At 68.9% G+C, this 115,343-nt stretch carries 80 protein-coding genes and 14 pseudogenes (2 of these 94 running past the window's edge); 44 read left to right on the top strand and 50 right to left on the bottom strand.

Going from position 1 to position 115,343, the window contains the following annotated elements; translation table 11 throughout:
• The 6 genes from OG617_RS03120 to OG617_RS03095 all read right to left on the bottom strand — a co-directional run.
• On the bottom strand, nt 1-18 hold the 5' end (the start) of the coding sequence (locus tag OG617_RS03120; protein ID WP_405098489.1) for a transposase. 285 nt of this gene lie to the left of the window's left edge; only the first 18 of its 303 coding nucleotides appear in the window; the start codon lies at nt 16-18; its stop codon lies beyond the left edge, outside the window.
• A gap of 260 nt (nt 19-278) precedes the next feature.
• A complete protein-coding gene (locus tag OG617_RS03115) occupies nt 279-2,546 on the bottom strand; it encodes a heavy metal translocating P-type ATPase (RefSeq protein ID WP_405098487.1) in 2,268 nt (755 codons plus the stop codon).
• Between the two features lie 33 nt (nt 2,547-2,579).
• A complete protein-coding gene (locus OG617_RS03110; RefSeq protein ID WP_405098485.1) occupies nt 2,580-3,554 on the bottom strand; it encodes a hypothetical protein in 975 nt (324 codons plus the stop codon).
• A gap of 29 nt (nt 3,555-3,583) precedes the next feature.
• Complete coding sequence (locus OG617_RS03105; protein WP_405098483.1) at nt 3,584-3,787, bottom strand: heavy-metal-associated domain-containing protein; 204 nt, start codon at nt 3,785-3,787, stop codon at nt 3,584-3,586.
• 455 nt (nt 3,788-4,242) lie between these two features.
• Nucleotides 4,243-5,685: an MFS transporter gene (locus OG617_RS03100; protein WP_405098481.1), complete on the bottom strand. Its 1,443-nt coding sequence runs from the start codon at nt 5,683-5,685 to the stop codon at nt 4,243-4,245.
• Nucleotides 5,686-5,747: 62 nt separating this feature from the next.
• Nucleotides 5,748-5,999: a heavy-metal-associated domain-containing protein gene (locus OG617_RS03095; protein ID WP_405098479.1), complete on the bottom strand. Its 252-nt coding sequence runs from the start codon at nt 5,997-5,999 to the stop codon at nt 5,748-5,750.
• An 87-nt stretch (nt 6,000-6,086) separates the two neighbouring features.
• Here OG617_RS03095 and OG617_RS03090 point away from each other — a divergent pair, with 87 nt between their 5' ends.
• Nucleotides 6,087-6,389 carry a metal-sensitive transcriptional regulator gene (locus OG617_RS03090; protein WP_405098477.1) on the top strand — a complete coding sequence of 101 codons (303 nt, stop codon included), beginning with the start codon at nt 6,087-6,089 and terminating at the stop codon, nt 6,387-6,389.
• Nucleotides 6,390-6,677: 288 nt separating this feature from the next.
• Nucleotides 6,678-7,019, top strand: a complete 342-nt coding sequence (locus OG617_RS03085; RefSeq protein ID WP_405098475.1) for a transposase family protein — start codon at nt 6,678-6,680, stop codon at nt 7,017-7,019.
• Between the two features lie 252 nt (nt 7,020-7,271).
• Here OG617_RS03085 and OG617_RS03080 read toward each other — a convergent pair whose 3' ends face one another.
• Both OG617_RS03080 and OG617_RS03075 read right to left on the bottom strand, forming a co-directional pair.
• The gene (locus OG617_RS03080; RefSeq protein ID WP_405098473.1) at nt 7,272-8,117 is read right to left on the bottom strand and encodes a TrmH family RNA methyltransferase; all 846 of its coding nucleotides are present in this window, start codon (nt 8,115-8,117) and stop codon (nt 7,272-7,274) included.
• A 2-nt stretch (nt 8,118-8,119) separates the two neighbouring features.
• Entirely contained in the window at nt 8,120-8,929 is an 810-nt protein-coding gene (locus OG617_RS03075; protein ID WP_405098471.1) for a phytanoyl-CoA dioxygenase family protein, read from the bottom strand.
• Nucleotides 8,930-9,082: 153 nt separating this feature from the next.
• On the opposite strand from OG617_RS03075, the gene OG617_RS03070 reads away from it, so the two are divergent.
• On the top strand, nt 9,083-9,661 hold the full coding sequence (locus OG617_RS03070) for a GyrI-like domain-containing protein (protein WP_405098469.1): 579 nt from the start codon (nt 9,083-9,085) through the stop codon (nt 9,659-9,661).
• Here the strand turns inward: OG617_RS03070 and OG617_RS03065 are convergent.
• Nucleotides 9,618-10,115 (bottom strand): sodium:calcium antiporter, encoded by a 498-nt coding sequence (locus OG617_RS03065; protein ID WP_405098467.1) that lies wholly within the window; start codon nt 10,113-10,115, stop codon nt 9,618-9,620. The two genes, OG617_RS03070 and OG617_RS03065, sit on opposite strands and share 44 nt — an antisense overlap.
• Nucleotides 10,116-10,307: 192 nt before the next feature.
• Nucleotides 10,308-10,550 carry a hypothetical protein gene (locus OG617_RS03060; protein ID WP_405098465.1) on the bottom strand — a complete coding sequence of 81 codons (243 nt, stop codon included), beginning with the start codon at nt 10,548-10,550 and terminating at the stop codon, nt 10,308-10,310.
• Between OG617_RS03060 and OG617_RS03055 the strand changes: the two are divergent.
• A pseudogene (locus tag OG617_RS03055) lies at nt 10,437-10,679 on the top strand (IS5/IS1182 family transposase); the annotation flags it as partial. The gene OG617_RS03060 and the pseudogene OG617_RS03055 overlap by 114 nt on opposite strands.
• A gap of 33 nt (nt 10,680-10,712) precedes the next feature.
• On the opposite strand, the gene OG617_RS03050 reads toward OG617_RS03055, so the two are convergent.
• The 11 genes and pseudogenes from OG617_RS03050 to OG617_RS03000 form a co-directional block, all read right to left on the bottom strand.
• Nucleotides 10,713-11,831, bottom strand: a complete 1,119-nt coding sequence (locus OG617_RS03050; RefSeq protein WP_405095183.1) for an IS630 family transposase — start codon at nt 11,829-11,831, stop codon at nt 10,713-10,715.
• Nucleotides 11,832-12,088: 257 nt separating this feature from the next.
• Nucleotides 12,089-12,616, bottom strand: a pseudogene (locus tag OG617_RS03045) (helix-turn-helix domain-containing protein); the annotation flags it as partial.
• A 44-nt stretch (nt 12,617-12,660) separates the two neighbouring features.
• Complete coding sequence (locus tag OG617_RS03040) at nt 12,661-12,795, bottom strand: hypothetical protein (protein ID WP_405098463.1); 135 nt, start codon at nt 12,793-12,795, stop codon at nt 12,661-12,663.
• Entirely contained in the window at nt 12,792-13,169 is a 378-nt protein-coding gene (locus OG617_RS03035; protein ID WP_405098461.1) for a nuclear transport factor 2 family protein, read from the bottom strand. The genes OG617_RS03040 and OG617_RS03035 overlap by 4 nt, the downstream gene beginning before the upstream one ends.
• 42 nt (nt 13,170-13,211) lie before the next feature.
• Complete coding sequence (locus OG617_RS03030) at nt 13,212-14,858, bottom strand: DUF885 domain-containing protein (protein ID WP_405098459.1); 1,647 nt, start codon at nt 14,856-14,858, stop codon at nt 13,212-13,214.
• Nucleotides 14,855-16,093 carry an amidohydrolase family protein gene (locus OG617_RS03025; RefSeq protein WP_405098457.1) on the bottom strand — a complete coding sequence of 413 codons (1,239 nt, stop codon included), beginning with the start codon at nt 16,091-16,093 and terminating at the stop codon, nt 14,855-14,857. The genes OG617_RS03030 and OG617_RS03025 overlap by 4 nt, the downstream gene beginning before the upstream one ends.
• A 10-nt stretch (nt 16,094-16,103) precedes the next feature.
• Complete coding sequence (locus OG617_RS03020) at nt 16,104-17,087, bottom strand: ABC transporter ATP-binding protein (protein WP_405098455.1); 984 nt, start codon at nt 17,085-17,087, stop codon at nt 16,104-16,106.
• Entirely contained in the window at nt 17,084-18,061 is a 978-nt protein-coding gene (locus OG617_RS03015) for an ABC transporter ATP-binding protein (RefSeq protein WP_405098453.1), read from the bottom strand. Before OG617_RS03015 ends, OG617_RS03020 begins: the two co-directional genes overlap by 4 nt.
• Before the next feature lie 2 nt (nt 18,062-18,063).
• Nucleotides 18,064-18,981: an ABC transporter permease gene (locus OG617_RS03010; protein WP_405098451.1), complete on the bottom strand. Its 918-nt coding sequence runs from the start codon at nt 18,979-18,981 to the stop codon at nt 18,064-18,066.
• The gene (locus OG617_RS03005; protein ID WP_405098449.1) at nt 18,978-20,066 is read right to left on the bottom strand and encodes an ABC transporter permease; all 1,089 of its coding nucleotides are present in this window, start codon (nt 20,064-20,066) and stop codon (nt 18,978-18,980) included. Before OG617_RS03005 ends, OG617_RS03010 begins: the two co-directional genes overlap by 4 nt.
• A gap of 7 nt (nt 20,067-20,073) precedes the next feature.
• The gene (locus tag OG617_RS03000; protein ID WP_405098447.1) at nt 20,074-21,681 is read right to left on the bottom strand and encodes an ABC transporter substrate-binding protein; all 1,608 of its coding nucleotides are present in this window, start codon (nt 21,679-21,681) and stop codon (nt 20,074-20,076) included.
• Between the two features lie 299 nt (nt 21,682-21,980).
• On the opposite strand from OG617_RS03000, the gene OG617_RS02995 reads away from it, so the two are divergent.
• From OG617_RS02995 to OG617_RS02975, 5 genes are all read left to right on the top strand, one after another.
• The gene (locus OG617_RS02995; RefSeq protein ID WP_405098445.1) at nt 21,981-22,517 is read left to right on the top strand and encodes a helix-turn-helix domain-containing protein; all 537 of its coding nucleotides are present in this window, start codon (nt 21,981-21,983) and stop codon (nt 22,515-22,517) included.
• Between the two features lie 75 nt (nt 22,518-22,592).
• Complete coding sequence (locus OG617_RS02990) at nt 22,593-23,513, top strand: dihydrodipicolinate synthase family protein (protein ID WP_405098443.1); 921 nt, start codon at nt 22,593-22,595, stop codon at nt 23,511-23,513.
• Nucleotides 23,510-24,700, top strand: coding sequence for an NAD(P)/FAD-dependent oxidoreductase (locus tag OG617_RS02985; RefSeq protein ID WP_405098441.1), 1,191 nt, complete (start codon nt 23,510-23,512; stop codon nt 24,698-24,700). Before OG617_RS02990 ends, OG617_RS02985 begins: the two co-directional genes overlap by 4 nt.
• A gap of 43 nt (nt 24,701-24,743) precedes the next feature.
• Nucleotides 24,744-25,004: a (2Fe-2S)-binding protein gene (locus tag OG617_RS02980; RefSeq protein ID WP_405098439.1), complete on the top strand. Its 261-nt coding sequence runs from the start codon at nt 24,744-24,746 to the stop codon at nt 25,002-25,004.
• Complete coding sequence (locus OG617_RS02975; RefSeq protein WP_405098437.1) at nt 25,001-26,467, top strand: NAD(P)/FAD-dependent oxidoreductase; 1,467 nt, start codon at nt 25,001-25,003, stop codon at nt 26,465-26,467. Before OG617_RS02980 ends, OG617_RS02975 begins: the two co-directional genes overlap by 4 nt.
• Nucleotides 26,468-26,905: 438 nt before the next feature.
• On the opposite strand, the pseudogene OG617_RS02970 reads toward OG617_RS02975, so the two are convergent.
• The 5 genes and pseudogenes from OG617_RS02970 to OG617_RS02950 form a co-directional block, all read right to left on the bottom strand.
• A pseudogene (locus OG617_RS02970) lies at nt 26,906-27,615 on the bottom strand (IS6 family transposase).
• Between the two features lie 116 nt (nt 27,616-27,731).
• A complete protein-coding gene (locus OG617_RS02965; protein WP_405098435.1) occupies nt 27,732-27,995 on the bottom strand; it encodes a transposase in 264 nt (87 codons plus the stop codon).
• A gap of 20 nt (nt 27,996-28,015) precedes the next feature.
• Nucleotides 28,016-28,147 (bottom strand): hypothetical protein, encoded by a 132-nt coding sequence (locus OG617_RS02960; protein WP_405098433.1) that lies wholly within the window; start codon nt 28,145-28,147, stop codon nt 28,016-28,018.
• Nucleotides 28,148-28,249: 102 nt separating this feature from the next.
• On the bottom strand, nt 28,250-29,998 hold the full coding sequence (ltrA, locus tag OG617_RS02955; RefSeq protein WP_405094488.1) for a group II intron reverse transcriptase/maturase: 1,749 nt from the start codon (nt 29,996-29,998) through the stop codon (nt 28,250-28,252).
• Nucleotides 29,999-30,864: 866 nt separating this feature from the next.
• Nucleotides 30,865-31,248 carry a helix-turn-helix domain-containing protein gene (locus OG617_RS02950; protein ID WP_405104083.1) on the bottom strand — a complete coding sequence of 128 codons (384 nt, stop codon included), beginning with the start codon at nt 31,246-31,248 and terminating at the stop codon, nt 30,865-30,867.
• A gap of 358 nt (nt 31,249-31,606) precedes the next feature.
• Between OG617_RS02950 and OG617_RS02945 the strand changes: the two genes are divergently transcribed.
• From OG617_RS02945 to OG617_RS02930, 4 genes are all read left to right on the top strand, one after another.
• Entirely contained in the window at nt 31,607-32,035 is a 429-nt protein-coding gene (locus tag OG617_RS02945; RefSeq protein ID WP_405098358.1) for a YbaB/EbfC family nucleoid-associated protein, read from the top strand.
• Nucleotides 32,032-32,355 (top strand): hypothetical protein, encoded by a 324-nt coding sequence (locus OG617_RS02940; RefSeq protein WP_405098431.1) that lies wholly within the window; start codon nt 32,032-32,034, stop codon nt 32,353-32,355. Before OG617_RS02945 ends, OG617_RS02940 begins: the two co-directional genes overlap by 4 nt.
• A 120-nt stretch (nt 32,356-32,475) precedes the next feature.
• A complete protein-coding gene (locus OG617_RS02935) occupies nt 32,476-55,548 on the top strand; it encodes a hypothetical protein (protein ID WP_405098429.1) in 23,073 nt (7,690 codons plus the stop codon).
• An 18-nt stretch (nt 55,549-55,566) separates the two neighbouring features.
• Complete coding sequence (locus tag OG617_RS02930; RefSeq protein WP_405098419.1) at nt 55,567-56,304, top strand: IS6 family transposase; 738 nt, start codon at nt 55,567-55,569, stop codon at nt 56,302-56,304.
• A 159-nt stretch (nt 56,305-56,463) separates the two neighbouring features.
• On the opposite strand, the gene OG617_RS02925 is transcribed toward OG617_RS02930, so the two are convergent.
• Both OG617_RS02925 and OG617_RS02920 read right to left on the bottom strand, forming a co-directional pair.
• Nucleotides 56,464-57,378: a methyltransferase domain-containing protein gene (locus OG617_RS02925; RefSeq protein ID WP_405098427.1), complete on the bottom strand. Its 915-nt coding sequence runs from the start codon at nt 57,376-57,378 to the stop codon at nt 56,464-56,466.
• Nucleotides 57,379-57,500: 122 nt separating this feature from the next.
• Nucleotides 57,501-58,239 (bottom strand): annotated as a pseudogene (locus OG617_RS02920) (IS6 family transposase).
• A 109-nt stretch (nt 58,240-58,348) separates the two neighbouring features.
• On the opposite strand from OG617_RS02920, the gene OG617_RS02915 reads away from it, so the two are divergent.
• Nucleotides 58,349-58,915 carry a hypothetical protein gene (locus OG617_RS02915; RefSeq protein WP_405098425.1) on the top strand — a complete coding sequence of 189 codons (567 nt, stop codon included), beginning with the start codon at nt 58,349-58,351 and terminating at the stop codon, nt 58,913-58,915.
• 2 nt (nt 58,916-58,917) lie between these two features.
• Nucleotides 58,918-59,586 carry a nucleotidyl transferase AbiEii/AbiGii toxin family protein gene (locus tag OG617_RS02910; protein WP_405098423.1) on the top strand — a complete coding sequence of 223 codons (669 nt, stop codon included), beginning with the start codon at nt 58,918-58,920 and terminating at the stop codon, nt 59,584-59,586.
• A 135-nt stretch (nt 59,587-59,721) separates the two neighbouring features.
• On the opposite strand, the gene OG617_RS02905 is transcribed toward OG617_RS02910, so the two are convergent.
• Together OG617_RS02905 and OG617_RS02900 are read right to left on the bottom strand one after the other, a co-directional pair.
• Nucleotides 59,722-60,459 (bottom strand): IS6 family transposase, encoded by a 738-nt coding sequence (locus tag OG617_RS02905; protein WP_405098419.1) that lies wholly within the window; start codon nt 60,457-60,459, stop codon nt 59,722-59,724.
• A 78-nt stretch (nt 60,460-60,537) separates the two neighbouring features.
• On the bottom strand, nt 60,538-61,395 hold the full coding sequence (locus OG617_RS02900; protein WP_405098421.1) for a choice-of-anchor K domain-containing protein: 858 nt from the start codon (nt 61,393-61,395) through the stop codon (nt 60,538-60,540).
• Between the two features lie 81 nt (nt 61,396-61,476).
• On the opposite strand from OG617_RS02900, the gene OG617_RS02895 reads away from it, so the two are divergent.
• Nucleotides 61,477-62,214 carry an IS6 family transposase gene (locus OG617_RS02895; RefSeq protein ID WP_405098419.1) on the top strand — a complete coding sequence of 246 codons (738 nt, stop codon included), beginning with the start codon at nt 61,477-61,479 and terminating at the stop codon, nt 62,212-62,214.
• Between the two features lie 628 nt (nt 62,215-62,842).
• A complete protein-coding gene (locus OG617_RS02890; protein ID WP_405098417.1) occupies nt 62,843-63,094 on the top strand; it encodes a hypothetical protein in 252 nt (83 codons plus the stop codon).
• 315 nt (nt 63,095-63,409) lie between these two features.
• Here the strand turns inward: OG617_RS02890 and OG617_RS02885 are convergent, their stop codons facing one another.
• Nucleotides 63,410-63,967, bottom strand: coding sequence for a dihydrofolate reductase family protein (locus OG617_RS02885; RefSeq protein ID WP_405098415.1), 558 nt, complete (start codon nt 63,965-63,967; stop codon nt 63,410-63,412).
• Nucleotides 63,968-64,074: 107 nt separating this feature from the next.
• Nucleotides 64,075-64,245: pseudogene (locus OG617_RS02880) on the bottom strand (IS3 family transposase); the annotation flags it as partial.
• A gap of 3 nt (nt 64,246-64,248) precedes the next feature.
• On the opposite strand from OG617_RS02880, the pseudogene OG617_RS02875 reads away from it, so the two are divergent.
• Nucleotides 64,249-65,029 (top strand): annotated as a pseudogene (locus tag OG617_RS02875) (transposase family protein).
• A 203-nt stretch (nt 65,030-65,232) separates the two neighbouring features.
• Here the strand turns inward: OG617_RS02875 and OG617_RS02870 are convergent.
• From OG617_RS02870 to OG617_RS02835, 8 genes and pseudogenes are all read right to left on the bottom strand, one after another.
• Nucleotides 65,233-67,185, bottom strand: a complete 1,953-nt coding sequence (locus tag OG617_RS02870; protein ID WP_405098413.1) for a cytochrome c oxidase assembly protein — start codon at nt 67,183-67,185, stop codon at nt 65,233-65,235.
• A gap of 243 nt (nt 67,186-67,428) precedes the next feature.
• Nucleotides 67,429-67,998, bottom strand: a complete 570-nt coding sequence (locus OG617_RS02865; protein WP_405098411.1) for a copper resistance protein CopC — start codon at nt 67,996-67,998, stop codon at nt 67,429-67,431.
• Between the two features lie 47 nt (nt 67,999-68,045).
• A complete protein-coding gene (locus OG617_RS02860) occupies nt 68,046-69,242 on the bottom strand; it encodes a Dyp-type peroxidase (protein ID WP_405098409.1) in 1,197 nt (398 codons plus the stop codon).
• A gap of 23 nt (nt 69,243-69,265) precedes the next feature.
• Nucleotides 69,266-69,850, bottom strand: a complete 585-nt coding sequence (locus tag OG617_RS02855; protein ID WP_405098407.1) for a copper chaperone PCu(A)C — start codon at nt 69,848-69,850, stop codon at nt 69,266-69,268.
• A 138-nt stretch (nt 69,851-69,988) separates the two neighbouring features.
• Nucleotides 69,989-70,738, bottom strand: a pseudogene (locus OG617_RS02850) (zf-HC2 domain-containing protein).
• Nucleotides 70,739-70,808: 70 nt separating this feature from the next.
• Nucleotides 70,809-70,949: pseudogene (locus OG617_RS02845) on the bottom strand (sigma factor-like helix-turn-helix DNA-binding protein); the annotation flags it as partial.
• On the bottom strand, nt 70,907-71,260 hold the full coding sequence (locus tag OG617_RS02840) for a hypothetical protein (RefSeq protein ID WP_405104133.1): 354 nt from the start codon (nt 71,258-71,260) through the stop codon (nt 70,907-70,909). The gene OG617_RS02840 and the pseudogene OG617_RS02845, both read right to left, overlap by 43 nt.
• On the bottom strand, nt 71,260-71,664 hold the full coding sequence (locus OG617_RS02835; protein ID WP_405098405.1) for a hypothetical protein: 405 nt from the start codon (nt 71,662-71,664) through the stop codon (nt 71,260-71,262). The genes OG617_RS02840 and OG617_RS02835 overlap by 1 nt, the downstream gene beginning before the upstream one ends.
• Here OG617_RS02835 and OG617_RS02830 point away from each other — a divergent pair.
• Nucleotides 71,612-71,746 (top strand): annotated as a pseudogene (locus OG617_RS02830) (integrase core domain-containing protein); the annotation flags it as partial. The gene OG617_RS02835 and the pseudogene OG617_RS02830 overlap by 53 nt on opposite strands.
• A gap of 18 nt (nt 71,747-71,764) precedes the next feature.
• Here OG617_RS02830 and OG617_RS02825 read toward each other — a convergent pair.
• Entirely contained in the window at nt 71,765-72,997 is a 1,233-nt protein-coding gene (locus tag OG617_RS02825; RefSeq protein WP_405098403.1) for an IS110 family transposase, read from the bottom strand.
• 344 nt (nt 72,998-73,341) lie between these two features.
• Between OG617_RS02825 and OG617_RS02820 the strand changes: the two are divergent.
• A pseudogene (locus OG617_RS02820) lies at nt 73,342-73,440 on the top strand (hypothetical protein); the annotation flags it as partial.
• A gap of 267 nt (nt 73,441-73,707) precedes the next feature.
• On the opposite strand, the gene OG617_RS02815 reads toward OG617_RS02820, so the two are convergent.
• The gene (locus tag OG617_RS02815; RefSeq protein ID WP_405098401.1) at nt 73,708-74,313 is read right to left on the bottom strand and encodes a GNAT family N-acetyltransferase; all 606 of its coding nucleotides are present in this window, start codon (nt 74,311-74,313) and stop codon (nt 73,708-73,710) included.
• Nucleotides 74,310-76,202, bottom strand: coding sequence for a carboxylesterase/lipase family protein (locus OG617_RS02810; protein WP_405098399.1), 1,893 nt, complete (start codon nt 76,200-76,202; stop codon nt 74,310-74,312). Before OG617_RS02810 ends, OG617_RS02815 begins: the two co-directional genes overlap by 4 nt.
• A 25-nt stretch (nt 76,203-76,227) precedes the next feature.
• On the opposite strand from OG617_RS02810, the gene OG617_RS02805 reads away from it, so the two are divergent.
• Nucleotides 76,228-76,842, top strand: coding sequence for a TetR/AcrR family transcriptional regulator (locus OG617_RS02805; RefSeq protein WP_405098397.1), 615 nt, complete (start codon nt 76,228-76,230; stop codon nt 76,840-76,842).
• 99 nt (nt 76,843-76,941) lie between these two features.
• On the opposite strand, the gene OG617_RS02800 is transcribed toward OG617_RS02805, so the two are convergent.
• Complete coding sequence (locus tag OG617_RS02800; protein ID WP_405098395.1) at nt 76,942-77,268, bottom strand: hypothetical protein; 327 nt, start codon at nt 77,266-77,268, stop codon at nt 76,942-76,944.
• A 71-nt stretch (nt 77,269-77,339) separates the two neighbouring features.
• On the opposite strand from OG617_RS02800, the gene OG617_RS02795 reads away from it, so the two are divergent.
• A complete protein-coding gene (locus OG617_RS02795; protein ID WP_405104082.1) occupies nt 77,340-77,669 on the top strand; it encodes a methyltransferase domain-containing protein in 330 nt (109 codons plus the stop codon).
• 21 nt (nt 77,670-77,690) lie between these two features.
• Here OG617_RS02795 and OG617_RS02790 read toward each other — a convergent pair.
• A pseudogene (locus OG617_RS02790) lies at nt 77,691-78,182 on the bottom strand (leucine zipper domain-containing protein); the annotation flags it as partial.
• A 100-nt stretch (nt 78,183-78,282) separates the two neighbouring features.
• On the opposite strand from OG617_RS02790, the pseudogene OG617_RS02785 reads away from it, so the two are divergent.
• Nucleotides 78,283-78,534 (top strand): annotated as a pseudogene (locus tag OG617_RS02785) (DDE-type integrase/transposase/recombinase); the annotation flags it as partial.
• 127 nt (nt 78,535-78,661) lie between these two features.
• Here OG617_RS02785 and OG617_RS02780 read toward each other — a convergent pair.
• Complete coding sequence (locus OG617_RS02780; protein ID WP_405104081.1) at nt 78,662-79,909, bottom strand: MFS transporter; 1,248 nt, start codon at nt 79,907-79,909, stop codon at nt 78,662-78,664.
• A gap of 290 nt (nt 79,910-80,199) precedes the next feature.
• Between OG617_RS02780 and OG617_RS02775 the strand changes: the two genes are divergently transcribed.
• On the top strand, nt 80,200-80,928 hold the full coding sequence (locus OG617_RS02775) for an ABC transporter ATP-binding protein (RefSeq protein WP_405098394.1): 729 nt from the start codon (nt 80,200-80,202) through the stop codon (nt 80,926-80,928).
• Nucleotides 80,928-82,793, top strand: coding sequence for an FtsX-like permease family protein (locus tag OG617_RS02770; protein ID WP_405098392.1), 1,866 nt, complete (start codon nt 80,928-80,930; stop codon nt 82,791-82,793). The genes OG617_RS02775 and OG617_RS02770 overlap by 1 nt, the downstream gene beginning before the upstream one ends.
• A 195-nt stretch (nt 82,794-82,988) precedes the next feature.
• On the opposite strand, the pseudogene OG617_RS02765 reads toward OG617_RS02770, so the two are convergent.
• Nucleotides 82,989-83,564, bottom strand: a pseudogene (locus OG617_RS02765) (IS5 family transposase); the annotation flags it as partial.
• 195 nt (nt 83,565-83,759) lie between these two features.
• Between OG617_RS02765 and OG617_RS02760 the strand changes: the two are divergent.
• The 4 genes and pseudogenes from OG617_RS02760 to OG617_RS02745 all read left to right on the top strand — a co-directional run.
• Nucleotides 83,760-84,059, top strand: a pseudogene (locus tag OG617_RS02760) (transposase); the annotation flags it as partial.
• Between the two features lie 19 nt (nt 84,060-84,078).
• Nucleotides 84,079-85,313 (top strand): IS3 family transposase gene (locus OG617_RS02755; protein WP_405098391.1). Its coding sequence is split into 2 segments (ribosomal slippage): nt 84,079-84,358 and nt 84,358-85,313, totalling 1,236 coding nucleotides; the frame shifts between segments, so codons are not numbered across the junction.
• 139 nt (nt 85,314-85,452) lie between these two features.
• Complete coding sequence (locus tag OG617_RS02750) at nt 85,453-87,825, top strand: hypothetical protein (protein ID WP_405098389.1); 2,373 nt, start codon at nt 85,453-85,455, stop codon at nt 87,823-87,825.
• A gap of 3 nt (nt 87,826-87,828) precedes the next feature.
• Entirely contained in the window at nt 87,829-88,830 is a 1,002-nt protein-coding gene (locus OG617_RS02745; protein WP_405098387.1) for an enoyl-CoA hydratase/isomerase family protein, read from the top strand.
• A gap of 100 nt (nt 88,831-88,930) precedes the next feature.
• Here the strand turns inward: OG617_RS02745 and OG617_RS02740 are convergent, their stop codons facing one another.
• A complete protein-coding gene (locus OG617_RS02740) occupies nt 88,931-91,414 on the bottom strand; it encodes a right-handed parallel beta-helix repeat-containing protein (protein WP_405098385.1) in 2,484 nt (827 codons plus the stop codon).
• Between the two features lie 378 nt (nt 91,415-91,792).
• Here OG617_RS02740 and OG617_RS02735 point away from each other — a divergent pair, with 378 nt between their 5' ends.
• A complete protein-coding gene (locus OG617_RS02735) occupies nt 91,793-92,836 on the top strand; it encodes an alpha/beta hydrolase (protein WP_405098383.1) in 1,044 nt (347 codons plus the stop codon).
• A gap of 60 nt (nt 92,837-92,896) precedes the next feature.
• Here OG617_RS02735 and OG617_RS02730 read toward each other — a convergent pair whose 3' ends face one another.
• Nucleotides 92,897-93,901 (bottom strand): SMP-30/gluconolactonase/LRE family protein, encoded by a 1,005-nt coding sequence (locus OG617_RS02730; RefSeq protein ID WP_405098381.1) that lies wholly within the window; start codon nt 93,899-93,901, stop codon nt 92,897-92,899.
• Between the two features lie 404 nt (nt 93,902-94,305).
• Here OG617_RS02730 and OG617_RS02725 point away from each other — a divergent pair, with 404 nt between their 5' ends.
• From OG617_RS02725 to OG617_RS02680, 10 genes are all read left to right on the top strand, one after another.
• The gene (locus OG617_RS02725; protein WP_405098379.1) at nt 94,306-94,626 is read left to right on the top strand and encodes a WXG100 family type VII secretion target; all 321 of its coding nucleotides are present in this window, start codon (nt 94,306-94,308) and stop codon (nt 94,624-94,626) included.
• 51 nt (nt 94,627-94,677) lie between these two features.
• Nucleotides 94,678-94,971 (top strand): WXG100 family type VII secretion target, encoded by a 294-nt coding sequence (locus OG617_RS02720; RefSeq protein WP_405098377.1) that lies wholly within the window; start codon nt 94,678-94,680, stop codon nt 94,969-94,971.
• A 43-nt stretch (nt 94,972-95,014) separates the two neighbouring features.
• Nucleotides 95,015-95,599 carry a hypothetical protein gene (locus OG617_RS02715; protein WP_405098375.1) on the top strand — a complete coding sequence of 195 codons (585 nt, stop codon included), beginning with the start codon at nt 95,015-95,017 and terminating at the stop codon, nt 95,597-95,599.
• Between the two features lie 53 nt (nt 95,600-95,652).
• Entirely contained in the window at nt 95,653-97,164 is a 1,512-nt protein-coding gene (locus OG617_RS02710) for a hypothetical protein (RefSeq protein WP_405098373.1), read from the top strand.
• Nucleotides 97,165-97,255: 91 nt separating this feature from the next.
• Nucleotides 97,256-98,521, top strand: coding sequence for a type VII secretion-associated serine protease mycosin (mycP, locus tag OG617_RS02705; RefSeq protein ID WP_405098371.1), 1,266 nt, complete (start codon nt 97,256-97,258; stop codon nt 98,519-98,521).
• Complete coding sequence (gene eccCa / locus OG617_RS02700; protein ID WP_405098369.1) at nt 98,514-102,530, top strand: type VII secretion protein EccCa; 4,017 nt, start codon at nt 98,514-98,516, stop codon at nt 102,528-102,530. The genes mycP and eccCa overlap by 8 nt, the downstream gene beginning before the upstream one ends.
• Nucleotides 102,530-103,909 (top strand): type VII secretion integral membrane protein EccD, encoded by a 1,380-nt coding sequence (eccD, locus tag OG617_RS02695; protein ID WP_405098366.1) that lies wholly within the window; start codon nt 102,530-102,532, stop codon nt 103,907-103,909. The genes eccCa and eccD overlap by 1 nt, the downstream gene beginning before the upstream one ends.
• Before the next feature lie 5 nt (nt 103,910-103,914).
• Nucleotides 103,915-105,339, top strand: coding sequence for a type VII secretion protein EccB (eccB, locus tag OG617_RS02690; RefSeq protein ID WP_405104080.1), 1,425 nt, complete (start codon nt 103,915-103,917; stop codon nt 105,337-105,339).
• Between the two features lie 55 nt (nt 105,340-105,394).
• On the top strand, nt 105,395-107,347 hold the full coding sequence (locus OG617_RS02685; protein WP_405098364.1) for a hypothetical protein: 1,953 nt from the start codon (nt 105,395-105,397) through the stop codon (nt 107,345-107,347).
• 86 nt (nt 107,348-107,433) lie between these two features.
• On the top strand, nt 107,434-108,234 hold the full coding sequence (locus tag OG617_RS02680; RefSeq protein ID WP_405098362.1) for a prolipoprotein diacylglyceryl transferase family protein: 801 nt from the start codon (nt 107,434-107,436) through the stop codon (nt 108,232-108,234).
• Between the two features lie 46 nt (nt 108,235-108,280).
• Here OG617_RS02680 and OG617_RS02675 read toward each other — a convergent pair whose 3' ends face one another.
• Nucleotides 108,281-109,084, bottom strand: a complete 804-nt coding sequence (locus tag OG617_RS02675; protein WP_405098360.1) for a transposase family protein — start codon at nt 109,082-109,084, stop codon at nt 108,281-108,283.
• Between the two features lie 505 nt (nt 109,085-109,589).
• On the opposite strand from OG617_RS02675, the gene OG617_RS02670 reads away from it, so the two are divergent.
• From OG617_RS02670 to OG617_RS02655, 4 genes are all read left to right on the top strand, one after another.
• A complete protein-coding gene (locus tag OG617_RS02670; protein ID WP_405098358.1) occupies nt 109,590-110,018 on the top strand; it encodes a YbaB/EbfC family nucleoid-associated protein in 429 nt (142 codons plus the stop codon).
• Complete coding sequence (locus tag OG617_RS02665; protein WP_405098356.1) at nt 110,015-110,290, top strand: hypothetical protein; 276 nt, start codon at nt 110,015-110,017, stop codon at nt 110,288-110,290. Before OG617_RS02670 ends, OG617_RS02665 begins: the two co-directional genes overlap by 4 nt.
• A 44-nt stretch (nt 110,291-110,334) precedes the next feature.
• Nucleotides 110,335-111,539, top strand: a protein-coding gene (locus OG617_RS02660) for an IS3 family transposase (RefSeq protein WP_405098354.1) whose coding sequence is annotated in 2 segments (ribosomal slippage) — nt 110,335-110,623 and nt 110,623-111,539 — 1,206 coding nt in all. Because the reading frame shifts where the segments join, the coding sequence is not laid out codon by codon here.
• Between the two features lie 232 nt (nt 111,540-111,771).
• On the top strand, nt 111,772-115,343 hold the 5' end (the start) of the coding sequence (locus tag OG617_RS02655; RefSeq protein ID WP_405098352.1) for a protein-glutamine glutaminase family protein. 10,222 nt of this gene lie beyond the right edge of the window; the window shows 3,572 of its 13,794 coding nt (coding positions 1-3,572); the start codon lies at nt 111,772-111,774; its stop codon lies off the right edge, out of view.

Below are 115,343 nucleotides of genomic sequence, written 5' to 3'. Positions count from 1 at the left end.
GTAGCGCTTCATCACCATCTGTCAGGGACTCCTGATCTCCCCGGACCATCACGATCCAAGGCTCAAGTGTCCAGGACCAGGGGGCAACTCCCCGCGCGCTCTGCCCGCCTACTTTGGCAGACAACGGCCAACAGTCAGGTTGTCTTTGAGGATGCGCAGCGTCCGACGGGACAGCGTGGCTTCTTCCACGTTCATCCGACTCGGCCCAGGATTGAGCTTGCTCAGCCGTCGGTGCCCGGCCGCAGGGCACCGACGACCTTTCACCGCACGGCGACGTTTCACCGTACGGGTTTGAAGCCACGCAGTCGCAGGCTGTTGGAGACGACGAACGCGGATGAGAACGCCATCGCGGCGCCGGCGATCATGGGGTTGAGTAGTCCGGTGGCGGCGAGGGGTAGGGCGGCGATGTTGTAGGCGAAGGCCCAGAACAGGTTGCCCTTGATGATGCGAAGCGTGCGGCGGGACAGTCGGATCGCGTCGACAGCGGCCGTCAGGTCTCCGCGGACGAGGGTCAGGTCGGAGGCTTCGATCGCGACGTCGGTGCCGGTGCCCATGGCCAGGCCGAGGTCGGCCTGGGCGAGGGCGGCGGCGTCGTTGACGCCGTCGCCGACCATCGCGACGACCTTGCCGTCGCGCTGGAGTCGTTTGACGACGTCGACCTTGTCTGCCGGCAGGACCTCGGCGATGACCTGGTCGATGCCGACCTCTTCGGCGACCGCGTTGGCCACGGTGGTGTTGTCGCCGGTTAGCAAGACCGGGGTCAGCCCGAGGTCGCGTAGTGCCGCGATGGCCTGTCGGCTGGTTGGTTTCACCGTGTCGGCGACAACAAATACTCCCCGAACCTGGCTGGCCCACCCGGCCAGGACCGCGGTCCGTCGCTTTGCCTCGGCGTCCGCGAGTGCCTGCCGCAGTTCCTCGGGTAGGTGCAGGTCGTGTTCGCGTAGCAGCTGTTCGCGTCCGACGACGATGTGCTGGCCGTCGATGGTGCCGGTGACGCCGAGCCCCTCGACGTTGGCGAATCCGGCCACCGCCGGTAGCGGGCCGACGCGCTCGGTGGCGCCGGTGGCGATGGCCTGTGCGATCGGGTGCTCGGAGGCGGCTTCCAACGCGCCCGCCAGCCGCAGCATCTCGTCGGCGTCTTCGCCGTCGGCGGTGATGACATCAACGAGGGTCATCTGGCCGGTGGTGACGGTGCCGGTCTTGTCCAGCACGATGGTGTCGACCCGGCGGGTGGATTCGAGCACCTCGGGTCCCTTGATCAGGATGCCGAGTTGGGCGCCGCGGCCGGTGCCGACCAGCAGCGCGGTGGGGGTGGCCAGGCCGAGGGCGCAGGGGCAAGCGATGATCAGTACGGCTACCGTCGCGGTGAACGCCGCGCTGACGCTGTCGCCGGTGCCGAGCCAGAAGCCGAGGGTGGCCACGGCCAGGGCGATGACGATCGGTACGAAGATGCCGGAGATTCGGTCGGCGAGGCGCTGCACGGCTGCTTTGCCGGTCTGTGCCTGCTCGACCAGCTTCGCCATCTGCGCCAGCTGAGTGTCCGATCCGACCCGGGTCGCCCGGACGATCAGCCGACCGCCCGCGTTGACGGTCGCGCCGACCACGTCGGTTCCGGGGCCGACCTCGATTGGCACGGATTCGCCGGTGAGCATGCTGGCGTCAACGGCGGAGGAGCCCTCTTCGATGATGCCGTCGGTGGCGATCTTCTCGCCGGGTCGGACGACGAACCGGTCCCCGGTCGCGAGTTGGTCGACGGGGATGCGCACCTCGAGGTCGTCGCGCAGCACGGCGACATCCCTGGCGCCGAGTTCGAGCAGGGCGCGCAGCGCGGCGCCGGCACGGCGCTTGGAGCGGGCCTCGAAGTAACGCCCGGCGAGAATGAACAGCGTGGCGCCAGCCGCGGCTTCCAGGTAGATGTTTCCGGCGCCGTCGGTGCGGGCGATGCCGAAACTGAACGGGTGGGTCATGCCGGGTTCGCCGGCGGTGCCGAGGAACAGCGCCCACAGTGACCACCCGAGACCGGCGATGGTGCCGAGGGAGATGAGAGTGTCCATGGTCGTGGCGCCGTGGCGCAGGTTGACCCAGGCGGCCTTGTGAAAGGGCAGCCCGCCGTAGACGACGACGGGAGCGGCCAGGGTGAGGGAGAGCCACTGCCAGTAGGTGAACTGCAGCGCGGGCACCATCGCCAGGACGATCACTGGCACGGTCAGCACCAGCGACACCCACAGCCGGGTGCGTAGCGGGCTCAGTTCGTCAATCGGTTCGCTCTCCCGATGTCCATCGTTCCCGTGCGGCTTTGGCGGTGGTGGCAGGGCGGCGCTGTAGCCAGTCTTCTCTACCGTCGCGATCAGCTCGTCCGCGCTCACGGCGGGGTCGTCGATGGTGACGGTCGCCTTTTCGGTGGCGTAGTTGACCGTGGCGGTCACTCCGTCGAGGCGGTTGAGTTTCTTCTCGATCCGGGAGGCGCAGGATGCGCAGGTCATGCCGCCGATCGCCAGCTCGATCTGGGTCGGGGCCGTACGTAGGGGCCGGGCGGCGGATGTCATTTGTGCTGCGCTCCTTGATCGGATCCGGACGTTTTAGTTGTGGGTGTGGTCAGTGTCGTGTTCACCCGATGGGCTAGGTGTCGGCTCGACTTTCTCTGACGGGTCGACGCGGGGGACGTTGCCGGCGAGGGCGGTGAATTCGGCGGTGCGGACGGTGCCGGCGTGTTGGAAGTCCAGGAACAGACGGTAGGCGCCGGCCGACGGCACCTGCGCGTAGAAGGTGATGCCCGGCCCGGCCTTGGTACGGCCGTCGCCCGGGGCCCCGTCGGGGTGCACGTGCAGGTAGGCCAGGTCACCGTCGCGCAGCGCGACCAGGTGGCCGTACGCCGCGAGGTAGGGCTGTAGATCGGTGACCGGCGCGCCGGCCTTGGTCACGGTGAGGGTGAGCTTCGACGCGCTTCCCGGGACGAGATCACCGGCCAGGGTGACGGTGTAGTCATCGACAATGGCAGTGCGCGAGGGGGTGGGCAACGGCTTCGGCTCATACGCACCCGCGGCCGGCAGGTCGACACCGAGGGTCAGCGGCTCGGTCCGGGCAGCGGGTTGGAAATCGGCGAAGATCCGATACTGCCCGGCGCTCGAGACTGCCAGAGGCACCGACCAGGTGCCGTCGGCGGCGAGCTGGGGGTGCAGGTGCTGAAAACCGGACAGGTCGCGGCGCACCACGATCAGGTGCAGGTCCTTGTCATGGGTCGGGGTGTAGGCGGTGACCGGACGTCCGTCCGGGCCGGTGACCCGGAAGCGGAAGTCTGCTGCGGTCCCGGTGTTCAGGCTGGTGGTGATCGGGGTGAGCAGGTAGCCGTCCTCGGCTATCTGCAGCCCGCCCGGAATCTCGTCGGCGCCGGCTGCGACGGGGGTCTCTTGGCTGTCGGTGCCGTGTTCGCCGCTGTCGTGGCCGGCCGGGCTGGGTCGAGCAACGGGACCGAGCGCCCCGCCGGCGCCCAGGGCAGCGGTGAAGATCACCGCCAGTCCCAGGGCGTAACTACCGACCTTGATTGATGTCTTCATGACCGTCGTCCCTTTCTCATTCTGATGCGTCAGCTGACGAGGGTGTAGCCGGCCTCGTCGACTGCCGCGCGGACCGCGGTCTCGTCGAGAGGTCCGTCGCTGGTGACCGTGACGGCGCCGCTGGTCAGGTCGACAAGCACCTCGGTTACCCCGGCGAGTTGACTGACCTCGGCCTGCACGGAGTTGACGCAGTGGCTGCACGTCATGCCGGAGACGGTGTAGATGGTTTGCATGGGGCTCCCCTTTGGGTTCGTCCGGGCGCATCGCCAGGCGGCGGAACAGCGGGCTGCGGGTGGCCCGCCAACGTCACGATACCCCTACCCCCTAGGGGTATCAAGGTGATCGGAAGCACGCAGGCAGCGAGCCGACGTCAAGCGCCAATGGTGTCGTCGCCCCGGTACAGGTCCACGAGTTGGCGCGTGGCTTCCTTTCGCAGGCCTGAAGCATCGTCGCTGGGTCGGTAGGCAGGCGCCTGAGCAGCCCACCAGGCAAGGCGCCACTGGCACGCCAGCGAAGACGCGAGGCCAAGACACCGGGTAGCCGAGCGAACCCACACAGGAGCGCCGACGTCTTCCGCCGGAAGGGTCGATCCGGCAGGGTAGATACGGAGCGACGGTCGCCCTGACGAACCGAGTCCAGGACGACCGTCACATCCACTCACGGAGTTGAGCTGGGCGAACGCTCACTCCTACCGGTGCGCGGGCTGCGCCACCGGCTCGCCAACCGTGTCTCCTGCCCCAGCCGTCGGGCGGGCGGAGCGGAGGGTGACCGCGGCGAGCACTGCGCCCACCGCAGCGATCCCGCCAACGCCGAGGAACGCGGCGGAGAATCCGTCGGTCAGCGCCGTTAGGTCGCCGAGTTGGTCCGCGCCGAACGACGCGGCCACCGCAGTCATCGCAGCCAAACCGAGGGCGGATCCCACCTGATAACTGGTGTTGACAATCCCGGCCGCTAGTCCACCCTCTTCCGGACGGGCGGTGGACAGTGCCGTGCCGAGGGAAGGAATAAAGGCCAGAGACATGCCCAACGCCGCGAGTAGGGAGGCGGGCAGGACGTCGACCCAGAAGCTGCCGTCAGGGCGGATCAGGGAGAGCCAACCCATGCCGGCGGCGAGGACGGCGAGTCCGGTGACCACCATGGCCTTCGGGCCGAACCGGCCGATCGCCCTCGGGGCGAGAACGATCATCCCGATCATGATGAGAATGGTCATCGGGAGCAGGGCGGCGCCGCTGGGGAAGGCGCTGTAGCCGAGAACCTGCTGCAGGTAGAGGTTGAGGAAGAACCACATCGGGATCCACGCCCCACCCAGTAGTAGCTGCGCCAGGTTCGCCGCACCGAGGTTCGGAGTACGCAGGATCGACAGCCGCATCAGCGGCTGACGGCGGTTTGCCTGGATAGCCACGAACAGCCCGAGCAGTGCCACCGCACCAGCGAGCACGAGCCACGTCTGGGACGCAGCCCAGCCGACCTGCGGTGCCCGTACGATCGCGTACACCGCTGCTCCCACGCCCGCAGTGACCGTGGCCGCACCGACGACGTCGACCGAGCCGCGCCCGCTCGGACTACCGCCGGGCATGAGCGCCGCAGTCGCCGCCAAGGCCAGGACCGCGATCGGGATGTTGATGTAGAACACCCATGGCCAGCTGACATATTCGGTGATGAGTCCGCCGAGGAACACCCCGGCAGTGCCGCCGGCCGGTGCGGCCGCACCATACAGCGCCAGTGCTTTGGTCAGCTCTTTCGGGGTGGCGCCGAACAGCATCATCAGCAGGGTCAGCGCCGACGGGGCGATCAGCGCGGCACCAACGCCCTGTATCGCGCGGCCGGCCAGCTCGACACCCACCGTGCCGGCCGCGCCGGCCACCACGGACCCGCCCAGCAGGACCGCCCAGCCGGTAGCGAACATCCGCCGTGCGCCGAACAGGTCCGACAGCCGTCCGCCGAGGAGCAGTAGACCACCGAAGGTGACCACGTAGGCGTTGAACACCCACGACAGGTTCTCCTGGGAGAACCCGAGATCCTCCTGGATGCGGGGCAGGGCCACCCCGATGATCGAGGTGTCCATGATGACCATGAACTGGGCGGCGGCGATGAGCGCCAACGCCCACCAGCGCCGAGATGACGAAGCCATGACAAGTCCAAATCCGGCCCGCGACAGATCATGCCGGGGCCTTGTAACGGTTACCGCACTAGTCAGGGGGTGGTGATCCTGTAGCCGGCGTCGGTGACGGCGGCGCGAATCTGGTTCTCGTCGGCATTGCCCGCGACCGTGATCCGCCCGGCCGACAGATCCACCCGTACGTCGGTGACGCCCGCGACCGCCCGCACAGCGGTGTCGACCTTGGTGGCGCACGGCTGGCAGGACATCCCGGCGACGGAGAACTGGCGGCTCTCGCTCGCAGCCGAGGCGGTCTGGGCGGAACCGGTTTCACAGCTGGCGCACATGACATACCTCCAATACCGGTACCCGGTGTGGGTATCCGTTGGAGCAAGACCGTAGCATACCCCCCGGGGGTTCCCTGTAGTTGATGTATGACCACACCCACCCCCGCCCCGGTCCGCGGCTACACCGCCAGCAAGGACCAGCTCTCCGCCCGGCTGCGACGCGTCGAAGGGCAAGTACGCGGCATCGAGAAGATGGTCGAGGACGACCGCTACTGCATCGACGTCCTCACCCAGATCTCCGCCATCCAGGCCGCCCTCGACAAGGTCGCACTCGGCCTGCTCGACGGCCACGCCCGACACTGCATGCACGAAGGCGCCGCCGAAGGACGCGCCGACGAGATGGCCACCCAGATGATGGCCGCCGTCGGCCGACTCATGAAACGCGGCTAACCCCGCAACCCAGGGCTCAGGCAAGGTGGCGATATGCCCGTCGTGAGTGTTTCGGGGCGGACGCTCCTGATCATGGTGGTATAGGCCGGGCGCGGCCTTTCGGTGATCATCCAGGTGTCGAAGCCGAAAGATCATCCGAGGACCGCGCCCGTTGGGAACATCATCGCTGATCGGTGTGCTGGCCGTGCACGCGGATCATGTTGGAGTGTCGCTGCCTGCCTTGTGCCGGCCGAGTCAGGTCGAGGCGTTAACGGCCGTGCCGGCGGCGGGACCCGCGGGGCGTGGTGCGTGCATCCCCTCGCGGGAGTCCTGGCTGCCGCGGTGGCGGCGGTGCTGGCCGGTGCCAGGTCGGCGGCGGCGGTCGCCGAGTGGGCGAACGACGCCCCGCAGCAGGTCCTCGCCGGGCTCGGCGCATGGCGGGACCCGTTCACCGGGCTGTACCGGGCGCAGGACGGGTCCACTTTCCGCAGGATCCTGGCCGGTGTCGATGCCGACGCCTTGGACGACACGGTCGGCCGGTGGATCCTCGCCTCCCGGCCGGAGATGACCACTGGCCGGCGGGTGTACAGCGTGGACGGCAAGACGAACGAGCTGACCTGCTTCGAGCCGCTGCCGGACCCCTCGACCTGACCGCGGTGGTCGTCACTACCGACGCGTTACACACCCAGCGCGAGCACGCCCGCTGGCTGACCGAGGACAAGAAGGCCGGTTACCTCTTCATGAAGTTCCCCTCGGGGCCGGACACCCTGAGCCCAGGCAGTGGTCTGGGGCAAGGATGTCCTGATGCCCCGTCCGTCGAAGTACCCCGAGCAGTTTCGCCTGGATGCGGTCGAGTTTGTCCGTTCGTCACCGGATCGCCGACCCGGTCACCGGGTGAGCGGATCATCCCAAATGGGTCCAGGATCCAGGTCGTCGGCGGGCGGCAGCGCTGCGCTGGCGTGCCGATTCGTAGAGCACGACGGTCGCGGCGGCCGCCGCGTTCAGGGAGCTGGCGGCCCCGGACATCGGGACCCGGACGAGCTGGTCGCAGGCCTCACGCCAGCCGACGCTGAGACCGTTGGTCTCGTTACCGATCAGGGTCAGCGTGGGTTGCGTGAAGTTGTACTCGGCGGCATCCAGTGCGCCGTGCTCATCGGCACCCACGATGCCGATGCCGATGCCGTCGGCGCGCACGTCGGCGACCCAGGACAGCACGGCCTGGTGTGAGGGCGCCCGGACTACGGGCAGAGCGAACAGCGAGCCGGTGCTCGCCCGCACCGCCTTCGGGTCGTACACATCGGCGGCATGGCCGGTGACGATGACGCCGGACGCGCCGAAGGCGTCTGCGGACCGGATGAGCGTTCCGATGTTGCCAGGGCTGGTGGGCCGGTCGAACACGACGGTGAGCATGGTCGGCCCGGCCGGGATGCGGCACAGGTCGTCCTCCGGCAGCGCGACCACGGCCAGCAGCTCCGGAACCGTGTCTGCCTTGCCGCCCAGCTCGTGCATCAGTTCACGGGAGACGGCGAACCTCTCGGCCCGGACGGTGTCCAGGGCCTTGCGTGCCCAGCCGGACAGCTGGACGTCGGCGTCGTAGAGCAGCTCTCGGACCTGCCAGCCGTGTTCGATGGCCATGGCGATCGGGCGCACGCCCTGTACGAGGAACTCGCCGCGACGCTGCCGCTTGGTCCGATTGCGGAGCAGAGCCTCCCACTGCTGGAATCGCGCATTGCGGCCACTCACCCGCACCCTCACTGTTGTCCCCGTCTTCCCAGTACCTCAGGAACGGGGGTGTCCTGCCCGAGTCCTCGGCGAATCGCGATCTCCACGGGCGAGTACGCACCGTCGGCCCGTTCCAGTTCGTACGGCGCGGCCGGCATCAGCGGCGGCTGGGCCATGAAGCGCGGCCGCGTCCCGTGGTGGGGTTGCGCCGCGTGCACCAGGAACGGATGGCACAGGAAGACATCGCCCGGGGACCCGGTGGCCAGGGCGAGTGGCCGGTGGTCGGACGCCGCCACCAACTCGGGCGCGAGGTCCAGCCCGTTCGCCCCGTCCTCCCCGTACCTCTCCAGCACCTTCGGCACGTCGAGGTGTGAGCCGACCCGGATCCGGGTCGGGGCGTCCTCCGCACCGACCTCGCTGAACAGGAACAGCATCAGTAGCGCCCGGCCCCGGGAGCGAACATTCGTGAAGTACCAGCTCGCACCCTCCGGCAGATAGCTGCCCTCGATGTGCCAGCCCGCGTCGTTCGGCTCGTCCTGGTGCGGGAAGCGCAACGGGAACGTGCCCAGCGAGTAACGCGGCTCCCAGCGTCCCGCGCCGACGAGCAGGTCGTACACGTGATGGAGGAACGGAGAATTGGGTGCGGCGGCGAACGGCCCCTGCGCCATGCCGGGCACCCAGTGCACGGGCTGCGTCCAGGTGGCTGGGTCGTCCGGCTCGCAGCCCGTCTCCCGCCACAGCAGCCGCGCGCAGTCCGCGGCCACGCGCGGTGCGACGGCGCCCGCCAACTTCACGAAGCCGTCGCGAAGGAACCGGGATACCAGTGTCGTGTCGTCCATGCCCCCATCGTGTGGCGGCACCGATCCCGATCACCCGACACTTTCCGCTCCGTTTCTGTCGGGTGTGCCGCAACAGCGCCGGTCACGATACGGAGGCCCTGTCGCACAGCACTACAGCTTAGGTTCCGCCCAACTGTCGAAGGGAGCGAACGCATGGAAACCCGCATCGTCGACCGTCCCGCGTTCCGGCTCGTGGGGCACGCTGCCCGGGTTCCACTGATCCACCGAGGCATCAACCCGTACATCCAGCAGCACATCGCCGCGCTGCCGGCAGAGGAGCACCTGCGCTTGAAGGCACTCGGCGACACTGAGCCGGGCGGCCTGCTCGCGGTCTTCGACGACCTCGACGCCGACTACGACGAAGGCAGCGAGCTGACCTACCTGCACGGGGTCGCCGTGTCCCCGAGCACGCCGGTCCCGGGCGACCTCGACGTCATCGAGGTCCCGGTAGGTCGCTGGGCGGTCATCCGGGCCGTGGGGCCGCATCCACAGACCCTGCAGAAGACCTGGGCCACGGCCGCAGCCGAGTGGTTTCCCTTCAACCCGTGGCGGCTGCGGCCGGGCCCGGAGATCGTCGCGGTGCCCGAGCCGACGGACGACCTCAGCACCGCGACCCGCGAGCTCTGGCTGCCCGTCGAGCCGGCGCAGCGACCGGGTGGGCATTCAGCCGGCGGAAACAGGTCACCTGTCAGTCGGCCTCGACCGGCGCTTCACCGAAGACGGCGAGGCTGACGCCCCAGTAGGCGACGTAGGCGGCGAGCAGCACGTATCCGTGCCAGCGCCGCAGCCGGCCGGTGTGGAGGAAGTATGCGGCGAGGGCGGTCATGCCGACGAGCACCGGGAGGTGCCAGGAGAGCACCTCGTCGTCGACGACGCTGCCCCCGGCGCGCAGGATGATGCCGAGCTTCCCGGTCACGCCAAAGACGACGCTGCCGATGACGTTCGTGATGCCGATGTCGGCGGCGCCCCTGCGGGTGGGCTCGACGGTCAGGAGCACGTCCTCGAGGGTGAGGACGAGGGTGGCGATGGTGGCACCGAACAGGGCCCCCTGGATCCGGAACTCCTTCAGCAGGCCCTCCGTACCGATGCTGGTCATGGCCGCGCCGGCGACGAGGCCGACCAGCGATACGACGGCCAGCCCGATCGCCGCCCAGCCGGGAAGCGGGCGGGCGCTGTCGAACGGCATCGTCACGGCGAACGGCGGCGTGCTCGCGCCCCGGTGTGCCCCTCCGCAGCTCCCGGGTGGCCACGTAGCCGAGGAAGAGCACGAACAGCAGCAGGAGCAGCACGCCGTAGAGCGGGGTGATGGGCCCGAACACCAGGAAGGGGATCAGCACCAGCGGCGCGGCGACCAGGGCGATGTAGTGACCCGGGACGGCTATCCGGGTGGGCGAGATGATGCGGCGAGGGCGAGCGCCACCCCGATCATCGATATCGCCGTGCCGAAGACAGTGCCGAGCACAACGCCGCTGAGGTCCTCGACGTTGAGCGCCATCCCGAAGGCGACGTCAGCGTGGATTCCACCAGCGCCCGGGCGCATCAGCACGTCGCCGGAGCCCGCAAGAGAGGGGACCTGCAGAAGGAACCACCCGGCGGGGTGGGTGAGGAACCGGCTGACCACGCGTTGGTCCGGTCTCGGGGTGGGTTGACCACGAAGCTGCACCTGGCCTGTGAGCAGGGGCAGAAGCCGTTGTCGATCGTGCCGACCGCCGGGCAGCGCGGTGACGGCCCGCAGTTCATCCCGGTGCTAGTGCTCTGACCATGAACGTTCACGGTGTTGGGGTCAGGCTGCGCGGGTGGCGGGTTGGCCCCAGCGTCGTTGGCGTTCGCTGCGGATGCGGGCGCGTTCGCGGCGTTGGGCGGCTAGGACGTCGGGGTGGCGGGCGTTGGCGTTGCGCCAGCGCAGGTAGGCATGCAGCCGCCGGGTCAGCGTGGGGTGGTTGGGGTGGTTCGAGCCGGCGATGACGAAGGTGCGTAGCGGCCCGAACTGGGCCTCGATCGGGTTGGCCCAGGAGGCGTAGGTCGGGGTGAAACAGAGTTCGACCTTGTTCCGGGCCGCCCACGCCCGGATCTTTCGGCCCTTGTGCGCGGACAGGTTGTCGAGAATGACGTAGATCGGTGCCCCGTCCGGACGCGCGGCCCGGATTGACTTCAAGGCGGCGAGGGTGTTCCCGGCGCTCTTGCGGCGACGGACGACGCCCCAGAGTTGGTCGTCACCGACGGAGTAGCAGCCGTGGAACTGTCGGACGCCGTGCAGCTTGTGGTAGTTCGCGGGCAACCGGTGTGGGTGCCCGGCCGGCGCCCAGCCCGTGCCAGCCTGCGGACGGATCACCAAGGGCCCGAACTCGTCGAAGGCGAACACCCGCTGCGGGAGGTGGTTGCTCACGTGCTCGATCCGGGCGAGCTTGGCGTCCCGGTCAGGGTCGGTGGACTCCTTCCACGTCTTGGTCCGCTGGAAGGTGATCCGGTGTCGGTGCAGGATCTGCCGCAGCCGTTCCCGGCCCACCCCGACCCGTCGAGTGGAGTGAACGCGCAGGTGGTCGACGAGCTTGCGGATGCTCCAGCGGGTGAACGGCCGCCCCAGTTTCTCGGGGCGGGTGTTGGCCGTCTCGACGATGAGCTGTTCTTCGTCAGGACTGATCTGGCGGGGACGGCCACCCGCCCACTGAGGGTCCAGGCTGGCCATCCCCATCTCGTTGAAGCGGTGGATGACCTGCCGGATCGTGTCCTCGTCGGCTTGGACGAGGCGAGCGATCGCCGGCACCGTGTTCCCGCCGGCCGAGGCGAGCACGACCATCGCCCGCCGTAACCGGATCGGCGAGCCGGTACCTCTACGAGTGATCCTCAGCAGCTGCTGACCCTCCTGGTCACTGAGCCGCCGAACGCGAACAGGTTCTGCCACCGCCACAGCCTGACCGTCACGACGCCGCCCAGCCGACAGGCCAGACGGCGTGTCATCAACACCGTGAACGTTCATGGTCAGAGCACTAGCGGGCACGAGCCGTCTGGTGGTACCAGCCCGCCCCTTCATTGTCAGGGCTGCTCCCGGCCTCACCCCCAACCCGGGGATCGGCCTGCCCTCAGCTTCTACCGATCACTGCGATGACCGGCGGCAGGCACCTCCTCCTGCACGGAACCATCAGCGCCTCGTGGCGCACGGCTCTGCTCGTCCATGCAGAAGACCACGGCCTTGTCCGGCGGGTTCAGGTACAGGCCGACCACGTCGACCAGCTTCGCCTCGAACCTCTTGTCGTTGGACAGCTTGAACGTCTCCGTCCGGTGCGGCTTCAAGCCCCGCGCGTCCCACACCCGCTGCACCGTGGCGGCACTGACGCCGACCTTCGCGGCCATCGATCAGATGGACCATTGGGTGGCACCCTCCGGCCTCGAGTGCAGCGTCAGCTCCACAATCCGCGGGATTGAGGCCTTGCGTCCCCGACCCGCCACAGGCTTACCGAGCTGCGCAAGCCCGCGCTCGGCGTACTCGGCCCGCCACGCCAGCACCGACGGCCGCGACACCCCCGTCAACGCCGAAATCCGCATGTTCGCGAGCCCGTCCGCGGCCAGCAGCAGCACCCGCGCCCGCATCACCTGACGATGCGACGCCACACTCGACCGGGCCAACGACTCCAGAATCTCGCGATGACCGTCTTGCAGAACCAGTGCCGATGCGGCCGGACTACCCATCCAGAGATGGATATCAAGCGTAAAGCTATTTAGGAATCACAACACTAGTTCAACCGCCGGCTCGACTCGGTCAGGTCGATGTGGTCGCCCGGCTGGAGGCCGCAGACGGAGCGACCCTCGATCCGTTCCACCACGACCCGCAGGTCGTACAGGTCGGTGACCGGTTCCTCGGCGCTCATCGGAGGGCTTCCGCGTGGTGGTGCACGATCCGCCAGCCCCGCTCGTCGCGGCGCAGCACGTCCGTTACCCGGAAACAGTCGTCCGGCTGCCCGGTCGGGTACCGGGCCCGCAGGACGTAGCGGACCAGGCCCGTGTCCTTCCACGCCTCGGCCCGGAACTGCTCGGGGGCGACCGAGGTCGGGGGCGCGGCCGATCCCCGGGTCGCCGCCCGGCGGTCCCGCAGGTCGTCCAGGGCAGCCAGACCGTCCAGCAGGTCGGGCGCGTCGGACTCCCAGATCGTCAGTTCGGGGTGCAGCCGGGCGTCGAACGCCCCCCGGTCCCCCAACGACCGGTACATGTCGGTAATGGCGGCGGTGAGATCGTCAACGGTCATCGGGGCTCGCTTCCGGTCGGGGCGGACGGGGGTGTCGGGGGATCAGGAGAGCTCGGCGAGGCGGGCGTGCAGCGGGTCGAGCCCCATCGGCCCGAGCCGCAGGGCCCGGTGGTGGAACCGCTTGCGGTCGAACCCGGCGCCCTCGCGCCGTTCGACCTCCCGGCGGGCCTGCTGCCAGAGCCGCGCCCCGGCCTTGAAGGCCAACGCCTGCGCCGGCCAGCCGAGGTACCGGTCGACCTCGAACCGTGCGGTCGCCGCGTCCAACCCGGCGACGCGGACGAGGAAGTCCACGGCCAGCTCGGGGGTCCACCGGCGCGCGTCGGTGAAGCCGGTCCCGGCCGGGATCGGCACGTCCAGGTGCAGGCCGAGGTCGATGACCACCCGGGCGGCGCGCCACATCTGCCCGTCGAGCATCCCGAGCCGCTCGGCGGGACCGGCGTAGAGGCCGAGCTCGTCGGCGAGGCGTTCGGCGTAGTGCGCCCAGCCCTCGGCGTACCCGTGCACCTGGCACAGCGACCGCTGCCACGGGTGCAGGTCGGCGGTGGTGAGGGTAATCGCGTGCTGGAGGTGGTGCCCGGGCAGCCCTTCGTGGCAGAGCGTTCCGACGTGCCGCCACACCGGCACCGTCGACTCGCCGGGGGGCGTCGACCACCAGATTCCGCCCGGGCGGGTCAACCCGGCGTCGGGCGGGGTGTAGTACATGACCCCGGAGGCGGCGGGGCTGATCCGGCACACCACCCGGCGGGTGGCGGCCGGGATGTCGAAGTGCTCACCGTCCAGGGCGTCGGTGAGCCGCTCGGTGCGTTCCCGCAGCCACTCCTCCAGGTCGGGCCCGACCGGCACCCGTCCGGCGGGGTCGGCGTCCAGCCCGGCCCGTGCGCCCGCCACGTCCGGGTACCCGAGCTCGGCGGCGACCGCGCGCTGCTCGGCGGCGGTCCGAGCCAGCTCCTCCCAGCCGTACGCGTACAGCTCGTCCAGGTCGACGGTCGCGCCGAGGAAGCTGCGCGCGGTGACGGCGTACAGGTCGCGACCGACGCCGTCGACGTCGGTGGCCCGTGGCGCCAGCTCGGTGCGCAGGAACGCGGCGAAGTCCGCCGTCGCGGCGGAGGCCGAGCGTGCCCCGGCGGCCAGCTCCCCGGCCAGCGGCCCTTCCGGACACCCGGCCACCAGCCGGCCGTAGAAGTCGTCGGAGGTGACCCAGGCGGTGCACTGGTCGGCGACCGCCAGCACCTGCCGGCGGGCGACCAGGTGCCCCCGCTGGGCCGACCAGCGCAGCGTCTCGGCGTACTGGCCGAGGGCCGTGGGCACCCGGCGCAGGTGCGCGGCGACGACCGCCCAGTCCTGCGCGGTGTTGCGGGGCAGGTTGTCGAAGACCTGCCGGAGCAGGTGCACCGGCGTCGCCAGCGGGGCGAGCAGCCGGGTGGTGAAGCCCGCGTCGTAGAGGTCGACCTCGCTGGCCAGCCGGTCGAGCAGGGCGCCGGCGAGGGCCCGCTGCGACGTGCCATCGACACCTGCGCCGGCCGCCTCCGTGGCGGTGCCGCGGGCCAGCTCCGCGCGGGCGGCGAAGCCGTCGGGGGAGAGGTCCGCGAAGTGCGAGTCGGGCGTACGACCCGCCGCCTCGGCGGCCTTCGGATCCAGCCCGGCGAGCGCGTCGAGGTACCGGTCGGCGACCTCGGTGATCGTCGTCATCGGGCGACGCCGAGGCGGCCGTGGTCGTCGCGGTACCCGACGCCACCCTTGAGTACCGTGTGCAGGGTGCGCAGCGCGGACACCGACCGGGTGGGATCGTCGCGCAGGACCAGCAGGTCGGCGTGCTTGCCCACCTCGACGCTGCCGAGCGTGTCGGCCTGGCCCAGCCACTGCGCGGGGCGGATGGTGGCGGACTTCAGGGCGTCGGCGACGGGCATCCCGGCGTCCACCATGAACTCCAGCTCGCGCACGGTCGCGGTCGTCTCGTCGTAGCCGGCGTGTGGCGGCATGTCGCTGCCCAGCGCGATCGGCACCCCGTTGCGGATGGCGTGCTGGAGGCTTTCCCAGTGTCGGGGCCCGGCGGCCAGGGCGCGGTCCATCAGCCAGCCCGGCACGCCGGAGTCGCGGAAGAACTGTTCGCAGCGGCTGACCACGATGGTCGGGACGTACCAGACGTTCCGCTCGGCCATCAGCCGGGTCACCTCGTCGGTCAGCTCGTAGCCGTGCTCGACGCAGTCCAGCCCGAGTTTCACGGCGCGGCGCACCGACTCGGCCGGGCCGGCGTGCGCGGTGACCTTGCGCCCCCAGTCGTGCGCCACCCGGATCACCGCCGCCAGCTCGTCGTCGAGCAGTTGGGGGGTGTCGATCGACTCGAACTGGCCGGCGATCCCGCCGGAGATGCACACCTTGATCAGGTCGGCGCCGGCCCGGATCTGCTGCCGGGTGAGCCGGCGGAAGCCGTCCGCCCCGTCGGCCTCCAGCGCGTCGGCCTCCCAGCCGTGTCCCCCGGTGCAGCAGAGGGCGTGCCCGGCGGTGAAGATCCGCGGGCCGTCCACCGCGCCGCGTTCGATCCCCTTGCGCAGGGCGAAGTCGGCGTACCGGCTCTCGCCGACGAGCCGGGCGGTGGTGACCCCGGAGTGCAGGGTCCGGCGCGCCGAGTCGGCCATCAGCAGCACCAACTCGGCGAGGTTCGACCGGTGTACCTCGTCGCCGAGGTGTCCGGGCAGGCCGAGCGACAGGTGGACGTGCATGTTGGTCAGGCCGGGCATGACGTGGTCGCCGTGCAGGTCGACCACCCGGGCACCGCCCGCCTCGGTGAGGACGTCGTCGACCGGCCCGACCGCGCGGATCGTGCCGTCGGCGCCGATCCAGATGCCGCTGTCGCGCTGGACGTCGTCCCGTACGCCGTCGTAGAGCGCGAGGTTGACCAGGACCTGTTCGGTGGGGATGTGCATGCGGTGTCCTCTACCCGGCGGGCACGGTGGTCGGCGCCACCGTGGGGTCGTTGAGCCAGCAGGCGGCGCTGCGGCCGCCGAGATCGAGCGTGGGCGGCTGCTCGCCGCACGGCCCGAAGGCGTGCGGGCAACGCGGCCGGAACCGGCACCCGACCGGTGCCTGCGCCGGGTCGGGGACCTCCCCGGCGAGCGTCCTGGGCAGTTGCGGGTGCGGGCCGATCTGCGGCACCGCGTCGATCAACGCCCGGCTGTACGGGTGCCGGGGCGAGTGCCACAGCTGGCGGGTGGGTGCGGTCTCGACGATCCGGCCCAGGTACATCACCGCCGTAACGTCGGCGATCTCGTGCACCAGGGAGAGGTCGTGCGAGATGAACAGCATGCCCATGTCCAGGTCCCGGACCAGCCCGACGAGCAGGTTGACCACCTGCGCCTGCGACGACGCGTCCAGTGCGGTGACCGGCTCGTCCGCGATGATCATCCGGGGTTCCGGCGCCAGCGCCCGGGCGATCGCGAGCCGCTGCCGCTGGCCGCCGGAGAACTGGTGCGGGTACCGCTCCGCGGCCCCGGCCGGCATGCCGACCCGGTCCAGCAGGTCGGCGACCCTCGCCCGGCGGGCGGCGCCGGTCACCGTGTCCGGCACCCCGTCGAGGAGCTGGGTGCCGATGGTGCGCCGGGGGTTCAGCGACGCGTACGGATTCTGGAAGACCATCTGGAGCCCGACCTCCGGCACCGGCCGGCGCCGCCAGCCGAGCTGGGTGACCGGGCGGCCGGCGAACCGGATCATCCCGGCGCTCGGCGCGGCCAGCCCGACCGCCACCCGGGCCAGCGACGACTTGCCGCAGCCGGACTCGCCGACCAGGCCGACGATCTGGCCGGGCGCCACCTCCAGGCTCACCCCGGCCACAGCCCGGACCGGCCCCCGGCCGCGCGGCTTGTACTCCACCTCGACGTCGATGATCTCGAGCAGGTTGCCTGACCCGACCGGCTCGCTCATGCCGCCACCTCCAGGTGCGGACGGACCACGCAGGCCACCGACCGGTCGGTGCCGGCGGGGGACAGCGGGGGAGGCGCGGTGCCGCAGGACGGCTCGGCGTACCCGCACCGGGGTTGGAACGGACATCCGGGCGGCGCCTGCCCCGGTGCCGGCGGCCCGCCCGGGATGGGACGCAGCGTGCCGACGGCCTGGGTGCCGTGCGGGCGGGCGCCGAGCAGCGCGGCCGTGTACGGGTGGCGCGGCGCGGTGAGCAGCGCTCCGGTGGGGCCGGTCTCCACCACCCGCCCGGCGTAGAAGACGTACCCGCGGGTGGTGAGCGCGCTGAGCACCCCGAGGTCGTGGGTGATGAAGGCGACGGCCAACCCGGTCTCGGCGCGCAACTGGTCCAGCAGCGCGAGGATACCGGCCTGCACCGTCACGTCGAGCGCGGTGGTCGGCTCGTCGGCGATCAGCAGCCGGGGGCGGGCGGCGAGGGCGATCGCGATGGCCGCCCGCTGCCGCATGCCGCCGGAGAACTGGTGCGGGTATGCCCGCACCGCCCGCTGCGGGTCGGGGATGCGGACCTGGTCGAGCAGTTCCACCGCCCGCCGGCCCGCCGCCCGCCGGTCCAGGCCCAGGTGGACCTGCATGTGTTCGGTCAGTTGCCGGCCCACCGTGAGCATCGGGTGCAGCGCCGCGGTGGGGTCCTGGAAGACCATCGCGATTCCGGCGCCGCGCACCTTCTGCCAGCGCCTGGTGTCCAGGCTGAGCAGTTCGGTCCCGGCGAACCGGGCCGACCCGGTGACCTTGGCACCGGCGGGCAGCAGCCCGAGCAGGGTCTGCGCGGTGAGGCTCTTGCCGCACCCGCTCTCCCCCGCGATGCCGACCATCTCGCCCTCACCGACGGTGAACGACACGTCGTGCAGGATCGGCAGCGGCCCCGTGGGGCCGGGCAGGGTGACGGACAGGGAGTCGACCTCGAGCAGGGGTGGCATTCTCAACGTCCCTTCGCGTAGCGGGGGTCGATCCGGTCGCGCAGCGCGTCGCCGAGCACGTTGAAGGCCATCACCACGGTGAGGATGGCCAGGCCGGGGAACACGCTGACCCACCACATGGAGAGGTCCTGCGAGCCGAGCGCCACCATCGAGCCCCACTCGGCGGCCGGCGGGCGGGGGCCGAGGCCGAGGAAGGACAGCGCGGACAGCAGCAGCACGGCGTTGCCGAGCTCCAGGGTGGCCAGCACGATCGCCGGCCCCACGCTGTTGGGCAGGACGTCGCGGCGCAGCGCGCGGACCGGCCCGATGCCGAGCAGCCGGGCGGCGCTGAGGTAGTCCTCGCCGCGCATGGTCAGCACGGCGCTGCGGATGACCCGGGCGTAGACCGGCCAGGAGACGATGACCAGCGCGAGGACGGCGTTGCGGGTGCTGGGCCCGAACGCGGCGGTCACCGCCATCGCCAGGATGATCTGCGGGAACGCGAACACCAGGTCCGTCAGGCGCATCAGCGCCTCGTCGACGAACCGTCCCACGTAGCCGGCGACCAAGCCGAGCAGGCCGCCGATCAGCAGGGCGAGGGAGACGATGGCGAGCGCGAGCGGGATCGACAGGCGGGAGCCGTGGATCACCCGGCTGAACACGTCCCGGCCGAGGGAGTCGGTGCCGAACCAGTGCGTGCCCGACGGCGGGGCGTACGCGTCCGGGCTCTGCGCCAACGGGTCGTACGGCGCGACGACCGGGGCGAACAGTGCCATCAGCAGCCACCCGCCGAGGATGACCAGGGCCGCCGCGGCGATCGGCTGCCGCCAGATGGGCCGCCCGGTCGAGCGACCGCGCAGCCGGCCCAACAACCGGCGCCGGGCCAGCGCGTCGGTCGCCTTCGGGTCGGGCGCCACGGGGTCGGGTGCGAGTGTGGTCATGACAGCCGGATCCTCGGGTCGATGAGCCCGTACAGCAGGTCGACGGTGAGGTTGACCAGCGTGTAGACCAGCGCCACGAACAGGCTGACGCCGAGGATCGCGGGCAGGTCCAGCGCCGTCGCGCTGCGGTACGCGTACTGGCCGAGGCCCGGCCAGCCGAAGATGTTCTCCACCAGCACCGTGCCGGAGAGCAGCGAGGCGAAGGCCAGACCGGAGACGGTGATCACCGGGACCAGCCCGGCCCGCAGCAGGTGCCGGCGGAACACCACCCGGGCGGGCAGGCCCTTGGCGTACGCGGCCCGGATGTAGTCCTGCTGGAGCACCTCCAGCATGGACGAGCGGACGAACCGGACCAGCATCGCCACGGTCAGGCTGGTCAGCACGAGCACCGGCAGGATCAGGTGCTGGGCTGCGTCCCAGGCCACGTCCCACTGGCCGGCGAGGGCGGCGTCGACCGTGTACATGCCGGTCACCGTCGGCGGCGGGCTGAAGTCGGTGGAGAGCCGGCCCCCGCTGGGTGCCAGGCCGAGCTGGTAGAAGAAGACGTAGAGCACGACGAGCGACAGCCAGAACGGCGGGGTGGACAGGCCGAGCAGCGCGCCGACCCGGATCAGCTGGTCGGTGATCCGGCCGTTGCGCACGGCGGCGAGCATGCCGATCCCGGTGCCGATCAGCAGCGCCAGCACCATGGTGGGGATGGCCAGTTCCATGGTCGCCGGCACGTACTGGAACAGGTCGTCCGTCACGGTCCGGCCGGTCTGCTGGGAGATGCCGAGGTCGCCCCGGAACAGGTTGCCGAGGTACTGCAGGTACTGCACGTACAGCGGCTGGTCCAGGCCCCACTTCTCGCGGAACGCGGCCACCGTGGCGGGGTCGTTGAGCGCCTGGTCGGAGAGGTTGGCGGTGACCGGGTCACCGGGCACCACGGTCACCAGGCCGAACGTCACGATCGTGACGCCCAGCAGCAGCCCGGCCGTGATCGCCACCCGCTTGGCCAGGAACACCAGCAGCGCCCGGCGCGGCCGGGGCCGGGACGCGGTCGTGGTGACCGCGCCCGGCTCGGCGTCGTCGACTGTCGTCGTCATGAGGTGGTTACTCCCGGCCGACGGCGGCCAGGTCGACCTGCCAGCCCGCAGCGGTGTAGTCGGTGCCGGTCAGGTCGCCGCTCGCCACGACGGTGGAGGAGTTGCTGGCCAGGACTACGTACGGCGAGGCGGCGTTCATCGCCCGCTGCCACTCCTGCATGGCGGTGGCCCGGGCAGCGAGGTCGAGGGTCTCGGTGACCTTCTTGCCGGCGGCCACGACGGCCGGGTCGGCCCGCTCCACCGTCCAGCCCGAGCGCAGCGCGGTGGCCTGGCCGGGGGACATGTTGTTGATCAGCGAGTCGGCGACGGGGTAGTTCAGGCTCTGCGGGGTGAACCCGAGTGCCATCTTGCCCGTACGCATCTCGTCGAGGAACGTGGTCAGCGGCTGCGGGGTCAGCTCCAGCTTGATGCCGGCCTCGGCGGCGTCGCCCTGCACCTTGGTGGCCACCGTGCCCAGGTCGACCCCCTTGTAGGTGATGGCCGGGTAGTTGAACTTGACCGTGGGGTTGGTCAGCCCCGCCTCGGTGAGCAGCGCCTTGGCCTTCGCCACGTCACGCTTCGACTCCTCCCCGGCGGGCAGCGCGCCCGGGTAGGCCGGGGCCACCAGCCCTGCGCCGGGGGCGGCGCCCTTGCCGTACAGCCCGGCGATGCCCTGGTAGTCGATGGATGCGCGCAGTGCCTGGTTGAACTTCGGGTTCGAGGTCACCCCGGAGACGGCCGGGTCGGCGTTGAGGAAGAGGAAGTAGACGGTGTCCTGCATGGCGGAGGTCTTCAGCGTGTCCGGCAGCCCCTCCAGGAGCTTGCCGGAGATGTCCAACGCGATTTCCGAGCCGCCGGCCCGCTGCATGGTCAGCTTCTGGGTCTGCACGTCCATGTTGCGCAGCACGACGCGGCCGAACTCGGGCTTGGTGCCCCAGTAGTTGGGGTTGGCCTCCAGCACCACCTGCGCCGACGGGTCGTACGACTTCAGCACGTACGGGCCGCTACCGATGGAGTTCTTGTCGAGGTACTGCTGCGCGGTGTCGCTCTTCGCGGCGTCGGGGCCGTGCGTCGCGCCGTGCTCCTTGGCAACCTTGGAGTTGACCACCCCGGTCGAGGGCATGGCCAACACCACTGGGATGTTCGGGTCGGCGGTCGCCGAGGTGACCACCACGGTCCGGTCGTCGGTCTTGGCGACCGTGAGGCCGCTGACCATGACCGCCGGGCTGGCCTTGAGGTTCTTCAGCCGGTTGAGGGAGAAGACCACGTCGTCGGCGGTCAGCGGGCTGCCGTCGGAGAACTTCACGCCCCCGCGGAGCTTGAAGGTGAAGGTCTTCGCGTCGGCGGAGGCCTCGTACGACTCGGCCAGCGCCGGGACCGGCTTGCCGACGTCCGAGCCCTTGAAGGTCAGCAGGGTGTCGTAGAGGGAGTGCACGGCCGTGAGCCCGGTGGCCTCGTAGATCCGGCCGGGGTCGAGGGTCTTGAGGACGAACGAGGTGTTGACGGTGAGGGTCTTGGCCGAACCATCGTTACCGTTTCCTCCGTTGCCGCCCGCGCTGCACGCGGTGTTGGAGGCTATGGCCAGTGCCGCCAGAGCGATCGCTCCGACGCGGAGCCGGCGAGGGGACACCGACATGCTGTTCCTACCTTCGAATGGGCCGGCCCGCGTGGGACGGGCTCTTGGGTTGTCGCGCCCGGCGTCGCCGGTGACGCCGCGGCCGGGGCCGCCGGTGCCAACCGATGGCGGCTCGCGGGTCTTCGCCCGTATACCGTCATGAGGTTGGATGTATCCGGCCGGGACTCCTGTCCGGTTCGTTCCTCGGCGCGGCTTGTCTAGTTACACCAAACACGTTCGCCTTGTGTTTGACCATGCTAGACAACGGCGTATAGTTACGTCAAACATTTCTAGTCACACTGTTGGAACGAGGAAGACGCATGCTCGGTGACCAGCTTCGCGACCTGCGCCAGCAGCACTCCCTCACGCTACGTCAGCTCGCGGCTGCCGCCGACGTCTCACCCGCCCTGCTCAGCCAGATCGAGAACGGCGCCACGGACCCCAGCCTGGCCACCCTCCGTAAGCTCGCCAAGGTCTTCGACACCTCCATCGCGGCGCTGTTCTCCGAGCCGGACGCGCCGCTGGTGCACCTCAGCCGTTCCGGTTCGCGGACCCGGCTCGCCGCTCCTCCGGGGCAGATCGCCTACGACCGGCTCACCCCGGGGCGGGGCGACCTGGAGGTGCTCGAAGCCGAGCTGGCGCCCGGCGACGCCAGCTCCAGCGAGCCGTGGTCGCACCCCTCGACCGAGTGCGCGATCGCCGTCACCGGCGAGGTCGTCGCCGAGATCGGTGGCGAGAAGTACGTGCTGAAGACCGGCGAGGCGATCACCTTCGACTCCCGGCTGCCCCACCTCTACCGCAACGCCAGCGACCAGCGCGCCCGGCTCATCATCGCGGTCACCCCGCCGACCCCCTGACCCACCCCGGCACGTCACCCGGCCCGCGTCACGCACGTGGGCGGATACGACGCCGCCCGTCGAAAGGACCCGAAAGTGGACCGTGACAGCGTCGACTGGTTCGGCTACCTCCCGGCCGTCACCACCCCGTTCACCGCCACCGGCGAACTGGACCTCGCCGCCTGGCGCGTCCAACTGGACTGGCTCGCCGCCGAGCGGCTGCACGGGGTGATCGTCGGCGGTACCACGGGCGAGTGGTTCAGCCTCACCGAACAGGAACGCTCCGCGCTGTTCCGGACGGCCGCCGAACGGGTCGGCGACCGCCTCACGGTGCTCGGCGGCTGCAACGCGTACACGCCCGCGGAGGCGATCCGGCACGCCGAGGCCGCCCGGGACGCAGGCCTGCACGGCATCCTGCTCACCCCGCCGCCGTACGTGGTGCCCACCCGGTCGGAGATCGTGGCCTTCTACCGGGCCGTCTCCGAGGCGGTGGACATGCCGCTCTGCGTCTACAACTGGCCCCGCGGCACCGGCGTCGACCTGGACGCCGACCTACTGTCGGAGCTGAGCGGGCTGGACACCGTGGTGGCGGTCAAGAACTCTACCCCGGACTTCGGCGGATTCGTCCGCAGCCTCGTTGCCCTGCGCCACCGCGTGCGCTACTTCGGCATCCCCACCAACGAGGTCGGCATCGAGCTGATGACCACGATCGGTGGCGACGGGCTGATGGGAGCCGGCGCCGTGCTTGGCGCCGACCACCCCGACTTCTTCCGCGCCCTGCGCGCCGGGGACCTCGACCGGGCCCGGGTCCTCGGCGCCCGCGACCGGGTGATCATGGAGGACTGGTTCGGGCCGGACTACGGCGCCCGGTTCGGCAACGCGCAGGCGATCATGAAGTACGCGCTCACCCTGCGCGGCGTACCGGCCGGGCACGTCCGCGCGCCGCTGCTCCCGCTGACCCCCGCCGAACAGGACCGCGTCCGGGCCACCATGACCCAGCTCGACCTGCTCCCATGACTTCGTACGACACGGCGGTCATCGGCGGCGGTCTGCTCGGCTGCGCGACCGCCTGGCACCTGGCCCGCGCCGGCAACCGGGTCCTGCTCGTCGAGAAGGACCAGGTCAACCGGCACGCCTCCGGGCAGAACGCGGGCAGCCTGCACTTCCAGCTGGAGTTCCGGATGGTCGAGCACGGCGACGACGCGGCCCGCGCGGCGGCCCGTGCGCTCCCGCTGCACCTGGACGCCATGCGGGCCTGGGCCACCGTCGAGGACGAGCTCGGTGAGCGGTGCGGGGTGTCCCGTACCGGCGGGCTGATGCTCGCCGAGACCCCGGCGGAGATCGTTGTGCTGGACCGGAAGGCGGCCCTGGAACGCGAGTACGGTCTCGACGTCGCCGTGCTCTCCGGCCCGGAGCTGCGCCGGTTCGCGCCGTACCTGGCGGACACCGTGCTCGCCGCCGGTCACGTGCCCGGCGAGGGCAAGGCCAACCCCCGACTGGTCACCCCGGCGCTGGCCCGGGCCGCCGGCCGGTACGGCGCCGTGCTGCGCACCGGCTGCCGGGTCACCGGGCTGCACCGGCGCGGCCGGCACTGGGAACTGCGCACCGGGACCGGGCCCGGGGACACCGCCGGGGAGACCCACCTGGCCGACACGGTGGTGCTCGCCGGCGGGGTCTGGACCGCCGAGCTGGCCGCGATGGCCGACGTCCGGCTGCCGGTCTTCCCGGTCGGGCTGACGATGAGCGCCACCGCCCGCAGCCGGCCGTTCCTGCCGCACCTGATCCAGCACGTCGGCCGGCGGCTGTCGATGAAGCAGACCGAGGACGGCAACGTGCTGATCGGTGGCGGGTGGCCGGCCAAGCTGGTCAGCCGGGCCGGACAGGTCGACCTGGAGACCAACCCGGAGTTGCGGTACGAGTCGCTGGTCGGCAACGCCGCCGCCGCCGCCCGGGTGGTCCCGGCGGTGTTCGACCTGCCGGTGATCCGGACGTGGACGGGCATGACCACGCTCACCCCGGACCAGTTGCCGCTGCTCGGCGCGGTCCCGCGCCGGCCCGGACTGTTCGTCGCCACCGGCGGCTCGGCCTTCACCCTCGGCCTCACCTACGCCCGGCTCCTCGCCGGCATGGTCGTGACCGGCGAGACCGACCGGTCGATTGAGGACTACTCTCCCTCCCGTTTCGGAGCGCTGAACTTTGTCTGAACACCGCCCGTCGAACCCTCCGGACGCACCGAGGCGTACCCCGATGGACCGACCCGAGCTGGTCACCATCGAGGTGGACGGGCGGACCGTTCCCGCCCACCCGGGCGAGTCGCTGGCCACCGCGTTGCTCGCCGCTGGTGAGCGGGCCGTCGGCACCACGCGCGGCGGCGCCCGCCGGGCGCCCTACTGCAACATGGGGATCTGCTTCGAGTGCGTCGTCACGGTGGACGACGTGCCCTGCCAGCGCTCCTGCCTGATCCGGGTACGGGCCGACATGCGGGTCCGCACGGCGGTGCCCCGGTGAACGCGCCCGACGTGGTGGTGGTCGGCGCTGGCCCGGCCGGGCTGGCCGCCGCCGCCACCCTCGGCCGGCATGGCGCCGCCGTCACCGTCGTCGACGAGCAGGAGCAGCCGGGCGGGCAGATCTACCGCCAACCGCCGGCCGGGTTCACCCCGCCGGCCGGATCGTCCCCCGCCGGTCGGGCGCTGCTGGCCGAGGCCACCGCCGCTCCCGGCGTCCGCTGGCTCGCCGACACCACGGTGTGGGGCGTCCTCGGCACCCGGGCCGGCCTCGACGGGTACGCGGGCGACCAGCCCCCGCCGGGCCGCTACCGGGTCGCCACGCACGGTCCGGTCGGTGTCCGCCTGCTCGAACCCCGAGCGGTGCTGCTCACCGCCGGCGCGTACGACCTGCCGGTGCCGTTTCCGGGCTGGACCCTGCCGGGAGTGCTCACGGCGGGCGGTGTGCAGACGTTCGTCAAGGCACAGGGCCTGCTGCCGGGCGGCCGGTTTGTCCTGGCCGGGGGCCACCCGCTGCTGCTGGTGGTGGCCGCCCAACTGGTCCGGGCCGGTGCCCGGGTGGTCGAGGTCGCGCTGATCCAACGCCGCCGCGACCTCCTGCCCGGACCGGCCGGGCTGGCCGCCGTGGCGGGCGCGGGAGGCAAGATCGCCGAGGGCGTCGACGCGCTGTGCGTCCTGCGACGGGCGGGCGTGCCGGTCCGGTTCGGCACGGTGGTCCGCCGCGCCGCCGGCGACCCGGACCTGACCACGGTGACCCTCGCCGAGGTCGGCCCCACAGGGCTGCCGGTGCCCGGGACCGAGCGGGACGTGCCCTGCGACGTGCTGGCGCTGGGCTACGGCTTCGTCCCCTCCGTCGAGCTGGCCCGGCAGGCCGGTTGCGCGGTGACCTGGGATTCCCCCGCGGGCGGCTGGGTGGTCCGGCACGACGAGTGGCTGCGGACCTCGGTGCCTCAAATCGCGGTGGCCGGCGAGTTGACCGGCGTCGCGGGTGCCGAGCAGGCGGAGGTCGAGGGCCGGCTCGCCGCCCTCGGTGTGCTGCGCGACCTGGGGCTGCTCGACGAGCCCCAGGCCGTTACGCTGGCCCGCCCGGTCCGCCGGGAGCTGCGCCGACGACGACGTTTCGTCACGCAGGTGCTCGACCGGTTCGCGCCGGACCGGGCGGCCCTGGGCAGCCTGGTCACCGACGACACCGTGCTCTGCCGGTGCGAGGAGGTGCGGGCCGGCGACGTGCGCCGCGCGCTGGGCGCCAATCCGCACCTCGGCACCGCGAACGCGGTGAAGCTGGTGACCCGCGCCGGGATGGGCCTGTGCCAGGGGCGGTCCTGCGAGCCGGGCCTCTGCCAGCTCATCTCCATGCTGACCGGCCGGGGGCCGGAGCAGGTCGGCGCGTTCACCGCGCAGGCGCCGGTCAAGCCCGTCCCGCTGCGCGCCCTCGCGGTCGGCGACAAACCGCCCGCTGCGGACTGACCGAGGGCGCCGCCCGCACCAGCCGTTGACTCCAGGCTTGAACCATCCCCTCCCATCATCCCAGGCGGGAGTGTGGATCTAACGGCACCTCTCTGTGTCAAGGCGTTGGCAACAGAGAGGTCTCCAACTTGTTGAATTGGCAGCGGAGGTCAGGGTCTGCAGCCATGATCTTCGAGGTTGTGGTCGGGGTCGCTCGGGAAACACCTGCCGCCCACGGGCTGGCCCTCGAACGGCCTGCGCCCCGGCCACGACCGCCGGCGAGAGCGGCTCGAGAGAGGTCTGTCTAACTTGATCTTTAACCGCTGAGGTCCTGTGGGGACCCCGACCGATGACGGAAACAGCCCTTGGTTGATGATCTTCTTGTCTAGGGAAGAACATCAATGGCGCTGTTGCGTTGTCGGAACGGTGGGCACGCCGAGCCTTGTCAGGGGGCACCGGTCAGATCGCTCGGGCCAGTTCGGTGAATGCGGTGGCCACCCGCGTCGCGGGTGGATCATCGGTGGCGAGTTCGTAGTGTCCGCGGCGGAGGTTCTGCACGAAGGCATGCCCGGTGATGATCGTCTGGGCGGTGCGGTCGGTGCGAAGCCCGCGCATCGGTCTGAGCCGGTGCTTGAGCTGGCTATGGTCGGCCTCGATCGGGTTGTTGGCGTGCCGTTCGACGTGGTGCCAAGCCGACGGGACCAGCTCATCGAGCACGCCGGGGTAGACGGGGGCGGCGTCGGTGACCACCTCACTGGGCGTGACCTTCAACGTCCGCATCGCGCGCTGAAAGAACCGGCGGGCTGCGGCGGCGTCCCGACGGGCTGAGACAAACACGTCGATGACCTGCCCGTGCTGGTCAATCGCCCGGTAGACGTACCGCCAGACCCGTTGACCTTTACATAGGTCTCATCGACGAACCACCGGTCGCCTGGACAGTGGCGGTGGAATCGGGCAGCGTCGGCCAGCAGCGGGGTAAACCGCTGCACCCACCGGTAGACAGTGACGTGATCCACCTCCACACCGAGTTCGACCAGCAGGTCCTCCACATCCCGGTAGGAGAGGTTGAACCGCAGGTACCAGCGCACCGCGAGAACGATCACCTCGGGCGGGAACCAGAACCCCGCGAACGCCGACGCGGGCGGGGACCAGGACCGGACACGAGACAGCGACCTCACCAGCCAAGCAGACCACACCGATCAAACACGGTAGTCGATCATGCTTGCACCTAATGCAACAGAGCCGGTCGCTGACACACCGACCTTGGGGTCGCGGCCCATCCCGATCAGCAACTGCAACTGCGCCTCGGACACCTCATTCCCGGCATCTCGGAGGGCTTCTTCCAGCCGTGGATCTTACGCGGTCGGTCGTTGATCTCGGAAGCGACCATCGCGAGGTATGTGGGGTCGGAGGTGATCGGGACGCCCTTGGGGAAGTACTCGCGCAGGATCCGGTTGGCGTTCTCGTTGCTGCCTCGTTGCCAGGGTGAGTGGGGGCGGGCGGAGTACACCGGCAGGCCGGTTGCGGTGATCCTGGCGTGTCCGGCCATTTCCGACCCGCAGTCCCAGGTCAACGACCTCGCGATCTGCGGGGGAGGGTTCCGGCGGCGGCGATGATCGCGTCGCCGACGGTGAGGGAGTCTCGGCCGGTCAGCGGGACCAGGACCACGAACCGGGAGGTGCGTTCGACCAGCGTCGCCACCGCGGTCTTGCCTGCCTTGCCGATGACCAGTCGGGTAGCCCCGGCGCATTGCTGCGCCGGGGCCCCCTCAGAACCGTGCTTGCGGCGTTAACCGCACACGGCTCAAGCAAGCCCTGGAGGCTCGCTGACGGGCAGAATGCTTGGCCTTTGGCCTTCGCCGGCTGGCTGCCGTCGGAGGCAGTACGCGTGTATGAGACGGGAATGAATAGCGTCCGGCTTACCGTCGATCGGGGCGACGACATGTTGTCTGACGATCGCCTTCCGGATCGTGCGTGTCCACAGTTCCCATTCGGTTGGGGTCTGCGGCGCGTGCTCGGCGTGTAGCAGAAACCCTCGGCAGAGCGAACATCGACCTTGCTGTTTCTTCAAAAGATACAGCGTGGCTTTGCCCGTTGCTGGAGGTCCTTTGCAGCGCCGATCGGCCCAATACTTGCTGAGAGCAGGATCGTCCGGGGACGCCGTGCCCTTGACCAGTTGGTGCCGGACGATCTTCGTCCAGGAAAACTTGATCAGGTAGGAGCCGCTGTCACGGTCACCAAAAACCCACCTGTCCTGCCTGGCCTGGTTGAACCGGCCGAAGTACCTGTCAACGATCCAGTGCTTCGACTTATTCGGGTGGCTGTGTTTCGCCCACTTGTAAAGCAGAATCCACACATAGTTGTCCAGCGCCGTGAATATCTCGCTCGACACCACCGTCCGGTAATAGGCAGACCAGCCCCGGATGATGGGGTTGATCTTGTAAAGCACCGCCGCCGCGTTAGCTCCTCGCAAAGCTATTATCTCGCCGCGTAGCCTTTCCCGGATCCGTCTCAATGCCGCCTTGCTCGGTCTGATCAGCAGTTTCCCGTGATAGCGGCGGACGTTGAACCCCAGAAAATCGAACCCATCGCCAGCATGGACGATACGAGTTTTGCCCTCGTTGAAGGCTAATCCTCTGGACGTCAGCCATTGCCGTAGCCTTTCCTTGGCCTGGTCGGCCCGCTCATGGCTGTGGCACATCACGACGAAATCGTCTGCGTATCTCACCAGCACCGGACTGTCTGTTACCGCACTGCCGGCATCTCTGCCGGCTGTGAGGTAACGGACCCCGGCGGCATTCTCCATTCCATGCAAAGCCACGTTGAACAGCGTCGGGCTGATCACTCCGCCTTGGGGAGTTCCTTCCCCGGTCGGGGCGAACCGGCCATTATCGATCACACCTGCTTTCAGCCATCGTTCCACTCGATCCCTGGCGGGAAACGCGCCAAGCAATGTCAGCAGGTGCCGGTGATCGATCCGGTCGAAGGCTGCCGTCAGGTCAGCGTCGAGGATCCACACCCGCTGCGGGTTCTTACCGTTGAGCGTGGAATAGATGGCCCCGATCGCGTCGTGACAGCCGCGGCCCGGCCGAAATCCGTAGGACTTCGGCTCAAATCGGGCCTCCCATTCAGGTTCCAACGCGTTCGCTGTCAAGGCTTGTAAGGCCCTGTCGGCGATCACGGGAATGCCGAGACCACGCCGTTTCGTGGTTCCGGGCTTAGGAATGTAGACACGCTTGACGGGACGGGCAGTCCACATGGCGCTGTCGTGCTGCATCCAGTCGGCCAGTTCAGCCTTGGATTCCGGGTGCAGCACGACTTTCCCGTCGACGCCCGCCGTCTTACGGCCAGCGTTGATCTCCGTGACTCGCCGCACGCTGATCAGCGTGTTAGCGCGAGAACGGAGCATCAGTTTCTGCAGATTGCGGACCCGTTTAAGGTCCCCCGCCTGCGACGCCGCGAAAATTCTCTGACGCAGACGACCCACGGCATCTTCAGCCTGGCGCCAAGCGATCGACGACCAGTCGATAACATCGCCCTCCGGTCCGTTCACCACGGCAACATACTCACCACGAGCCAATCGGAGTGAACACTTGCGTCACTGTGACGTCCAACTTGTCCTTCGGTTCCGGTGTCATTGTTCAGTGTTTCTCCACAGGCTCACCAGACCCACGTCAGCACCCTTTCGAGTCCGGGCATCGCCCGTATCCGGCCAGTTATACGGAAGAATCCGATGGAGGATCGGATGACTCCTCCGATTTCCTGTTTCCTTTCGGCTACCGGCATTCGCTTCTTGGGCCTTCCTGTCCCCGCTGAAGAATTGAGCTTTCCTCGCAGTCGGCCGACCGGTCATCGAGACCCGGACTCCAACGGGATTTCCACGTTCCGCACGAGTGAGACACGACCGGGGTGGGTGCCCTCTTTATCCCGAGGCGGCGGTGTCCTTCTGGCTGGAGTGACCTCTACCAGCCAGCGCCTGCCGCTTCTCAACGGCCAGCCCTGTACCCCATTACCGCATTCCGTCGACAGGGCTTGGGATCACGAGACATCATCGAGGGTTCATTTGCATTCACCCGTCCGGTCTTCCCCTTAGCCTGTAGCTCCCGGACGGAACGGAAACCCTTGGGCTTGACTCCTGAGCTTCACACCCCGCCGTTACCAGCAACGCATGTCAGGAGAGGGGACGAGCCAACGGACACAGGACCGGGACTTGCCATCAGTAATAGACGAACCTCCAAGCGGCAAATCCACTCAAACTCGTGCGACTTCGTGTCGCACGGTCACCTTCCCAGTGCCCGGGGACCTGTCGGTCCTCGACCTCGGCGGGGCGTTCGTCGAGGTATCGGGGCTCGCGGATCCGGGGTGCCGGTGCCGGCTGGGCCCCGCCACGTCGGGCCGTGCGGCCAGTACGCAGACCGATCAACTCCCGCGCCAGAGTGGAAACCGGCTGGGCGTACACCCACTGGTAGATCGCCTCATGAGACACCCGGTAGCCTGATCGTCGGGGTAGTCGAACGCCAACCGACCCGCGATCGACGCAGGCGACCAACCCAGCCGCAGCCGCTCGCGGACCACCTCCCGCAGGCCCGGCACCCGCTCCACCGCCCACGTCTTCGGCCGCCGCCGCGCCGCCGCCGCACCGGTGTCAGCGGCCGCGGCCCGGTACCCGACCCGGCCACCGTGCCGGGCGATCTCCCGTGACACCACCGACGGATCACGGCCGATCAGGACCGCGATCTGCTTGTACTCCAAGCCTTCGGCCAGGCCACGGGATACTTCTTCACGATCAGCCAGGGTCAACATCGCACGCACGGCGGAACATCCTGTCCCACCGAACCACCAAGATCAAATGCTACGACCGACTGAACCTGTCATCTACTGATGGGGTTGCAGGTCGGGTGTCTGGCCGGATGGTTGGGCTGGGCGATCAGCCACGGCTGTGTTCTGTGGCTGCTGGGGGTCGTCCCCGAAACAGGCCCGCCGACTGTATCGGGCCACGGGGTGGTCCGCTTCGGTCGCGGGTTTGTCTTTCGGCATCTCTTTCGGTGTCGGCCTGCTGGTGACCTCCCGCGCTACCTGATGTCTTGGGTTCCGGAGTCGAGCGCGGTCGTGTTCTAGTGAGGTTTGGGCGGGCCTGTGGCCCTTCGGAACGGAGCGGGAGATGTCATTCGGCGACGAGATCGAGCAGTTGCTTGAGCTGTACCAGCAGCAGCGCAGCCAGGCCCTGGAAGCGCAGCGAAAGGTAGAGGAGATTTCTGTGACGGTGACGGCGCCCAAGCGCGCGTTGACCGTCACGGTCGACGCGAACGGCAACATCACCGGGATGGCCTTCCCGACGGAGGCATACCGCAAGATGGCGCCGGCCGAGCTGGCCGCGATGGTGACGAAGACTGTGGGTGATGCCAAGGTCAAGGCGCTGTCGCAGATGTCGGAGCTGATGAGCGTGATGATGCCCGAGGGCGTCTCCATGGCCGACATGCAGGGCGGCAAGGTTCCCATCGATCGGGTCCTGCCTGCCGACATCTTCGACGATCCGATGCTCGCGGCCCTGCTCGGACCCGGTCCGGATGCGAAGCGGGCAGACCGATGAGTGACCAGCTTCGGGTTGACACCGACCAACTCGCCCTGCGCGCCGCAGGGGTGCAGGACCTCGGCGGCAAGGTCGATTACGCCCTACGGGCGTTGGACGCGGCCATGGCCGCGGCGGGTAACTGCTGGGGTAATGACGAAATCGGGAAGGCGTTCGCCACGAACTACGTCGCGCCGAAGGACGATGTTGTTAAGGAACTCCGCGCGGTGGCGAAGGGCCTGACCACAACCGGCGAACAGGTGGGCCGGCTGGCCCGCAAGTATGCCGAGGCCGAAGGGCTGGCCAAAGCGGCGGCCGACCGGGTGAACCGTCAGGTGTGAGCCACCGTCCCTCGCGGTAGGCGTGGGATGCCCACCGTGGACATCCCGCGCCTACCGCGAGGGCGTCGATTCCCGCGGCCGGAGCGGGCCGCATCCCACCAGAGTGTTCTTGGAGCAGCCGTGTCCTTCTCGTCGTGGCAGCCTTCGCCGGAGTTGAAGAAGTTTCTGGAGATCGTCGTCGGCGAGGAGTGGCCGGAGGCCGATGAGCAGAAGCTCTACGACCTCGCAACGGCCTGGGCAGCTGCGGCGTCGGCCCTCGAATCGGTTTCGGGTGGTGTGGGCGCCGCGACCGACTCGCTGGTGCAGGCATGGTCCGGCGGGTCGGCCACTGAGTTCGAAACGTTCATGCGGACCAAAGTCGGGCCGGGGTTGGCCCAACTCACCACAAGGTCCAAGGCGCTGCGACAAACGGCGCAACAGTCCGCTGAACAGGTCGAGTACGCCAAGTGGATGATCATCGCGTCGGCGATCCAGCTGATGGTCGAGTTGGCCATTCTGGCGAGCACGCTGTTCGGGCTCTGGCTCGCCCCGGCTCGGATCACCCTCGCCAGGATCTTCTCCAAGGCCATGCTCAACTGGCTGCTGAGAGCGCTGGCCTACGGACTCGGCATGCAGCTTGTCATGGACGCCGGAACCCAGACCCTGCAAATGTTGTTCTCCAAGCGCGAGAACTGGGACGTCGAGGCCACCAAGATGGCTGCCATCACCGGCGCCATCATGGCCCCCGCAGGCGTGCTGTCCAAGGTGGCGGGTGACGCCACAATGGGCCGCTTCCTACCCAGGCTCTTCGACGACGCGCTTGGCGCCAGCATGGCGCGCAGGGCCGCCCAGAAAGCCGCGCTCATCGCCAAGTACGGGGCCGAGGGGGCCATGGCAGGCACCATCGCCGCAGGCGCACTGACCGGCATCACCGGCGAGTTCGACTGGCGGGTCATCACCGAGGGCCTCTTCGGCGCCGCCCCCGGCGCCCACGCCCACGCACCCGGCGCCGCGAACCCCCTGACACTCGCGGCGGGGAGAGTATCCGGCGACGCGAAACCCGAGCTCGGCAGCACGGCAGGCCTGCCCAGCGACAGCAGCTCGCCCCTCTCCAACTCGACGGCCCCGATGGGCTCGTCCAGCCCGGCCACCACCAGCAGCAGCGGAGCGGGCACCACATCGACGGCAAGCTCGACCGCTTCCGCTCAGGGCGCGAACCAGACCGAATCGGAAACCCCGGCGACCATTCCGGGAACGACCGGCACCGCGACCAGCGGTGCGACCAGCACCGCGACCGGCACCGCGACCGGCACCGCGACCAGCGGTGCGACCAGCGGTGCGACCGGCACCGCCACCACCACCGGATCGCATGCCGGGCAGTCGCAGGCCGGCGAGGGGACCGCCGCGTCGACCGCGGCCGCGTCGACGGCCGGCACCCCCGTCGCGACCGCCGAGTCCGCCGCGGCGGCGCCGGCCTCTTCCTCGCCCACGGTTGCCGCCCCGGCAGCAACATCATCCGGTACGACCACCGGCGCCTCCGCCGTCACCGGCGCCTCCGCCGTCACCGGCGCCTCTGCCGTCACCGACACCTCTGCCGTCTCTGGTGCCTCTGCCATCGCCGGCGGGCTCGCGAGTGTGTCCGAGGGCTCGGCCTCGGCCGTGCCCGCAGCCCCGGCCGCGGCGGCCCAACCCACCCCCGCCGCCCCGACGTTGACCGGGCCGACGGCCACCGGCACTCCGGTCGGCCAGGCCGCTGGCAGCGGTGCCCCGGCTCCCGCCCCCGCCACGCCCGCGACGCAGACGAGCCCTGCCCCGGCAGCTCCGACATCCTCGTCCGCACCGGCCACCCAGAGCGGAAACGCCACCTCCCTGAGCAGTTCGACCGCCACGGCCGTACCCACCGGATCGTCCTCCTCCTCGACGGTCTCCACCGGGTCCTCGGCTGTTCCCACCGCCTCGTCCTCGTCCTCCTCGGCGGTGGTCGGCAGCGGCTCGTCCTCCTCCGCGGCCACTCAGTCGACGCCGCAGGTGATCAGGCACAGCCGGAGGCCGGCCGGTACTACTCAGGCCGGCGCGAGTGCGTCGGCGGTGCGTCCGGCCACCGGCTCGGCCACGCCGGGCCTGCCCGGCCTCTCCCCGACCTCCCCCCCATCCCCTTCGGCATCCGCTACCAGCACAGCCGCGACATCGGGAGCGTCTGGCGTCGCCACATCGAGCACGGCCGACAGCCCTACCTCCGCTGTCACGCCCGAGGCCCCGCCCGCTGTCGCCGACGCCACGGCGGCCGGCAGCCCGTCACCCGACGTCACCCCCACCGCACACGAACGCGCCTGGTGGCGGGAACGCGATGCCCAACGGCCCGCGGTCCTCGCGCAGGTCAAGAGCAGCTTCGAACCTGTGGTCACAGTTCAGTCCCTACTGGACGACCTTGTCGCGGATACCCGGAAGGCGGACCTCCCCTGGTCCTCCCGCGCCGAGCAGGCCCTACGCGACATGCTGACCGCCGAAGTACTCAACCGGGGCGATACGCTGACCGCCGAAGTACTCGAGCGGGGCGATGGTCACGCCCTGGCCACCGCCGAAACCTGGGTCGCCCTTGCCTCCGACCTGGCACCAATCCTCGACCGGCTGGACGGTCGGATCACCGACCTGGCCGCCGCCACCACCAACCCCCGGTCCGACGAGCCCACGGCGATGTCGCCCGAGGCCGTCCAACGTGTCCGCGACAACATGGCCAGCTACCTGCTGGAGCCGTTGCGGGCACACACCGGTGACGCTTTCGGACCACTGACCCCACAGCAGCGCGCCGAGTTGGTGGCCGAGGTCTCCGGCAGACTCGATGACCCGGATCCGGCGCCACCAAACGACGTGATTGGCGGCGGGCGGGGCGACCTGGTCGACGGCCACGACGCCAAGATCCGGCGCCGGTTGATCGAGGAGTCCGTGATCGACCACAGCGTCGCCGAAATCGACCGGATGATCCGTGACATAGCGGATGATTTCGACGAGAACCTCACCTATGCCGAGGTCCGGCAAATCCTCTCTGGAGGGGCGAGCGGGCACACCCGCGCAGCCGACACCAACCCCGCCACTCAGGTGGGCGAATTCACCACGGCGGGCGCGGACCTGGGAGGCGTGGACACCCGCGCGGTCAGCGACCTGGTGCGCGCATGGTCGGAACACGCCGAAACCGACACCCCGGCGCCCAGGTCCAACACCGACGGCCCGGTCAGCGCGCCCACCACCCTCGCGGACCTTGACACGGCACTGGACCGCCGGATGGCCGAGATCGAGAGCCGCGCCGGGGCGGAGGTGTGGTTCGCCCTGTGGCGGCGTGACCAGCAGGACAGCATCCGAGAAGCCTTCGTCGACGTCGTGAGAGGTCAGTTCGACACCCTGTACCTGACCACACCGGACGCCCCACCGGTCGACATCGACGCGCATCTGGCCAGGCCCAACTCCGATGGCCCCGAGGCTCAGATCACCCACACCACGCTCGGCAGACTGTTCGAGGATGTCGCCGCCGACGTGCTCGCCCCCATCGAGGCAGTCAGCCGAAACGCGTTCGCGCAGGGGAAGATACCCCAACTCGACGACGCGTTGAGCCGACGCCTGGCCGACATCCAGGCCGATGTGGCCCACCGGATCAACGCCGACCTGGTGTTCGACGTCCGCGCCGAGGACGCCCTGCGCCGCGCCGGAGCAGACTTCGCCGACCTAACCAAGCCAAACGCCGACCAGCAGCCCCTCACCAACCCGGTCCTCGCCAACCTGGCCGACTCCTACCGCCGCAAAGCCGCCACCGAGATCCACCGACTATACGAACGCGACGGCCCGCCCACCTGGCTCACCCGTGAAAAGACCGCCGGGGATGCCTTCGCGGAGACCGCCAACCCCGACACCGTAACCGCCGACGTGGTAGACCTGGACCACCAGGGCAGAAACCTGCCGGCAGCCGGGCCCCTCATCCTAGAGAACAACGGCCCAGGAGTCGCCCGAACAGAGCGGAACAACTCCCCGACCGCGGAACCGCGCTTGAACGCCGGAACACGGCCGGACAGGGACCAAACCGCCGCGACGCCGCTTGGCGTCGAGTTCGACCGCGGTGGGCTTGTGGTCCCGACAAGCGACGGATCGCATGTGCGGTGGGACGCAGGCAGGCTAGCGCAGTATGTCGAGGACAGTGGTTTCCTCGATCGGGTGGTCGAGCTTCATCCGATGGTGGGCGTGGGCGCCGAGAATCCGGAAGCGTTTGCCCTGCGGTTGGACGAGGAACTGGCCCGGCGCGATTTCGCGCGTGCCGCTGCTGAGGGACGGTCGATTCTGGCGGACCGGTCCTGGCTCCGGCGTGCTGATCTCACCGCGGATTGGTTTGCGCCCCAGGCCAGGCTGGATGAGTCGCTGTGGGCTGGCCTGCGATCTACCGCACCGCGGCGGATGGTGTCGACCGAACTGGCGGAGACGCTGGACACGGTCGATGAAGGAGGGCGACGGCTTACCCGGGCGGTGGACGTGCACTACGACATCCAGCAGTTCCGAGTGGCTGATCCGGCTACCGGGCTGGTCTCCCGGGTGCGGGAGCGCACGTTGCGGCTGGACGTGCGGCTGGGTGAGGGAGTGGACCACGCGGCGCTCGACGGTGTGCGGGACAGGCTGCGTGACGTTCTGCACCAGATGAACGCCGGCTACCGGTCCACCGATGGTGCGGTGGCCCACTTCGTGGTGGACATCGACGTCTCCGCAGCGGATGCCCACGGGGTGATCAGGCTAGAGCCGGCGGGACGACCCAACACGCAGGAGTGGACCGTCGGGATGACGCCCGCCGAGATCCTGGAGGAGGTGCTCCACCGCTTCGGTATCCGCGAGGAGTACTACGACCGGCCGGGTGGTGACGTGCTGCGCCAGCGGCGGATGCTCCCGGTAGACACCGGTTCACCAGCGACCGGTGACCCGCGTCGCCACGGTGACCGCAACCGGATCTTCCCTGCTACCGCGGCCGGTCGCTTCCTCGACGGTCAGACCGTGCTTGCCCCTCGTCATCTGTTCGCCATCGATGAGATCGAAGTCGGGCAGGTGCTCAGCGGCGGCGACCTGATCCGGCGGCACGGTGCGGCGGAGCGCGGACCGGTCAACGACGACCGCCCGACCACCCGGGCAGGGTTCAATTCCCTGATCCCGGACGAGGGCGGCCCGGCACAGACAGCACCAATCGGCGGCAGTGACGGCCCGCTCGCAACACCGCAGGATGTGGCGCCGGATCAGAACCCGGCGGGACAGGCGGAGCCCGCACAGGACGCGGCGGACCAGGTCCACTCGACGCCCGGCTCTGCTGTGACACCAGCTGACGTCAACGGTTCTCATGAGGCGTCGCCACCCGCCCATGGTGTGCCTGCTGGTGAGGGCGAGCGTAGCGGGGTGAAGTCGCGGTCAGGATATGGTGAGCGGCGAGTGCGTAAAGGGGTGGAGTCGCGGTCACGATTTGGTGAGCGGCGGGTGCGGCAGGTGCCCGTGGTTTCCGAAGCTGTTGGGAGGCCCGATTCTGTTGGGAGGCCCGATTCTGAGACCGACCCCCTGAACGGGCTGGGGCTTCCCGAAGTTTTTGTGAGGTCCGTGCCTGCTGTGATATCAGCTGGCGTCGACGGTTCTCATGAGGCGTCGCCACCCGCCGGTAGTGTGTCTGCTGGTGGGGTCGGGAGTGGAGGGCTGAGTCCGCAGGCACTATCAGCTCAGCCTGCGGCCGCGCCGCAGGTGCCCGTGGTTTCCGATGCCACCGCGGTAGCGCTCGAGACGGTGCGGGTCGGGCAGGTAATCCAGGACGCCAGGGGGAAACAGGTTCCGTCGGCAGGGACGGCGTGGCATGCCATTTTCAGCAGAAGTGACTCCGCCCGGAACCTGTTCGTCGTCAGCGAACATATGCCCGGCGTGATTGCTTCCCGTGGCCTGACGTCGCCGGGCATGGAAAACGGCCTGATCGAGGTCTTCACCGCTGAAGAGTTGAAGACCGGGGCCACCGGGAAGGTTTTCTACAAGGTAAAAGTTTCCTCGCGTCGGGTTCATAGCGTTGAAATCCTAAACGATTACGACATCGTCGATAAGGTCGCCTCTTTCGTCATTCCAGACAATGTGAAGCACATCAAGGTGGTCGACGCCTGGACCGGGAACGCGAACCGGGGGGAGGGGCGGCCCGTACCGATCGACCCGCTGGACGGAGTTGTCCTGTCCCCCAGGTTCACGGCCGAGCACGGGGTGCCTGGCCTACCGCGCGATAGTTTCACGAGGACGCAGGGTCCTATCGACGCGTGGATCGTGCTTGACAATCCGCCGCCAGATGACGATTTGGCGGCCTATGTTCGACGGGATCACCTCTACCCTGACGGCAAGCTGGATTCGGATACTCGGCCGGGGTTCGTTACCGCCTATCGGGAACAGCCCAATCTGCCGGGCTATCACCTCCGTGTGCGGGTGCCGGCGGGCGCCATCGACCTGAGCGGGACGCTAGCCTCGCGCAATAACCTGAACTCCCATCTCAGGCGGCTCGTGCGGCTCGAGGGGAACATATTGTTGTTGACGGACATGCCCGTGCCCGGCGAACGCCGAGGCGGAAGTAGTGTCCTCGACCGCACCAAGCTGCTCCATATGGAACGGGTAGCGGGTACGTCGGTGCGAGGGGATCGCGAAGTCTCCGTACGCGACATGAGCTTTGAGCGGAAGCCCATGGTGACCAGCCTGACCGACAACCTCCTTGTGCTCACCGACCGACGGTCCGGCACCATGATCGCTGCTACAGGTGGCTCGGACGATCACACCGTCAGGATGGTTGTCGAGTTCGACCGCGGTGGGCTTCTGGTCCCGACAAGCGACGGATCGCATGTGCGGTGGGACGCAGGCAGGCTAGCGCAGTATGTCGAGGACAGTGGTTTCCTCGATCGGGTGGTCGAGCTTCATCCGATGGTGGGCGTGGGCGCCGAGAATCCGGAAGCGTTTGCCCTGCGGTTGGACGAGGAACTGGCCCGGCGCGATTTCGCGCGTGCCGCTGCTGAGGGACGGTCGATTCTGGCGGACCGGTCCTGGCTCCGGCGTGCTGATCTCACCGCGGATTGGTTTGCGCCCCAGGCCAGGCTGGATGAGTCGCTGTGGGCTGGCCTGCGATCTACCGCACCGCGGCGGATGGTGTCGACCGAACTGGCGGAGACGCTGGACACGGTCGATGAAGGAGGGCGACGGCTTACCCGGGCGGTGGACGTGCACTACGACATCCAGCAGTTCCGAGTGGCTGATCCGGCTACCGGGCTGGTCTCCCGGGTGCGGGAGCGCACGTTGCGGCTGGACGTGCGGCTGGGTGAGGGAGTGGACCACGCGGCGCTCGACGGTGTGCGGGACAGGCTGCGTGACGTTCTGCACCAGATGAACGCCGGCTACCGGTCCACCGATGGTGCGGTGGCCCACTTCGTGGTGGACATCGACGCCTCCGCAGCGGATGCCCACGGGGTGATCAGGCTAGAGCCGGCGGGACGACCCAACACGCAGGAGTGGACCGTCGGGATGACGCCCGCCGAGATCCTGGAGGAGGTGCTCCACCGCTTCGGTATCCGCGAGGAGTACTACGACCGGCCGGGTGGTGACGTGCTGCGCCAGCGGCGGATGCTCCCGGTAGACACCGGTTCACCAGCGACCGGTGACCCGCGTCGCCACGGTGACCGCAACCGGATCTTCCCTGCTACCGCAGCCGGTCGCTTCCTCGACGGTCAGACCGTGCTTGCCCCTCGTCATCTGTTCGCCATCGATGAGATCGAAGTCGGGCAGGTGCTCAGCGGCGGCGACCTGATCCGGCGGCACGGTGCGGCGGAGCGCGGACCGGTCAACGACGACCGCCCGACCACCCGGGCAGGGTTCAATTCCCTGATCCCGGACGAGGGCGGCCCGGCACAGACAGCACCAATCGGCGGCAGTGACGGCCCGCTCGCAACACCGCAGGATTTCGAAGGAGTAGAGGATGGACAACTGCCCGATGTGGGTGCCTTCGCTGATCAACTGGCTGCACTGGAGGCCGTTTCCGGTGGGTCGGAGGCCATGTTCGCCGCACTGCGTGCCGTGCTATCACATGATTCGTATAGGCGTATTGTGGGCGTTTATCTGACGAATATGGCGACGGGCCTGCTACCTGATGCCGCCCCAACCCAGCTCATTTCTGCGGTGATCGGGTTGTTGGACTCGTCGTCTCCGGAGCTCAGAGCTGATGCAGCCCGCCGAGTCGCCAATGCCGTGAATCTGCTTCCCGAGGGTGAGGCGGATTTTTCGGATCTCTATGAAGCAATATTGGATGTGCTTCCAGTAGCGCCTCACCGCGCCTTGCAGAGCTGGTTTACGCCGGTCGTGTATGGAGTCGACCTCGGGTCGGGGGCGGCTTCGATGATGCAGCATGCGATTGAAGTGGCTGCGGATTCTAGTCAGCCTTTCAGCGACGTTGACGTTGTGGATGTGTTTCGGCGGGCTCGTCAGGTGCTTCCCGATCGCCTCCAGAAGGGCGTTGTTGATGGGGCGTTGGATCTGGCCAGATCTTCCGATCAGGAGCGGGTAGCCCGGGCGTGGGTGTTGAGCGCGGTGTCGAAGGCGGATCCGCTACACGCAGCGCTTGAGCCGGTGTTGGCTGGTGGTGACGCAGGAGGAGAGCATCTGCCTCCAGGACTGACCTTTGCCCTGACGTCGGCGTCGGGGGACTCGGCGCGCATGGTGTTGGGTGCGCTTCGCCAGGTCGACTCATCGCAGGCGGCGCAGACGGCTGCGGCCTATGTCATGAATCGGCTGGCGTTACCTGCGGGTGATCCGCGCGCGGGGAAGGTTCGCAGCCTGGTGGCTGACGTGGTCGGCGGCGATGCCCATCCCGTACTCGATCAGGGCTCGGCAGCACAGATAGCGGACCGGCGGGGGGCGTGGCGGAAGCTTCGGGATCAGCTATCGGCTGCCGAGTTGGCCAGGTTCGAAACGGCGGTACGGGATGCGCTCGACAGCCGTGACCATGCGAAGCTGATCTCGGTCCTCGCGCTGGAGCTGCAGGGTTCAGTGTCCTCTTCGGCACAGGAGGTGCTACAAGCGGCACTGGATGAAGGCATATCCGTGGAAGACCTAAAAGAAATGGCGAGACGGAGTTCGGAGGACCTGCCGCAGGTCGCCGAAGCGCTGGTGATGCTCGCCGACCAGATTTCCCCACGGCGGCTGAACCTGATTGGCGACCTGTTAGGCAGAATCTCGGATAAGACAATACCGCACATTACCGCAGCGCGATTGATCAGTCGTTTGAAGCTGATGGCGGATTCGCCGATGGGTTCGCCGGACGTCGTTACGTTGCAGAACGTGGTTACGAACATCTTCGACGAGTCGAAGTCTGTCGACCGTATAGCCTTGGACCTCAACACGCTCTCGAGGGCGGTAACACCGGACGAGATCTGGGAGGCCATCCGGTTGGTGGACGCCGTCCTTCCGGCACGACGCCGGGTGGTGTTGGTGGCGGCCTGGCTCGCCTCTGGCATCGGCCTCGTCGGGACCGCGCACCTTGGCCTGCTGGAACAAGCACTACAGGCCATCGTGGCGAACCCGAGAGACCTGCGCCAGGTCGTCACGGCCCTCGGTGATCTCGCGGCGATCGGCCAAGGTGCGGGCACGCAGCTTCAGCGCCTCGGCGAGCTCCTCGCGGGGATGCTTCCTGCGGAATGGCTGGTGGGAGTGCCGGAAACCGGGCGGGTGATTCGGGTTGATCTGCTCCGTCATCTGACGCCTCGCCTGACAAACGACCTAGCCTTGCAGACGTCGGTGTACAAAATCCTGGACCGGGTGGAGAGGGATGGGTTCGACGGTCAGGCGATGCGCAACGCGGCCGAGGAGCTCGAGTCACTGATTTCAAACCGTCAGATGCCCGGCGGCATAGCGACGGCCAGTCCGGCCGATCTGGTGATAGGTGAAGTGGCCGAGAAACTCGAAGCCATCATATCGGGCCAGCAGCCCGAAGACGTCTCCGGAGTGCCTTGGTACATTCTGCGGACGAGTACGATGGATAGGGTAAGTGACCATTTTGCGTCACTTTCACAATCATCTACACGTACACCCCTGGAGATTCGTGCCTCGGCTGGCATAGACCTGCGCAAGGCCGTCATGGACAACCAGCTTGTGGATCGCGGGACCCGGGAAGCGGTTGCCGGGCTACGCGACCGGCACTATGAGGCTCCGGCCGGCCAAACCGGTTGGTCCGACAACTCGAAACCTCTGCCTGCCGAATGGTGGCAGGAGGACTGGCAGCAGCACAGGAGGCTGCTGCCAGTGCAAACCGTCAATACTATGTGGGCGACACCGACTCAGGTCTGGGACAGGGGTGCCTCAGAGACACAAGCGACCTCCACGCTGGTTGGCCAAGACTACGCGTATGATCTTCGGCGTGGTTGGGTGAGGCACCCCGAAACGCACGAGATGCAGGTGGTGCGCGAATATACCATCAGACTCTATTTGCAACCGGAAGATGAGACGGTCACGGATGACCAGCTCGAAAGAGTTAGACGCACGACGGCTGAGGCGCTGAAGAAGTTCAACGTGGGCAGATTCTTCAAACCGGTCGACTATCTGGGCGCGCGTGGTGACGAGCTCCGGTTAAACGTCGAATTCGTCGACGCCCCCTACAAAGCCCATAAAACGATCTCTGTCATCGATGGTGGCGACGACGACGCATCCCAGGACGAGTGGCCTGCGGGTGCTAGCCCTGAGACGATCGCTCACGAACTGTTGCATTACGTGGGCCTTGGAGAGGAATACTCTAACTTCGACGCCCGTGGTGATATTTTCCAGGCGTTCTCTCCTGCATCGATGCTTGAGATGCTTAACGAAGCAGGGATCGACCGGCTGTTTGACGAGACGTGGTCGTCACAGCCGCGTCCTGAGGGCGGCCGGAACTGGACTCGCATCAGAACCCATCGGGTGTACCTTCGACCGGACCCCACGCTGACACCGGACCAGAAGGAGCTGGTGCTCCAAGGCGCACGCCAAACTGTCAAAGACGGGTTGGCACAGCTCAACCAGCGTCTGAGCGTATCGGCCGATTTCCACGAGCAGCGCTTGGACAATAGACCGTTCGCGGGGGTCACTCTCCGGGCCGAGATTGAGATTGTCGAGGATCGGTCTCAGGCTCACCGGGAGGCCATAGTTAAGCCCGGAACAGGTATGCCAAATGAAGATACCTGGTACGAGGAGTACTCGATATCGGACCTGGACTCTTTTAGCAGGGAACTGCAAACGTGGATCTTCCCAAACCTCCTTAGACGGGGAGCGCGAGGCGCCGTCCACCACGATGATTCGCTCATGTCCAACCTATTTGGAGTCGAATCCCATTTCAGGCCACGGCACCTGTGGCGTATCGACACAGCAATGCAGGGCGCAGTGCTGCCCGATGTGGCACCGGCGGGTTGGGAGACCGCAAACGGTGTCGCAGAGCGGATCGGGCACCTGGAGCGGAAGCTCGCCATATCGTCCACGATCGCGTTGGCGTCAGATGAGCTTACCCAGGATTCCAGCGGCGACGTTGGGAGTGATGCCAGCGATCGTTTCCGCCTGCGTGTCAAGCCGTTCGCTGAAGCGCTGGGTGAGTTCGCCGTCCTGCACAGCCATCTCGGCAATTGGGTTGACCTTGAGATCAAGACGCATTCAAGTATCGAGGGTTCACTTGCTGTCAATCTCGTGGAGCAAGCTCTCGGTAGCGAACTGTATGACAAGCTGACGGCGATAAATCCGCACGTCGACTACCAGTCGGACCTGATTGTCGGTCGCCGTTCCGAGACAGAGGACACCGTGGCTGAGGGTGTCGTCGAACTAGCTGTCTCGGTCGAAGTGGCGTCGACGCAGATCGTTGACGCGACTCAAAATCGCCTCAATAACACCGAAGATGCTGACGAGAGAACTGCGGATCCGTTTCTCAGCGACCCCGATCTCGGCAGCGATTCTGATTTCGAGAGCCTTGCCGATTCCGATGATTATGGGGAAGACACCCAGGCGTGGAGTCCGGACAACTCGCTCCTTCCAGATCCCGGGGTGGACATCGACGCCTCCGCAGCCGATGCCCACGGGGTGATCACGCTAAGGCCGGCGGGACGACGCAACACGCAGGAGTGGACCCTCGGGATGACGCCCGCCGAGATCCTGGAGCTGGAGGAGGTGCGCCACGGCTTCGAGTACTACGACGGGTCGGGTGGTGCCGCGCTGCGCCAGCGTCGGGGCACCACCCCGGAAGGGTTCAATTCGCAGATCCCGGACGAGGGCGGCCCGGCACAGACAGCACCAATCGGCGGCAGTGACGGCCCGCTCGCAACACGGCAGGATGTGGCGCCGGATCAGAACCCGGCGGGGCAGGCGGTGCCCGCACAGGACGCGGCGGACCAGGTCCACTCGACGCCCGGCTCTGCTGTGACACCAGCTGACGTCAACGGTTCTCATGAGGCGTCGCCACCCGCCCATGGTGTGCCTGCTGTTGAGGGCGAGCGTAGCGGGGTGAAGTCGCGGTCAGGATATGGTGAGCGGCGGGTGCGGCAGGTGCCCGTGGTTTCCGAAGCTGTTGGGAAGCCCGATTCTGAGACCGACCCCCTGGACAGGCTGGGGCTTCCCGAAGTTTTTGTGAGGTCCGTGCCTGCTGTGATATCAGCTGACGTTGACGGTTCTCATGAGGCGTCGCCACCCGCCCATGGTGTGCCTGCTGTTGAGGGCGAGCGTAGCGGGGTGAAGTCGCGGTCAGGATATGGTGAGCGGCGGGTGCGGCAGGTGCCCGTGGTTTCCGAAGCTGTTGGGAAGCCCGATTCTGAGACCGACCCCCTGGACAGGCTGGGGCTTCCCGAAGTTTTTGTGAGGTCCGTGCCTGCTGTGATATCAGCTGACGTTGACGGTTCTCATGAGGCGTCGCCACCCGCCCATGGTGTGCCTGCTGTTGAGGGCGAGCGTAGCGGGGTGAAGTCGCGGTCAGGATATGGTGAGCGGCGGGTGCGGCAGGTGCCCGTGGTTTCCGAAGCTGTTGGGAAGCCCGATTCTGAGACCGACCCCCTGGACAGGCTGGGGCTTCCCGAAGTTTTTGTGAGGTCCGTGCCTGCTGTGATATCAGCTGACGTTGACGGTTCTCATGAGGCGTCGCCACCCGCCCATGGTGTGCCTGCTGTTGAGGGCGAGCGTAGCGGGGTGAAGTCGCGGTCAGGATATGGTGAGCGGCGGGTGCGGCAGGTGCCCGTGGTTTCCGAAGCTGTTGGGAAGCCCGATTCTGAGACCGACCCCCTGGACAGGCTGGGGCTTCCCGAAGTTTTTGTGAGGTCCGTGCCTGCTGTGATATCAGCTGGCGTTGACGGTTCTCGTGATGTGTCGGGACCCGCCGGTAGTGTGTCTGCTGGTGGGGTCGGGAGTGGAGGGCTGAGTCCGCGGGCGCCATCGGCTCAGCCTGCGGCGGCGCCGCAGGTGCCCGTGGTTTCCGATGCCACCGCGGTAGTGCCCGAGACGGTGCGGGTCGGGCAGGTAATCCAGGACGCCAGGGGGAAACAGGCTCCGTCGGCAGGGACGGCGCCGGCTGGTCGGTCCGTTTTTGACACCTTCTCTCCCATGGGCGCGCGGTTCGTCGTCAGCGACCATATGCCCGGCGTGATTGCTTCCCGTGGCCTGGCGTCGTCGGGCCTGGGCAACGGCCTGATCCGGGTCTTTAGCCTGGATCAGTGGGAGAAGTGGAAGGGTGCAGGCGCAGGCACCGGGAAGATTTTCTACGAGGTAAGGGTCCCCCGGCGTCGGATTAAGGATGGTAAGGGCTTCTCTTTCGTCGCCTCAGGCGATGTGAAGAACATCAAGGTGGTCAGCGCCTGGACCGGGGACGTGGACCGTGGGAAGGGGCGGCCCGTACCGATCGACCCGCTGGACGGAGTTGTCCTGTCCCCCAGGTTCACGGCCGAGCACGGGCTGCCTGGCATGCCGACCGGTGGTCCCAGGACGACGACGGCGGCTAGCGAAGCGTGGATCGTGCTTCCAGATCTTCCGCTAGATGAAGATTGGGCGGCCCATATTCGACGGGATCGCCTCCACCCTGACGGCAAGCTGGATTCGGATACTAGGCCGGGGTTCGTTACCGCCTATCGGGAACAGCCCAGAATGGCGGGCTATCACCTCCATGTGCTGGTGCCGGGGGGCGCCATCGACGCGAAGGCGACGTTCGCCTCGATCGAGAACCTGAGCTCCGGCCTCAAGCGGCACGAGCCGTTCGAGGGCAAATTGTTGTTGACGGACATGCCCGTGCCCGGCGAACGCGGAGGTAGTGTCCTCGACCGCACCAAGCTGATCTCGTTGGAACGGGTAGAGGGCAAGTCGTTGCCAGGGGGTCGCGACCTCACCCTACAGGCCGGCCTGCGTTTTGAGCGGAAGCCCATGGTGACCAGCCTGACCGACAACCTCCTTGTGCTCACCGACCGACGGTCCGGCACCATGATCGCTGCTACAGGTGGCTCGGACGATCACACCGTCAGGATGGTTGTCGAGTTCGACCGCGGTGGGCTTCTGGTCCCGACAAGCGACGGATCGCATGTGCGGTGGGACGCAGGCAGGCTAGCGCAGTATGTCGAGGACAGTGGTTTCCTCGATCGGGTGGTCGAGCTTCATCCGATGGTGGGCGTGGGCGCCGAGAATCCGGAAGCGTTTGCCCTGCGGTTGGACGAGGAACTAGCCCGGCGCGATTTCGCGCGTGCCGCTGCTGAGGGACGGTCGATTCTGGCGGACCGGTCCTGGCTCCGGCGTGCTGATCTCACCGCGGATTGGTTTGCGCCCCAGGCCAGGCTGGATGAGTCGCTGTGGGCTGGCCTGCGATCTACCGCACCGCGGCGGATGGTGTCGACCGAACTGGCGGAGACGCTGGACACGGTCGATGAAGGAGGGCGACGGCTTACCCGGGCGGTGGACGTGCACTACGACATCCAGCAGTTCCGAGTGGCTGATCCGGCTACCGGGCTGGTCTCCCGGGTGCGGGAGCGCACGTTGCGGCTGGACGTGCGGCTGGGTGAGGGAGTGGACCACGCGGCGCTCGACGGTGTGCGGGACAGGCTGCGTGACGTTCTGCACCAGATGAACGCCGGCTACCGGTCCACCGATGGTGCGGTGGCCCACTTCGTGGTGGACATCGACGCCTCCGCAGCGGATGCCCACGGGGTGATCAGGCTAGAGCCGGCGGGACGACCCAACACGCAGGAGTGGACCGTCGGGATGACGCCCGCCGAGATCCTGGAGGAGGTGCTCCACCGCTTCGGTATCCGCGAGGAGTACTACGACCGGCCGGGTGGTGACGTGCTGCGCCAGCGGCGGATGCTCCCGGTAGACACCGGTTCACCAGCGACCGGTGACCCGCGTCGCCACGGTGACCGCAACCGGATCTTCCCTGCTACCGCAGCCGGTCGCTTCCTCGACGGTCAGACCGTGCTTGCCCCCCGTCATCTGTTCGCCATCGATGAGATCGAAGCCGGGCAGGTGCTCAGCGGCGGCGACCTGATCCGGCGGCACGGTGCGGCGGAGCGCGGACCGGTCAACGACGACCGCCCGACCACCCGGGCAGGGTTCAATTCCCTGATCCCGGACGAGGGCGGCCCGGCACAGACAGCACCAATCGGCGGCAGTGACGGCCCGCCCTCATCACCGCAGGATGTGGCGCCGGATCAGAACCCGGCGGGACAGGCGGAGCCCGCACAGGACGCGGCGGAAGCGCCTGCGGTGAGGTCGCGGTCACGATTTGGTGAGCGGGTGCGGCAGGTGCCCGTGGTTTCCGAAGCTGTTGGGAGGCCCGATTCTGAGACCGACCCCCTGGACGGGCTGGGGCTTCCCGAAGTTTTTGTGAGGTCCGAGTTTGGTGTGATATCAGCTGGCGTTGACGGTTCTCGTGATGTGTCGGGACCCGCCGGTAGTGTGTCTGCTGGTGGGGTCGGGAGTGGAGGGCTGAGTCCGCAGGCACTATCAGCTCAGCCTGCGGCGGCGCTCGACGGTCAGGTCTCGGACCGCTCGTACCTCGACGCCGGGCTGCTGTCCGCGTTGGACGATACCCTCATCGCGGTCGTTGACGATCGCGTGGTGACCCGGCCGGGCGGTCAGGTGAACGCCCAGCGGTTCGTCGAATCTCTTGAACTGGTCATGCAGCCGATCGCTGCGACCCGTCCGGGTGTCGTGGTGGTCGCCCTGAACGGGGCGTCTACCCGATTCCCCGGCCAGCTTCGCCAGGTCGCCGCTGCCCATCCGGCCGTCTGGTTTCTGGCTGCCCCGGGCCCGGTGTATGCCGCCGGTGGTCTGCTGCACGCGGGTGCGCCGGGCCGGCCCGACGCGTGGCTGTCCTTCCACGCCGGGGAACCGGTGGAGGATGCGGTGATCGGTGCGCTCACGCCGGACGCGCTCAGCGACTGGCTGGAGGAGGCCACCTTCGATCTGCCGATGGGCATCGCCGAGTTGCGTAGGCAGATCGGTGTGCTCGAACGGTCGCTGGACAGCCAGGCGGCGACGGGCAGCCCGGGCCAGGCGGTTCGAGACGAGGTGTTCACCTCCCTGGCCAGCGCGACGACCTCGCTCCGCGACGCCGAGCTGTCCGGATCAACCCGGGAGGGCCTGCCGTACCTGTTCGACGCCCAGGAACACGTCCTGCACGCCGAACGAACCCGGTACGCGCCGGTGCCAGCCGTCCAGGTGCCGGTGGGATCGGTTCGAACCCGTGAGGAGCCGGTGTCGGAACCGGTGGTCCCGACCGCGTCTACGGCACCGCCGAGTGACGCCGAGTTGCTCGACGCGGCCTTTGTCGTAGCCATGCAACCCGTCCTGGAGATGCGGCTCCGCCAGGCCCAGGAGCTGACCTCGCCGGCCGCGCCGGAGGTCCGGGCGGTAGAGGAGGCGCTGGAGCAGTTCAGCCGGCTGATCGAGGAGGCCCGGCAAACCGGTGAACTGCCGTCGGTCCCGCTCGCTCGGATCTTGGTCAATGCGCCGCCCGCGCAGATGCGGGCCTGGCAGGAGACCGCGCAGCGGAGTGCCGACGAGCTTGTGCGGACGGCGGCGGGCACCGACGAGCCGACGATGAGGGCCCGGCACCTGCTCGGCAGCGTGTTGTACCGGGACTTTCCGATGCGGACCAGCGCTCTGGGTCTCGACCCGGGGGCGCCCGGGAACATGCAGTTCCTGCCGGTCGTCCAGCATGCGCTCGACCCGTCCGCCTTGGTGGTGAACAAACAGCACATGGACCGCCTGACCGGGTACGTCATGTCCCTGGTCGAAGGCAATGAGCCGGTCACCCTGGACGCGCTGACGCGGCGTGCGGGCTTTGACGCGCTGCGGATCCGGCTCGATGATCCGACCGAGGTCTCGCGTACCGTATTGGATCTTGATCGGCGGATAGCGGCGTGGCGGCACAATCCCCCGCTGTCGCGCGATCGAATGCTTGAGCTGCGCGGACTGGCCCGCGACCTGTTGATCGAGAGCAGCGAGTCCTTCGAACCCACGGACGGGAACCTGGAGACGCTGAACCAGGTGATCGAGTCGGCCTACCGGCGGTACGGGAAGGTCTACGACGGTGCCCGGCCGGACGGGCCGTTGCGGTTGGAGCACCTGGAGGATCTGCTTCGCCACAAGCTCGGTGACCGGGCGGCCCTCACCTGGGCGAACGTGCGGCGGGTCGCTGATGAGAGCGACGCGCGCCAGCACTGGAGGGAGAGGCATCCGGGGCAGGCGTGGATGGCCGGCGTGACCCGGTCCGTCACCGTCAAGCTGCCCGCGTTGGGCAGGTCCGCTGTTTACCAGACCGTTTCCGCCCGGCACACGCGTGACATCCAGAAGGCGCCGGGCCAGGCGGACTCGCCGGCGGAGCGCCAGGCCGAGTTGGACGGCCTGTGGACAGAGGTGTCGGCTGCCCCGACCGCACCACCGCCTGCGGCGTCGTCGCCTGATCCCGATCCGTTGCCCGGGGCCGCTGTGGCCCCGGCTACGCGACAGCCGGCCCCGGTCACCGAGGATGACCTCGCCGGGCTGGTCAACGTCCGACGTCTGCTCTATGCCGACGCGCGGGACCGCTGGTACACCGGGCTGTCCGACTACCGGCCCATGGCGCTCGAGCTGCTGGGCGTGGAGGGCGCGGTGGGTGCGGCCGAGGTGCGGGAGCTGGCCACCCTGGTACGCGACGCGCGGGCAGCCAGTCCACCCCGAACGGGGATCGATGCGGCCGTCGCCGCGGTTCGGTTCCATCGTGCGGTCACCCGGAGGCAGCTCACCGAACTGGCTATCTCGCGCTGGCAGGACGGGAAGCCGGGCAGCCGGCCGAACCCGGAGGGTGTGGCGGAGGACCACAGCAGAATGGTTACCGCGTTCCACGCCATCGAAGAGTTGCCGTTCGTGCCGGAGTTGACCGCCTGGATCAACCGGGCCGTGCCGTTCGGTGGGGGGCAGATCAGCGAGGAGGTCGTCAACCGTACGCTGGCTTCGCTGTTCGGTCAGGTGCTCGACGACGGTGCGGCGCTGTCCGTGACGGCGGGGGGCCGGACGTACGACGTTCGGCTGTGGGCCGTGGCGGCCGGTGAGCCGGTGGTGGAGCCGGCCAGCCTGCTCGGCGGCAAGGAAGCGGGCAGCACCCGGTTCTCCGGCAAGCAGGAGAACCGGATCTACCGCTACCGGGACACCGCGATCTGGCGGTCCGAGGCGCAGGGCAGCAGCCTCGACGTCGGGGTGGCCTATCGGGGTGGCTTCGGTGCTCCAGGCACGGTCAGCGCCGGCCGGGCGGACGTGGCGGCGACCTACGGTCGGGTGAACACCAGGGGCCGGCGTCAGCTCGCCGCCAACGCCACCTCGGACTTCCAGCAGTTACGGATCAAGGAGCCCCTGGGCTGGGTGCACCTGCCGGTCAACTGGGTGCTCCGGGTCCAGGACCGGGCGACCGGCCGGTGGCGGGAGCTCAGTCTCCGCGACGTGCAGGGCACGTTGCGCGAGCACCAGGTCCGCTACGCGGTGGCGCAGTTCCAGTTGCCCTACTCCCTGCCGGAGAGCCAGCGACCGGGGCTGTCGTCCAACATCGACCCCGACTATCGGAGCACAACGACGATCACGAGCGCCGAGCAGTTCCCGGTGTGGAACCTGGACCACGCGGTGCCGAGGGTGCAGCTCGCCGACTCGGTGCTGGACGGGGTTCGGCAGGCGCTCAGCCCGCAGGACTATGCGTTCTGGAAGCCTGTCGTCGAGGCATACCTGTCCAATGACCAGCTCGCCCTCGGCCTGCGGGACATCCTGCGGCCCGCGAGGGGATCCAGCGCGACCGACCGTAGTGGTGACCGCCACTACCAGCAGGTGTTCCGCCAGACGTTGCAGCGTGACGGCCGGCATCTGAGCCTCAGTCTCACTGCCGGCGGCCTGGCCCAACCGGTCCGCGCGGTCACCAAGATCAGTGAGGTGAGTCGGAGCGGCGAGACCCGGTTCGACCGGGTGCTGGCCGTCGTGATCAAGACGTTGCTCAGTCAGGACGCCACGCGGTCGGGCCGCGGCACGCTGACCGGAAGCCTGCGGGTGATCGAGCAGTATCTCAGGATCGGCGGGCGCGGCCAGCTCACCCAGCGCAGCGGTGACCAGCTCATTCGCCATCACCGGGCCATGTTGACCCGGGCCATGCGGGTCGGTGGCCCGTTGCAGGTCGTGCTGGCCGACTTCACCGTCCAGTTGGAGGTCCACCACCGGCACGGGGACGTGGTGACAGCCCCCGCCCCGGTGAACATCGACGGCTTCGCGCACTTCATGATGCACTCGGACGCCCTACGGTCGTTGTCGGACGACACGGCGGCGGCCGACCCCGGGAGCGGGTCGGCGGGCGCGGCGGAGAACCCCACGGCGGCGTCGACCAGCTCGGCCCCGGCCGGCCCGAAATGGTGGACGCCGGGCCCTCGCTTCGGGCTGACGATGGACTTCGTCAAGCGTCTCGACGGCGTGCCGGAACTCTACAACCAGATCGCCGCGCTCATGGTCACCGAGGGGTACCTGCCGAGGCAGGCGGTGGGTGACGGGACAAGGACGCCGTGGGAAATGTTGCAGGGGTTGTCGGTGACCGGCGCGGACGTCAACCAGCCGGGCCAGGCGTACCTGAACTGGCGGTTGCTCGTCAGCCAACTGTCGGAGGAGTCCCTGCGGGCCAGGGCCGACGACGTGTTGAGCGCCGACGCGGGACAACCGGGCGTCACCTGGGTCTTCTCGCATCCCGCGGAGCCGGTCTCCCTGACCCGAGGGCTCACCATCGGTCTGTGGGCCGAGGCCACCGGCGTCGACACCTACCAGCGCGCCACCGACTACCAGGTGCAGTACGGCCACACGAGCGTGGACACCATGGCCGTCAAGGGCGCGAGCAGTCGGATCAGCGACCTCTCCGGGTACGCCGGGGCCGGCGGAACGGGCAGGAGCGATGGCCTGGGGCAGGGGCAGGTTGGCGGCCAACTCACCAGGTCGGCGACCGACAAACTCGGCCGGACCCAGTCCACCGCGTTGACCTCCGACACCGACGGGCAGAAGATGCCGAGCTCGGAGTTCGAGGTGGGGATCCGCTGGCGCTGGTTCGCCAATCATGGCCAGGCGTCGTTGGAACAGCCGGCGCAGGTTCCGGCGACAGCGATCCTGCTGCAACCCAACGCCCTGCACGCCGACGCCGGCCAATCGGCCCTCGCACCGCTCGATGTCGTCGCCGCCCAGCCCGATCCATCCCTGGATCCGATCAGCACCCGCGTCGACCCGCCGGCCGGGCTCCTGGACGACCGGCGGATGCGCTCGGTGCTGACCACCATGACGGCGGCGATCTATACCACGATCGGTGTCCAGGGTGTCGGGGTGCTGCAGGAGAGGCTGATCCGGATGACGGGTCTGCCGGCGACCGCCGTCTGGCAGGGCCTGACGCCGACCGTCTACAAGACCGTCCTGATGCGGGGGCTCTCCGCATCCGCGACGATCCCGATCGGAGACCAGGTCGTCGATTTGACCGTCCGCCCGGTCGGCCGCCCGGAGGTCGTCAAGGATTGGCTCCCCTACACCCAGCAGGTGCTCGAAAGTCAGGTAGGTCACGAGCAGGGCAACGACAGCCTGAGCCAGCACGGCTTGCAGGCGCAGGGGACAGGCGGCGCGACCGCCCTCGGCCCCGACGAAGCCGAGTTCCTGACCGGTAGCGGCGCCGTCACCAGGTCTACCGGGACGGGGGAGAGCGCCGCGTCACTGCGCACGGTGGGCAGCTACCGAGGTGTCTACCAGGACACCCGCATGGCGATCGTTCGCACAGTGGTCGTCAACCGGGTCGAGACGGCGGGCGGCGCCCTCGTCGAGACCTTCGGTGAGGTATGGCTCAACGTGCTGCGGACCGATGTCCTCGCCAACCAGGACGCCTTCGACAACACCGAGCTGCTGAACGACCCCGTCCCCGTCCCGAAGACAAAGGCTTCGGCCCCCGACGAGGCTCCGGCCCCGACACCGCCGATGGCCCGTTCGCTGAGCACCGAGAAGCTGCCACCGGTCAGCCTCCAGGACGGCCTCTCCTGGGCCGTGATGTGGCCGATGCTGTTCAACGGTGGGGGCGCGGAGGCGGGTTTCGGGGGCTTGAGCGAGAGGTTGGCCGCGGAGGCTGCCAGGTTCGGTGAGCCTGAACTGGTCACCCAGGTCCGGTCGCTGCCCTCCTGGTTGAGTCCGTACCTGGCGAAGATGCGCGACGGAGGCGCGGCCTGGACCTTCCAGGCCGGTGGCCGGGTCTTCGAGGTGCTGATGTCCGCCGAGTTGGTCGGGCCGGCCCGGGACAGCCGTCCCGGCGGAAACGGCGTCAAGGTCTACGAACGGGGCAACGCCTATCGCGACGCCACCCGTCGTAACGTCGCCTCGACCGGCGTGGCCGGCGGACTCACCGGAGGGGGACAGCCGGGGGGCCTTGACGGGCACTGGGGTCTGACGGTGACCGGCGGGCGGACCGGGCGGGTCGAGCAGGCCGACACGCGTGGCTCGAACCTGCTGTTCATGGCCGGGCTACGAGCCAACAAGCTGATGGACTTCACCCAGGCGGTCCGGTTCAACGCGACGATCCGAGAGATCACCAGTCTGGGTACCCGGGTCGTGGACGGAACCGTCGGCAGGCTGATGAGCACGGTGCGGGGCCGGGACATGCCGCTCCGATCGTCGAATATCACAGTGGACGAGGACCATGTGGTCAGCGTGCCCGACGAGGGCACGGTCCCCCGGGGAGAACCCATGCCGGACCTCGGGACCAGGCTCGGGAGGGTGCTACCGCCCACCGCTCTGGTCGAGGGGATCCTCGGCCTACGGGTGATCCACGAGGCGGTGAGATCCACCCGGGTGGGCGGCGTCTCCGATCCGGCGACCGTCCCGCCGGCCACGGATCAGCTCACCTTCGAGACGATGCGGGGCAGTCTCGCCGCGATGCTCACCGAGCAGGGGGCCTGGTTCCGTTCGGTGGCCACCGCCAGCGAGGTGGTGGACCCCGGGCCCGCCGGCTTCCGCGTGCGGGCCAGATTCGGCGAGGTCCGCCAGCTTTACTACATGGCGAAGGCCGAGCTGGAGAACTACGACCATGGCACCGATCTCGTCGCCCACAACCGCAGCCAGAACAATCGGGAGAACCTGACCGGCACCTTCACGCTCGGTGTCGAGGTGGCTCCCGGTAACTCGGTCGGGCCGCAGGTCTCCTTCGGCGCGGAGCGGAGCAGAGCCGTCGGCACCGACCAGACCGCGTGGATCGAGCATCGGGCCTGGCTGCGCGCGGACACCTCGGTCTACTTCGTCTACGCCATGCTCGAGTACGAGATCAGGCTGCCCGGGACCGGCCTTGCCCCGATGAGGCGGGCCGGCAGCGTCGAGCTGGTGGTCGACGAGAAGAGCGCCACGGAACTGGGTATCCCCATCGACACGCTCAGGTCCGTTGTGCCGGTCAAAACGCCGGTCACGAAGCTTCCCGGCGCCGCCGGGCCGAGCCCGTCAGCACCGGCGGGGGCACCGGCACATTCCGGCCTCGCTGCCTCGCATTACCACAGGCAGCTCTCCGAGCTGTTCCACGTCGTGGTTGAGCGTCTGGGCACCGTCACCGAGCCAGGCCCCTCCGGACCGCGTCTCGCGGGCTCCCTCGCCACGACGTCGGGGGCACCGTCCGGAGCCCCGGCGGCATCGACGGCTCTGTTGCGTTGGGCGGAAGCATGATCGACTCCAGCTTGCCCGATGTGGTCTGCTTGGCCGGTGAGGTCGCTGTCTCGTCTCGGGTCCTGGTCTCCGCCCGCATCAGCGTTCGTTGGGTTCCGGTTCCCGTCCGAGGTGATCGTCCTGGCGGTCCGCTGGTACCTGCGGTTCAACCTCTCCTACCGAGACGTGGAGGAGCTGCTGGTCGAACGGGGTGTCGAGGTGGATCACGTCACCGTCTACCGGTGGGTGCAGCGGTTCACCCCGCTGCTGGCCGACGCCGCCCGCTTCGCGCGCCACGCACCGGGTGACCGCTGGCACGTTGACGAGACCTACGTCAAGGTCAACGGGGTCTGGCGGTACGTCTACCGGACGGTGGACCAGCACGGGCAGGTCATCGACGTGCTCGTCTCGGCACGTCGGGACGCCGCCGCGGCCCGGCGGTTCTTCCATCGAGCGCTGAACTCGCTGAAGGTCACGCCCAGCGAGGTTGTCACCGACGCGAACCCGGTCTACCCGAGGGTGCTCGACGAGCTGGTTCCGTCGGCGTGGCACCACGTCGAGCGGCATGCCAACAATCCGATCGAGGCTGATCACAGCCAGCTCAAGCACCGGCTCAGACCGATGCGCGGGCTCCGCACCGACCGCACCGCCCAGACGATCATCACCGGCCACGCCTTCGTGCAGAACCTCCGACGCGGACACTACGAACTCGGACTCGACGTCCCGCCCGCGCTACGGGTGGCCGCCGCCTTCACCGAACTGGCGCGAGCGATCTGACCAATGCCCGCTGACGCGGCTCGGCGTGTCCACCGATCCGCCAATGCAACAGAGCCAAATGACCTACCTGCGCCGGCTGGACGCGCACACCCTGGATCTGTCGATGCTGCCGGAGCAGCGGCTCGTTTCCGGGACACCTCAACCCACGCCAAGATCACCTTAGTCGGGGCGACGTCCCCACGCCGAGATCAGCGGTGCGAGGGTGAGATCGAGCTCGCCGGCGCCGACGGCCGCGACGTGCGCGTCGATCTCGGCTTCATCGGCCAGCCGGGCGGCGACCAGCTCGGCGCGGACCTGCCGCATCGTCGCGATCTCCAGGCGGTCGCAGACCGCCCCGCCGACCGGGAAACTGCCCGCCGCCGCGACGTCGACCAGGCCGGCCTCGCGCAACGTCCTCGGCAGCGTACGGCCGTAGCGCAGATCGGCGCCGCGGCGCGTCATCAACTCCCGGAAGGCGCGCCGCAGCCGGTTGGCTCGCCGCTGCGCCGGGCCGCTTTCGTCGAGGCACACCAACGGCTGCAGCTCGGTGTCCGCATCCTCCAGCAGAAGCCAGCCGCCGGGCCGCAGCGCCGCCACCATCGTTGCCAGCGCTCGAGCGCGGTCGGGCACATGGACGAGGACGAGCCGGGCGTGTACCAGGTCAAACGTCCCCGGCGGCGGATCCGCGGCGACATCGTGCCGGCGTACCTCGTAGGTCCCATGCGGGTCCAGCCACGCGGGATTGATGTCCGTCGCCAGTACGTACCCGGTCGGTCCGACGACCGCGGCGAGCGCCTCGGGGATGCTGCGACCTCCGGCCCCCACCTCCCAGCAGCGCCATCCCGGCCCCACCCCCAGGCGGTCGAAGTGCCCGCGCGTCACGCCGTCGAACAGCTCGGCCAGCGCGACGAACCGCTCGCCCGCCTCGGCCTGCGCGTTGTCGAGGAGGTAGCGGTGATCAGGGGCAGACCCCAGCACGCCCGGCGACGAGGCCCCGCCCGGCGAGCCGGCAGCCTCTGCGGGCGGACTCGCGGTGGTGGCCGGGGCGGGTTCGGGGTCGAAATTGCGGGCCCGCGGCGAGGAGTTCACGGCCACATCTTCCACCTCCTACCGTGCCGCACGTACCGCGACGCGAGATGAAATCACTGCTACGGCGAATCAGGCTCTGTTGCATTGGCGGATCGGTGGACACGCCGAGCCGCGTCAGCGGGCATTGGTCAGATCGCTCGCGCCAGTTCGGTGAAGGCGGCGGCCACCCGTAGCGCGGGCGGGACGTCGAGTCCGAGTTCGTAGTGTCCGCGTCGGAGGTTCTGCACGAAGGCGTGGCCGGTGATGATCGTCTGGGCGGTGCGGTCGGTGCGGAGCCCGCGCATCGGTCTGAGCCGGTGCTTGAGCTGGCTGTGATCAGCCTCGATCGGATTGTTGGCATGCCGCTCGACGTGGTGCCACGCCGACGGAACCAGCTCGTCGAGCCACCCTCGGGTAGACCGGGTTCGCGTCGGTGACAACCTCGCTGGGCGTGACCTTCAGCGAGTTCAGCGCTCGATGGAAGAACCGCCGGGCCGCGGCGGCGTCCCGACGTGCCGAGACGAGCACGTCGATGACCTGCCCGTGCTGGTCCACCGTCCGGTAGACGTACCGCCAGACCCCGTTGACCTTGACGTAGGTCTCGTCAACGTGCCAGCGGTCACCCGGTGCGTGGCGCGCGAAGCGGGCGGCGTCGGCCAGCAGCGGGGTGAACCGCTGCACCCACCGGTAGACGGTGACGTGATCCACCTCGACACCCCGTTCGACCAGCAGCTCCTCCACGTCTCGGTAGGAGAGGTTGAACCGCAGGTACCAGCGGACCGCCAGGACGATCACCTCGGACGGGAACCGGAACCCAACGAACGCTGATGCGGGCGGAGACCAGGACCCGAGACGAGACAGCGACCTCACCGGCCAAGCAGACCACATCGGGCAAGCTGGAGTCGATCATGCTTCCGCCCAACGCAACAGAGCCAGTACAGCAGCTGTGGCACCATCGGGTCAAGCGCGCTTGGCCTAGCCTGGTAGGCTTACGGGCATGGACCGGTTCTCCGAGGACGATCTACACTCGGTCGTCGCCAGATACGAGGCGACCAGGGCGGCCGCGTTGACCGAGCGGGATGAGCAACTGCGGGCGTTTCACACGGCGGGCTGGCGGCCGGTGGACCTGCAACGAGTCACCGGGTACAGCCGGGAGACGATCCGCCAGGCGCTACGACCGGAGGTCCGGCAGGCGACCAACCTCAGCCGGCGCAAGGCGTCCCTCCAGCCGCCGGCAGACTACCGTTCCTACGGTGACCGAAAGCCATACGTCTTGGCCGACGCTCTCGCCGCGCTGAACGGCCCGACACGAGGCGTGGTCGCGCTTCCGCGTCATCTGGACTGGTCCGGTCACGCCGAGTACGACCTGAGCCGGCCCCGACGGCTGGCCAGCATGTACAAGGTGGTGCTCACCGAAGCCAGCACGGTTGACGACCTGAACAACTGGCTCAACGCCGACCTGCTGCTGCGGCTATGGCCCACCCTGTGGCTGCCGCCCCAGCTACGTCAGCGCTGGGAGGAAGCCTTTCCCGAACTCGCTGCAGCCCGCACGAGTGCCGCATAGGAATGGATCCGTTTCACGAACGCCTCGCCCGCATGGGGCTCGATGCTGCCCGTCGGTACGGCTTCGCCCTCGCCGGCGGTTACGCGGTCCAAGCCGCCGGCCTTCTCGAGCGGCCCAGCGAAGACGTTGACCTGTTCACCGCCTGGGACCGCCGTGGCGAGTTCACCACCGCAGTCACCGCCGTCGTGCACGCGTACCGCGACGATGGCCTGGCCGTCGATGTTGAGCGGCAGTACGACACGTTCGCCCGGTTGACGGTCACCGACGGCGATCGTGTTTCCAAGGTGGAACTCGGCGTGGACTGGCGTGCCAACGAGCCCATCCTCATGGCCGTCGGCCCGGTGCTCCATCCAGACGACGCGGTCGCGAACAAGATGAGCGCGCTGTACGGGCGGGCGTTCGCCCGTGACTTCATCGACATCGATGCCGCGCTTCAATCCGGCCGATACACCCGTGAAGCTCTCCTCAATCTCGCGCAGCGTGCCGACCGTGGGTTCGACCGGCGAATCTTCGCCGAAGCTCTCGGGCAGGCCAGTCTCCTCGATCCTGACGACTTCGCCCAGTACCGTGTCACAGGGCAAGCGCTGAACGACCTCCGCAACCGTTTCGCCGCATGGCGTCGCGAGCTACTCCACCGGCAAGACGTGGGAGCTGACGACTCCGTCATGTGACGTGCGAACCGGTCCAGGCTGTCGCAGGTCGGCGACGGGTTGCTCCGTGGGTGCTCGGACGCCGGGGAACCGGCGCGGAGGCTCTGTTGCATTGGCGGATCGGTGGACACGCCGAGCCGCGTCAGCGGGCATTGGTCAGATCGCTCGCGCCAGTTCGGTGAAGGCGGCGGCCACCCGTAGCGCGGGCGGGACGTCGAGTCCGAGTTCGTAGTGTCCGCGTCGGAGGTTCTGCACGAAGGCGTGGCCGGTGATGATCGTCTGGGCGGTGCGGTCGGTGCGGAGCCCGCGCATCGGTCTGAGCCGGTGCTTGAGCTGGCTGTGATCAGCCTCGATCGGATTGTTGGCATGCCGCTCGACGTGGTGCCACGCCGACGGAACCAGCTCGTCGAGCACCCTCGGGTAGACCGGGTTCGCGTCGGTGACAACCTCGCTGGGCGTGACCTTCAGCGAGTTCAGCGCTCGATGGAAGAACCGCCGGGCCGCGGCGGCGTCCCGACGTGCCGAGACGAGCACGTCGATGACCTGCCCGTGCTGGTCCACCGTCCGGTAGACGTACCGCCAGACCCCGTTGACCTTGACGTAGGTCTCGTCAACGTGCCAGCGGTCACCCGGTGCGTGGCGCGCGAAGCGGGCGGCGTCGGCCAGCAGCGGGGTGAACCGCTGCACCCACCGGTAGACGGTGACGTGATCCACCTCGACACCCCGTTCGACCAGCAGCTCCTCCACGTCTCGGTAGGAGAGGTTGAACCGCAGGTACCAGCGGACCGCCAGGACGATCACCTCGGACGGGAACCGGAACCCAACGAACGCTGATGCGGGCGGAGACCAGGACCCGAGACGAGACAGCGACCTCACCGGCCAAGCAGACCACATCGGGCAAGCTGGAGTCGATCATGCTTCCGCCCAACGCAACAGAGCCGGCCTAGCCCGCAGCCGCGTCCGATGCGGGGGTCAGGGCAACGCCTTCGAGCCGTATCCGTACGTGGAGACGACCTCGCCGTCGGGTCCACGCAGTGCCGCGAGGTCGCCCTTGTCGTTCCAGATCGGACGTCCGCTACCGTAGGAGAAGCCACCCCATTCGGGGTGGTTCTGGTTGGTGTAGATCCTGATCCGCTGCCCGGGTTGCAGCACAGTACCGGGCGGGAACGTGAAGTCCTGCCCAACGTCGTCGGCGCCGAGCGTCCAGCCGCTGATGTTCCCGGCCACGGTGCCCCGGTTGACGATCTCGACGTACTCGTCCGCCTGGGTGTACTTCACCTCACCCCGGTTGCGCACGGTGGTGATGACTACGTCCGGTCGACCGACACGAGCGAAGATCGCGACGATGTCGGCGCTGTTCGCGCCGTTCTCCGGACTGATGAACGTCCGTACGATCTGACCACCCTGCTTGAATCCGCTGATCACCACGCCGTACTCGACTCCGTCGATCGTCACGGTCTCCGGCGAGACGAACGTCGGCAGGTCCACCACGTCGTCTGGTGTCGGACCGTCGTTCGGGGTCTCGTTGTGGTGGAAGCGGAAGCTGAAGTCCGCCTCGGTGCCGTCCTCGAAGGCCACCCGTACGACGAGGTCCACGTCGAACTGCTGTGCTGACATGGCCACGATGGGAAAGTTCTCGTGTGTGTACGTGCCGAGCGTGAACTCGGTGCCATCGGTCCGCACCTCGACGGAGCCGCCCCGGAAGACGTATCCGCTCTGGCCGGAGCCGGCCGGTATGCCCCACCGGACATGCTCGGTGCCCAGTCCATTGAGATTCGGTGGGGTCACGCTCAGGGACGGCCAATTGCCGGTCGTAACGGCGGCACTCATGTAACCTCCATCGAGGCTGTTGAATAGGAATTTCCGGCTCTGTTGCGTTGGGCGGAAGCATGATCGACTCCAGCTTGCCCGATGTGGTCTGCTTGGCCGGTGAGGTCGCTGTCTCGTCTCGGGTCCTGGTCTCCGCCCGCATCAGCGTTCGTTGGGTTCCGGTTCCCGTCCGAGGTGATCGTCCTGGCGGTCCGCTGGTACCTGCGGTTCAACCTCTCCTACCGAGACGTGGAGGAGCTGCTGGTCGAACGGGGTGTCGAGGTGGATCACGTCACCGTCTACCGGTGGGTGCAGCGGTTCACCCCGCTGCTGGCCGACGCCGCCCGCTTCGCGCGCCACGCACCGGGTGACCGCTGGCACGTTGACGAGACCTACGTCAAGGTCAACGGGGTCTGGCGGTACGTCTACCGGACGGTGGACCAGCACGGGCAGGTCATCGACGTGCTCGTCTCGGCACGTCGGGACGCCGCCGCGGCCCGGCGGTTCTTCCATCGAGCGCTGAACTCGCTGAAGGTCACGCCCAGCGAGGTTGTCACCGACGCGAACCCGGTCTACCCGAGGGTGCTCGACGAGCTGGTTCCGTCGGCGTGGCACCACGTCGAGCGGCATGCCAACAATCCGATCGAGGCTGATCACAGCCAGCTCAAGCACCGGCTCAGACCGATGCGCGGGCTCCGCACCGACCGCACCGCCCAGACGATCATCACCGGCCACGCCTTCGTGCAGAACCTCCGACGCGGACACTACGAACTCGGACTCGACGTCCCGCCCGCGCTACGGGTGGCCGCCGCCTTCACCGAACTGGCGCGAGCGATCTGACCAATGCCCGCTGACGCGGCTCGGCGTGTCCACCGATCCGCCAATGCAACAGAGCCCCGCCGGCTGATCGACTCCCGTGTCGCCCGGCTGATCGCGGGTCCGATCGCCGGTGGTCGGTTCCCGTGTCGTGGTGACCAGTTCCTCGGTTCGCGCCGGACCGGGGGGATAAAAAGGGGGTTGGCGCTCCTGGGATCCCCCGCCATCGTCCACACGGATTGCACCCCCGGGGTCTACGGCTGTTCGTGTCGCTGTCGCGCCATGGCGCGTACCTCGGCGGCGGGCACACCGGTCAGCGTCGAGATCTCCGCGAGGGTCAGGGACATGATCAACCGGCCGGGGTCGAGCAGGTCGCGGCGGACTCTGCGGGGCCGCCCGACTGGCAGAGTCGTGTAGACGATCTATCGTGTATTCGTTCTTGAAGAGCAGCGAGGATCACCGTGAGTGACGCGCCAGGATGTCGGTTGCCCGGCCTGGCAGAGGACTTCATGATCGCTTCGTGGATGTCGTGGCGCAGTGGGTGCGGACGTCGTGGACGAAACGGTCGCGTGGTGGATCAATGGCGGCGGTTCGGAACGCGGCGCCGGTAGGTTCCACCTTGCCGGTGCGTCGGTGTCCTGTCGTCCACGAGGTGTTGATGGACGAAGCGCAGGAATTCGAGCCGCGTGAGTCGCTCCGCGATGGGCAGCCAGATCCGGCTGGCGTGCTGTTGAAGGAGAACGACGGTCGACTGCGGGTGGAGTTGGTGGTAACGCCGTGGGGCATGCCTCGCCGCTGGCGCCGGCGGCCGGCGGTGTGGCTCGGGCCCGGTGAGTGGGTGCGTTGGCAGGTCAACTATCGATTCGTCGGTTTGGCTTCGGTCGTGGAAACGGGGCCCAGATAGGCGTCTCTTCTGGGCCCAGGGCGGAGTGTTTCTCCATGATCAATGTGCGGGAATTAGGGTCCCGCCCTGGAGGCGTCGGCGGGTGCGCAAGCATGTCGATCAATTAGCCGGGGCCGCCGGTGATGTCGTGGCTGCGGAGAAGGGCATCGGCCTCGTCGTAGCCGTCGGGCCGATGCTGCGCCGCTGGCGACATCCACGGAGCTCTCGACCTGCTGTTCGAGACGTCCTCGCCTTCTAGGAGTCATCGGCGCTGCACGGTGAGCGCGAGGAGGACGCCGCGCTGCCGGTGAGCTGGCGGCGATGGACTCCTGTGATTCAGCGCGCGCGGCGGTAGTGCATGGCCACCGCGCCGTTGCGGAGCGGCTCCGCCGAGAGCAGCTCGAGCTGGCGCGTGCCGGGCAGCCCGCCCTGGTGCAGCGTCGGGCCGTGGCCGGCGATCCTGGGATGGACGAGCAACTTGTACTCGTCGATCAGGTCCAGCCGGTCGAGCTCCGTCGCGAGCTTGCCGCTTCCGAGGAGGACCCCGGCCGGGGTCGCGTCCTTGAGCTTCTGCACGCCCTCGCGCAGATCGCCGGCGATGTGGTGGCTGTTGGCCCACGGGAAGTCCTTGCGCGTCGACGACACCACGTACTTCGGTTTGGCCTCCAGCTTGGCCGCCCACTCGCGCATGGCCGGCGGCGCCTCCTCGTCGCCGCGGGCGACGGCCGGCCAGTAGCTCTCCATCATCTCGTAGGTGACGCGACCCCACAGCATTGCCCCGCCCTCGTCCATGAGACGGGTGAAGAAGGCGTGTGTCTCGTCGTCGGCGATCCCCTCCTGGTGGTCGACGCAACCATCCAGGGTGAGGTTGAGGCTGAAGATGAGCAGTCCCATAGCCGGCGAGTCTAACGCCACTACGGCGTCGACCCCGGCGGACGTCGCGTCAGCGAGCTCGAGGTAGGGACTGCCCCGGGTTTGGTTGACTCGCGGGGTTGAGTGGTTCAGGCCGCGTGTGTGGGCTGGTTGATTGTCTCAAACTCGATCGGGGTGAGCCGGCCGAGGCGGTGTTGCCGGCGTCGGCGGTGGTAGGTCCGTTCGATCCAGGTCACGATCGCCAGCCGCAGGTCGTGGCGGGTCGCCCAGCGTTGCCGGTCCAGGACGTTGCGTTGCAGGCTGTGCTGTCTTACCCATCCGCGATCGCGCCGTCCAGCCAGCCCCTGAATCACCTGGCCGACCTCATTCGTGCCGAACGCACTCGGCACCGGGCCGGTGGTGGCGCCTCGACGCCGGCCGGCAGGCCCTACTCGCCCTGGCCCATCTCCGCAACGGTGACACCATCACCCGTCTGGCCTGCGGCTTCGCGGTCAGCATCACCACGGCCTGGCGGTACATCCGGGAAGCCACCGACCTGCTCACGACGCACGCCGAGGACCTGAACTCGGCCATGCGGCGCATCAGCCGGCTCGCCCACGCGATTCTCGACGGCACCCTGATCCCCATCGACCGGGTCGCGGACCAGAGGCCGTACCACTCCGGCAAGCACAAACGCCACGGGGCGAACGTGCAGGTCATCGCGGACCGCGCCCGACGCCTGGTCTGGGCATCGCCCGCCCCGCCTGGCACTGTGCACGACCTGACCGCCGCCCGCACCCACGACCTGATCGACGCCCTGACCAACGCGAACGTCATGACGTTCGCCGACAAGGCGTACCAGAGCGCTGACGGCAGCGTCCGCACGCCGTTCAAGCGACACCGTCACCGGCCCCGACCATCCAGCCGGCAGAAGACCGTCAACCGCCACCACGCCAAGATCCGGGCCCTCGGCGAACGCGCCGTCGCCACCCTCAAAGGCTGGAAGATCCTGGCCAAGCTCCGCTGCTGCCCCGACGCACCACCGCGATCGTCCAGGCCATCCTCGTCCTACATCACATCCAGAACAGCCGAAACCCACGATGAAAAGGGCTCACTGTCGGGCGCATTCCGGACAGCACCAAGGATTTCTCTTTCGACTCGTCACGGGGGCCGACGCTGACGTAGTCAACTCGACCAGTGCGTTAGTCGTCGCCCAGGTGGTGTGGGTTCCCGTGAGCCAGGCGGCGGCGAGACCATCGCCCGCAGCGCCTATGGCGGGCAATGTGATCGGAACCGCCGCCGAGCTGTCATCGTGGCTGGTCCCGGTACCGGTCTTCGGTGCGGGCAGCGTCGCGGAGGAAGGCGTTGTACCGGGCGAGGTCGTCGGGTGCCCCGGTGGCGTCGGCGCGGTCGGCGGCCCGGTCGAGGCGGGCCTGTTCGCGTTCGTCGGCCCGGATCCACTGCCGGACGAGGACGATCATGACGGCTGCGGCGGGCAGTTCACCGAACGCCCAGGCGATACCGGCGCCTAGATGCTGATCGGCCAGGAGCGGGGCAGCCCAGTCCGGGTGCACGGCGAGGTACCAGTCGGGGGCGATGACGGTGGTGCTCTGCATGAGGATCAGGCCGAAGAAGCCGTGCGCCATCATCGCCGCCAGGTGGATGATCACCAGCAGCGGTGGGGCGAGTCGGGGCCGTCCGGGGTCGACGCCGATGAGGACCCAGAAGAGCAGGTAGCCGGCGAGGACGAAGTGGGTGAGCATGGCCAGGTGCCCGAGGTGGGAGCGCATCAGGGTGCCGAGCAGGTCGCTGAAGTAGAGCCCGAAGAGGCTGCCGGTGTAGATGCCGAGGGCGACCAGCGGGTGGGTCAGGACCCTGGTCGGACGGCTGTGCAGGGCCAGCAGCAGCCATTCCCGGGCACCGCGCACCTGCGGGTCGTCGGGTCGGCGCAGGCTCCGCAGCGCCAGGGTGATCGGGGCGCCACCGACGAGCAGGATCGGCACCAGCATCGACAACACCATGTGCTGCACCATGTGGGCACTGAACAGCACGGAGGCGTAGCGGGCGACGCCGAGGTTGGTGATCGCGGCGAGCAGCAGCATGCCGACCAACCAGCTCGCCGTTCGGGCCGCCGGCCAGTGATGCCCGGCCCGTCGCATCCGTGCCACCCCGATGAGGTAGCCGATGACGCCGAGGCTGACCAGGGTCAGAAAGAACATGTCCGGTAGCGGTTGGCCGATCAGCCGGGCCGCAGTCGGCGCGGCGGGCATCGCGAAGCCGAGCAGTTCGATGACCGGGTCGGCGTCGAGCGGGTCGTCCGGGATCGGGGTGGGGCTGCGGGACAGGGCGACCGCGAGTCCGGCGGTGGCGGCGAACACGACCAGTTCCACGCCGGCGAACCGGGTGAACGCCCCGCGCCGGCCGGCGCGCAGGGCGGGCAGCGTACGACGCCGGTGAGTCGCCCCGAGCGCACCGAGGACCAGCAACGCGGCGAGTTTGCCGCCGAGCAGCCAGCCGTAACGGGACAGCCACAGCTGCTCGAGGGTGCCGAGGCGTACGGCGGCATTGGCCAGACCGCTGATCGCGACAGCGGCGAAGCAGCCCAGGGCGAGGCGGCTGTAGCGGGCGGCGCCGTCGGCGAGCAGGCGGCTACGGCGCACTATCATTAGCGCGGCCAGCCCGCCGATCCAGATGGCGGCGGCGAGGATGTGCAGGGCAAGGCTGGTCACCGCGACCTGGTGGTTGCCGGATCCGGCGGCGTGTCCGGTGAACGCCGGCGGTAGCAGCGCGACCATCGCCAGCAGCGCGACCGTGGCGGCCAGCCCGCGCGACACCCCGGCCCGCGACAGCACCGCCACGGTCAGGGCGAGCCCGGCCTGCAGCAGCAGGCTCTGCCCCTGGGCGATGGAGGTGGCGAAGCTGACGACAGTGGCTGTCCCGAGCGTGTCCACTGGTAGCCCGAGCAGGTCGGACACCGTAAGGATGATCAGGACCGTGGCGGTCATCGCCCAGCCGGCTGCGGTCCAGGTGCTGCGACGCAGCATCTGATAGCCGCGCGCGCTGACGCTCGACCTGTCCCCGGGAAGCAGGAACGCCGCGGTCACCGTCATGCCGACCGTCAGCGTGGCCAGCATGTTGAGCAGGAGCCGGACCACGGGTAACGCCCAGGTGACACCTGCGCCGGGGTCGGGCAGACCGGGAATGGCGGTGGACAGGGCACCACCGGCGCGCAGTGCGGCCAGCAGCACGACGATGGCCACGGCACCAACGGTGACCGGCAACCACCAGCGCCGAAGTAGCGTCGACGGGCGGGCGGCCCCTTGACGTCGCCGGGACGCCGCCGCGCCGGCTACCGCAGGCGGGGTGTCCGGTTCGGTCTCGTCCTCGATCGGGCTCCGTGGTCGGGCATCGGTTTCGGACATGCGATTGACCTTGATCTCGGGTTGGACCGTCGCGGTGGCCGCTGGTCGGATCGGTACGCCAGCGGACCTGGCGGGATCGCTCTATCGGTGGGCCCGGCGCCGCCACCACAACGCACCGGCCGCCGTGGCGAGCACGACCAGCACCACGGCACCGATGAGCGCGCCGACACCCAGGCCGGTGTCCTTCCCCGGAGCCGCGGCGACGGCCTCCGGGCTGGCTGCGGAGCCACCCGGCGGCGCGGGTGCGTCGGTGCCCTGGGGATCAGCCACGGTGAACGGGTAGGAGCCCTGCACCGGGTGCCCGTCGGCGGAGACGACCCGGTAGGCGACGGTGTAGGCACCGTTGCCCAGAGGCGCGGTGAGCGTGACCGTCCCTCGCGCTCCCGCGACCACGGGGGCTCCGGTGGCGACGCGTAGTTTGCCGGCGTCGGTGACCACGATGGTGGTGAAGGTGGGATCCAGCCGTTCGGCGAACTCCAGCGTGATCTGCGTCGGCGCGGTGCTCAGCGTGGCGTCGCGGGCCGGGTCGGCCGAGCGGAGGCTGTTGTGGGCGCGGGCCGGGGTCGGCACGCCGAGGACGACCAGGACGGCAGCCAGTGCCGCGACACTCAGCCGGGCCACGGCTGAGGCTCGGCGCGACGGTACGGGCATGGCAGGCTCTCCAGCTCGACGAGAATGGGTCGGGGCGTGCGGGGTCTCTAACCGAGCAGTTGTTGGCCGATCCACCCGCCGGGCGGGCAGCCGGGCGGGATGGCGAAGACGGCGGAGCCGACCGGCGTGGTCCACTCGTTGAGCAGGTCCCGCTCGGCGAGCCGCCGCTGGATGGGTAGGAACTGTGCGGTGATGTCGGCCTGGTAGGAGGCGAAGATCAGCCCGCTGTCGGCCGTACCGTCGGCCGCCGGGACGCCGTCGTAGTTGTAGGGCCGGCGCAGGATCCGCTGCCGGTCGTCGGTCACGTGTGCCCGGCTCAGGTGGGAGAAGTCGGGGATCACCGTCAGGCCCGCCTCATTGACGGCGGCGAAGTCCGGCGGGTCGTGCTCGGCCTGCCCGGTCAGCGGTGCGCCGGTGTCCAGGCGGCGGCCGACGGCCAGTTCTCGGTCGGCGCGGCCGAGCAGGTCCCACCTCTCCAAGTCCATCCGGATCCGGCGCAGCACGAGGGTGCTGCCGTCGCGGAGCCAGGGCGCCTCGTCAGTGATCCAGACTGCGGTATCGAGGGCGGGCGTACCCGGTTGCGGGTTGGCGGTGCCGTCGAGTTGGCCGAACAGGTTGCGCTGCGTCGGGTTCCCCTGCTGCACACCGTGACCCCGGCGGAAGCCCTGCTGCACCCACCGGACGGTGGCGAACGGCCGACTGTCCTTGATCAGCATCCGTTGGGCATGGGCGACGGTGACCGGATCGTCGGCGCAGATCTGCAACAGCAGATCGCCACCGGACCAGGCCGGCTGGAGCCGGTCGACGGCGAACGCCGGCAGGTCGGCCACCGACGGCGGGCGCCGGCTCTCCAGGCCGACCATCCGGTACAGCCCGGGCCCGAAGCCGAAGGTCACGCTCAGCCGAGCCGGCAGGACGGCGAGTTCGGCCTCGGTGTCGGCCAGCGCCGGCAGGCCCTGGGCCAGCCGGGCCGCGTCGTCACTGAGCAGGCGCAGCATCCGACCCAACACCGCACGGTCCGTGCCTGCTTGCAGAGTGAACGCGACGAAGGACGCGTGTGCCTGCGGGATGGTGGCAACCCCTGACTGCCGGGTGCCGTGGAAGGGCTCGACGGCCGTCCCGGTGTCGCTAGCCACGGCTGCGGTGGGGCGGTCGGAGGTGGTGGCGACCGTGGCCGCAGCCGCGCCCGCCAGGGCCCCGGAGGCGGCCAGCGCCCCGCCGGTGAGCAGGCGGCGCCTGCTCACCGGGCGACCGCTCTTTCGGTCTGTCACGTCGACGGGCTCATGCTCATTCCCGGGCTCATGCTCGGGTGGCCGGGGTCATAGCTCTCCCCCGCACCGGTGAACGGCTTCGCGATCGCCGAGAACTGGACGCTCTTCCCGTCCGCAAAGGTCAGCGTGAACGTCAGCTCGTCACCGGCCTTCACCGGGCTGGCGACGTTCATCAGCATCAGGTGGTCACCCCCGGGCTGCAGCACGTGCTCGCTGTTCGCCTTGATCACGATCCCGCCGGCCTTGGGCTGCATGACCATCTTGCCGTCCTTCATGGTCATCTCGTGCAGTTCCATCGGTGACACCGACGTACTCGCACTCACCACGGTGACGTCGGCGCGGCTGCTGTTGACCAGCGTGCCGAACGCCGCTGTCATCCCCTTGTCGGCAGCCTTCACCCACGGGTCACGCACCGTGACCACCTCTGCCGCAGTGGTGGCGGCCGGGCTCAGATCGGCACCCGGAGCCGGATCCGATGATCCGCACCCGGCTACGCCGAACACCATCGCGGTAGCGGCGGCCACAAAGCTCATCAACGCCACCGGACGCCGTCGCGGTCCCAGTGTGGCGGCTGTACGCATGCAGATTCCTCCGAAGCTGGTGCAGTGCTGCTGTCCTGGAGTTGGTCGACGCTCAGCCGCGGAAAGTTCCTACACTCCGTAGTAATCCTTGACACCCCAGCGGCCGAATCGGCGTGCAAGGTGCTCGACTCAGGCTGGTCAGGCGGCCCAGCGATCACGGGCCGAGGTGTGCCCATCGGCAGAGCGCACCAGGCGTAACCTCGGCGGGGTCGGCTCATGGTGTGCTCCCAGGCGCCAGGGCATGTGGTCGGAGCCGCCGCTCGCCGCCGGGCCGCCGGGGCGTAATCGGGGATGAGACAGCGTGAGGACAATCAGGTATCCCCGAGCAGAAACGCGTGGCTGAGGATTCGGGCCGGTTCGACCCGTCCGGCGACGAGATCGTTGACCGAGAGCAGCAGCGTGCCGACAAAGGCGGTAAGGGTGGGCAACAAACCCGGCGGGTGCGCTCCGGCGTACCGCAACGAACAGGAAACCGGCGCCGACCGCGACGTTCCAGGCGGCGGACTCGTGCCACAGGTGGCCGGAATCCAGCACGGCCATGCCCGGGTGACCGTGCCCACCGGCAGAGCCACGGCCGATCTGGGAAAGCCCCAGCACCACTGCACACAGCCGAGGAGCCCCAGCGCCGTGCGGAGCGTCACGACAAGCCGTTGGCGGGCACGCCTCGGACGAGGCGCACGGGACGCAGCGTCGATGACATCGCTCAGGTCTCTTGAGGGCTCGGCCAGCCGCAGCCGGGCGCGACGGGTCACCGCAGCGGCTTCCTCGAACCACCGGCGGCAGCCGGCGCACCCGACTCAGGTGGTCGTCGGCGGAGTTGCGTTCGGCATGGCTGCCCTCGTCGTCCAACTGCGCCGACAGGATTTCACGCCATTGCTCACACCGCATGTACGGGTAGTCGGCGGCATGCCGGTTCTGGTTCCCTCAGGCCGCATCGGATCTCCTGTCAGCGGCGTCCTCACCCGGCGCTAGTGCCTGCTCCGGGGCTGAAGCCATGACGGCCACCGTCGACTGCGGCGACGAGGTCCTCTCTGGCACGGGCGACTCGGGACCGGATCATCCCGACGGGGCAGCCGCAGACCTCAGCGGCCTCAGAATAGGGACGTACTGCCATGCGGTGGCGACCCAGTCCCCGCTGAAGATCGGCTGAGACGTCACGCCGGAGGCCAGCCGCACCGTAGGCATGCCAACCTGCTCCAGACACGCCGCGACCGACACCACCCGGTGGGCCAGAGTCGCAGCGTGGGGCCCGGCAGCAAGTCTGACCACGAACGGCGATGCCACGAACACCGCGTTCATCGTGTACTTGACGAGGCTGGCACTCTCCGGGTCGACGCCGATCCGAGCACAGACCTCACTCAAGTGCCCACGGATCTCCGAGGCGACAGCGTCGCTCAGTGCGGTGGTCATCAGACCGCCTGCAGCTCCGCGATCCGGCTGCCGAGAGCAGCGAGCGCCGGCTCCCGCTTGGCCTGCGGCTCGGCAAGCTCCCACAGTGCGTTCAGACGATCGTTGACGCGAGCCAATCGCATCCCGTCCGCCACCAGCCCCACCGCCTTCATTCCGTACTCGCCAGCGGTAGCGAGATCACCGGCCAGGATACTCGCGGTGGCGACCGAGATCGTGTCGAAGATGAAGGACCGACGATCTTGCGGGCGGCGTAGCCGCACCGCCTGGTGGGAGTGCTCAGCGGCGCTGTCTACGTAACGCACGTACTCCGGGTGGCGGGCCAGGGCGGAATCCCGCGTACGGCTATCCGTCGGCGGCCGGGGGCAATGCTGGGACAACGCCGTTGCGGAGTCGTTCTTCTCCACGATCAAGACCGAGCTACTGGACCGACGGGCCTGGCCCACCCGCGCTGCGGCCCGTGCGGCGACCTTCGACTGGATTGAGACATCTCACCAACATTGTCTGTCAAGCGGGGTTACCTGCGAGGTTGGTGAAGGCTCTGGTCGGGTCGTAGATGGTGCCGTGTTGCAGGCAGTGGTGCAGCTTGCCGAGCATGAGGTGGAACAGTCGGCGTAGTGCGGCGACGTGGCGGTCGCCGGCCTGCCGGCGGGCGCGGTAGCGGGCGTTCCAGTGCGGGTCGTGCCGTACTGCGGCCAGCGCCCACACGTAGCCGGTAGCGGCGATCCGGTCGTTCTTCGCGCGCCGGGCGTGCACGAAACTGCTCTTGCCAGACGCGCGGGTCACCGGCGCCGCGCCTGCGAAGGCCCGCAGTGCGCGGGCGTCGGCGAATCGGCTCCGGTCGTCGCCGATCTCGGCCAGCAGGCGGGCGCCCAGTTGCACGCCGAGGCCGGGCACACTCGTCATGATCTTCGCGTCGGAGTGCGCGGTGAACACGTCGTCGATGCGGTGTTCCAGCTGTTCCAGCGTCTGGCAGACCGCGTCGAGCTGCCGGACCAGGCCCTGCAGTTGCAGGCCCATCGCGTCCTCTACGGCTGCGGGCTGGCGCATCTGCTCGCTGCCAAGCAGGCTGTGTAGCTTGTCCGCCTCAGCGGTGATGCCACGCTGCCGGCCAGCCGTGCGCAGCATCGACGCCAGATCGTCTACGGTCAACGCCGCTGCGGCGGCAGGTGTCGACGCAGCGGCCAGGACGATCCGGGCGGTTGGCGAGTCCAGTCGATGCCGCCCACCGCGCTCGAACGCCTCAAGCGCGGCGGGGAAGAACATCCGTAGCACCGTCCGGATCCGGTTGGTGATCGTGACCTGGTCCCACGCTGCGTCCTGCTGCGCCCGGGTCAGCACACGCAGCGATTTCAGCAACTCGCTGTCCTGCGGCAACGGCCGGTGCGCCTCGACGTCGGTACGCAGGATGTTGGCCAGCACCATCGCGTCGAACGCGTCGGACTTGCCCCGCGAGGACCGGTATCGGTCCCGATAGCGTGACACCGCCAACGGGTTGATCGCGAACACCTGCCGGTCGGCGGACCGCAGCCCCGCGACCAGCAGGCCCTGACTGGTCTCGATCGCTACCGGCAGCTTGCCGCCTTCAGGGTCATGCTCGGCGAGCATGGCCAGGACCTGGCTCAGCCCTGCCGCGTTGTTGCTGATCCTGGCCGAAGACACGACGACGCCGTTGGTGTCGACCAACGCCACGTCGTGATGATCCTGCGCCCAATCGATCCCACACGCCACCGCTGTCATCGCGACTCCTCTCTGTCTGCATCCACAGCGAGGCGCGACGCCCTAATGGACAGTGCTTGCCGCACGACATCTCACGAGCCGTTCGCCTCGCCACCGGCGGCGCCCGCACTCGCGCAAGGCTCTCGGCCTGCGACCAATCAAGGCTCAGCCCGTCGGCGATCCACGGGCCGATCATCCTCGTCAACGACCGCGGCCGCTGCGCCCCACGCCGAAGCCAGGGTCCAGCCCTCAACGTTCTTACAGAGGTCAACAGCGGCCGCGATCTTCAACAAGGCGCCGATCTCGATTCCCAGGCTCGACGGCCAACGGCTGGTACGAGCGTCCTCTGTTGCCATTAAGGCTGGTACAACACCCGCCGCCGGCATTCCACCCTGGGCTACATGAGCCCAGCCGAATACGAAGCGACCGCCTATCCCCGCAGGTCAACCACCAGGGTAGCGTGAGAGAAACTCATCGACCCTGTCCGTCAAACCGGGTCAACCCCACAAGGTTCAGGTACGCCGCTACGTTCAGCCGTGCATGGGGGTGGCCGGGCGAATCTGCACGGAACGGGCGCACGGCCGCAGCACGGGGTCACCGTCGCTGGCCATCGCCTGTGCCACCCCGGCCACCGTGTCCGGGGGCGCCGTCCTTTGGCGCTGCCAGCGGACGCCAGCAACCGTCGATCCGATCACCGTGGCTGACTCAGGGCCATAGATGTTGGCCAGGGGCTATGCGCGTGCTGGACGAATCATGGCGGTAGGTTCGGTGGCGCGGAGCACGGTGATGGTGCTGTGAGTCTGGAAGCCGAAGCGTTGGTAGAGGCGCTGGCTGTCTGGTGTCGTTGCCTCAAGGCATGCTGGCTGGTGTTGCCCGTCAACGAGGTCGAGGCGGTGGCGTAGCAGGGCCGAGCCGATTCCTTTGCCGCGTGCAGCGGGCGCAGCGCCGATGTTGGAGAGGTACCAGTGCGGTTCGGTGGGACGGTAGCCGGTAAAGGCGTGCCGAGTTCGTAGCCAGCGAATCATGCCGGTGAGCCTGAGGGCGGCGAGGTAGCGGGGCGCCTGGGTGAGCATGCGCCACGACTCTCCCGTACTGGGTGAGGCTTCCCAGATCGCTACGCCCAGGAGCTGTCCGTCGTCGTCTCGGGCGGCGTCGATGCTGTTCCGGTGTAGGCCGACGGCGTGGATGGTGGCGGTGAACAGCTGTTCCAACTTCTTCTGACGGTTCGCAACGTGAGGGACGAACTCGGCCACGACGGCGTCGTCGGCGAACGCGGCGGCGAGGATTCTCGCCGCCGGGGCTACCTCGGCGCGGGGCAAGGGCGCGATACCGATCATGATCCTTCTGCTTGTCCGGCTGTGGCGGCGTGGGTGCGGCGGCGCCTGATCCGGCGGATCAGCACGACCGCTGCGGTAATGAGTGCGAGAAGGCCGACGATCGCGGCGATGACCCAGGACCAGCCGATGACGGCGGCGATCACCAGTGGATCGTACGGGTTGGTGCCTTCGTACTGCAGCGGAGTGAGCCGGTCGAGGCCCGGTTCTGATCCGTCGAACCGCAGTTCGCCCCAGGCTTGGCGGGCGTGCGGGTACGGGTCGTTGTCGACCCGGACGGTGCGGTCGAGGATGAGCGTGGGCCGTTGAGTGGTGTCGTACCGGGGCCAGGTGACGCCGGTGGCCTGTGGGGTGCCGGTGGCGGCGAAGGATGTCCACAGCTGCTGCACAGTGTCGGACAGGGTGGCGTTGGCCGGGTCGGTGCCGATGAAGTCGCGGGTCTTGTCGGTGTTCAGGACGCCGAACAGGTACGGCAGCTCGATGGCATGCGGTGATCCCATTCTTCCGTCGAGGTCGGTCGAGGTGACGGTGGCCAGGTACATGTGCACCGGCACGCCGCGGCGGTGCAGGGCTTCGGCCATGCGGATGGCCGGCATCCGGAAGCCGACGTCGCCGACCAGCGCCAGGCCGGTCTGGGCCTCGGTGAGGTCCGGTCGTTCGCGACGGTAGGCGTCGATCACCTCATCGGCGCGGTCACCGACCAGCGAGGTGAGCCAGGGCCGGGAGTAGCGCAGCGGGAGCCGGTCGATCTCGGGCAGGAAGTACAGCCAGTAGCGGGCCTCGTCGAGGGTGGTGCCGATGATGACCGGTGTGGTGGGGCCGTCCGGGGCGGCGAGGCGTTTCGCCGGTAGTTCGGGGATCAGCGTGCCGTCGACGACCGGGTGGAACGCGGTGTCGGAGAACTGGCTGTCGTAGACCTTCTCGGCCGCCTTCTGCAGCTCGTCGGCGCCCATCCCGAGCAGGTCCTTCGGGCTGGTGGCACCGGCTGACTCGGTGAAGCTGTCGGTGACCTTGGCGGACCAGTCGCGGGTGGCCACGGTGCCTGCGGTACCGCTTTGCAGGACGGCCCGGTCGAACAGCCCGTCAGCGGACGGGGTGCCGAGTAGGGCGGAGATGCTGATGGCACCGGCGGACTCACCGGCCACGGTGACGTTGGCGCTGTCGCCGCCGAACGCGGCGGCGTTGGCCCGTACCCAGCGCAGCGCGGCCATCTGGTCCAGCAGGCCGTTGTTCATGCTCTGGGCGTAGTCGTCGTCGAGGCTGCTGAGATCCAGCCAGCCGAACGGGCCGACCCGGTACTGCAAGGTGACCACGACGGTGTCACGGCGGGCCAGGCTGGTGCCGTCATACCACTCGTCGAGGGCGGAGCCGGACGTGAAGCCGCCGCCGTGGATGAACACGAGGACCGGTTTGCGGCCCTCGGTCGAGGGCGTCCAGACATTGACGGTGAGACAGTCCTCGGACATCGCGCTGCCCTCGGCCAGTTCGTGTTCGTCCGGTGTCTGCACACACGCTGCGCCCGGTTGGGAGGCGTCGCGCGGCTGCGTCCACTTCTGCGGCGCCGCGGGAGGCTTGAACCGTCGGTCGCCGAACGGCGGCGCCGCGTACGGGATGGCACGGAACACCGACAGGCCGTCCTGACTCAAGCCGCGCACCGGGCCGTCGGCGGTGACAACGATCGGACCGGTCTCCGGAGCCAGGCTGGGGGCCGCGTGCGCGGGCCCGGCGGTCGATGCGACCACTGTCAACGCCGCCAGCAGCGCACCCAGCGCCTTCCGGCCTGCTGTCCCTGTCCGGTGCGCTGACCAGGGATATCCCGTCATGCCCCCTCCACCCTTGCCGTGACGCCGTCGGTGACTTTGAAGGGTGAACCACCTGCTATTTTTGGTCAAGTCTGACTAACTATAGGGAGTGGTGATGACGGAGCCGAAACGCCGGGTCGGCCGGCCGAGCAAAGCCCCGCAGCGCATCGATGACGTGCTCGACGCCTTCACCCGCTGCGTGGCCCGCTACGGCCTGGACGGCACCACCCTGCAACGCATCGCCGACGAGGCGGGCATGGCCCGCGGACACATCCGCCACTACGCCGGAAACCGCGACCAGCTGCGCGAACTGTTCCGCCAGCGCATCATCAGCCGCTACGCCGACCGCGCCGCGCAACTGGCCGCCGAAGGCGATCCGGGCAGCCGTGCCGAACACCTCGTCGGATTCCTCTTCGGCAGTGAAGTGCACCTCGACGACAATGCCGCCATCGACGCGCTCCTGGCCGCAGCCCGCTTCGACGACGCCCTGCGCGAACAGATCCGAGTCGTCTACTCAGGCTTGGAAACACTGATCGCGCAAGCCTTGGCGGACGACTACCCCGGTCGGTCCGGAGCCATTTGCGAGAACGCCGCCTACCAGATCCTGGCACTAGCATACGGCCACTGGACACTCAGCGAAATAGGCTTTCCGGCGGAGAGAGTACGAAGCGCACACCGGCTCGCGCTCGCCGTTATTGCCGAGGTCGCGATCACACGCCCGACCGAATGATGTCGTACTACCGAGGCGACTGGCCAAAGGGCCATACGACTGCGGACGAGGTGGGTCGGAGCTGTTCACGGAACTGCGTGTTCTCGGTGGCGAGCACGTTCACGATGCGGGCAAGCATGCCGTTGTCGCTCTCCAGAGTTTTGATGCACTCGGTTGCTTCGGCCAGTCGGCGTTTAGTCGTGTCGAGTTCTTTTCGGAGCCTGCGCTCCCTGTCAGGGACTTGGCCTTGCGCACGGACTTGGGCGTAGAACAAGTCAGCCGAGCATCGACGCGGTAGTCCGGATCGGTGAAGAACATCGAGCCCGGTTCGATGCCGAGCGCCTGCTCACGCTCCTCCAAGCCGTCCAGTCGCACGACAGCGGCGAGGCGTGACGGAACAACGAGTTTCGCACCTGTCACCCTATGTACTTGCCGGTGCTTGCTCACGGAGGCCCTTCTACATGCAACGTACGGCTACGCAACACGTAGATCTAATAGGGAAGTGGCTGCAAGCCGTGATGCTGCACGCCGCCCACCTCCAGCCCGGCGCGCGGGTGTTGGAAATCGGTTCCGGCGGCTACAACGCCGCGCTGATCGCCGAGGTCGTCGGCCCGCACGGCGCAGTCGCCAGCATCGACATCAACCCCGGCGTCATAGCGCACGCTCGCGCCGTACTCGACACCGCCGGCTACCCGCAGGTCCAGGTAGAAACGGCCGACGCGATGGCCGGCTGGCCCGGCGCCGCGCCGTACGACGCGATCATCGTCACGGTGGAGGCCAGTGACCTTCCACCGGCCAGCTCGCCCCGACCGGTGTTCTCGTCGCGCCGCTCCGGATGCGCGGCATGACCCGCTGCCTCACCCTGGTGTGGCGGTGCGGTTGAGTTTGCCTCGTCGCCGGCCCTGGGTGCGCCAGCCGCCACCGTCGGGGATGTTGCCGAGTTTCTTGATGTCGACGTGGACCAGGTCGCCGGGGTTGGCGTGTTCGTAGCGGCGGATCGGACGGCCGGTGCCCCGGTCCAGGTGAGCCAGCCGGGCCACCCCGGCACGGCGCAGGATCGCGTGGCACGTCGACGCGGGGATGTCGAGCCGGCCGCCGATCCGGGCTGGCCCCCACCGATTCTTCACCCGTAGGTGCAGCACCTTGCGCTCCACTGGCGGGCGGGACCGGCGCGGGCGGCTGGACCGGTCGGTCATGCCCGCGACGCCTTCGGCTCGGTACCGGCCGGCCCACCGCTTCGCGGTGTTCACGCTGACCTGGAACCGTTCCGCGGCCCGCCGCAACGGCCAATGATCATCAACCACGCAGCGCGCCAGGCGCAGCCTGCCGCGCTCTGTCAGGGGTGCGTTAGCGTGGGGCACGAGGACCTCCCGGGTGATGCGGAACCTCCGACAAGCTCCACCTCACCCGGAGGTCCTTCCCATTTCAAGCTTCCAGCCCTGTCACCAACGTCCATGGACAGAACACCTAGTCCCGTCGGCGTGGCACCACGTCGAACGGCATGCCAACAATCCGATCGAGGCTGATCACAGCCAGCTCAAGCACCGGCTCAGACCGATGCGCGGACTCCGTTCCGACCGCACCGCCCAGACGATCGTCACCGGCCACGCCTTCGTGCAGAACCTCCGACGCGGACACTACGAACTCGCCACCGACGCCCCACCCGCGACCCGGGTGGCCGCCGCGTTCACCGAACTCGCCCAAGCGATCTGACCAGTGCCCGCTGACGCAGCTCGGCGTGCCCATCGATCCGCCAACGCAACAGCGCCACCACGAGCATCCCTTGATGCAAGCGGATGTCGAGGCGGTGACCCGGCTGCCAACCCAACGTGGCGAGCTGTCACGCTCCGACGAGCGGCTCGGTAGTGTCCCTGCCCGGAGGAACCGGCCAGGCGGTGGTGAACCGGCCGAGGTGCGGCGTGGCGAGCGCGGTCAGCGCGATGCCGGCGAGGCAGGTGATGCCGCCGACGAGCAGCGCCGTGCCCCCGGAGCTGGCAGCGGCGACGAGCCCAGCACGGAGTCCGCCGATCCGTGGCCCCGCAGCCCCCACCAGGAAGTCCAGCGAGGCGACCCGGCCCCGGTGTGACTCAGGCGTGGAGAACTGCACGATCGTGCCCCGGGACACGACCGACCAGGTGTCGGCGGCACCGGCCACGGCGAGCAGCACCAGCACCAGGGCGAGGTTGCCGGCGAGCCCGACCCCGGCCAGCGACGCCCCCCAAACGGCGCAGCATCCGAGCAGGACACGGCCCGACCGGCCGCTGTTGGTGATCAGCCCGGACAGCATGGAGGCGACCACGCCGCCGACGGCCATCGCCGAGGTGAGCAGGCCGAGCACTTCCGGGGAGCCGTGGAACTTCTCCTCGTTGACGACCGGGAAGAGGGCCACTGGCATCGCCAGCACAGTCGCGCACAGGTCGAGCAGGAAGGCGCCGCGCACGGGCGGAGTACGGAGTGCGAACCGGATTCCCTGCCAGGCGGCGGAGGCGCCGGCCCGACCGTCGCTGTCAGCGGCCCTGGTAGGCGGCAGGCTGCGGATGCCCACCAGGGCCGCGACGAAGGTGAGCGCGTCGACGACGAAGCACAGGGTGGTGCCCCACCCGGCGGTGAGGATCCCGGCGACGGCCGGGCCGAGCAGCATGGCCAGCTGGAAGGACAGATGGTTCAGCGCCAATCCCGCGGAGAGCTGCTCGGCGGGGAGTAGCCGCGGCAGGAACGCCTGCCTGGCGGGCGCGTTCAGCGCGGCGAGCGCGGAGCTGACGCCGACCAAGACCAACATCGCCCACACCCTGTCCCGGAGGCCGGCCGCGACGCCGGCCATGAGCAGGCTGGTCGCCAACTGGCCCAGGGTGGTGACCAGAGCCAGCCGCCGCCGGTCGACGTGGTCGGCGAACGCGGTGCCGAGCAGCGCGAACGCGATCAACGGTACGGCTGTGAACAGCCCGATCAGCCCAACCAGGAGGGGACTGCGGCTGCTTTCCCAGACGTAGAAGGTGACGGCGAAGGTGCCGAGTTGACTGCCGAACCCGGAGGCGGTGGTGCCCAGCCAGAGGCGCCGAAAGACCGGCTGCGTGCGGAGCGGGCGGATGTCGACTAGTGCCTCGTCTTTGAACGTTGATCGTGTAATCCGTTGGTTTTGAGGATGTGTCGGGCAGGCTGTCTCCCATCGTTCATGGTTCGGGAGGTGGTGGCGTGGGTAGGCGCCCGGAGGTGTTCGTCCGGCAGGTGTCGATGGTCGAGGGTCAACGGTTGCAGCGGATCACGACTCTGCTACTCCCCTCGGACGATCAAAAACACCCTCTCAGGGTCGGTCCTCAGGGTCGGCTGCGGGTGCGTCCCCTGATGCGGCTCGGGCCGATCGTCGGGCAGGCTGCGTGCATGACGCACGCAGTCGAACTCCGCGCCGTGCACCGGGTGTACGGCCGGGGCGACACCACCATTCGCGCTCTCGACGGGGTTGATCTGAGCTTTCCTACCGGTACCTGGACCGCCGTGATGGGCCCCTCGGGTTCGGGCAAGTCGACGCTGCTGCACTGCGCGGCGGGTTTGGATCGGGTCACGTCCGGCAGGGTGAGCCTGGCCGGGCAGGACATCACCAGGGCTAGTGATGACGAGTTGACCCGACTGCGGCGTAACAAAATAGGATTTGTGTTTCAGAGCTTCAACCTGATGGGCTCGTTGACGGCGGAGCAGAATGTGGCCCTGCCGCTGCGGATGGCCGGCCAACGGCCCGACCGCCGGAAGGTGCGGGAGATTTTGACCCGGGTCGGCCTCGGCGACCGGCTCAAACACCTGCCCAGGGAACTGTCCGGCGGGCAGCAGCAGCGGGTCGCCCTGGCCCGGGCCATGATCACCCGACCGGCGGTGCTGTTCGGCGACGAGCCGACCGGGGCGCTGGACACTGGGTCCACCCGCGTGGTGCTCGGCCTGCTCCGGGAGCTCGTCGAGGAGGGGCAGACCATCGTTGTGGTCACCCACGACCCGGCTGCGGCGGCCAGCGCCGACCAGGTGCTGTTCCTGTCCGACGGACGGATCGTCGACGGCCTGAACTCGCCCACCGTGCACCAGGTCGCCGCACGGCTCGCCCAGCTCGAGGTGACGGTCTGATGCTGCAGATGTCGTGGCAGACCTTCCGCGCCCGGTGGCAACTGTTCGCGGGCGCTTTCGTGGCCGTGGCCCTCGGCGTCGCCCTCGTACATTCGTCGTTGCTCCTGCTGATGGCTGCGGTGGACCCGGTGCTACCCGCCGGGCTGTCGGCCACCGAGGTCCAGCGGCTGCGCGCCGGCTACGACGGAACCAGCTCCCTGCTGGCGATGGTGCTGACGATCGCCGGATTCCTGGCAGTGTTCGTCGTCGGTTCCACCTTCGCGTTCACCGTCGCGCAGCGCCGGACCGAACTGGCCACGTTGCGGCTGAACGGTGGCAGCCGATGGCAACTGCGCCGGCTGCTGCTCGGCGAGGCACTGATCCTCGGCCTGCTCGGCTCGGCCGCTGGGATCGCGTGCACCGAACCGGTACTGCGTGGCCAACTCGCGGTGCTGCGGTCCTTCGAGTTCGTGCCGGACTCCTTCGACGCGCCCTGGCGGGGCTGGACGCCGGTGGTGTCCGTCGGAGTGGGGGTTGTGGTCGGACTGTGTGGGGTGTTCAGCGCGGCGCAACGGGCGGCCAGGGTCGAGCCCCTCGAAGCGCTCCGCGAGACCGGCGCCGCCCGCCGGGTGATGACCGCGTCCCGCTGGGTGGTCGGCGGACTGTTCCTCACCGGCACGGTCGCGATCGTCGCCAGCGCGCCGAGCGTGCCGGCCGACTACGCGGTACCGCTGTACCTGGGGCTGTGCATGACCCTGGCCGTGACACTCAACGCGTTCGCGCCGCTGGTGGTGCCGCTGGCCAGTCGGGTACTCGGCGTCATCGCCCGGGGCCCGCTCGGCGAACTGGCGATGGCCAACCTGCGGGCCGGGGTCCGCAGGACCTCGTCCATCGCGGCACCGGTGCTCGTGCTCGTCGCCATCGTCGGTGGACTCGCCGGCAGCGTTGACACGGTGTCCACCGCGATGCTCCGCGAGCGGACCGGGTCGTTGACCGGGGAACTACGGGTCCGTGCGGACCGGCCGGTCGGCGCCGAACTGGCCGCCCTGCCCGGGGTGCGGGCGGTATCCGCCGAGCCCGACGTCAACCTCGGCCCGGACAATCCCACCGCGATGGCCGTGGACCCGGCCGCCTACCAGGCCACCCACCGGGTCGAGGTCACCGCCGGGGACTTCGCCGCTGTGGTCGGCGACGGGGTGGCCGTGCGCGCCAACGCCACGCCCGGCCGGGTGTTCAGCCTCGGTGACGAGCTCATTGCCCCCGACGGCCGACGGTTGCGGGTAGTGGCGTTACTGACCCCGGCCCTCAACGACATCGGCATGTTCGTGCCCGCCGCCATGGGCACCGAACAGGCGGGCACCGGCTACTGGCTACGCACCGACCAGCCCGACCAGGTCGCCGCCGCGATCCGAGCCGCCGGACTCGGCGAGGTAACCAGCCGCGCGGACTGGCTGGAGGACTTCCGCCGCAGTCAGCGGCGCGACAGCAACGCCGTGCTGCTGGCGCTGCTCGGAGCCGGCACGCTCTACGCGGCCATCGCCGTCGTCAACGCCGTGATGATCGGGGCCGCCGACCGGCGGGCCGAGTTCGCCGCCGCCCGACTGACCGGACTCACCCGCCGCCAGGTGGTGCGCACCGCCCTCCTGGAGAGCCTGGCGGTGGTCGGGATCGGCCTGACACTCGGCGGACTCGCCGCCGCAGGCACCATCTACGGCGTCAGCCGCTCACTGGCCGACCTCACCGGCCACTGGCACGCCGAGGTGCCCTGGACCCTGATCAGCTCCCTGACCCTGGCCGCGGTACTGCTGGTCACCACCGCCAGCACCCTGTCCACCCTCACCGCGACCCGCATCCCAGCGATCCGCCTGGCCGGCGCCGGGGACTGACCCCGAACACGGCGAGACGGCTGCTGGACAACTGGGCCCGTTACCATCGAAGCGCTCGTCGAAGCCGATCAGGTTCAGGCTGACGGTGCCGGTCAGGTGTACGCGCTGGCCGTGGACCGCGAGGTCGTGGGCGGCGCCGGCGAGCAGGCCCAGGCCGACGGAGTCGCAGAACGTCATCACGTTCGAGGCCCCACGCTTGTAGCCGGCGTCGACCCAGTTCTTGGTCAGGGTGGGGTAGGCGGTGGTCGCCTGGTCGAGTAGGTCCATGCCGATGGTGTTGTCGCTGGCGCTGGCGGCGGTGACGATGACGGCGAGGAGCAGGCCGAGGGTGTCGGTGATGATGCCACGTTTGCGGCCTACGATCTTCTTCCCGGCGTCGGTGCCCTGTGTGGACAGTGGGACGTTGGTGGAGGTTTTCACGCTTTGGCTGTCCATGATGGATGCGGTTGGTTGGGTCTTGCGGCCGTGGTGGTCGCGCACGAGGCCGGTGAGGTCGTAGTTCAGTTCGGTGAAGATGCCTTCCTTGCTCCAGGCGGCGAAGTAGCCGTAGACCGTCGGGTGGGGTGGGAAGTCGTGGGGCAGGTAGCGCCAGGCGATGCCGGTGCGGTTGACGTACAGGATGGCGTTGAGGATCTCGCGTAGGTCGTGGGTGGGGGCGCGGCCGCTGACGCCGGCGTCGGTGCGGGCCTGTCGCCAGGCGGTCAGGCGGGGTGCGATCAGGGCCCACCGGGCGTCGGACAGGTCGGACGGATAGGCGCGTCGTTCGGTCATGGAGCAGGCGTACGGCGTGCGGGTGCCGCCTCGACGGACGTCATGTGCGTCGATGTCGGGTGAAAGTGAACCAGACACGATCGCGGGGTGAAATGCTCTGATTCCGGTCAGGGTTGAGTCGGGCGCAATGTGTTCCTTCCGGGTCAGGTCGGATATCTTGCGCTACCGAGGTCGAGACGTGAATCGGCCTCTGACTACTATGCCGCCTGGCGGGACGAACGCATCTTTGCCCAGCTCAACATCGACCTCACCGGCCTGGCCCGGGTGAAGGCCGGCCGCGCAGCGCAGCCCAGCGCCGCAGTCATCGATACACAGAGCGTGAAAACGTCCACGAACCCGCCGACCGCCACACAGGGAACCGATGCGGCCAAGAAGATCGTCGGACGTAAACGCAGCGTGGTCACGGACACCTTGGGACTGTTGCTGGCCGTCATCGTCATGGCCGCCTCCGCAACCGAGAACTGTCCCGCACCGGGTTTGATGGAGACATCGAAACCTGGGAGGAACACCAGCGATGCCCGCACCGAAGAAGTACCCCGATGAGCTGCGCGAGCGAGCGACCCGGTTGGCGGTCGAGGCCCGCCGGGACCCGGCGTCCGCGGTCGGAGCGATCCGCCGGATCGCCGGGCAGCTCGGCATCCACCCGGAGGCGTTGCGGACCTGGGTGAAGAAGGCCGAGACCGACGCCGGTGAGCGGCCGGGCACCACCAGCAGCGACGCGGAACGCCTCGCCGCCCTCGAACGGGAAGTGCGTGAGCTGCGCCGGGCGAACCAGATCCTGAAGTCCGCAGCGAGTTTCTTCGCGGCGGAGCTGGACCGTCCGTCGCGATGAAGGTCGACTTCGTCGACTCCCAGAAGGCCGAACACGGTGTCCAGCCGGTCCTGCAGGCGCTCGAAGACACGCCGGCACAGATCGCACCGTCGACCTACTACGCCGCCAAGACCCGCCCGGCCTCGGCCCGGTCGCGGCGCGATGAGGAGCTGACCGCAGTGATCGAGCGGATCCACGCGGAGAATTACGGCGTCTATGGCGCCCGCAAGGTCTGGCACGAGTTGCGCCGACGCGGCGTGCGAGTGGCCCGCTGCACCGTCGAGCGGCTGATGCGCGCCTCCGGACTGCGCGGACTGCTACGCGACAAGTCACCGCGCACGACCCGGCCAGCGGCCGAGACCGGCCGCCCGGGTGACCTGGTCAAACGTGACTTCACCGCGGTCCGCCCGAACCAGCTGTGGGTCGCGGACCTGACCTACGTGCGCACCAGCGTGGGCTGGGTGTACGCCGCGTTCGTCCTCGACGTGCACTCTCGCATGATCGTCGGCTGGCAGGTCGCCACCAGCCTCTACACGGATCTGGCTCTCGACGCGCTGAAGATGGCGATCTGGCGCCGCGAGAACCAAGGCGCTGACCTGCGCAAACTGATACACCATTCCGACCGGGGAGTCCAATACCGAACGATTCGCTACACCCAGCGGTTGGCCGAGGCCGGCGCCGTCGCCTCGGTCGGCTCCAAGGGCGACTCCTACGACAACGCCATGGCCGAGGCGTTCAACTCCCTCTACAAGGCCGAACTCGTCCGCAACACCGGCCCCTGGCGTGGACTCGACGACCTGGAGATGGCCACCGTCGAGTACATCGACTGGTACAACAACCGGCGCCTACACGGCGAGCTCGGCCACGTCCCACCAGCTGAGTACGAAGCACTACACACGATGACCCAGCCGGTCACCGCACCCCTGGAAACCAGATAACCCAATCTCCATCAAACCCGGGGCTTGACACCCCGATCTCCCCACGTACGCCTCGACTCTCATGCCGAGGGCGCCGGGACTGCCGCCCCCGGGACCGGACGGCTACCTGAGCGCTGCCGTCCTCTTCGATCGGGCGCAGTTGGAGTTTCTCACCAGGGGACGGATCTCCGAACTGTTCGGTCCATCCTTCGCCGCCCAGGACGACTACCCCAGGCAGACCAGACTGCCCGCGCCCCCGTTGCTCTTGGTCGACCGGGTCAACCGCATCGACGCCATGCCCGGCTCAATGGGAGTCGGAACGATCCAGACCGAAACCGATGTCACTGCCGAGCGGTGGTACGTCGATGTGACCGGCCGCATGCCGTCCTGCCTGGCCATCGAAGCGGGGCAGGCGGACATGCTCCTGATCAGCTGGCTCGGCATCGACCTCCACCACCAGGGCATGCGCCGCCATCGGCTGTTGGGCTGCGAGGTCACGTTTCACACCAGTCCGCCGCAGGTGGGCGAGCGCCTGCGCTACGAGATCGCGATCGAGGAACACTTCACGCTGGGTGAGGTGATGCTGTTCTCATTCCGCTACGACTGTTACGTCGGCGATGAGTTGCGGGTGAGCGTCCGCAACGGCAGGGCGGGCTACTTCACCGATCACGAGTTGGCCGATGGGAATGGCCTGATCTGGGAGCCGGGGCCCGCTCCCGAGCTGCGGCCGAGGGTTGACCCGCCGGTGCGTGTGGGTGGCCGGCGGTCCTTCGACAAGGCGGCGGTCCGGGCGTTCGCCGAGGGCAGGCCAGTCGAGTGCTTCGGTGCGGGCTGGGAACGCACCCGCACCCATGTCCGTTCCCCCCGCATGGGCCCGTTGCGGGTGTGGCTGCCTGATTCGGTGCCCGAGTTCGATCCGGCAGGCGGTGCGTGGGGGAGCGGATATCTCCGCGCGGAACAGGTCATCACCGCTGATCTGTGGTTCTTCGAGGGGCACTTCCCCGGTGATCCGTGCATGCCGGGCACGCTGATGGCCGAGGGCTGCATGCAGACGATGGCGTTCTACCTCGCCGCGCTGGGATACACCGTGGACCGGGACGGCTGGCGGTTCGAGCCTGTCCCGGGGCGGGACTACCGAATGCGCTGCCGCGCGCAGGTGACCCCGACGACGAGGAATCTAACCTACGAGCTGTTCGTCCGCGAGGTGCATGAGGGCCCCCGGTCGATGGTCGTCGCCGACGTGCTCTGCAGCGCGGATGGCCTCAAGGCGTTTCACGTCGAAGGGCTGGCGGTGTGGCTGGTTCCGGACTGGCCCCTGGACCAGCGACAGCTGCTCGGACAGCTGCCGCCACGACCCATGAGTAGGTCATCCGGTCCCGTCGCGGCCGGATCGGATCCGCGTGCGTTGGTCGTTGACGGACGCCGGCTCGACGCCCAGGCGATGCTGGCCTACGCGTTGGGTAAACCGAGTGCCGCACTGGGGCCCGAGCACGCTCGTTTCGACGGCCCCGCACGGCTGCCTCGGCTACCCAGTCCGCCCTACCAGTTCCTCACCAGGGTCGTCGAGGTGAGCGGGCCGGGCGGCCGGTTCAAGCCAGGAATCTCGCTGACGGCCGAGTACGACGTGGTAGAAGACGGCTGGTACTTCGGGGTGAGCACGACGCCGGCCATGCCGCTCGCCGTGCTGACCGAGGTGTTGTTGCAGCCGTGTGGCCTGCTCCCGCAGTATGTGGGCAGCGCGCTGACCAGTGACACCGAGTTGGCGTTCCGGAACCTGGACGGCCGGGTGGCCGTGCTTGGCGTGGTCGGTCCGGACAGTGGTCGAGTCCGCACCGAAGCGACGTTGAAGACGATCGCGTCCACGAGGGACATCATCCTTCTGGAGTTCGACGTTCGCTGCGTCGTAGGTGGGCGCCCCGTGGCCAGCCTGTGGACCCGGTTCGGGTACTTCTCCCCAGAGACTCTCGCCACACAGGCCGGGCTGACCCCACCCCGGTGGCCGCGCAGCCAGCTGAGCCGCGTGCCGGGCATCGCCGGCCGACCTGGCGCCTATCGCAGCGACCTTCTGATCTTCACCGACGCGAGGCTGGCGCAGGTCGACCGCGTCGTCGAGTTGGAGACGGCTGGCGGCCCGGCCGGGCTCGGACGGATCGTCGGGGAGAAGGACATCGACCCGTCGGAGTGGTACTTCAAGGCCCACTTCTTCCAGGACCCGGTCCAACCGGGCTCGCTTGGACTGGAGGCGGTCGCTGGGCTGCTGCGGTTGTTCTGCGTGGAGTCGGGCCTCACCGTACGGTCCGCAGATCCGGTCTTCGACATGCTGTCGGCCGACCGAAAGGTCACCTGGACCTTCCGCGGACAGGTGCTGCCGGAAACCCGGCTGATGCGGACCGAGGTGCATGTCACCTCGGTGACCGTGGTGCCGTCGGCCGTGCTCGTCGTCGGCGAGGCCTGGGTCTGGGCTGATGACGTGTGCGCTTATCACATTCGCGACCTGGGAATCCGGGTTCGCTCCCATAGCCGAGGAGAATGACCGATGAAGTCCAGAGCACGCCGTGCCGCCGAGCTGACGCTGTCGACGATCCGGCTTCGTCAGGAACGCCGGGTGCTGTTCGCCGAGGTCGTCAATCCGCCGTTCAACTACATGGTGGGCACCATGGTCACGGAGCTTCGCGAGCTGGTCCGCGCCGTGGCAGGCGACCCATCGGTGGGGGCGGTGGTGGTGTCGGGCGGAGTGCCGGGCCGCTACATTACCCACTTCGACATCGGTGAGCTGAGCCGTGTCGCGGAGCCGGTGCCGCTCCTGCCGCCGAGGGCTGCCAGAACCCTCTTCCGGACCGTTCGCGCGGCGGCGAAGCTGTTCGGGGAACACGCACTGGCCAGAACGCCCGCGGCAGGAGTGCTGGCCGTCACCCGGTTCTACGACGTCGTACGGGGGCTGCTCGACTCACCCGCCACGTGGCTCGGCATGATCGACGGACCCTGCGGAGGCGGCGGTCTGGAGTTGTCGGTGTGTTTCGACATTCGCGTCGCGGGCAGCGAGAACGCCGCCTTTCAGCTGCCCGAGCTGTCCATCGGCCTGGCCACCACGGTGGGCGGCCAGCGACTCACCCAGCTTGTCGGTCCTGCGAGGGCGATGGAGATGTTGCTGGAGGCGCGGTCGTACACCGCCGATGAGGTGCTGCGAAACGGGTTGGTCAACCGTGTCGTGCCGGGGCACAGCCTCGCTGAGGAGATCGCCGCAATGGCACACAGGTACGCGGCCCGCCCTCGGTCGGTGGTAGCGGCGCAGAAGCGGATCGTGAACCACGCCTTCGAGATGTCCGTCCGGGAGAGTCTCACTGCGGAAGGGCTCGCACAGGTCGTTGGAGTGCCGGCGGCCGTCACCAGGGTGGCCCTGCGCAGATGGCTCGTCATGCAGGACGGCACCGGGGAGTCGGTGTTCCTCACCAAACCCGAGCCCTGGATCCAGGGCACCGCGGTCGAGATGAATCCCGCCGATGCCGGTCCGGGCGCGGACTCGCCGTACAGAGGCTGATTGTCACGGTTGAGGTTGCTCCCGTCGGGCGGGGCCGGTCGACGTCGCGCCGCGCGCTGGGCATGGTGGTTGAAGGGTTGACCGGATCCGCCCTGGGTGCTCACGCGTGGCGTGGTACGTCGGCCTCGTTAAGTTGGGTCAGCGAGGACACGTCGAAGGTCTCGCTCTGCGCCAGGCGCATCGCCTGTAGGTCGACCATTTCCTCGAACACCTTGCGCGCGGCGCGTCCGTTGCCGAACGACGCGTCCTTCGGCATCTGGCTGAACAGGCCGGCCAACGCGTAGCGTGCTCCTTCGGCCAGGGTGTACCGGTGATTCGCGCACATCGAGTCGACGATGGTTACCAGCTCGGCGGGGGAGTAGTTCTCGAACTCGACGGTCCGGTTGAACCGTGACGCCAGACCGGGGTTGGTGTCTAGGAATCGGGACATGTCGGCGGAGTAGCCCGCGACGATCACGACGATGTCGTCGCGGTGGTCTTCCATCAATTTCACCAGGGTATCGATGGCTTCCTTGCCGAAGTCGGGCCCGGAACCCCCGGACTGGGCAGAGAGGGTGTACGCCTCGTCGACGAACAGGACCCCGCCCCGCGCCTTCTCGACTGCCTTGGTGGTCTTGATCGCGGTGCCGCCGATGATGTCGGCGACCAGGTCAGCCCGCGCGACCTCGACGAGGTGCCCCTGTCGGAGGGCACCGAGTTCGGCGAGGATCGCTCCGTAGAGCCGGGCGACGGTGGTCTTGCCGGTTCCGGGCGGGCCCGCGAAGACCAGGTGCCGGCTCATCGGGGGAGCGGGCAGGCCCAGCTCCGCGCGGTGCCGGGCGATCCGGTTGAGGTTGACCAGCGTGGTCACCTCGCGCTTGACCCGGGCCAGTCCCACCAGGTTCATCAACTGCCCCAGCGGGCCGGTCGCCTCCGCCACCGGTTCGTGGCCAGGACCGCCGTCGGCGCCGTCGGACTTACCGGCGGTGGCGACGGAGGCCTGGGCCTGGGCGTGCTGCGGCGCGGCCGTCGGCTCGGCACCGGTGACGTTGTGCAGGATCAGACTGTCGGAGACGACATGGCGGGCCAGCCCGTTGCCGGCGTTGCCGCTGAGGTCACAGTTGCGCAGGGAGACCGGGGCCTCGGTGTGCAGGGCCACGCCGTCGCCCTGGTTGCCCTCGACCCGGCAGTGGGTCGCATCAGCCTTCCCCTCGGCCTGGACCACGATTCCCGATCGGCTGCTGCTGGTGATTCGCGTGCGGGTCAGTGACAGCACGGCGCCCGCGCCGACAACGACACCGTCCGCGCGGGACTCGCTGATCGTCGCGTCGCGGACCACCGTCGAGCCCCCGTTCACCAGCAGGGCAGGGCCTCCGGTGGCGGTTACGGTGACCTGATCCAGGTGGGGCTCGGTGTCCGGACCGGTCACGATGCCCGGCCCGGTGGCGCGGACGATCTCGACCCGCTCGAACCGGCCGTGGGCGCCCTGATCCAGCGAGACACCACTGCCGGCCACGTCAGCAACGGACATGTCCCGGACGACGACGTTGGCCCGCCCGTTCGCCACCAGGCCGTCGCCGCCACCGTCGCGTACGACCAACCCTTCGAACTCCGCGGTGGAGTCCTGAGTCACGGTGACGCCAGCGCCGCGGCACCCCTCGACGGTCAGCGTGGCGAACTGCGCGGCGGCGGCCCCGGTGACCAGGACGCCGTCGCGGCCGGCGCGGGCCACCGAGCAGCGGGTGAACACACCCCGGGCACGGTCCTCGACCAGCAGGCCTGGCCCCTGGGTTCTGGTGATGGTCAGGTCGCGTACCACCGGGTCGCTGCCGCCGAGCAGGTGCAGGCCCGCCCCCGCGATGTCGGCCACGGAGCAGGAATCCACGGAGATCGAGCCCATGCTGGAGATCAGTACGCCGCTGTGGGCCGACTTGGTCAGTGCGGTTCCGGTCAGGTGCCCGCTGCTCATCTCCTCCATGGCGATCGCGGGTTTGCCCGCGTCGGAGACATTGCACCCGTCGATGCGGACCCGTCCGGACCCGGTGGCGAAGACCCCGTTGGCCTTCGTTCGCCGTCCGGTGCAGCGCAACAGCGTCACGTCTGCGCGGTCGGCCACGACGAAACCCGAGGCGCCGGTATCGGCCACCGTGCACTCCTCGACCAGGCCGACGGCGCTCTCCTTCCAGACCACCCCGGCCCCACCGGGGTTGGCCACCCGGCAGGAGCGCATGTGCAGTTCACCGTTTCCTCGCGCCAGGACGGCACTCCACCCGGCCGCTGTGACCGTGCAGTCTTCCATCGTCAACTGACCGGCGTGAACATCGACGGCGGGAATGTCGGGGTCTTGGCTGACCACCACGAGGCCGATCAGCCGGACCCCGCGGGCGTTTGCCGAAACCGCCGGCCCTTGGGTGACGACCACCTCGACCGTCCCCGGCCCCTCCTCAGCCGACACACTCACCGGGCGGTCGAGCCAGAGGGGAGTCTCGTAGCGGCCGGGTCGAACACTGATCGTTCCCCCCGGCACCGCAGCGGCCATCGCGTCCGCGATCGATCGGTAGCGGCTCGTGCCGGACGGCGACACGATGAGAGTCTGCCGGGTCATCGCCTTGTCCCCTGTTCGCCTGCGAGTCGAGTGCGACGGTGATTGTGGCGAGCCGTCGGAGCGCCCGCGCGGCCCGTCGTTCTCCGTTTCGCGCCCGGCGGCCCCGCCGGGCTCACCGACGCGGGAGCCGTCCGGACTCTACGCGGGCGCGAGACCGCTTGGAGGAGCGGTCGCGAGAGTGTTCGGTCGACTTCTCGGTTGACCGGAGCGATCCGGCAGAGGTTCTCTCTCGGAGCTTCTCGAATGGCCGGTGGGCCGTGGATCCGCGCGTTGGCCGCCGGCCCAATGTTCTCGGTCGTCGTACCGGTCGAAAGTGGCCCTTTCCGGCCTAGCCTCGGACCAGTTCCAGCCACATTCACAGGAACGAGTGGAGTGATGATGGGAATTGTGCGCACCATGCGCGCGGTGCTGATCGGGGCGACCGCCGTGGTGATGGGCGTGGTCGGCACCGCCTCCGCCGCGTCCGCGGGCGGCGGCGGAGCAGCGTCGACCTGCGTGAATGGATCCGCAACCGTCCCGATCGGTCTGCTGTCAATGGCGACGATGGCGGGCCGGCTCTGCACGCCCGCGGGCGGCGCCGACACGGTCGTGGTGTTGGTGCCCGGCGCGACCTACACCGGGGTCTACTGGGACTTCACCTATCAGCCGGGGACCTATTCGCAGGTGCGGTCCCTGCTGTCGGCGGGCTTCGCGACCTACACCGTCGACCGGATCGGGACCGGTGCGAGTTCGAAGCCGCTGGCCGCCCTGGTGACCGTCAACAAGCAGGCCAAGGCGGTGAATGCCTCGATCCAGAAGCTGCGCGCCGGTGCCATCGGCGGTGTCGCCTTCGACAGGGTCGTCCTGATGGGACACTCACTCGGCTCGCTGATCTCGATGGAGGCCGCCGCGACCTACGGTGGTCTCGACGGTCTGGTGGTGACCGGGATGACCCACTCGGTCAACTTCTTGCTGGTCGGCGAGTTCCTGCTCAGCTTCACCTCGGCCCCGCTGGACCCGGCGTTCGCCCCGAGCGGTCTCGACCCGTTGTACCTGACGACCCAGCCCGGGGTACGCGGCGGACTCTTCCACTCGGCCAGCGACCCCGTGCCGGCCGTGGTCGCCGAGGACGAGGCGACGAAATCGGTCCTCGCCACTGGTGAACTCACCGAAGGTGTGATCCGGATGGTCCTGTCGAAGTCGCCCGCCATCACCGCACCGGTGCTGGTGTCGATGGGAGCCGAGGACAAGCTCTTCTGTGGCATGGTGACCTCGGTGTGTGGCTCCTCGGCCGCGCTGTTGGCTGCGGAGGCGCCACACTTCCCGAACGCGGCCTCGCTCTCGGCCGACGTGACGCCGGTGGCGGGCCACGATCTCACCTTGGCCCGGAACACCGGCGACTACCAGGCGGCCGTCGCCGCGTGGATCGCGGCGAACGTCTGATCTCGGCTGATCACCTCGGCGGCGCTGGCCGGAGAATTCCGACCGGCGCCGCTGGCCGCATCAGCCGGGCAGCGGGACGACCGCGATCGCCGGCTCGACGATGCTGCCCAGGTAGAGCAGGCCCGCGTGCTCGCCGACACCGGTCACCATGTGGAACGCGTCACCCGACGCCTGTAGGTCGACCACCGTCGCGCCATCGGTGTCGAGCCCGAGCACCCACATGGTGCGTGGTGTCGGGGGAACCAGGGCCGCGGGCAGCCGCCACAGCGCCCGGCGGACGAAACCCGGCTTGCGGTGCGCCCAGTCCAGCACCGGCATCCGCGGGGTGGGCAGGGCCAGCCAGAACCGCCCGTCGGACCCGGTGCTGAGGTTGTCCGGGAACCCGGGCAGGTTGTCGACGAAGACCTCGTCCTGGCCTGCGCGCGGCCCGGTCAGCCACACACGCCGGATCCGGTACGCGCCCATCTCGGCGACGAGGACGAACGATTCGTCGGGCGCCAGGGCGACCCCGTTGGCGAAATGGAGACCATCGAGCATCACCTCCACCGCCCCGGTGGGATCGCGGCGTACCAGCCGCCCGGTCCCCGTGTGGTCGACCAGGTCCCACACGTGGTTCGCCAGATCGTAGACCTGGGAGGAGTCGCTGAAGTAGATGGTCCCGTCGTTAGCGACGGCGGCGTTGTTGCACAGGCCCGCCCGGTAACCCTGCCGCTCGTCGAGCAACGAGTCGATCCGGCCGGTTGCCGGGTCAACCCGTAGCAGGCCACGGTACGCGTCAGAGACGACGAGCGTCCCGTCCGGTACCGTCTCGACTCCCAGGGGCCTGCCCCCGGTGTTCGCCACAACCTCGAACGTGTCGGTTCCCGGGCGGCTACGGACGATCCGGCCGTCGCCGAGCCCGCTGTACAGCACTCCCGCCGCGTCGAACGCGACATCCTCCGGACCGGTGCCCGGTACCGGCAGGAGGGTGTACGCCGGCATCGGCAGTGTGCTCGTTGTTGCCCTGGCGCGAGCGGACATCCTCGGCGGCGTCCACACCTGGGCATTGATCGTCTGTGCCGTCATGTCGGTGTCCCTTCAGGTCATGATCTCATTTGTTCTGAGGTCAGCAGAGCCCAGATGCAGGAGGGCTGGACGTTCGCGACACCTCGTTGGAGTCGGCTGGCCACCGGCGCCGCTGTGGGACGCGTGTCGTCAACCTCCTGCCCCACAACACCCAGATCGGCGCGCCCAGCCTCGGCGCGGACGTGAGCCGAGATCTCGGTGGCTCTCTCGGTCGGCGGTCACCGACCCGTGGCGGACAAGGTATCGGTCGTGCTTTCGGTGGCCTCTCGGTAGCGGGCGCCACGACCTCGGATAGTTCTGGGTTCCAGCCGCAGCTCACAACTGGTGTAGTGCAGCTACAGAGCTGCGGCTCATCGATGATTCGAACGCATGAGCGGCAGCGTTTCCACCCGAAGGAGGAGTCAATGTCCAACCAGGAGATGTCGGTAACCGTCACCGGGATGCAGCGCGCCGAGGGTGCCTTCGAGGCGGCGCTAGGCAGCGCTCGTACCTCGCTCAACGCCGTGCAGACCGAGGTCGCCACGCTCGGCGTGGCATGGACCGGCGAGGCTGCCGGGCGGTTCAACCAGTCGCTGCACCGGTGGTGCGGTGAGTACCAGGACATCACCGTCCAGCTCTCCACCATCCTGGAGGCGCTGCGCTCCAGTGGGCAGGCGTTCGCCACCAACGAGCGCGCCGCCATCGACGCCGCCGCCGGCGCGGTTCGTGGCCTCGAAGGCCTCTGATCCACCCCCAAACGACCAAGACGTTTTGAGCTACCCCGAGGGAGACGTGCCATGAACTACACCGTCAGCTTCAGCCGCGTCCAGAGCGTGCTGGCCAACATGGAATCCATCAGCAAGCAGATCGAGAGCACGCTGCGGGGCCTGGAGCAGGACACCGAGAAGAACCTCGGTGAGTGGAACAGCGAGGCGAAGGTCGCCTACCGCGAGTGCAAGATGCGGTGGGACGCCTCCGCCGCGCGGATGCCGCAGATCCTCGCCCAGGCGCACCTGGCGCTCGGGGAGATCATGCAGAACTACAACGCCGTGGATCGCGCCGGCGTCAGCACCTTCGGCGGCGTCCGCTGACGCGGACCGCCGACTAGATACGCCGAAGGAGGACGTGCGGCCCATGAGTGACAGCGATCCCAGAGCGGCGGCGAAGACTGCCCGTAATGTCCAGGAGAACACCAACAGGGCGGCCGCCGAGGCCAACTACCAGCCGAAGGACTGGAGCGGCGAATATGGCATGTCGCCCAACCGGATTCTGGTCACCCCGGACAAGGCGGTGGTGCCAGAGATCACCACTTTGCGCGCGGACGCCCAGAACGGCGACATCGTGGTCGACGGCGGAGCGATCCGGCAGTTCGCCGGCATCGTCGAGGGGTTGATTCCGTACTGCGACCGCGGCCTAGCCAAGCTCAGGCAGGTCAAGGTGCTGCCGGGGAACTTCTACGACGCTGACCAGATCGTCACGAAGGTGGGTACGGCGGCAACCGGCGGCCTCGCCAGCGCGTACGTCGAAAACCTGGTGAATCTCAAGGCCGCACTGGTCACGTTGGCCCACGGCCTCCGCGACATCACCGACAAGTACGACTCGGTCGAGACACTCAACGCCGAGGCGGGCGCCGACATCAGTTCCCTCATCGCGGACATCAAGTCGGAGCTCCCCGTCGGCGCGGCGATGCCGGGCCAAACCCCCACCACCAAGAACTAGCGCCGGCCGGTCGCACGTCCGATCCGGGGAAGCCAGGAGCCAGGGGACAGACGATGGTCAAGCAGGATGACAGGTACAACGCCACAGTCGGGTCGGATCGCGAATTCGACTCCTGGTCGTGGCGTCAGATCATGGCCGCCATCACCGGTGGTGCGGCCATGACCGAGGCGCGGCGGGAAGCCGTCAACGACGTCAGCAAGCCGCACACCCTGGTGGAGGCGGCGCAGGCGTTCCACGAGGTGGCTCTCCTGCTGACCGCGGTCCAGGGCACGATCCGACAGAACACCAAGATCCTCGCTGGGGACGGCGGCCTCTGGCGGGGCGCGCTCGCCGACTCCTTCCGGGGCGCGATGGAGATGATGGACAAGAAGCTCCAGACGCACGTCGACCAGATCCGGGACAACCCGTCGCGGACCAGGCCGGTGCCCGAGGGGCTGCTCGACGCGGCGGTCAAGCTCGATACCGCCATCGCGAAGGTCAAGGCGATCGACAACCACTATGCCGGCGCTGCCCGCAGCGCGGGGGCGTCCGTGCACGACGGGCTCGTGCACGTCTCGGAGAAGCCCGAGGTCGTGGACATGATGACCCGGGACATGAAGCGGGTCATCAAGGAACTCGCCGCGGGCTACGAGTTACGGCACAGCGTGCTCAAGCCCGCACCGGTCACGAACTTCAACCCGATGGGTGGTGGCCCGGGAGGTGGGGCCGGCCTGCCGGTCGGTGTCGACGGACTGCCCACCGGTGGGCCTGGGCTCTCCGGAATGGGGGGTGGGGGCTCCGGCTCGGGCCTGCCCCCCGGGGTGACGGCCTTCCGGCCGGAGGGATCCGCGTTCGACTCCTGGACCGTGCCCGACACGACTCCCAGTGCCGGATCGTCGGCGGGGATCACCCCCTGGGACGGAAAGTCCGGGATGCCGGCGGTGGGTTCGGCCGCCGACCTCGGCCTGCCGTCGAACACCGATGCGAACACCCGCCTTCAGGGCCTGCCGGCGGGTGGGCTGACCGTCGGCGGGGCGCCCATGGGTCAGCCGTCGCTGCCCACGGGCCCGGGCGTAACCCCATGGCCGGGCACGGGCGTCAACCCGTCAGGTGTCGGCGGCCTCAACCCCGTCGGAGTCACGCCGTTCGTGCCCGGCGCCGGCCTCACCGGCGCCGGTGGCGGCGGGAAGATCGGCGGGTTCTCGGGCACCGGCGCCGGTGGCGGCGGGAAGATCGGCGGGTTCTCGGGCACCGGCGGTGGTGGCGGAGGCACCGGTGTCGGGAAGTTCGGTGGGCTCGGCGCCGCCACCGGCACGCAGGGCGCTGGTGGCGCGGGGCAGTTCCCGTCCCGTCAGGGCGTCGGCGCCGCACCCGGTATGCCCGGCCCCGGATCGGTGGGGCCCGGGCGGGGGCAGGGTGGCTATCCGATGCCGATGGGCGGCATGGGCGGCGGTATGCCCGGCGCGGGCGGCGCGCCGGGCGGACAGGAGCGACAGCGCTCGACCTGGCTGGTCGAGGACGACGACGTCTGGTCGTCGGACAGGCGCACCGCTCCGGGCGTCGTCGGCGGGCGTACCGAGGAGTGACGTGATCCGTCCCGGATTCCGGAGTCCCCCGCAGCCGCCGGCCGTCGGGGGACACCGGCCCTGGCCTCGTTGAACAGAAGGGAAAACTCGGATGAGTCTGCGGGCATTCCGGATCGGTGCGGCAATCCGCCGGCTGTTGGTCCCGGCAGCGGTCGTCGCGGTGCTGCTGCCCGCCGCGCCTGCCGCGTCGGCGGCGCGGGCCGTCCCGCCGATCGACCAGCCGGGTGGGCTTGACGCGGGCAGTTGCCTGCCGCCGTCGGCCACAGTGGCCGCCGAGAAGCCGTGGGCGCAGCGACGACTCACCCCCGAGCGGGTCTGGCCGCTGACCACCGGCGCTGGGGTGACCGTGGCGGTCGTGGACACCGGTGTCGACGCGTCGGTCCCCCAACTGGCCGGGCGGGTGCTGCCGGGTGCCGACGTGTGGAGCCCAAAGGGAACGGGGAACAGCGACTGCCTGGGCCACGGGACGTTCGTGGCCGGCATCATCGCCGCCGCCCCCAGGACCGGTTCCGGTCTGGTCGGTGTCGCACCCGAAGCGGTGATTCTTCCGGTGCGACAGAGCAACGACCGGGGCGAAGGCTCGGCGGAGGGCCTTGCCCGGGCCATCCGCTACGCAGCCGACGCCGGGGTGCGAGTGATCAACGTGTCCCTCTCGTCTTTCTACAGCACCGCGGCGCTCGTCGACGCGGTCCGTTACGCCGAGGAGCGGGACGTCGTGGTGGTGGCTGCGGCCTCCAACGAGGGCGCCAACGGTAACCCGGTCGCCTATCCGGCCGCCTATCCGACTGTGCTGGCGGTGGCCGCACTGGATCCCAGTGAGAAGGCCAGCACGTTCTCCGCTTCGGGGCACCACATCTCGCTCGCCGCGCCGGGCATCGACGTCGTCAGTACCGGACCGCGCGGAGCGGGGCACTACGTGGGCAGCGGTACCAGCTATGCCGCGCCCTTCGTCAGCGGTGTCGCCGCGCTGGTCCGGGCACGATTTCCGCACCTGACCGCGGCCCAGGTACGCGAGCGGATCACCCGTACCGCCGACCATCCCAGCCGGATCCTGCCCGACGACGGGCTCGGCTGGGGTGTGGTCAACCCCTACGCCGCGGTGGCCACGGAAGTCCTGCCCGGCGACGGAACCGGGCCCGTCACCGCGATCCGAGGTGCGGACCTCGGGCCGATCACGGCCGCCCCGGACGACGACGGCAGCACCCTGCTGGCCCTGCTGGCCGTGGCGGTCGGTCTGACGGCCCTCGGCGTCGCCATCGCAGTTCGCGTGGTGACGCCCGCCGGCCAGGCGCGACGATGGAGGGCCGCCGGGCACGCCTCACCCCGTACATCATCTCGAAGGCGGACAGATGAGTAGCGTCGTGCGTACCAGGGGGCCCCGCGCGGAAGGACCGGCGTGGCCCGCTGGAGAAATCGAGTTGCAGGAGCCTCCGGAGTTGCCCGAGGCCCAGGCTGCGGACATGGCGTCGCTGATCACCATGGCGCCGATGGCGCTCGGCTCCGGCGCCATGATGATGATGTTCGCGTCGCCCGCGGCTGGCCCGACGATGTACATCGCCGCGGGCATGATGGGCGTTTCCAGCATTGGCATGCTGGCCGGGCAGCTCGTTCGGCCCGGCATCGAACGCAAGCGCCACACGAACAGCGAACGCCGTGACTACCTGCGCTATCTGGCGCAGGTACGCAAGAAGGTGCGCCGGGCAGCTCAGTCGCAACGCGAGGCGCTGCTATGGACGAATCCGGATCCCACCGCGCTGTGGGGCATGGTCGCCGGCGACCGGCTCTGGGAACGCAGAACAACGCACGACGACTTCGGCGAGGTGCGGATAGCCACCGGACGTCTGGCAGCCGCGCTGCGCCTGACCCCGCCGACGACTAAGCCCCTGGCCGACCTGGAACCGCTTTCGGCACTGGCGCTGCGCCGCTTCATCACCACCCATTCCACCGTCGATCGGCTGCCGGTCGGGCTCCGGCTGGGCGCGTTCCCCGTGGTCGCGGTGCGGGGCAGGGACCCGGAGCTGGTGCGTGGCCTCGTCCGGGCGATGCTCGCCCAGTTGGTGCTCTTCCACGCCCCGGACAATCTCCGGTTGGCCGTGATCGCCGACGACCAGCACGCGCCGGAGTGGGAGTGGATGAAGTGGCTTCCACACGCACGGCATCCCACCGTGGCCGACGCCGCGGGCCAGAGCCGGCTCTACGCCCGACATCCGCAGGAGCTGCTTGATCTGCTGGGGCCGACCTTCCTCGACCGGTCGGGCTTCGACCTGAACAGCACCGTGACCCCCGACGAGCCGATGTTGATCGTCATCGCCGACGAGGCCGACTATCCGGTGGACTACCGGCTCCTGCTGGGCGGTCTGCGCAACGTCGTGCTGCTCGACATCCGGTTGCGCGAGACTGCCTTCGCCGACGATGTGGGTAACCCGGACGTCGCGGTTGCCGCCGCGCTCACCCTCGACGTCCGACCGGACGCGCTGGAGTCCGTGGTCGACGGTGTGCGCAGCGGCCTGGGCAGACCCGACCAGTACAGCCGGGCGTGGGCCGAAAGCCTGGCCCGGTCGCTGAGCCCGCTGCGGACCAGCAAGACCGGTGATGGCGGCGAATCGCTGGAGTCGTCGTTCGACGTGACCAGGCTGCTCGGCATCGGTGATGCCCGCGCCTTCGACGTCACCGCCCTGTGGCGCGGTCCCGCTCGCCGCGATCACCTACGCGTGCCGGTCGGGATCAGTCGCGATGGGCACATCGTCGAACTGGACATCAAGGAGTCCGCCCAGGGCGGGATGGGTCCGCACGGAGTGCTGATCGGTGCGACGGGTTCCGGCAAGAGCGAACTGCTGCGCACCCTGGTCATCACCCTGGCCGCTACCCATTCGTCGGAGCATCTGAACTTCGTCCTGGTGGACTTCAAGGGCGGGGCGACCTTCCTTGGACTCGACGCGCTCAGTCACACCTCGGCGGTCATCACCAACCTCGCCGACGAGCTACCACTGGTCGACCGGATGCAGGACTCCCTGCACGGCGAGCTGGTACGCCGGCAGGAGTTGCTGCGCCGCACCGGGTACAGCTCCCTCAAGGAGTACGAGAAGGCCCGCGCCGAGGGCGCGCAACTCGTCGCCCTGCCGAGCCTGTTCGTGGTGGTCGACGAGTTCAGCGAGCTGCTAGCGACCAAACCCGAGTTCATCGACCTGTTCGTGATGATCGGCCGGCTTGGTCGGAGCCTGGGGGTGCACCTGCTGCTGGCTTCCCAACGGCTCGACGATGGGCGCATCCACCAGCTGGAGAGCCACCTGTCGTACCGGATCGCGTTGCGCACCTTCTCGGCGATGGAGAGCCGCAGCGTCATCGGCGTCGCCGACGCCTACGAGCTGCCGTCGGCCCCCGGACACGGCTACCTTAAGATCGACACGACGACGCTGGTCCGGTTCAAGGCCGGATACGTCTCGGGACCGTACGAGCCCGAGACGGTGACGGTCGACGATGTGCCACCGTACGCCCACCACGAGGTGGTGCCGTTCACCTCGGGCTTCGTGGCACGGCCCGCCGCTGCGGTGCCGCAACCGGTGTCCGAGGAGCAGCCGGAACCGCATTCGGGCACCCAGACGTTGCTGGAGGTGCTCACCCGGCGGCTGGCCGACCATGGACCGAAGGCCCGCCAGGTGTGGATGCCGCCGCTGGGCGCGTCGCCGAGTCTGGACATGCTGTTGCCGGGCATCGTGCCGCGTCGGGACCGTGGGCTGACCGCCGCGTCCTGGCCGGGCAGCGGACGTCTCCGGGTTCCCGTCGGACTGGTCGACCGGCCCTTCGAGCAGCGCAGGGACCTCCTGGTGGCCGACCTCTCTGGCGCCGCGGGGCACGCAGCCATCGTCGGCACCCTGAAGAGCGGCAAATCGACCATGCTGCGCACCCTGATCATGTCGCTGTCGGTCACGCACACCCCGCGCGAGGTGCAGTTCTACTGTTTGGACTTCGGAGGCGGGGCGCTGTCGACGATCGCCGGCCTGCCGCACGTGGGGTCGGTGGCGTCGCGGCGAGACCGGGATCGGGTCAAGCGGACGATAGCGGAGATCTCCGAACTGCTGCAGCGACGCGAGCAGGCCTTCGCCGAGCACGGTATCGACTCCATGGCCGCCTACCGCAAGCTCTGCGCGGGAAGGGTCGTCGACGACCCGTACGGCGAGGTCTTCCTGGTGGTGGACGGATGGTTCACGCTGCGGCAGGACTACGACGAGTTCGAAGCCAGGATCACCGAGCTGGCCACGATCGGGCTGGGGTACGGGCTGCATTTGATGATCACCGCGTCCCGGTGGTCGGAGATCCGCCCGTCGCTGCGGGACCTGCTGGGATCTCGGTTCGAGCTGCGCCTCGGCGACCCGCTCGAATCCGAGGTGGGCAGCCGACTGGCGGCCACCGTGCCTGCCGTTCCCGGTCGCGGCCTCACCTCCGGCGGGCTACAGTTCGCCGCCGCGCTGCCGCGACTGGACCTGCGGGTCACCGGCGACGACCTCGGTGACGCGGTAACGGCTGCGGCCAGGGAGATCAACAGCGATTGGACGGGACCACGGGCACCTGGGGTCAGGCTGCTGCCCACCCGGTTGTCCGCCGCGCGACTCGGCGCGCCGGTAGGGGACCTGCGGGTACCGATCGGCTGGGACGAGGACCGGCTGGCCGAGGTGGTGCACGACTTCTCGGCGGTGCCACACCTGCTGGTGTTCGGCGACGCGGAGACCGGCAAGACGAACCTGCTACGGCTGATGGCCAAGGCGGTCACCGACCGGTACACGGCGGACGAGGCGGGCGTCATCCTCGGCGACTTCGGCAGGAAACTGGGTGATTCGGTGCCGGAGGAGTACCGGCTCGGGTACGCGGTGACCGGGGAGGCACTCGCCGATCTCGTCAAACGGGCGGCGGTATCGCTGGAGAAGAGACTCCCCGGCCCCGAGGTTACCGCCGTGCAACTCGCCCGACGCGACTGGTGGATCGGGCGCAGGCTCTTCGTTCTCGTGGATGACTACGACCTGGCCTCCTCAGGCATGGGGGGTGTGCTGGAACCACTGGTGCCGCTGCTCGCCCACGGCGCGGACATCGGGCTGCACCTGGTGCTCGCCCGCAGCTCCTCCGGGGCGATGCGGGCGATGCTGGACCCGGCCCTGCGCCGGATGTGGGAGCTGGGCAGCCACGGCCTCCTGTTCTCCTACCCGAGGGAGGAGGGCAAGTTCCTCGGGGAGGCGCAGCCCCGACAGTTGCCCGTCGGGCGCGCCCAGCTCGTCACCCGCCGGTCCATCTCCCTGGTACAGACCGCAGTGGTGGATTCCGAATCCGAAGACACCGGTGGCGATGTCCACCCGGAACCCAGTCGGGAGTATTGATGACAAGCCTGGCGCAATCCGCAGAGCAACTCTGCCGTATCACGGTGGTCGGGCCCACCCGGCGGGTCGATGTCGCGCTGCCCGTGGCCCTGCCCGTCGCCGAGCTGTTCCCGTCGATCGCCCGGCACGCCGAGCTGGACCTGAGGCGTGAGCCGGACTGGGTCCTGCAGCGGGTCGGGGACAAGCCGTTGGACCTGGACAACACCCTGGCGGCGCAGTCTGTGCTCGACGGCGAGGTGCTGTACCTACGGCCCAGGCCCCAGGCGGCGGCGCCGGCCGAGTACGACGATGTCGTCGACGGAGTGGCCGAGGCTGTGTCCAAGCTGCCCAACCGTTGGCAGGCGACCATGACCAGGACGCTCTTCCTGGTCGCCGTCGCCGCCGCGCTGCTGATCGCCGCAGCGGGCTCGCTCGTGTCCGGACCGACTGTCGTGGAGTTCGCCGCGGCAGCTGCCGGCGTGGTCCTGCTGACCGTCGCCGCGACCGTCGCGTCCCGGGCGGCGGGTGACGCGCAGGCCGCGGCGATGCTCGGCGCCGGCGCCGTAGTCGTCGCGGTGCCCTGCGGGCTGATGTTTCCCCGGCTGCTCGGGATGGGCGGGTTTCCCAGTGGGGTCGGCGTACTGTGGGCCGGCGTGCTGGCAGCCGTGATCTGCGTCCTGGTCATGACGGGCGTGGCGGTGCGAGTCGTGCACTTCGGCTGTGCGCTGGTGGTGTTCGTCGCGGTGGCGGCCGGCGGCGCTGCCGTCGTCCTGGGTCTGACTCCTGCCCGGGCCGCCGCGCTCGTGGCGAGTGTGATGTTCGTCTTCAGCGTGTTCGCGCCGATCAACTCCGCCCGCGTGGTGGGGCTGCGCCTGCCCACCATGCCCACCGACGCCGACGCCCTACGCGCGGAGAGTAGCGGCATCGGCAGCGAGGAGCTGTTCGCCCGGGCCCGCCGGGCGGACAAGATATTCTCGGCGGTCTTCATCGCCACGGCCGTGGTCACCGCCGGTGCCTCCGGCATTCTGGCCTTCGCCGATGACTGGCGCGTCCGCCTGCTGCTGGGTGTGCTCGCCGCCGCCTCCCTGGTCCGGTCCCGGATCGAGGGCAGCGTGCAGCAACGGTTCAGCGCCGCGTTGGCCGGAGTCACCGCGTGCGCAGCCCTGCTCATCTGGGTGGTGTGGTCGGCAGGGCCCGTGGGTCGGGCAGCAGTCGTGGTGGGCGTGCTCGTGCTCGCCATCCTGCTCACCGTCGGGTCACGGCTGCTGGTGGACAAGCAACTGTTGCCCTACTGGGGCAGGGCAGCCGACATCGCCGAGACCCTGCTGGCCGTCGCCATCGTGCCGATCCTGCTCTGGGTGCTGGGCGCGTACTCCTTCGCACGCACGCTGTTCGGGTGACCGGGATGTCCCTGCACACCAAGCGTGACCAACTGCACGCGCACGTCTACCAGGTCGGGCGGCTGGTCTCCGCACTCGTCAACGCCAACCCGGACGCCATCACCACACCGATGCGCCGCTCCAACGTCGGCACGGTGGCTGGCTGTCTCGTCGGCGTCGTCATCATGGTGGTCGTCGCCTTCCTCGGGCTGTTCTCCCCTCGTGCCGGTGACACCTGGCGGGAGCCGGGAACGCTGGTCGTGGTCCGGGAAACCGGTAGCAGGTACCTCGTCGTGGACGGCACCCTGCGGCCGGTACTCAACGTGGCCTCCGCGCTGCTGGCAGGCGCGGGCGGGAACCGGGCGGTCATCATCGTCTCGGAGAAGGACCTCCGCGGCACGCCACAGGGCGCACCGGTGGGAGTCCCCGGAGCCCCGGAGGTCGTTCCCTCGGCAGGGAAGCTCTCGGCCGGGCCATGGCTGGTCTGCGCCGTGGACGTCGTCCGGGACGACGTGGCGGTCCCCGGTGTCCAGTTGCGTCTGGAGCGGCCCTCCGGCACGGTCCCGGTACCCGACGGCGGAGTCGTTGTCGTCACGCCGACGGGCGACCATCACCTCATCTGGCGCGACCAGCGGCTGCGCATCGCCGACCGCAAGGTGCTGCTGGCCCTCGGCCTGGACGCCCGGACACCGGTGACGGTCACTCCGGCCTGGCTCAACACCGTGCCAGCCGGACCGGATCTTGCGTTCCGTTCGGTGCCGGGGGCCGGTGAGCCTGGTCCCGTGCTCGGCGGAACACCGACCTTGGTGGGGCAGGTGGTCGAGGTCGTTACCCTGTCCGCACCACCGGCTTACTACCTGGTAACTCAGGGCGGGGTCGCGCCAATCGGACGAACCGACGCCGCGTTACGGCTCGGCGATCCCACAGCGGCGGGTACGCCGGGAGGTAACGTCGGGCCGGTCCGCCTGCCTGCGGCGGCCGTGGCGGATCACGTCATCGGCTCCATGGCCACACCGGAGTATCCACCCGATCCGCCCACAGCATCAAATGACATCGACTTCGGCAGGCGATCGCTCTGCATCGAGGCGTCCTTCGCCGACGAGGGCGTCAGCTACCGGCCGGTGACCGTCGACCGCACGGACCTCTCCGGTGCCCGTGCCGTCGCCGCCGCAGGGCGCGCCGACAAGGCTGTGGCGGATACGGTCTTCGTTCCCCTCGAATCCGGCGCACTGGTTGCCAGTCAGGCGGGACCCGGGGTGTGGGATGGCGGTCTCTACCTGGTGGACCGGATGGGCGTCAGGTATCCCCTGCCGGGGGAGGAGGTCAGCGCGGCCCTCGGCTTCGGTGGCGTGCGTCCGCTGGAGGTACCCAGGCCCTGGTTGGAACTGCTACCGACAGGCCCCGTGCTGGATCCGCGGCAAGTGACCATCGAACGACTCTGGGAGAACTGAAATGTCGATTTTGCGGTCGCAGCGGGGTACGCCGCAGCACCCGTATTCCCTGTCGGTGACCCAGATCGGCGGGGTGTTGGTGGTGCACGACTCCCCGGAGTGCGGTGACACAGTCCGCGAGTTCGCCGTGGGGCTGCGGATCGATCCCGGGCGGGTGAATGTCGTGGTGGACCACGCCGCCGAACTGACCCCTGAGCGTGGCGTCCGCTTGTGTGCCCTGCTCGCGGACCGTGGACCGATCCGACTGTTGGTCCCCTACGCGGCCAGCGAGCCGACCGGGCTGGGCCAGTGGTTGGCCGATCGGCTCCGGGTGGAGGTTGTAGCCCCGGTCGGCCAACTGCGTACCGCCCGCTGCGGCACCCAGTTGGCGGCTTGGATCGGGCTGTTACCAGATCGGTCCCCGCGGGTCGAGGCCCATCGTCACCCCGCTCCGCCATGGGACAACCAGGTGCCGGGGACACCGCTGAGGGTGGGACCGGGCAGCGTGGCCGAGCCGATCGCGGCCGGCTTCTGGCTGCGCCCCGCCGAGAGCCTGGTTCCGCCCGCATGGGAGGCCGCGGTGACCGGCATGCCGGTGCGCAGTGACGCGGTCTGCCTGGTGGTCGGTGTCGCAGGTGGTCTTCCGGTATCCGCGGACGATGTCATCGGGGTCGCTCAGCGGCTGCATGGTGACAACAACGCGATCCGCCTCATCCAGGTCGGGGAGGTGTCCGGGCTCGACGGTGCGCTCCTCGGCCAGCGGGTTGCCGACGGCATGGGCGCGCCGCTCCGCGCGCAGCAGGGCATCCCTGTATCGGAGGCGAGCGGCGTGCCGTACTGCGTGAACGTGGACGGGGAGTACACCTGGGCTCCGCCGGCCGAAGAGATCCTGTACCGGCCGGCGGCTGCGCATGCGGTGACGAGGTGCCACCCACCCGCACCTGGTCTGCGCCACGTCGGTGGCGGCATGTTCGCCTGGAACGACAAGATCGTGGTGGAGGTCGTCCAGAGTGGGCTGTGGGTGCGAGATGCCGACACCGCCCCGGCTGTGGGTAGCCCACGGGAACGTGCGTTCAACCCGGAGCGCTGCATGCTATATGTCGGCAGCGGTCAAACGGGGGTAACCTCGCCGTTGGCCGCTGCGGCGGCCGACCTCGCGCTAGTCGTGCACGCCTCCATTCGACCATTCCTGCAAACCGCCTACCTCTCCGATCCCGGCACCGGTCGCAGCGCGACCCAGCAAGTGTACTGGGCGGAAGGAAGCTCCGGAGCCGAGGCAAGTGCGCATGACACGACCACGCGCACGACGGGCACGCCGGACGTCGATGTCGAGCAGGCAGGTGGCGGTGAGCTGGCCGGGACGCCGTTGACCGCTGCGGCGGCTTTGACCGGGCAGGACGGCCGGCCCGAGGGGCAGGGCCAGGCGCCGCCGCGGGCAGGTCACCGCAGTAGCGTAGACGAGCGTCGGTGGCTACGCGCCACCCTTGGTGCGCAGGAGGAGAGGTTCGCCTCCCTGGTGCGCCGGATGATCGCGGACAACCCGGGCCTACTGCCCGCGGGCGAGGAGGACCACGAGGCGGCCGTGACGGACCTCGTCGCGGTCTGCGTCTACCTGTCGGCCACCGATACTCGGATCGACGAACTGTTCCGCGCCGGTGACCTGGGCGCTCTGCGCGCGTACGGCGCGTGCCTGATGTCTGGTCTGGACCGGTTACCGACCCATCGCGGCACTGTCTTCTGCACGGGATTCCCGGAAGCCGACGCCCTTCCCGACGACGCGCCGGCCAACCTGCGGGTCGCCACGGCGAGTCCGCTGGTCGGCTTCCTCCTGGCCGAGGACGTCCCGGAAAGCCCGGCACGGGTAGTCATGCATTGTCGGACGGCACGGCGCCCGGGCACCCTCGACCCTGCTCACCGCGAGGGCGTCATGCGGGTCCTGGTCAGCGCGGGAACCGAGTTCGTGCTTCGGGACATCGAGCCGACCGCCGACGGCCGAGTCGTGCATCTGGTCGAACAGGTCGGCGGGTGACCAGCCGGGCCAGGCCCGGCGTGATGGCCGACGTTGGGTACGGGGGCGACAGCCGAGGAATGCGGCCGAGACAAGAAAGAGTGATCATGGAGCCTCATCCCGACAGCGGCGGAAACCGCGCACTGCGCGCTCTTGAACGGGTGATCGCGTTCTCGCACCGGATCACGCGGAAACGGAGCCATCCCTACTTCGTGGCCATGGACGCCGCGGCCATCTGCGGCGCGGTCGCCACGGCAACCCTGACCGCACGTCTGAGCCGCCCCCAGGAAGGCGTCGTGTTCGCGGCGCTGCTGTTGTTGGTCTTCTACTTCCCGGTCTATCCGGCCCTACTGGCGATCAAACGCGCACTGGGCGCCCGGGGATCGCGGTCCACGCTATTCGACAGCCTGATCCTCGTCCCGCTTCTGGTGCTGTCCGCGGCCTGGTGCGGCATTCCGGTCGGCACGGTCTCGACCGTACTGGCGATCGTGCTGCCCCTGACGTTCGCTATCACCCGAATCGGCTGCTTTCTGGGCGGTTGTCACTACGGCCGGCCGCATGCCCTGGGCGTCCGCTACCGGCCGGAGGATCTGGTGTCCCGCCACCGATGGTGGCGCTCCTTCACCCCGGATCCGTGGCCTGCGGAACGAGTGCTGCCACTGAACCTAATCGATGCTGGCTTCCAGCTGCTGGTGTCCGGTTCCATCGCTGCCGCCGTCCTCACCGGCGTGCTCACGCAGGACGTGTCGTGGCTTCTGGTCTACCTCGGCCTCTACTCGGCGTTCCGGATGGTCTCAGACCCGCTGCGTGGCCCGAGCCGCCGACGGACCATCGGTTCCCTGTCGGCCACCCAATGGCTGTCGGCGTCGATCATGGCGGTCGCTACCACCGTGGTGGCCCTGACCTGACCTGGACACTGAGCCATTCTCGGTAACGGCTCGTGACGTTGGGTGATTATGTGGTTCGGCTCTGCTCGACGTGCAGGAGCACGAGTGTGGCGGCGACGATTTTGCCGATCTGGCTGGGGTCGAGGCTGACGCGGCGCAGGGCTTTAAAGGTCATCTTGAGCAGGGCGTTGGCTTGTTCGGCGCGGGCTCGGGCGTGGGCCTGTAGCCAGTTGAGCTGCTTCTGGGCATCGGTTAGTTTGACGCCCTTCGTTTTCTTGATCGGGACGGTGAAGATGGTGGCTTCGCCTTCGTAGCCCAGGTCGGCCAGGGCGTGCAGGCCGTCGCCGGTCCAAGCCATCAAATCGGGCAAGATCTGCGAATGGGCGCGTGCGCAGGTCGTGTCGTGTTCACGTCCTGGGCGGACGTCGGAGGTCCACAGCGGCCACCCGTCCGGTGACGACACGACCTGGACGTTGCCGCCGTGGTGGTGATGTTTGCCTGACCACCAGAGATCCACGCCAGGGGTCGGCCCGGGCGCGGCGCACCGGTCGGTGTAGATGAGCGTGCCGTCGATGTTGACGTGCGGATGTCCGGCGATCTTCGCCGCCAGCAGGGCCGCGTGCAGGGACGGCTTGAGGCCGGCCAACACGTCGATGCCCTCGTCGAGGCAGCGATAGACGTTCGGGACCGAGATCGCGTTGTCGACCGCCAACTGCCGCACTCGGGTGCCGTCGAGAAACCACCGCATGACCAGGACCGCCTGTTGGAAACACGTCAACGCCCGACGGCCACGGCGGGTTCCCAGACGCTGGCGCCGGGCGTGGATCAAGGCCGACACGAACAGGACGGTCTCCTGCCGTGCAGGGAGCATCAGCTATATGTGACACTGGCAGACACGTGAGGCCTCTGTGGAGTTGATCAGTGAGATGACCACTTCCTACAAGGGCTTCACCCCTTTCCTGGCGCAGCGCGACACCGTCGGCGTGTCATCCACCGCCTCCAACCGCCAGTCACACACCGTCACACCTGGTTACCGAGAACAGCTCACTGGCCCAGATTCCGTGATGTGCTCTCCCCTCCGGCCAGTCATCTACTGATGGGGTTGCAGGTCGGGTGTCTGGCCGGATGGTTGGGCTGGGCGATCAGCCACGGCTGTGTTCTGTGGCTGCTGGGGGTCGTCCCCGAAACAGGCCCGCCGACTGTATCGGGCCACGGGGTGGTCCGCTTCGGTCGCGGGTTTGTCTTTCGGCATCTCTTTCGGTGTCGGCCTGCTGGTGACCTCCCGCGCTACCTGATGTCTTGGGTTCCGGAGTCGAGCGCGGTCGTGTTCTAGTGAGGTTTGGGCGGGCCTGTGGCCCTTCGGAACGGAGCGGGAGATGTCATTCGGCGACGAGATCGAGCAGTTGCTTGAGCTGTACCAGCAGCAGCGCAGCCAGGCCCTGGAAGCGCAGCGAAAGGTAGAGGAGATTTCTGTGACGGTGACGGCGCCCAAGCGCGCGTTGACCGTCACGGTCGACGCGAACGGCAACATCACCGGGATGGCCTTCCCGACGGAGGCATACCGCAAGATGGCGCCGGCCGAGCTGGCCGCGATGGTGACGAAGACCGTGGGTGATGCCAAGGTCAAGGCGCTGTCGCAGATGTCGGAGCTGATGAGCGTGATGATGCCCGAGGGCGTCTCCATGGCCGACATGCAGGGCGGCAAGGTTCCCATCGATCGGGTCCTGCCTGCCGACATCTTCGACGATCCGATGCTCGCGGCCCTGCTCGGACCCGGTCCGGATGCGAAGCGGGCAGACCGATGAGTGACCAGCTTCGGGTTGACACCGACCAACTCGCCCTGCGCGCCGCAGGGGTGCAGGACCTCGGCAGCAAGGTCGATTACGCCCTACGGGCGTTGGACGCGGCCATGGCCGCGGCGGGTAGCTGCTGGGGTAACGACGAAATCGGGAAGGCGTTCGCCACGAACTACGTCGCGCCGAAGGACGATGTTGTTAAGGAACTCCGCGCGGTGGCGAAGGGCCTGACCACAACCGGCGAACAGGTGGGGAGTTGCCCCTTGGTCCTGGACACTTGAGCCTTGGATCGTGATGGTCTGGGGAGATCAGGAGTCCCTGACAGATGGTGATGAAGCACTACCCGGCCGGGTTCAAGGCCGACGCGGTCGCGTTGTATCGGTCTCGGCCTGGGGCGACGATCGCGCAGATCGCTGATGATCTCGGGGTCAATCGGGAGACGTTGCGTAGTTGGGTCCGCGCCGATGATCAGCGTCGGGATGCGGTGGCCGGGCCGGCGGGGTCGTCGGCGGCCGGGTCGGTGGAGGACGAGAACGCCGCGTTGCGGCGGCGGGTCCGCGAGTTGGAGGAGGAGCGGGACATTCTGCGGAAGGCGGCCCGGTATTTCGCCGGGGAGACGCGCTGGTGAGCCGCTTCCAGTTCGTCGCCGACCATCAGCAGCGCTTCGGCGTGAAGCGGTTGTGTCAGATCATCGGGGTGTCCCGCTCGAGCTTCTACTACTGGCGCTCGGCCGCCGAAACGCGGGCCGCCCGGGATGCCGCGGATGCGGCTCTCGTGGGTCGGATCCGGGCGGTCCACGCCGCTCACGACGGCACCTACGGGGCACCCCGGGTCACTGCCGAACTCCGGGATGCCGGCCTGGCGGTCAACCGTAAGCGGGTCGCGCGGGTGATGCGCCGCTTCGGCGTGCAAGGGCTACGACTACGCAGGCGAACTCGTACGACGGTGCCGGACCCGGCCGCGGCCGCGGCGAGGGCCCCGGATCTGATCGGCCGGGACTTCACCGCCCCGGAGCCGAATCAGCGCTACGTCGGCGACATCACCTACCTGCCGGTCGGTGACCGCGGGTTCCTCTACCTGGCCACCGTCCTGGACCTGCACTCCCGGCGTCTCGCGGGCTGGGCGATCGCCGATCACATGCGCACCGAACTGGTCATCGACGCCCTCCACGCCGCACAGCAAACGCGAGGCACCCTGCACGGGGCGATCATGCACACCGACCACGGAGCTCAATACACCTCCCGGGCCTTCGCCGCCGCCTGCACCACAGCCGGGGTGCGGCAGTCGATGAGCGCGGTCGGTAGCTCCGCCGACAACGCCGCCGCGGAGTCGTTCAACGCCACCTTCAAACGCGAAACCCTCCAGGGCCGCCGCGCCTTCACCAACGAACGCGAAGCACGGCTGACCACGTTCCGCTGGATGCACCGCTACAACACCGTCCGCCGCCACTCCCGACTCGGACAGCAGCCACCGATCACCTACGAGAAGAACACCCGACCAACGCCAGCTACGCTGGCCCCGGCCGCATAAACCCCGTGTCCAGGATCAGGGGTCAAGCCCCGTGGGCCGGCTGGCCCGCAAGTATGCCGAGGCCGAAGGGCTGGCCAAAGCGGCGGCCGACCGGGTGAACCGTCAGGTGTGAGCCACCGTCCCTCGCGGTAGGCGTGGGATGCCCACCGTGGACATCCCGCGCCTACCGCGAGGGCGTCGATTCCCGCGGCCGGAGCGGGCCGCATCCCACCAGAGTGTTCTTGGAGCAGCCGTGTCCTTCTCGTCGTGGCAGCCTTCGCCGGAGTTGAAGAAGTTTCTGGAGATCGTCGTCGGCGAGGAGTGGCCGGAGGCCGATGAGCAGAAGCTCTACGACCTCGCAACGGCCTGGGCAGCTGCGGCGTCGGCCCTCGAATCGGTTTCGGGTGGTGTGGGCGCCGCGACCGACTCGACGTTGCAGGCATGGTCCGGCGGGTCGGCCACTGAGTTCGAAACGTTCATGCGGACCAAAGTCGGGCCGGGGTTGGCCCAACTCACCACAAGGTCCAAGGCGCTGCGACAAACGGCGCAACAGTCCGCTGAACAGGTCGAGTACGCCAAGTGGATGATCATCGCGTCGGCGATCCAGCTGATGGTCGAGTTGGCCATTCTGGCGAGCACGCTGTTCGGGCTCTGGCTCGCCCCGGCTCGGATCACCCTCGCCAGGATCTTCTCCAAGGCCATGCTCAACTGGCTGCTGAGAGCGCTGGCCTACGGACTCGGCATGCAGCTTGTCATGGACGCCGGAACCCAGACCCTGCAAATGTTGTTCTCCAAGCGCGAGAACTGGGACGTCGAGGCCACCAAGATGGCTGCCATCACCGGCGCCATCATGGCCCCCGCAGGCGTGCTGTCCAAGGTGGCGGGTGACGCCACAATGGGCCGCTTCCTACCCAGGCTCTTCGACGACGCGCTTGGCGCCAGCATGGCGCGCAGGGCCGCCCAGAAAGCCGCGCTCATCGCCAAGTACGGGGCCGAGGGGGCCATGGCAGGCACCATCGCCGCAGGCGCACTGACCGGCATCACCGGCGAGTTCGACTGGCGGGTCATCACCGAGGGCCTCTTCGGCGCCGCCCCCGGCGCCCACGCCCACGCACCCGGCGCCGCGAACCCCCTGACACTCGCGGCGGGGAGAGTATCCGGCGACGCGAAACCCGAGCTCGGCAGCACGGCAGGCCTGCCCAGCGACAGCAGCTCGCCCCTCTCCAACTCGACGGCCCCGATGGGCTCGTCCAGCCCGGCCACCACCAGCAGCAGCGGAGCGGGCACCACATCGACGGCAAGCTCGACCGCTTCCGCTCAGGGCGCGAACCAGACCGAATCGGAAACCCCGGCGACCATTCCGGGAACGACCGGCACCGCGACCAGCGGTGCGACCAGCACCGCGACCGGCACCGCGACCGGCACCGCGACCAGCGGTGCGACCAGCGGTGCGACCGGCACCGCCACCACCACCGGATCGCATGCCGGGCAGTCGCAGGCCGGCGAGGGGACCGCCGCGTCGACCGCGGCCGCGTCGACGGCCGGCACCCCCGTCGCGACCGCCGAGTCCGCCGCGGCGGCGCCGGCCTCTTCCTCGCCCACGGTTGCCGCCCCGGCAGCAACATCATCCGGTACGACCACCGGCGCCTCCGCCGTCACCGGCGCCTCCGCCGTCACCGGCGCCTCTGCCGTCACCGACACCTCTGCCGTCTCTGGTGCCTCTGCCATCGCCGGCGGGCTCGCGAGTGTGTCCGAGGGCTCGGCCTCGGCCGTGCCCGCAGCCCCGGCCGCGGCGGCCCAACCCACCCCCGCCGCCCCGACGTTGACCGGGCCGACGGCCACCGGCACTCCGGTCGGCCAGGCCGCTGGCAGCGGTGCCCCGGCTCCCGCCCCCGCCACGCCCGCGACGCAGACGAGCCCTGCCCCGGCAGCTCCGACATCCTCGTCCGCACCGGCCACCCAGAGCGGAAACGCCACCTCCCTGAGCAGTTCGACCGCCACGGCCGTACCCACCGGATCGTCCTCCTCCTCGACGGTCTCCACCGGGTCCTCGGCTGTTCCCACCGCCTCGTCCTCGTCCTCCTCGGCGGTGGTCGGCAGCGGCTCGTCCTCCTCCGCGGCCACTCAGTCGACGCCGCAGGTGATCAGGCACAGCCGGAGGCCGGCCGGTACTACTCAGGCCGGCGCGAGTGCGTCGGCGGTGCGTCCGGCCACCGGCTCGGCCACGCCGGGCCTGCCCGGCCTCTCCCCGACCTCCCCCCCATCCCCTTCGGCATCCGCTACCAGCACAGCCGCGACATCGGGAGCGTCTGGCGTCGCCACATCGAGCACGGCCGACAGCCCTACCTCCGCTGTCACGCCCGAGGCCCCGCCCGCTGTCGCCGACGCCACGGCGGCCGGCAGCCCGTCACCCGACGTCACCCCCACCGCACACGAACGCGCCTGGTGGCGGGAACGCGATGCCCAACGGCCCGCGGTCCTCGCGCAGGTCAAGAGCAGCTTCGAACCTGTGGTCACAGTTCAGTCCCTACTGGACGACCTTGTCGCGGATACCCGGAAGGCGGACCTCCCCTGGTCCTCCCGCGCCGAGCAGGCCCTACGCGACATGCTGACCGCCGAAGTACTCAACCGGGGCGATACGCTGACCGCCGAAGTACTCGAGCGGGGCGATGGTCACGCCCTGGCCACCGCCGAAACCTGGGTCGCCCTTGCCTCCGACCTGGCACCAATCCTCGACCGGCTGGACGGTCGGATCACCGACCTGGCCGCCGCCACCACCAACCCCCGGTCCGACGAGCCCACGGCGATGTCGCCCGAGGCCGTCCAACGTGTCCGCGACAACATGGCCAGCTACCTGCTGGAGCCGTTGCGGGCACACACCGGTGACGCTTTCGGACCACTGACCCCACAGCAGCGCGCCGAGTTGGTGGCCGAGGTCTCCGGCAGACTCGATGACCCGGATCCGGCGCCACCAAACGACGTGATTGGCGGCGGGCGGGGCGACCTGGTCGACGGCCACGACGCCAAGATCCGGCGCCGGTTGATCGAGGAGTCCGTGATCGACCACAGCGTCGCCGAAATCGACCGGATGATCCGTGACATAGCGGATGATTTCGACGAGAACCTCACCTATGCCGAGGTCCGGCAAATCCTCTCTGGAGGGGCGAGCGGGCACACCCGCGCAGCCGACACCAACCCCGCCACTCAGGTGGGCGAATTCACCACGGCGGGCGCGGACCTGGGAGGCGTGGACACCCGCGCGGTCAGCGACCTGGTGCGCGCATGGTCGGAACACGCCGAAACCGACACCCCGGCGCCCAGGTCCAACACCGACGGCCCGGTCAGCGCGCCCACCACCCTCGCGGACCTTGACACGGCACTGGACCGCCGGATGGCCGAGATCGAGAGCCGCGCCGGGGCGGAGGTGTGGTTCGCCCTGTGGCGGCGTGACCAGCAGGACAGCATCCGAGAAGCCTTCGTCGACGTCGTGAGAGGTCAGTTCGACACCCTGTACCTGACCACACCGGACGCCCCACCGGTCGACATCGACGCGCATCTGGCCAGGCCCAACTCCGATGGCCCCGAGGCTCAGATCACCCACACCACGCTCGGCAGACTGTTCGAGGATGTCGCCGCCGACGTGCTCGCCCCCATCGAGGCAGTCAGCCGAAACGCGTTCGCGCAGGGGAAGATACCCCAACTCGACGACGCGTTGAGCCGACGCCTGGCCGACATCCAGGCCGATGTGGCCCACCGGATCAACGCCGACCTGGTGTTCGACGTCCGCGCCGAGGACGCCCTGCGCCGCGCCGGAGCAGACTTCGC

The organism is Micromonospora sp. NBC_01412, from assembly GCF_045040215.1.
Taxonomy (GTDB): Bacteria; Actinomycetota; Actinomycetes; order Mycobacteriales; family Micromonosporaceae; genus Micromonospora; species Micromonospora rubida.
The sequence above is the reverse complement of the archived record's forward strand: the minus strand, read 5'-3'. Positions and strand labels throughout refer to the sequence as shown.

Bases quoted from the DNA above. Each gene is read 5' to 3' on its own strand.
- OG617_RS03115 (WP_405098487.1), bottom strand. From the start codon at position 2,546: ATGACATCCGCCGCCCGGCCCCTACGTACGGCCCCGACCCAGATCGAG.
- OG617_RS03110 (WP_405098485.1), bottom strand. From the start codon at position 3,554: ATGAAGACATCAATCAAGGTCGGTAGTTACGCCCTGGGACTGGCGGTG.
- OG617_RS03105 (WP_405098483.1), bottom strand. From the start codon at position 3,787: ATGCAAACCATCTACACCGTCTCCGGCATGACGTGCAGCCACTGCGTC.
- OG617_RS03100 (WP_405098481.1), bottom strand. From the start codon at position 5,685: ATGGCTTCGTCATCTCGGCGCTGGTGGGCGTTGGCGCTCATCGCCGCC.
- OG617_RS03095 (WP_405098479.1), bottom strand. From the start codon at position 5,999: ATGTGCGCCAGCTGTGAAACCGGTTCCGCCCAGACCGCCTCGGCTGCG.
- OG617_RS03090 (WP_405098477.1), top strand. From the start codon at position 6,087: ATGACCACACCCACCCCCGCCCCGGTCCGCGGCTACACCGCCAGCAAG.
- OG617_RS03075 (WP_405098471.1), bottom strand. From the start codon at position 8,929: ATGGACGACACGACACTGGTATCCCGGTTCCTTCGCGACGGCTTCGTG.
- OG617_RS03070 (WP_405098469.1), top strand. From the start codon at position 9,083: ATGGAAACCCGCATCGTCGACCGTCCCGCGTTCCGGCTCGTGGGGCAC.
- OG617_RS03065 (WP_405098467.1), bottom strand. From the start codon at position 10,115: ATGCCGTTCGACAGCGCCCGCCCGCTTCCCGGCTGGGCGGCGATCGGG.
- OG617_RS03040 (WP_405098463.1), bottom strand. From the start codon at position 12,795: ATGAGCGCCGAGGAACCGGTCACCGACCTGTACGACCTGCGGGTCGTG.
- OG617_RS03035 (WP_405098461.1), bottom strand. From the start codon at position 13,169: ATGACCGTTGACGATCTCACCGCCGCCATTACCGACATGTACCGGTCG.
- OG617_RS03030 (WP_405098459.1), bottom strand. From the start codon at position 14,858: ATGACGACGATCACCGAGGTCGCCGACCGGTACCTCGACGCGCTCGCC.
- OG617_RS03025 (WP_405098457.1), bottom strand. From the start codon at position 16,093: ATGCACATCCCCACCGAACAGGTCCTGGTCAACCTCGCGCTCTACGAC.
- OG617_RS03020 (WP_405098455.1), bottom strand. From the start codon at position 17,087: ATGAGCGAGCCGGTCGGGTCAGGCAACCTGCTCGAGATCATCGACGTC.
- OG617_RS03015 (WP_405098453.1), bottom strand. From the start codon at position 18,061: ATGCCACCCCTGCTCGAGGTCGACTCCCTGTCCGTCACCCTGCCCGGC.
- OG617_RS03010 (WP_405098451.1), bottom strand. From the start codon at position 18,981: ATGACCACACTCGCACCCGACCCCGTGGCGCCCGACCCGAAGGCGACC.
- OG617_RS03005 (WP_405098449.1), bottom strand. From the start codon at position 20,066: ATGACGACGACAGTCGACGACGCCGAGCCGGGCGCGGTCACCACGACC.
- OG617_RS03000 (WP_405098447.1), bottom strand. From the start codon at position 21,681: ATGTCGGTGTCCCCTCGCCGGCTCCGCGTCGGAGCGATCGCTCTGGCG.
- OG617_RS02995 (WP_405098445.1), top strand. From the start codon at position 21,981: ATGCTCGGTGACCAGCTTCGCGACCTGCGCCAGCAGCACTCCCTCACG.
- OG617_RS02985 (WP_405098441.1), top strand. From the start codon at position 23,510: ATGACTTCGTACGACACGGCGGTCATCGGCGGCGGTCTGCTCGGCTGC.
- OG617_RS02980 (WP_405098439.1), top strand. From the start codon at position 24,744: ATGGACCGACCCGAGCTGGTCACCATCGAGGTGGACGGGCGGACCGTT.
- OG617_RS02965 (WP_405098435.1), bottom strand. From the start codon at position 27,995: ATGGCCGGACACGCCAGGATCACCGCAACCGGCCTGCCGGTGTACTCC.
- OG617_RS02950 (WP_405104083.1), bottom strand. From the start codon at position 31,248: ATGTTGACCCTGGCTGATCGTGAAGAAGTATCCCGTGGCCTGGCCGAA.
- OG617_RS02945 (WP_405098358.1), top strand. From the start codon at position 31,607: ATGTCATTCGGCGACGAGATCGAGCAGTTGCTTGAGCTGTACCAGCAG.
- OG617_RS02940 (WP_405098431.1), top strand. From the start codon at position 32,032: ATGAGTGACCAGCTTCGGGTTGACACCGACCAACTCGCCCTGCGCGCC.
- OG617_RS02930 (WP_405098419.1), top strand. From the start codon at position 55,567: ATGTGGTCTGCTTGGCCGGTGAGGTCGCTGTCTCGTCTCGGGTCCTGG.
- OG617_RS02915 (WP_405098425.1), top strand. From the start codon at position 58,349: ATGGACCGGTTCTCCGAGGACGATCTACACTCGGTCGTCGCCAGATAC.
- OG617_RS02910 (WP_405098423.1), top strand. From the start codon at position 58,918: ATGGATCCGTTTCACGAACGCCTCGCCCGCATGGGGCTCGATGCTGCC.
- OG617_RS02905 (WP_405098419.1), bottom strand. From the start codon at position 60,459: ATGTGGTCTGCTTGGCCGGTGAGGTCGCTGTCTCGTCTCGGGTCCTGG.
- OG617_RS02900 (WP_405098421.1), bottom strand. From the start codon at position 61,395: ATGAGTGCCGCCGTTACGACCGGCAATTGGCCGTCCCTGAGCGTGACC.
- OG617_RS02895 (WP_405098419.1), top strand. From the start codon at position 61,477: ATGTGGTCTGCTTGGCCGGTGAGGTCGCTGTCTCGTCTCGGGTCCTGG.
- OG617_RS02885 (WP_405098415.1), bottom strand. From the start codon at position 63,967: ATGGGACTGCTCATCTTCAGCCTCAACCTCACCCTGGATGGTTGCGTC.
- OG617_RS02865 (WP_405098411.1), bottom strand. From the start codon at position 67,998: ATGCCCGTACCGTCGCGCCGAGCCTCAGCCGTGGCCCGGCTGAGTGTC.
- OG617_RS02855 (WP_405098407.1), bottom strand. From the start codon at position 69,850: ATGCGTACAGCCGCCACACTGGGACCGCGACGGCGTCCGGTGGCGTTG.
- OG617_RS02840 (WP_405104133.1), bottom strand. From the start codon at position 71,260: ATGACCACCGCACTGAGCGACGCTGTCGCCTCGGAGATCCGTGGGCAC.
- OG617_RS02825 (WP_405098403.1), bottom strand. From the start codon at position 72,997: ATGACAGCGGTGGCGTGTGGGATCGATTGGGCGCAGGATCATCACGAC.
- OG617_RS02815 (WP_405098401.1), bottom strand. From the start codon at position 74,313: ATGATCGGTATCGCGCCCTTGCCCCGCGCCGAGGTAGCCCCGGCGGCG.
- OG617_RS02805 (WP_405098397.1), top strand. From the start codon at position 76,228: ATGACGGAGCCGAAACGCCGGGTCGGCCGGCCGAGCAAAGCCCCGCAG.
- OG617_RS02795 (WP_405104082.1), top strand. From the start codon at position 77,340: ATGCTGCACGCCGCCCACCTCCAGCCCGGCGCGCGGGTGTTGGAAATC.
- OG617_RS02775 (WP_405098394.1), top strand. From the start codon at position 80,200: ATGACGCACGCAGTCGAACTCCGCGCCGTGCACCGGGTGTACGGCCGG.
- OG617_RS02770 (WP_405098392.1), top strand. From the start codon at position 80,928: ATGCTGCAGATGTCGTGGCAGACCTTCCGCGCCCGGTGGCAACTGTTC.
- OG617_RS02745 (WP_405098387.1), top strand. From the start codon at position 87,829: ATGAAGTCCAGAGCACGCCGTGCCGCCGAGCTGACGCTGTCGACGATC.
- OG617_RS02740 (WP_405098385.1), bottom strand. From the start codon at position 91,414: ATGACCCGGCAGACTCTCATCGTGTCGCCGTCCGGCACGAGCCGCTAC.
- OG617_RS02735 (WP_405098383.1), top strand. From the start codon at position 91,793: ATGGGAATTGTGCGCACCATGCGCGCGGTGCTGATCGGGGCGACCGCC.
- OG617_RS02730 (WP_405098381.1), bottom strand. From the start codon at position 93,901: ATGACGGCACAGACGATCAATGCCCAGGTGTGGACGCCGCCGAGGATG.
- OG617_RS02725 (WP_405098379.1), top strand. From the start codon at position 94,306: ATGTCCAACCAGGAGATGTCGGTAACCGTCACCGGGATGCAGCGCGCC.
- OG617_RS02720 (WP_405098377.1), top strand. From the start codon at position 94,678: ATGAACTACACCGTCAGCTTCAGCCGCGTCCAGAGCGTGCTGGCCAAC.
- OG617_RS02715 (WP_405098375.1), top strand. From the start codon at position 95,015: ATGAGTGACAGCGATCCCAGAGCGGCGGCGAAGACTGCCCGTAATGTC.
- OG617_RS02710 (WP_405098373.1), top strand. From the start codon at position 95,653: ATGGTCAAGCAGGATGACAGGTACAACGCCACAGTCGGGTCGGATCGC.
- mycP (WP_405098371.1), top strand. From the start codon at position 97,256: ATGAGTCTGCGGGCATTCCGGATCGGTGCGGCAATCCGCCGGCTGTTG.
- eccCa (WP_405098369.1), top strand. From the start codon at position 98,514: ATGAGTAGCGTCGTGCGTACCAGGGGGCCCCGCGCGGAAGGACCGGCG.
- eccD (WP_405098366.1), top strand. From the start codon at position 102,530: ATGACAAGCCTGGCGCAATCCGCAGAGCAACTCTGCCGTATCACGGTG.
- eccB (WP_405104080.1), top strand. From the start codon at position 103,915: ATGTCCCTGCACACCAAGCGTGACCAACTGCACGCGCACGTCTACCAG.
- OG617_RS02680 (WP_405098362.1), top strand. From the start codon at position 107,434: ATGGAGCCTCATCCCGACAGCGGCGGAAACCGCGCACTGCGCGCTCTT.
- OG617_RS02675 (WP_405098360.1), bottom strand. From the start codon at position 109,084: ATGCTCCCTGCACGGCAGGAGACCGTCCTGTTCGTGTCGGCCTTGATC.
- OG617_RS02670 (WP_405098358.1), top strand. From the start codon at position 109,590: ATGTCATTCGGCGACGAGATCGAGCAGTTGCTTGAGCTGTACCAGCAG.
- OG617_RS02665 (WP_405098356.1), top strand. From the start codon at position 110,015: ATGAGTGACCAGCTTCGGGTTGACACCGACCAACTCGCCCTGCGCGCC.